The organism is Planktothrix paucivesiculata PCC 9631, from assembly GCF_900009265.2.
In the GTDB taxonomy this organism is placed as follows: domain Bacteria; phylum Cyanobacteriota; class Cyanobacteriia; order Cyanobacteriales; family Microcoleaceae; genus Planktothrix; species Planktothrix paucivesiculata.
Genome location: NZ_LR735029.1, coordinates 16,459 through 127,541, shown reverse-complemented (window position 1 = coordinate 127,541; position 111,083 = coordinate 16,459). Strand labels below are relative to the sequence as shown.

The 111,083-nt window shown below is 40.1% G+C and carries 85 protein-coding genes and 1 pseudogene; 36 read left to right on the top strand and 50 right to left on the bottom strand.

The genetic code is table 11. The features are described 5' to 3' along the window. Positions 1 to 33 precede the first annotated feature (33 nt). The 5 genes from PL9631_RS27235 (at position 34) to PL9631_RS25175 (ending at position 2,201) form a co-directional block, all read left to right on the top strand. On the top strand, positions 34 to 153 hold the full coding sequence (locus tag PL9631_RS27235; RefSeq protein WP_331281291.1) for a WD40 repeat domain-containing protein: 120 nt from the start codon (positions 34 to 36) through the stop codon (positions 151 to 153). Then, a complete protein-coding gene (locus PL9631_RS25190; RefSeq protein ID WP_083624706.1) occupies positions 113 to 1,129 on the top strand; it encodes a tetratricopeptide repeat protein in 1,017 nt (338 codons plus the stop codon). Before PL9631_RS27235 ends, PL9631_RS25190 begins: the two co-directional genes overlap by 41 nt. 64 nt (positions 1,130 to 1,193) lie before the next feature. After that, a complete protein-coding gene (locus PL9631_RS25185) occupies positions 1,194 to 1,400 on the top strand; it encodes a hypothetical protein (RefSeq protein ID WP_231516856.1) in 207 nt (68 codons plus the stop codon). Beyond that, positions 1,351 to 1,791 (top strand): DUF6036 family nucleotidyltransferase, encoded by a 441-nt coding sequence (locus PL9631_RS25180; protein ID WP_083624703.1) that lies wholly within the window; start codon positions 1,351 to 1,353, stop codon positions 1,789 to 1,791. The genes PL9631_RS25185 and PL9631_RS25180 overlap by 50 nt, the downstream gene beginning before the upstream one ends. Continuing rightward, the gene (locus PL9631_RS25175; protein ID WP_083624701.1) at positions 1,791 to 2,201 is read left to right on the top strand and encodes a DUF4926 domain-containing protein; all 411 of its coding nucleotides are present in this window, start codon (positions 1,791 to 1,793) and stop codon (positions 2,199 to 2,201) included. The genes PL9631_RS25180 and PL9631_RS25175 overlap by 1 nt, the downstream gene beginning before the upstream one ends. Before the next feature lie 130 nt (positions 2,202 to 2,331). On the opposite strand, the gene PL9631_RS25170 is transcribed toward PL9631_RS25175, so the two are convergent. Further along, the gene (locus PL9631_RS25170) at positions 2,332 to 2,514 is read right to left on the bottom strand and encodes a hypothetical protein (RefSeq protein WP_026794069.1); all 183 of its coding nucleotides are present in this window, start codon (positions 2,512 to 2,514) and stop codon (positions 2,332 to 2,334) included. A 2-nt stretch (positions 2,515 to 2,516) separates the two neighbouring features. Then, the gene (locus tag PL9631_RS25165) at positions 2,517 to 3,005 is read right to left on the bottom strand and encodes a type II toxin-antitoxin system VapC family toxin (RefSeq protein WP_083624699.1); all 489 of its coding nucleotides are present in this window, start codon (positions 3,003 to 3,005) and stop codon (positions 2,517 to 2,519) included. A 279-nt stretch (positions 3,006 to 3,284) separates the two neighbouring features. Here PL9631_RS25165 and PL9631_RS25160 point away from each other — a divergent pair, with 279 nt between their 5' ends. Beyond that, positions 3,285 to 7,229, top strand: coding sequence for a WD40 domain-containing protein (locus PL9631_RS25160; protein WP_083624697.1), 3,945 nt, complete (start codon positions 3,285 to 3,287; stop codon positions 7,227 to 7,229). A 147-nt stretch (positions 7,230 to 7,376) separates the two neighbouring features. Here PL9631_RS25160 and PL9631_RS25155 read toward each other — a convergent pair whose 3' ends face one another. Both PL9631_RS25155 and PL9631_RS25150 read right to left on the bottom strand, forming a co-directional pair. Further along, entirely contained in the window at positions 7,377 to 9,080 is a 1,704-nt protein-coding gene (locus PL9631_RS25155; protein ID WP_083624695.1) for an AAA-like domain-containing protein, read from the bottom strand. Positions 9,081 to 9,095: 15 nt separating this feature from the next. Beyond that, positions 9,096 to 10,655 (bottom strand): AAA-like domain-containing protein, encoded by a 1,560-nt coding sequence (locus PL9631_RS25150; protein WP_083624693.1) that lies wholly within the window; start codon positions 10,653 to 10,655, stop codon positions 9,096 to 9,098. Positions 10,656 to 10,900: 245 nt separating this feature from the next. Between PL9631_RS25150 and PL9631_RS25145 the strand changes: the two genes are divergently transcribed. Next, positions 10,901 to 11,728, top strand: coding sequence for a hypothetical protein (locus PL9631_RS25145; RefSeq protein ID WP_083624691.1), 828 nt, complete (start codon positions 10,901 to 10,903; stop codon positions 11,726 to 11,728). A 62-nt stretch (positions 11,729 to 11,790) separates the two neighbouring features. Here the strand turns inward: PL9631_RS25145 and PL9631_RS25140 are convergent, their stop codons facing one another. Together PL9631_RS25140 and PL9631_RS25135 are read right to left on the bottom strand one after the other, a co-directional pair. Then, the gene (locus PL9631_RS25140) at positions 11,791 to 12,525 is read right to left on the bottom strand and encodes a peptidylprolyl isomerase (protein WP_083624788.1); all 735 of its coding nucleotides are present in this window, start codon (positions 12,523 to 12,525) and stop codon (positions 11,791 to 11,793) included. A 27-nt stretch (positions 12,526 to 12,552) separates the two neighbouring features. Then, positions 12,553 to 13,230 carry a hypothetical protein gene (locus PL9631_RS25135; protein WP_083624689.1) on the bottom strand — a complete coding sequence of 226 codons (678 nt, stop codon included), beginning with the start codon at positions 13,228 to 13,230 and terminating at the stop codon, positions 12,553 to 12,555. 187 nt (positions 13,231 to 13,417) lie between these two features. Between PL9631_RS25135 and PL9631_RS25130 the strand changes: the two genes are divergently transcribed. Beyond that, on the top strand, positions 13,418 to 13,621 hold the full coding sequence (locus PL9631_RS25130) for a hypothetical protein (protein ID WP_083624687.1): 204 nt from the start codon (positions 13,418 to 13,420) through the stop codon (positions 13,619 to 13,621). 77 nt (positions 13,622 to 13,698) lie between these two features. Next, on the top strand, positions 13,699 to 14,964 hold the full coding sequence (locus tag PL9631_RS25125; RefSeq protein ID WP_083621987.1) for an IS701 family transposase: 1,266 nt from the start codon (positions 13,699 to 13,701) through the stop codon (positions 14,962 to 14,964). 158 nt (positions 14,965 to 15,122) lie between these two features. On the opposite strand, the gene PL9631_RS25120 is transcribed toward PL9631_RS25125, so the two are convergent. The 6 genes from PL9631_RS25120 to PL9631_RS25095 all read right to left on the bottom strand — a co-directional run bounded on the left by PL9631_RS25120 (position 15,123) and on the right by PL9631_RS25095 (position 23,029). Then, on the bottom strand, positions 15,123 to 15,398 hold the full coding sequence (locus tag PL9631_RS25120) for a hypothetical protein (RefSeq protein WP_083624685.1): 276 nt from the start codon (positions 15,396 to 15,398) through the stop codon (positions 15,123 to 15,125). Positions 15,399 to 15,511: 113 nt separating this feature from the next. Further along, complete coding sequence (locus tag PL9631_RS25115; protein ID WP_083624683.1) at positions 15,512 to 15,739, bottom strand: hypothetical protein; 228 nt, start codon at positions 15,737 to 15,739, stop codon at positions 15,512 to 15,514. 448 nt (positions 15,740 to 16,187) lie between these two features. Continuing rightward, positions 16,188 to 16,577 carry a HetP family heterocyst commitment protein gene (locus tag PL9631_RS25110; RefSeq protein ID WP_083624681.1) on the bottom strand — a complete coding sequence of 130 codons (390 nt, stop codon included), beginning with the start codon at positions 16,575 to 16,577 and terminating at the stop codon, positions 16,188 to 16,190. A gap of 30 nt (positions 16,578 to 16,607) precedes the next feature. Then, positions 16,608 to 18,284 carry an HlyD family efflux transporter periplasmic adaptor subunit gene (locus PL9631_RS25105; protein WP_083624679.1) on the bottom strand — a complete coding sequence of 559 codons (1,677 nt, stop codon included), beginning with the start codon at positions 18,282 to 18,284 and terminating at the stop codon, positions 16,608 to 16,610. A 440-nt stretch (positions 18,285 to 18,724) separates the two neighbouring features. After that, complete coding sequence (locus PL9631_RS25100; protein ID WP_083624786.1) at positions 18,725 to 21,739, bottom strand: ABC transporter transmembrane domain-containing protein; 3,015 nt, start codon at positions 21,737 to 21,739, stop codon at positions 18,725 to 18,727. A 618-nt stretch (positions 21,740 to 22,357) separates the two neighbouring features. Then, complete coding sequence (locus PL9631_RS25095) at positions 22,358 to 23,029, bottom strand: hypothetical protein (protein ID WP_156090702.1); 672 nt, start codon at positions 23,027 to 23,029, stop codon at positions 22,358 to 22,360. 425 nt (positions 23,030 to 23,454) lie between these two features. On the opposite strand from PL9631_RS25095, the gene PL9631_RS25090 reads away from it, so the two are divergent. Then, the gene (locus tag PL9631_RS25090; protein WP_083624676.1) at positions 23,455 to 24,828 is read left to right on the top strand and encodes a GH1 family beta-glucosidase; all 1,374 of its coding nucleotides are present in this window, start codon (positions 23,455 to 23,457) and stop codon (positions 24,826 to 24,828) included. 432 nt (positions 24,829 to 25,260) lie between these two features. Here the strand turns inward: PL9631_RS25090 and PL9631_RS25085 are convergent, their stop codons facing one another. Further along, entirely contained in the window at positions 25,261 to 26,343 is a 1,083-nt protein-coding gene (locus PL9631_RS25085) for an IS630 family transposase (RefSeq protein WP_083616166.1), read from the bottom strand. 60 nt (positions 26,344 to 26,403) lie between these two features. After that, positions 26,404 to 27,285, bottom strand: a pseudogene (locus PL9631_RS25080) (RNA-guided endonuclease InsQ/TnpB family protein); the annotation flags it as partial. A 530-nt stretch (positions 27,286 to 27,815) separates the two neighbouring features. On the opposite strand from PL9631_RS25080, the gene PL9631_RS26875 reads away from it, so the two are divergent. The 3 genes from PL9631_RS26875 to PL9631_RS25065 all read left to right on the top strand — a co-directional run bounded on the left by PL9631_RS26875 (position 27,816) and on the right by PL9631_RS25065 (position 33,709). Then, positions 27,816 to 28,106, top strand: coding sequence for a DUF2949 domain-containing protein (locus tag PL9631_RS26875; RefSeq protein ID WP_231516855.1), 291 nt, complete (start codon positions 27,816 to 27,818; stop codon positions 28,104 to 28,106). 365 nt (positions 28,107 to 28,471) lie between these two features. Then, a complete protein-coding gene (locus PL9631_RS25070; protein WP_083624675.1) occupies positions 28,472 to 32,086 on the top strand; it encodes a WD40 domain-containing protein in 3,615 nt (1,204 codons plus the stop codon). A gap of 393 nt (positions 32,087 to 32,479) precedes the next feature. Beyond that, on the top strand, positions 32,480 to 33,709 hold the full coding sequence (locus PL9631_RS25065; RefSeq protein WP_083624673.1) for a hypothetical protein: 1,230 nt from the start codon (positions 32,480 to 32,482) through the stop codon (positions 33,707 to 33,709). A gap of 154 nt (positions 33,710 to 33,863) precedes the next feature. Here the strand turns inward: PL9631_RS25065 and PL9631_RS25060 are convergent, their stop codons facing one another. Further along, complete coding sequence (locus PL9631_RS25060; protein ID WP_083624671.1) at positions 33,864 to 34,079, bottom strand: hypothetical protein; 216 nt, start codon at positions 34,077 to 34,079, stop codon at positions 33,864 to 33,866. A gap of 291 nt (positions 34,080 to 34,370) precedes the next feature. Between PL9631_RS25060 and PL9631_RS25055 the strand changes: the two genes are divergently transcribed. From PL9631_RS25055 to PL9631_RS25045, 3 genes are all read left to right on the top strand, one after another. Then, positions 34,371 to 34,982 carry a (2Fe-2S) ferredoxin domain-containing protein gene (locus tag PL9631_RS25055; protein ID WP_083624670.1) on the top strand — a complete coding sequence of 204 codons (612 nt, stop codon included), beginning with the start codon at positions 34,371 to 34,373 and terminating at the stop codon, positions 34,980 to 34,982. A gap of 395 nt (positions 34,983 to 35,377) precedes the next feature. Beyond that, a complete protein-coding gene (gene tkt, locus PL9631_RS25050) occupies positions 35,378 to 37,384 on the top strand; it encodes a transketolase (protein ID WP_083624668.1) in 2,007 nt (668 codons plus the stop codon). 136 nt (positions 37,385 to 37,520) lie between these two features. Continuing rightward, positions 37,521 to 38,699, top strand: a complete 1,179-nt coding sequence (locus PL9631_RS25045) for an FtsW/RodA/SpoVE family cell cycle protein (RefSeq protein ID WP_083624666.1) — start codon at positions 37,521 to 37,523, stop codon at positions 38,697 to 38,699. Positions 38,700 to 38,742: 43 nt separating this feature from the next. Here the strand turns inward: PL9631_RS25045 and PL9631_RS25040 are convergent, their stop codons facing one another. The 4 genes from PL9631_RS25040 to PL9631_RS25025 form a co-directional block, all read right to left on the bottom strand. Continuing rightward, positions 38,743 to 40,296 (bottom strand): ATP-binding protein, encoded by a 1,554-nt coding sequence (locus PL9631_RS25040; protein WP_231516854.1) that lies wholly within the window; start codon positions 40,294 to 40,296, stop codon positions 38,743 to 38,745. A 276-nt stretch (positions 40,297 to 40,572) separates the two neighbouring features. Further along, positions 40,573 to 40,884, bottom strand: a complete 312-nt coding sequence (locus PL9631_RS25035) for a hypothetical protein (RefSeq protein ID WP_231516853.1) — start codon at positions 40,882 to 40,884, stop codon at positions 40,573 to 40,575. Positions 40,885 to 41,016: 132 nt separating this feature from the next. Then, positions 41,017 to 43,614, bottom strand: a complete 2,598-nt coding sequence (cphA, locus tag PL9631_RS25030; protein ID WP_083624662.1) for a cyanophycin synthetase — start codon at positions 43,612 to 43,614, stop codon at positions 41,017 to 41,019. Between the two features lie 287 nt (positions 43,615 to 43,901). Continuing rightward, positions 43,902 to 44,504: a glutathione S-transferase family protein gene (locus PL9631_RS25025; protein WP_083624660.1), complete on the bottom strand. Its 603-nt coding sequence runs from the start codon at positions 44,502 to 44,504 to the stop codon at positions 43,902 to 43,904. 266 nt (positions 44,505 to 44,770) lie between these two features. On the opposite strand from PL9631_RS25025, the gene PL9631_RS25020 reads away from it, so the two are divergent. Beyond that, positions 44,771 to 45,943: a hypothetical protein gene (locus tag PL9631_RS25020; RefSeq protein ID WP_156090701.1), complete on the top strand. Its 1,173-nt coding sequence runs from the start codon at positions 44,771 to 44,773 to the stop codon at positions 45,941 to 45,943. A gap of 87 nt (positions 45,944 to 46,030) precedes the next feature. Then, on the top strand, positions 46,031 to 46,624 hold the full coding sequence (locus tag PL9631_RS25015) for a TIGR04376 family protein (RefSeq protein WP_083624658.1): 594 nt from the start codon (positions 46,031 to 46,033) through the stop codon (positions 46,622 to 46,624). A 4-nt stretch (positions 46,625 to 46,628) separates the two neighbouring features. Here PL9631_RS25015 and PL9631_RS25010 read toward each other — a convergent pair whose 3' ends face one another. From PL9631_RS25010 to PL9631_RS24995, 4 genes are all read right to left on the bottom strand, one after another. Next, positions 46,629 to 47,210, bottom strand: coding sequence for a Uma2 family endonuclease (locus PL9631_RS25010; RefSeq protein ID WP_083624781.1), 582 nt, complete (start codon positions 47,208 to 47,210; stop codon positions 46,629 to 46,631). Positions 47,211 to 47,256: 46 nt separating this feature from the next. Then, positions 47,257 to 48,009: a hypothetical protein gene (locus tag PL9631_RS25005; RefSeq protein WP_083624657.1), complete on the bottom strand. Its 753-nt coding sequence runs from the start codon at positions 48,007 to 48,009 to the stop codon at positions 47,257 to 47,259. Positions 48,010 to 48,052: 43 nt separating this feature from the next. Next, on the bottom strand, positions 48,053 to 49,753 hold the full coding sequence (locus tag PL9631_RS25000) for a glycosyltransferase family 39 protein (RefSeq protein WP_083624655.1): 1,701 nt from the start codon (positions 49,751 to 49,753) through the stop codon (positions 48,053 to 48,055). A 149-nt stretch (positions 49,754 to 49,902) separates the two neighbouring features. After that, positions 49,903 to 51,492, bottom strand: coding sequence for a hypothetical protein (locus PL9631_RS24995; protein ID WP_083624654.1), 1,590 nt, complete (start codon positions 51,490 to 51,492; stop codon positions 49,903 to 49,905). A gap of 220 nt (positions 51,493 to 51,712) precedes the next feature. On the opposite strand from PL9631_RS24995, the gene PL9631_RS24990 reads away from it, so the two are divergent. Further along, complete coding sequence (locus PL9631_RS24990) at positions 51,713 to 52,744, top strand: protein kinase domain-containing protein (protein WP_083624653.1); 1,032 nt, start codon at positions 51,713 to 51,715, stop codon at positions 52,742 to 52,744. A gap of 210 nt (positions 52,745 to 52,954) precedes the next feature. On the opposite strand, the gene PL9631_RS24985 is transcribed toward PL9631_RS24990, so the two are convergent. Further along, positions 52,955 to 53,446, bottom strand: coding sequence for a redox protein (locus PL9631_RS24985; RefSeq protein ID WP_083624651.1), 492 nt, complete (start codon positions 53,444 to 53,446; stop codon positions 52,955 to 52,957). A gap of 206 nt (positions 53,447 to 53,652) precedes the next feature. Here PL9631_RS24985 and recR point away from each other — a divergent pair, with 206 nt between their 5' ends. Both recR and PL9631_RS24975 read left to right on the top strand, forming a co-directional pair. Beyond that, complete coding sequence (recR, locus tag PL9631_RS24980; RefSeq protein WP_083624780.1) at positions 53,653 to 54,264, top strand: recombination mediator RecR; 612 nt, start codon at positions 53,653 to 53,655, stop codon at positions 54,262 to 54,264. A 49-nt stretch (positions 54,265 to 54,313) separates the two neighbouring features. Next, the gene (locus PL9631_RS24975) at positions 54,314 to 54,733 is read left to right on the top strand and encodes a Uma2 family endonuclease (RefSeq protein ID WP_083624650.1); all 420 of its coding nucleotides are present in this window, start codon (positions 54,314 to 54,316) and stop codon (positions 54,731 to 54,733) included. A 37-nt stretch (positions 54,734 to 54,770) separates the two neighbouring features. On the opposite strand, the gene PL9631_RS24970 is transcribed toward PL9631_RS24975, so the two are convergent. The 3 genes from PL9631_RS24970 to PL9631_RS24960 all read right to left on the bottom strand — a co-directional run bounded on the left by PL9631_RS24970 (position 54,771) and on the right by PL9631_RS24960 (position 60,690). Further along, positions 54,771 to 59,423, bottom strand: a complete 4,653-nt coding sequence (locus PL9631_RS24970; RefSeq protein ID WP_083624648.1) for a beta-propeller domain-containing protein — start codon at positions 59,421 to 59,423, stop codon at positions 54,771 to 54,773. Positions 59,424 to 59,585: 162 nt separating this feature from the next. Further along, positions 59,586 to 60,149 (bottom strand): EF-hand domain-containing protein, encoded by a 564-nt coding sequence (locus tag PL9631_RS24965; RefSeq protein WP_083624646.1) that lies wholly within the window; start codon positions 60,147 to 60,149, stop codon positions 59,586 to 59,588. Between the two features lie 301 nt (positions 60,150 to 60,450). Further along, positions 60,451 to 60,690, bottom strand: coding sequence for a type II toxin-antitoxin system HicB family antitoxin (locus tag PL9631_RS24960; RefSeq protein ID WP_027249394.1), 240 nt, complete (start codon positions 60,688 to 60,690; stop codon positions 60,451 to 60,453). 239 nt (positions 60,691 to 60,929) lie between these two features. Here PL9631_RS24960 and gltB point away from each other — a divergent pair, with 239 nt between their 5' ends. Further along, complete coding sequence (gene gltB / locus PL9631_RS24955; protein ID WP_083624644.1) at positions 60,930 to 65,525, top strand: glutamate synthase large subunit; 4,596 nt, start codon at positions 60,930 to 60,932, stop codon at positions 65,523 to 65,525. A gap of 115 nt (positions 65,526 to 65,640) precedes the next feature. Here gltB and PL9631_RS27565 read toward each other — a convergent pair whose 3' ends face one another. Then, positions 65,641 to 68,424, bottom strand: a complete 2,784-nt coding sequence (locus tag PL9631_RS27565; RefSeq protein WP_231516852.1) for a hypothetical protein — start codon at positions 68,422 to 68,424, stop codon at positions 65,641 to 65,643. Between the two features lie 53 nt (positions 68,425 to 68,477). Further along, positions 68,478 to 68,636: a hypothetical protein gene (locus PL9631_RS24945; protein ID WP_197046504.1), complete on the bottom strand. Its 159-nt coding sequence runs from the start codon at positions 68,634 to 68,636 to the stop codon at positions 68,478 to 68,480. A gap of 201 nt (positions 68,637 to 68,837) precedes the next feature. Here PL9631_RS24945 and PL9631_RS24940 point away from each other — a divergent pair, with 201 nt between their 5' ends. Further along, a complete protein-coding gene (locus PL9631_RS24940) occupies positions 68,838 to 69,050 on the top strand; it encodes a hypothetical protein (RefSeq protein WP_083624643.1) in 213 nt (70 codons plus the stop codon). A gap of 97 nt (positions 69,051 to 69,147) precedes the next feature. Beyond that, positions 69,148 to 69,810 (top strand): peptidase M15, encoded by a 663-nt coding sequence (locus tag PL9631_RS24935; protein ID WP_231516851.1) that lies wholly within the window; start codon positions 69,148 to 69,150, stop codon positions 69,808 to 69,810. Positions 69,811 to 69,966: 156 nt separating this feature from the next. On the opposite strand, the gene PL9631_RS24930 is transcribed toward PL9631_RS24935, so the two are convergent. Genes PL9631_RS24930 through PL9631_RS24915 form a run of 4 tightly spaced genes read right to left on the bottom strand, consistent with a single transcriptional unit; the run spans position 69,967 to position 75,800 of the window. Further along, positions 69,967 to 70,917 (bottom strand): class I SAM-dependent methyltransferase, encoded by a 951-nt coding sequence (locus PL9631_RS24930; protein WP_083624641.1) that lies wholly within the window; start codon positions 70,915 to 70,917, stop codon positions 69,967 to 69,969. A gap of 55 nt (positions 70,918 to 70,972) precedes the next feature. Continuing rightward, positions 70,973 to 72,598, bottom strand: a complete 1,626-nt coding sequence (locus PL9631_RS24925) for an S-layer homology domain-containing protein (RefSeq protein WP_083624639.1) — start codon at positions 72,596 to 72,598, stop codon at positions 70,973 to 70,975. A gap of 12 nt (positions 72,599 to 72,610) precedes the next feature. After that, positions 72,611 to 75,052: a Calx-beta domain-containing protein gene (locus tag PL9631_RS24920; protein ID WP_083624638.1), complete on the bottom strand. Its 2,442-nt coding sequence runs from the start codon at positions 75,050 to 75,052 to the stop codon at positions 72,611 to 72,613. Positions 75,053 to 75,095: 43 nt separating this feature from the next. Continuing rightward, the gene (locus PL9631_RS24915) at positions 75,096 to 75,800 is read right to left on the bottom strand and encodes a polysaccharide deacetylase family protein (RefSeq protein WP_083624636.1); all 705 of its coding nucleotides are present in this window, start codon (positions 75,798 to 75,800) and stop codon (positions 75,096 to 75,098) included. Positions 75,801 to 75,854: 54 nt separating this feature from the next. Here PL9631_RS24915 and rd point away from each other — a divergent pair, with 54 nt between their 5' ends. Beyond that, the gene (rd, locus tag PL9631_RS24910; RefSeq protein ID WP_407947607.1) at positions 75,855 to 76,055 is read left to right on the top strand and encodes a rubredoxin; all 201 of its coding nucleotides are present in this window, start codon (positions 75,855 to 75,857) and stop codon (positions 76,053 to 76,055) included. 9 nt (positions 76,056 to 76,064) lie between these two features. Further along, a complete protein-coding gene (locus tag PL9631_RS24905) occupies positions 76,065 to 77,306 on the top strand; it encodes a BaiN/RdsA family NAD(P)/FAD-dependent oxidoreductase (protein ID WP_083624633.1) in 1,242 nt (413 codons plus the stop codon). 79 nt (positions 77,307 to 77,385) lie between these two features. On the opposite strand, the gene PL9631_RS24900 is transcribed toward PL9631_RS24905, so the two are convergent. Then, complete coding sequence (locus tag PL9631_RS24900; protein ID WP_083624632.1) at positions 77,386 to 77,946, bottom strand: DUF697 domain-containing protein; 561 nt, start codon at positions 77,944 to 77,946, stop codon at positions 77,386 to 77,388. 187 nt (positions 77,947 to 78,133) lie between these two features. Next, the gene (locus PL9631_RS24895; protein ID WP_083624630.1) at positions 78,134 to 78,325 is read right to left on the bottom strand and encodes a hypothetical protein; all 192 of its coding nucleotides are present in this window, start codon (positions 78,323 to 78,325) and stop codon (positions 78,134 to 78,136) included. Between the two features lie 75 nt (positions 78,326 to 78,400). Between PL9631_RS24895 and ruvA the strand changes: the two genes are divergently transcribed. Continuing rightward, positions 78,401 to 79,033, top strand: coding sequence for a Holliday junction branch migration protein RuvA (gene ruvA / locus PL9631_RS24890; RefSeq protein ID WP_083624775.1), 633 nt, complete (start codon positions 78,401 to 78,403; stop codon positions 79,031 to 79,033). Between the two features lie 3 nt (positions 79,034 to 79,036). Here the strand turns inward: ruvA and PL9631_RS24885 are convergent, their stop codons facing one another. The 5 genes from PL9631_RS24885 to PL9631_RS24865 form a co-directional block, all read right to left on the bottom strand. Next, positions 79,037 to 83,149: a hybrid sensor histidine kinase/response regulator gene (locus PL9631_RS24885; RefSeq protein WP_083624628.1), complete on the bottom strand. Its 4,113-nt coding sequence runs from the start codon at positions 83,147 to 83,149 to the stop codon at positions 79,037 to 79,039. A gap of 134 nt (positions 83,150 to 83,283) precedes the next feature. Next, positions 83,284 to 86,781 carry a methyl-accepting chemotaxis protein gene (locus PL9631_RS24880; protein ID WP_083624627.1) on the bottom strand — a complete coding sequence of 1,166 codons (3,498 nt, stop codon included), beginning with the start codon at positions 86,779 to 86,781 and terminating at the stop codon, positions 83,284 to 83,286. Between the two features lie 288 nt (positions 86,782 to 87,069). After that, the gene (locus PL9631_RS24875; protein ID WP_083624625.1) at positions 87,070 to 87,594 is read right to left on the bottom strand and encodes a chemotaxis protein CheW; all 525 of its coding nucleotides are present in this window, start codon (positions 87,592 to 87,594) and stop codon (positions 87,070 to 87,072) included. A gap of 13 nt (positions 87,595 to 87,607) precedes the next feature. Then, a complete protein-coding gene (locus tag PL9631_RS24870; RefSeq protein ID WP_083624624.1) occupies positions 87,608 to 87,973 on the bottom strand; it encodes a response regulator transcription factor in 366 nt (121 codons plus the stop codon). Positions 87,974 to 88,201: 228 nt separating this feature from the next. Further along, positions 88,202 to 89,437, bottom strand: a complete 1,236-nt coding sequence (locus PL9631_RS24865) for a response regulator (protein WP_083624622.1) — start codon at positions 89,435 to 89,437, stop codon at positions 88,202 to 88,204. Between the two features lie 351 nt (positions 89,438 to 89,788). Here PL9631_RS24865 and PL9631_RS24860 point away from each other — a divergent pair, with 351 nt between their 5' ends. Then, on the top strand, positions 89,789 to 90,484 hold the full coding sequence (locus tag PL9631_RS24860) for a GDSL-type esterase/lipase family protein (RefSeq protein ID WP_083624620.1): 696 nt from the start codon (positions 89,789 to 89,791) through the stop codon (positions 90,482 to 90,484). Between the two features lie 584 nt (positions 90,485 to 91,068). Here the strand turns inward: PL9631_RS24860 and PL9631_RS24855 are convergent. The 3 genes from PL9631_RS24855 to PL9631_RS24845 all read right to left on the bottom strand — a co-directional run bounded on the left by PL9631_RS24855 (position 91,069) and on the right by PL9631_RS24845 (position 94,930). Next, a complete protein-coding gene (locus PL9631_RS24855) occupies positions 91,069 to 91,635 on the bottom strand; it encodes a sugar O-acetyltransferase (protein ID WP_083624619.1) in 567 nt (188 codons plus the stop codon). A 1-nt stretch (position 91,636) separates the two neighbouring features. Further along, positions 91,637 to 93,907 (bottom strand): nSTAND1 domain-containing NTPase, encoded by a 2,271-nt coding sequence (locus PL9631_RS24850; protein ID WP_083624617.1) that lies wholly within the window; start codon positions 93,905 to 93,907, stop codon positions 91,637 to 91,639. Between the two features lie 165 nt (positions 93,908 to 94,072). Next, positions 94,073 to 94,930, bottom strand: a complete 858-nt coding sequence (locus PL9631_RS24845) for an amino acid ABC transporter substrate-binding protein (protein WP_083624615.1) — start codon at positions 94,928 to 94,930, stop codon at positions 94,073 to 94,075. Between the two features lie 156 nt (positions 94,931 to 95,086). Here PL9631_RS24845 and lpdA point away from each other — a divergent pair, with 156 nt between their 5' ends. Further along, positions 95,087 to 96,517, top strand: a complete 1,431-nt coding sequence (lpdA, locus tag PL9631_RS24840; protein WP_083624614.1) for a dihydrolipoyl dehydrogenase — start codon at positions 95,087 to 95,089, stop codon at positions 96,515 to 96,517. A 112-nt stretch (positions 96,518 to 96,629) separates the two neighbouring features. Here lpdA and PL9631_RS27105 read toward each other — a convergent pair whose 3' ends face one another. Then, entirely contained in the window at positions 96,630 to 96,752 is a 123-nt protein-coding gene (locus PL9631_RS27105) for a hypothetical protein (protein WP_269321719.1), read from the bottom strand. A gap of 97 nt (positions 96,753 to 96,849) precedes the next feature. On the opposite strand from PL9631_RS27105, the gene PL9631_RS24835 reads away from it, so the two are divergent. From PL9631_RS24835 to PL9631_RS24825, 3 genes are all read left to right on the top strand, one after another. Next, positions 96,850 to 97,224, top strand: coding sequence for a hypothetical protein (locus tag PL9631_RS24835; RefSeq protein WP_083624612.1), 375 nt, complete (start codon positions 96,850 to 96,852; stop codon positions 97,222 to 97,224). A 103-nt stretch (positions 97,225 to 97,327) separates the two neighbouring features. Further along, positions 97,328 to 98,005 carry a Uma2 family endonuclease gene (locus PL9631_RS24830; RefSeq protein WP_083624611.1) on the top strand — a complete coding sequence of 226 codons (678 nt, stop codon included), beginning with the start codon at positions 97,328 to 97,330 and terminating at the stop codon, positions 98,003 to 98,005. A 261-nt stretch (positions 98,006 to 98,266) separates the two neighbouring features. Continuing rightward, positions 98,267 to 99,352 (top strand): DUF3474 domain-containing protein, encoded by a 1,086-nt coding sequence (locus tag PL9631_RS24825; RefSeq protein WP_083624609.1) that lies wholly within the window; start codon positions 98,267 to 98,269, stop codon positions 99,350 to 99,352. 80 nt (positions 99,353 to 99,432) lie between these two features. On the opposite strand, the gene PL9631_RS24820 is transcribed toward PL9631_RS24825, so the two are convergent. The 3 genes from PL9631_RS24820 to groL all read right to left on the bottom strand — a co-directional run bounded on the left by PL9631_RS24820 (position 99,433) and on the right by groL (position 105,956). Continuing rightward, positions 99,433 to 100,149, bottom strand: coding sequence for a hypothetical protein (locus PL9631_RS24820; protein WP_197046503.1), 717 nt, complete (start codon positions 100,147 to 100,149; stop codon positions 99,433 to 99,435). A 168-nt stretch (positions 100,150 to 100,317) separates the two neighbouring features. Next, positions 100,318 to 103,851: an AAA-like domain-containing protein gene (locus PL9631_RS24815; protein ID WP_083624606.1), complete on the bottom strand. Its 3,534-nt coding sequence runs from the start codon at positions 103,849 to 103,851 to the stop codon at positions 100,318 to 100,320. A 422-nt stretch (positions 103,852 to 104,273) separates the two neighbouring features. Beyond that, positions 104,274 to 105,956, bottom strand: a complete 1,683-nt coding sequence (groL, locus tag PL9631_RS24810) for a chaperonin GroEL (protein ID WP_083624604.1) — start codon at positions 105,954 to 105,956, stop codon at positions 104,274 to 104,276. 201 nt (positions 105,957 to 106,157) lie between these two features. Here groL and PL9631_RS24805 point away from each other — a divergent pair, with 201 nt between their 5' ends. Together PL9631_RS24805 and PL9631_RS24800 are read left to right on the top strand one after the other, a co-directional pair. After that, on the top strand, positions 106,158 to 106,559 hold the full coding sequence (locus PL9631_RS24805; RefSeq protein WP_083624603.1) for a HEPN domain-containing protein: 402 nt from the start codon (positions 106,158 to 106,160) through the stop codon (positions 106,557 to 106,559). Next, positions 106,538 to 106,957, top strand: coding sequence for a hypothetical protein (locus tag PL9631_RS24800; protein ID WP_083624601.1), 420 nt, complete (start codon positions 106,538 to 106,540; stop codon positions 106,955 to 106,957). Before PL9631_RS24805 ends, PL9631_RS24800 begins: the two co-directional genes overlap by 22 nt. Before the next feature lie 70 nt (positions 106,958 to 107,027). On the opposite strand, the gene PL9631_RS24795 is transcribed toward PL9631_RS24800, so the two are convergent. Genes PL9631_RS24795 through PL9631_RS24785 form a run of 3 tightly spaced genes read right to left on the bottom strand, consistent with a single transcriptional unit; the run spans position 107,028 to position 109,002 of the window. Next, positions 107,028 to 107,456 carry an NUDIX hydrolase gene (locus tag PL9631_RS24795; RefSeq protein ID WP_083624600.1) on the bottom strand — a complete coding sequence of 143 codons (429 nt, stop codon included), beginning with the start codon at positions 107,454 to 107,456 and terminating at the stop codon, positions 107,028 to 107,030. A gap of 49 nt (positions 107,457 to 107,505) precedes the next feature. After that, complete coding sequence (locus PL9631_RS24790; RefSeq protein ID WP_083624598.1) at positions 107,506 to 107,958, bottom strand: DUF3531 family protein; 453 nt, start codon at positions 107,956 to 107,958, stop codon at positions 107,506 to 107,508. A 9-nt stretch (positions 107,959 to 107,967) separates the two neighbouring features. Next, complete coding sequence (locus tag PL9631_RS24785) at positions 107,968 to 109,002, bottom strand: Sll0314/Alr1548 family TPR repeat-containing protein (protein WP_083624596.1); 1,035 nt, start codon at positions 109,000 to 109,002, stop codon at positions 107,968 to 107,970. A gap of 256 nt (positions 109,003 to 109,258) precedes the next feature. Here PL9631_RS24785 and PL9631_RS24780 point away from each other — a divergent pair, with 256 nt between their 5' ends. Both PL9631_RS24780 and rsmG read left to right on the top strand, forming a co-directional pair. Then, positions 109,259 to 109,942, top strand: coding sequence for an ABC transporter ATP-binding protein (locus PL9631_RS24780; RefSeq protein WP_083624594.1), 684 nt, complete (start codon positions 109,259 to 109,261; stop codon positions 109,940 to 109,942). 18 nt (positions 109,943 to 109,960) lie between these two features. Continuing rightward, positions 109,961 to 110,710: a 16S rRNA (guanine(527)-N(7))-methyltransferase RsmG gene (gene rsmG, locus PL9631_RS24775; RefSeq protein WP_083624593.1), complete on the top strand. Its 750-nt coding sequence runs from the start codon at positions 109,961 to 109,963 to the stop codon at positions 110,708 to 110,710. The last annotated feature ends 373 nt before the right edge of the window (positions 110,711 to 111,083 follow it).

Here is a 111,083-nt window from a genome sequence, read left to right as displayed (position 1 = left end):
ATTGCTTCTGCTAGTGGTGACAACACCATCAAATTGTGGAAACGAGATGGGACTCTGATTACAACTTTATCGGGTCATAGTGATTGGGTATCAGCCGTCAGTTTTAGTCCCGATGGGGAGATCATTGCTTCTGTGGGTGGTGGCAAANAATAGAGGGGGGGAAGCTGATTCTTTAAACAATTTAGGCAATGCTTACAATTCCCTAGGACGCTACGAAGAAGCCATATCCTATTACCAGCAATCTCTGGAAATTTACCGCGAGATTGAGAATAGACTGTGGGTAGCTAATTTTTTATACGGTTTAGGCATTGCTTACAATTCCCTAGGACGCTACGAAGAAGCCATATCCTATTACCAACAATCTCTGGAAATTCAACGAGAGATTGGGAATAGAGGGGGGGAAGCTGATTCTTTAAACAATTTAGGCAATACTTACAATTCCCTAGGACGCTACGAAGAAGCGATATCCTATTACCAGCAATCTCTGGAAATTTACCGAGAGATTGGGGATAGAGGGGGGGAAGCTATTTCTTTAATCGGTTTAGGTAATGCTTACAATTCCCTAGGACGCTACGAAGAAGCGATATCCTATTACCAGCAATCTCTGGAAATTTACCGAGAGATTGAGAATAGACAGGGGGTAGCTGCTTCTTTATTCTATTTAGGCGTTGCTTACAATTCCCTAGGACGCTACGAAGATGCTATATCCTATCATCAGCAATCTCTGGAAATTTGCCGAGAGATTGGGAATAGAGGGGGGGAAGCTGCTTCTTTAAATGGTTTAGGAGAAGTCTATGATGCTTTAGAAAACTATCAACAAGCTCTTTCTTTGTATCAAGAGGCTTTGACTATTGCAACAGAAATCAAAAGTCCTCAATCCCAAGCTGAAATCTGGTTTAACTTTGGTAAAACCCTAACTAAACTTAACCGCATTCCCGACGCCATAGGTGCGTACCGTAATGCTCGCCAATTCTATCAACAAATGCAACTCGATCACAAAATCCAAGAATGCGATCGCGCCCTTGAGCAACTTGAAATCCCACCCATTCCGCCATCCCCGACCCGGTGGCAAAAAATTCGTCGCTGGTTTAGTCAAATCAAGCAATTTTTCCGCCAGTTATTCTCCTAGTCCTAACCCCATATTTCGGTTAACATCAACCCCCAAATTTAATCTATGTTTTAAGGAAAATAAAATGGACTCACCGACTCAACGAAACATGATCATAACTTACACAAAAGTTAATCAAAAACAACAAAAAAACGACTTCACCTATTGGCAAAAACAACCCTATTTAGAACGCCTTGCAGCCCTAGAACAAATTCGTCAAGACTATCATCAATGGAAATATCATGCTGAACCAAGACTTCAAAGAATTTATAGAATTATTAAACAACAATAACGTGCGATATCTAGTGATTGGAGGTTATGCCGTTGCTATTCATGGTCATCCTCGTTATACTAAAGACATTGATATCTGGATTGAAATGAAACCAGATAATGCAGAAAATTTGGTAAAAGCCTTAGATGAATTTGGCTTTGGTACATTAAACTTAAAACCAGAAGACTTTCTTGAAGCCGATCAAATTATTCAATTAGGCTACCCACCAAGCCGGATTGATTTATTAACAACTCCCGACGGTGTTGATTTCCAAACCTGCTATCAAACACGCATTGAAATTACAGTTAATGATGTAATTGTAAAATTCATAGATTTGGAAAATCTCAGAAAAAACAAACTCGCATCAGGAAGAAATCAAGACCTTGCAGACCTCGAAAATTTACAAGATTAATGAAACAACAATATCCTCTATTTTCCCAAGTCGCCCTAACAGAAGATTTACCCAAATATCACCTCAAACAAGGAGATATTGCCACCATTGTTGAGTATTATCCAATGGATAATCAAGAAGATGGGTATAGTTTAGAAGGGTTTGATGTCCCGCATATTACCATTGAAGTTGCCGCCTCACAAATTATTCCCGTTAGTCAGTATTCTAGGGAAGAAGCGATTTTAGACAAGTTACGTCAGCTATCCCAAACCAGACAGCGACAACTTGAAGAATACACAGGTCAATTTATTGCCGATTTATCTTTACAAAATAATGAAGTGATCAACTGTATATTTATGGAAGAAAACCGATTTTTACATCGTCAAGGCCCTTTATTAAGAAATATTCGGAAAGAAGGTATTTTACTTTAGATTTTATCACACCATGACTAACGATCAACTTGAATTACTCTTAAAAGCACAACAAAGTTTAAATGCGGTAGTTGCGCTTAAGCGCAAAAATAAGGGCTAAAGCCCAACTACTAACTGATCACCGGAATTGCTATACTGTTGGGTGCTGGGGTGCATTAGGTAAGCGATTGATGGGAAGTTTGACAAATTTTCGGCTACTAGCCATTTGCTTATTTCGCAAATCATCAAATATAGCCTTGAGGTCATAGTTAAATGATTTTGCGTACTCCTCTCTATAATTATGGATTTCTTCTAAAATTGGATCTTTATACATTGTTATTCTCCCAGAGGATCAAGGTTAAGAAATTCGTAAGGGGTACAGATAAATGGTAGGGTATATCCTAGATTACAGCTAATTTCAGATAACTTTCTTTGGATCTGAGAATTTGCCATGTGCTTGCAGTTCCATGTTAACAGATAATTCAACCCGTAAACCGTAGCTAGGGCAATATGCAGAGCATCATTAGAGGCTTTTTGGGGTAGGTTACTCTGCTGTAGAAATTCCTGTGCGAGATCTGTAGCTTCTTCTGTCAACTCCAGAAATGTCAAAGATTGTAGTAGGATTAAGCGTTGAGTCGCGATGATTGAGTCTCCTCTTTGGGCTTCATCTTCAACCAGTTCTGAAGTATAAAGTACCAGTGAGTTACAATACTCGTCCCACCAGTCTTGAGTAATCTTCATATTGGCTGCCACAATTAAATTATCTGTAGGGCGGGCAGTCAGGTAGCCAATAATACTGGTCTCAATGTAAACAGTTTGAATCATTCTCAAAGATTGTGGATAATTAAGTTCATCATGCCACACAAAAGAGATGTGTCAACCGTCACAATGATCAAAACACCTAAGTCAGTCTTCTAGGGAAGAAGCGATTTTAGACAAGTTACGTCAGCTATCCCAAACCAGACAGCGACAACTTGAAGATTACCTGGAATTTCTATTACATCAAGAAAAAAATGAACCCCAAAATCTAACAGATTATACAAAAACTCAAATCTGAAATATTATTGATTTATTTTTCACCCTTGAAAATTTCTTTTATATTCTATGTCGTATTCCATTTATCAGGTCGGTGGGAGTTTACCCGTTGATGCTCCTACCTATATTAAACGTCAAGCGGATGAAGACCTCTATCAAGCCTTAAAAGCTGGAGAGTTTTGTTATGTGTTGAACTCCCGACAAATGGGAAAATCTTCTTTACGAGTCCGCACCATGCAACGGTTACAAGATGCGGGAGTTTTATGTGTTTCTATTGATTTAACAGCTATTGGGACGGCGGATATTACCCCAGAAGAATGGTATGCGGGAATTATTGATAGTATTGTTAGTAGTTTAGATTTATATGATGATTTTGATTTAGATGAATGGTGGACTCAGAATCAAAATTTATCGAATGTAAGACGCTGGTATAAATTTATTGACAATATATTATTACCCTCCACGCCGCAAAATATTGTTATTTTTATTGATGAAATTGATAGTGTTCTAAGTTTAAAATTTTCCGTTGATGATTTTTTTGCCTTAATTCGTTCCTGTTATAATCAACGGGTAGATGAACCCGAATATAACCGTTTAACCTTTGCGTTATTAGGCGTCGCCACCCCTTCCGATTTAATCAAAGATAAAACCAGAACACCCTTTAATATTGGTTGCGCCATTCCCTTACAAGGATTTCAATTATTAGAAACCTTACCTTTAGCATCGGGTTTAGCCATAAAAAGCCAAAATCCCGAAAAAGTAATAGCAGAAATCTTAAATTGGACGGGAGGACAACCGTTTTTAACCCAAAAAGTTTGTAATTTAGTTTTAAATAAAATTACTAATATTGCGGAAGAAAATGAACACCAAGCTATTGATAATTTAGTTAAAGATTATATCATAAAAGATTGGGAAAGTCAAGATGAACCGGAACATTTAAGAACCATTCGCGATCGCCTTTTGGTTAAGGAAAAACGAGCGAGTCGGTTATTAGGAATTTATCAACAAATTTTACATCAGGGAGAACTAGAAACCAATGGCAGTCAAGAACAAACCGAATTACAATTATCAGGATTAATTGTGAAACGGGGGGCAAAACTCAAGGTTTCTAATTTAATTTATCAAGAAGTTTTTAATCTTGATTGGTTAACTCAAGAATTAACAAAATTGCGTCCTTATTCAGAAGCGTTTATTGCTTGGAAAAAATCAGCATATCAAGATGAGTCCCGGTTATTACGGGGACAAGCATTAATTGATGCCTTAGTTTGGGAACAGGATAAAAATTTATCTACTGAAGATTATCGCTTTTTAGAAGCAAGTCAGAAATTAGAACAAAAAGCGACTCAATTAGAATTAGAAGCCGAAAAACAAGCCAATGAAATTTTAGCGGAAGCTAAAAAAAACGCTGATTTATCCCTAGTGGAAGCCAATCAAGAATTAACTCAAATTAAAAAACAAACTGAAAAGCTAATTCGCCGAGGACGGAGATTCACCATAATTACAGCCATTATCGCCGGAATCATCATCTTATCTTCTTTGATTTTTGTTAAAAATAAGCTAACAATTTTAGACTTAGCAAATGTTCGCTTAACGAATGCTTCAGCCAAAGAAAAATTTTTAGCAGGTCAACACCTTGAGTCATTGATAGAAAGTTTGAAAGCCACACAACAATTAAAACAATTAAATCAATCAATTTGGAATAAGGACAAGACTAAAGCACAAGTTTTTAGTACCCTTCAGCAAGCTATTTACACAATTAAAAACTATCAAATTCTCTCTGATCCTAGTGGTTCGGTATCAGCCGTTAGTTTTAGTCCCGATGGAGAAATCATTGCTTCTGCTAGTGGTGACAACACCGTAAAATTGTGGAAACGAGATGGGACTCTGATTACAACTTTATCGGGTCATAGTGATTGGGTATCAGCCGTCAGTTTTAGTCCCGATGGGGAAATCATTGCTTCTGTGGGTGGTGACAAAACCGTAAAATTGTGGAAACAAGATGGGACTCTGATTACAACTTTATCGGGTCATAGTGATGGGGTATTAGCAGTTAGTTTTAGTCCCGATGGAGAAATCATTGCTTCTGCTAGTGCCGATAAAACTGTAAAATTGTGGAAACGAGATGGCACTCTCCTCAACACTTTATCGGGTCATCGTGATGTGGTATATGAAGTTAGTTTTAGTCCCGATGGGGAAATCATTGCTTCTGCTAGTGGTGACAAAACCGTAAAATTGTGGAAACGAGATGGCACTCTCCTCAACACTTTATCGGGTCATAGTGATGGGGTATCAGGCGTCAATTTTGGTCTCCATATTAGTCTCGATGGGCAAACGATTGCTTCTGCTAGTGGTGACAACACCATCAAATTGTGGAAACGAGATGGGACTCTGATTACAACTTTATCGGGTCATAGTGAGGGAGTATATGCAGTCAGTTTTAGTCCCGATGGGGAAATCATTGCTTCTGCTAGTGGTGACAACACCATCAAATTGTGGAAACGAGATGGGACTCTGATTACAACTTTATCGGGTCATAGTGATGGGGTATCAGCCGTCAGTTTTAGTCCCGATGGGCAAACGATTGCTTCTGCTAGTGCTGACAAAACCGTAAAATTATGGAAACGAGATGGCACTCTGATTAATACTTTACGGGGTCATAGTGCTTGGGTATTAGGAGTTAGCTTTAGTCCCGATGGGGAATTCATTGCTTCTGCTAGTCATGACAAAACTGTGAAATTGTGGAAACGAGATGGGACTCTGATTAATACTTTATCGGGTCATAGTGATGGGGTATATGAAGTTAGTTTTAGTCCCGATGGGCAAACGATTGCTTCTGTGGGTAGTGACAAAACCGTAAAATTATGGAAACGAGATGGCACTCTGATTAATACTTTATCGGGTTGGGTATCAGCAGTTAGTTTTAGTCCCGATGGAGAAATCATTGCTTCTGCTAGTGCTGACAACACCGTAAAATTGCGGAAACTTGATGGGACTCTGATTAAAACTTTATTGGATCATAGTGATAGGGTATATGATGTCAGTTTTAGTCCCGATGGAGAAATCATTGCTTCTGCTAGTGCTGACAACACCGTAAAATTGTGGAAACGAGATGGCACTCTGATTAAAACTTTATTGGGTCATAGTGATGGGGTATCAGCCGTCAGTTTTAGTCCCGATGGCAACATTCTTGCTTCTGCTGGTGGAGATAATAAGATCATTTTATGGGATTTAACGATAGATATAGATGAATTAGCTGCTTTGGGTTGTCATTGGTTAAAAGATTATTTTATTACACATCCAGAAGTCAAACAAGAATTATCTATCTGTCAGGATCAAGCGGTATTGAAAGCGACTCCCTTACTTTTATTTAAGCAAGCCCAGGAGGCAGCAAGAATTGGTAATGTTCATCAGTCTTTAGCTTTATTTGAAGAAGCGAAAAAACTGGATTCTAGTCTGCAATTTAATCGCCAAAAAGGTGTTTATCAACCAGCAGCATTATACTGGGTTAATCAAGCTAAAATTTATGTAGCTGAGGGAGATTCTAAATTTTCCAAATTTCTCTTTAATAAAGCTCTAAAAATTAATCCTAATCTCAAGATAAATATAGAAGCACAAATTACTCTTGCAGAAGCAATTGATCATCTTAATAAAAAGAATATTAAAGCAGCAATTAAGTATTATAATCAAGCAATTTATCTGGATAAAACTCTAGATATTTCTGTGAAACAATGGGATAGTTTATGTTGGAATGGTAGTCTGAATGGATCTGCAAAAGATGTTCTCTATGCCTGTGAAAACGCTGTTAAACTTTCTCCTAACAATGGAAATATTCGAGATGGTCGAGGATTAGCCAGGGCTTTAACAGGTGATTTTAAAGGGGCAATTGAGGATTTTAAATATTTTGTTGAATGGACTAATGATGATGAAATGAAGGCACAAAGACAAGGCTGGATTAAGGAATTAAAAGCGGGTAAAAATCCGTTTACTCCAGAGGTATTAGAGAAATTGAAGTAGTCATTAGTTCATGATTAATAATAGATATAGTCAATTTTAATTAGTTATATAAATGCTTTGATATAGGAATCCCAAAGGAGTTATAGAAATTTCCAAGCTAGTGAGGTAAACATTATGCGACGGTATAAATTAATCATTCTAATCAAGCTATAGATGAAGATTAGGATTAAACCAATCTCCATCATTAATAAATTTTTTAGCCTGCCAATAAACCTTATCTAAACGTAAAATTTCCCAGTGTTTATTAGCAGGTTCAAAGCCGATTTCGATATAAAAATCACCTGAATCAAACTGATTAGAGAACCATTGTCTGTCCCGATTATAACCCTTTAAAACAAAACTAACAATCAATCTTAAAAATAGTTCTGATTCATCTAAAATATAAATTTTATCAACAATTAATCTGAGATTAGATTCGGGGGGAAAGTAAATAAAGAAATTTTTGTAAAAATCAATTAGTGTTGATTTGGAGATAGATCCACATAAACTTCCACTAAAATTTTTAGAAATCAATGAATTCAGGAGGTTAATATCTTGGTTCGCATAAGCTTTTTGAAATTTTTGTATACCCATTTCTATGTGATTCGGTAAAGTTGTGGGATTAAAACTAATATCTTTTAAGAGTTTAGAGTTATTAATAATTTGAATGATTTCTGGACTTGATAAATTTTTAAACAAATCGATTTGAGAGATTTTAAAAACATTTTTATAGATTGTAGATAAAAATTCTTTTTTCGTAATGATTCCTAAATTTTCTAGCCATGATAAATTAAATATTTCTAAATATATGTAATTACAGATTGCGACTTTTTCCTTAGATTTAATCACAATTCCGGTTAATCGTAATTCCAAATATTCCTTGGTTTCTTTGCAAAGGGTTGATTCAGAGGTTAAAATTTGAGAATATAATTCTAATAGTTCTTCAGAACGCTCACTTTCCCATAATAAACGATCGCGGATTGTTCTTAAATGTTCCGGTTCGTCCTGAACTTCCCAATTTTCTATGATACGCGATCGCACTAACTTCTCAACCCATTTTTTCTCCTCTCCTTCAGGAATAATTTCCTCACTTAACCGCACTAACTGACAAACTTTTTGGGTTAAAAAGGGTTGTCCCCCTGTCCAGTTTAAAACTTCCTGTAACACAATTTCTGGGTTAGCAGATTTTTGAATAAATCCTAACGCTAAGGGTTTCGCTTCTTGAAATTGAAAACCTGTTAATTCAATCGCTTGACCAATATTAAAGGGGGTGCTGTGATATTGACTATTAATTAAATCATTAGGAGTGGCTACCCCTAATAAAGCAAAAGTTAAACGGTTAAAATCCGGTTGTTCTGCCCGTTTATTATAACAGGCTCGAATGGAGGCAAAAAAATCATCTACATTGAAATTTAGCCTTAAAATACTATCAATTTCATCAATAAAAATCACAATTTTTTGATCAATAGCAGATAGTAAAATCGATTCAATAAACTTATTCCATCGTCTGACATTGGAAAGGCGTTGATTTTTAGTCCACCATTCATCTAAATCAAAATCATCATATAGATTTAAACTACTGACAATACTATCAATTAACCCGGCATACCATTCTTCAGCCGTAATATCAGATGTACCAATAGCCGTTAAATCAATCGCAGCACAAACAATATTTTCTGCTTGTAAGCGTTGCATCGTTTGCACTCGTAAACTGGATTTTCCCATTTGTCGGGAGTTCAAAACATAACAAAATTCTCCCGCTTTTAACCCCTGATAAAATTGTTCATCTGCTTGTCTATAAATATAAGTGGGGGAATTAACGGGTAAACTTCCCCCCACTTGATAGGAAAAATTCGGAGATGCTTCAGCCATGATTTTGGGTTAAAATTAAGGGATAACTCGATATAAAGGCATCGGAGATTCAATACCTTTAAGTTTACGTTCTCCTAAATAAGTGATTTGCAAGGATAAATGATTTTTAACCACATCATAGACCGTTTGAGAAATACAAAGTTCTCCTGGCATGGCTTGAGATTGTAACCTGGAAGCAATATTAACTCCTGTTCCTAACACATCTCCACCGCTTAAAAATACATCCCCAACATGAATCCCAATCCGATGTTTTAAACGGGTTTCTGGACTAATTTCGGCGGCGGCTAAAGCTCGTTGAATTTCTAGCCCACAACGCACCGCTTCTACCGCAGAACTAAAATAGAGTAATAATCCATCCCCCATACTTTTAAGTTCTTGTCCGTTGTGTTGACGAATTAAGTCTCGCATCCGAGTAAAATCCCGTTTTAAACACTCTAACATCTGTTTTTGATTGCGTTCCATCTGGGGTGTTGAATCCACAACATCTGTGAACATAATCGCGGCTAATGTCGTTTCTTGAAGGGGAGTTTTTGAGGATTGTCCTAATTTTTCTTTAAAATAAATGCGATAGAGATTACATAACGGTGAAACGTCATTTCCTTGAAATTTAACTAATCCCATACTCCTCAGTTTAAAGGCTTCAGCCGAAGGAATAGAAACGGGATAATCACTATTAATTACTTGTCTTAAAATATGATTTAATTCTTCATTCTTTTCTAAATTGGATAAATGACGCCGTAAATGATCATAGTAACATCCGGCTTCTGTGGGGGCAGTTTGGAGAAATTCTTCTAAGGTAATTTTATCTTTAGCGATTTGATAGAGTGCCACTCTGACTAAATAGGGATGTCCGCCAATCATATCTAATAAAGCGGTGAATTGAGCCTCGGAAAATTCCAATCCATGACGGTTAATTAAATCTTGAATTTGTTCCGGGGTGAGTTCGGGAAGTTCCACGGGTAATCCCACATTAAAGGGAGATTGATTAATATTCAGGGGAATATAAACTTCTTTAGAATGGGAAATAACTAAGCGAATATTCTGCCAAGTCGGTTCATTTTTGCTGCGTTCATGCCAAGCTCTTAATAGTCCAAAAAAATCAACGGCAATTTCAGGGTGTTGAAAGATTAAATCGACTTCATCTAATCCTAAAACTAACGGAGAATTGAGTTGAGCCAGTAAATATCGTTGTAAATATTTGGTACATTTATTTTTACTGCCAATTACCCCTTTCCAATATTCTTCGAGTTGGTCATCAAAGCCTAATTCTTCGGCAATACTGGCACAAAACCATTGTAAAAATTGATCCAAATTACTAAAAAATTCATAGTCTGCTAACTGAAAGTTCAAACAAGCTGTGTGATATCCTTGTTGAGTTCCATAGTGGAGAATTCGGTGCATGAGGGAGCTTTTTCCCATTTGTCGAGGTGCTTTAATCCGAATTAAGGCTGTAGGTCGTATTAAAGCCTGATAACAGTCGGTTTCAATCGGAGGACGTTCAATATATAAAGGAGAGTTTAGGGGTACTTGACCCTCGGGTTCTTCAATTTGTATGGGGCGGATAGGTGGGTTCATAATGGAAACTTGGGGTGTTTATCGTTTCTGTTATAGCTTGAACGGAATAGCTGTTGACTCAATTACAGATAAAATTAGCACTACTATTTAAACCAAAACATTTTATCAGATCTTTACAAAAAAAACTAAAATCTTTAAACTAACCCCTGTTAATTTCCCTACTCCACAGACTACATTACATCTATAGGTTATCGGTATTGATACCGTGATCAGTTTTGATTTAAAATTCAATAAAAGGATTTGACATGAATACTGCACCCAAAGCAAGTATGAAATTATTCATCATTGCTACTCCAGTTATTGCTTTATTAAGTAGTGTTTCTCCTGGTCTTGCGGGTACATTCGCTAAGGCTGAAACTGAAACCTTGATTTATAATTTTAGTCAAGTTCCTACCAGCATTTCCACGTTTACAGATACTCAAACCCTAGCATTAGCTTGGAAAGGAACTGTACTGGCTGAAGCAAATGCTAGTGCCTATTTTAATGTTAATTTCTGTTTGGAACCTGACTATTGTTTTCCCTTGGCTAACAATGGTTCCCAGGCGATAACTCTAGGAGAAGGTAAAGAATATTTGGGTTTAGCTCAAAGTCAAGCAGCAGCTATTGGTTATCAATTTGAGATTGCTGAAAATCAAGAATTTTCTTTTGATTTTATCTCGATTTTAAATTTAGAAACCCAAAAAACACAGCAACAAGAATCGACTCAAGCCGCGAATTATATCGCTTTCTATTTGTTTGAAGATTCTACCAATAATTTGTTAGATTTCTTTAGTCTAAATAGCTCGTTAAATTCTGCTAACGACTATGATTTATTCATCCAAAAAAGTCCGGGTTTTCAATTATCGCCCTCAGCAATAACAAACGTTGAAGAAAATCAAGCATCTGTCAATATTTTGTTATCGGGATTATATTCTCGTCACTTTACTAAAGGTCAAAACCTAACGTTAATTACCTATCAAAAGAGTGCCACAATTGTCCAAGCACCTGAACCATCAACCTCCGTCTGGTTATTAATTGTCGGTGCATTAGGAGCAGCATTAGGCTTGAAAAAAAGATCCAGTTTATCTGATTAATTCTGTCAAGTAATCAGTTTCAGGGTGCATTTTATTGGGTTGTAATAACTTAAATTAAAGTTTTAAGTGTTATATAGCCGATAATTTAATTCACTAGCTAACCAGTCTTTAAATAGTTTCTGAAGAATCTCTTGATAACGTTGAGGGGTCAATTCAGCTTGAATAAACTCCTCAACTAAGATTAGATGATAACCTTGGTCAGTTTTGACAGGACTTAATATTTCTCCTGGGTTTGAACCAAATACAATTGCTGCAAAATCCGCTTTTAATCCCCAACGATAAAGTTTACCTTCATAGCCGCATTGTTCACGACGTCGGGGGTCAATATCATATAAATGGGCGGCGTGATAAAAACTGATTTCTTCTTCTTCTATTTGATAAAATAATTCCCTAGCCAAGCGCTCGTAGGGAACAATAATTTGATATAATGAAACTTGCTCAAAACTCAAGCGATTTTGAACAAAGTATTTTTCGACATCTTTAGCAAATAAAGATTCTGCTAATTTTTCGGCTAAAAGACGTTCTCGAATTCCCGCTTCCCAGTCATCGGAAGTGATCATTTGGTCAGCTAACCAAGCTAAAGTATCCGCCGCTTTTTCTAAGCGTTTTTCATAACGTTGTTGGTTAGCTTGGTTTTGAATTTCCTCATCGGTTACAATAATACCTCTTTCCTCAGCAACTTGATTGATAACTTTTTGAGACAAAATTTTCTGATAGACTTCCTTGAATTCCAGGTTTTGTTTCAGGAAGCCAATAATTTCCTCATCATCAAGTGAACCCTTGGAAAGTTGCGCCATGATCATTTTTATTCAACCCCAGCTTTCTTAGCTTAATATTAGCAGGTTGTTAGAAATTATGGTGAAATCGGTTGGCGTTAATGTCGTTTGTCCATGTGCAGAAACTGTACCTAAGACAACTCCAAGAACTTCAGATTGACTATTACTAGCAAGTTTAATTACAGTAGCATCAAGACTTCCATCAGCATTAGAATCAAAGGTTTCTAATATTAACGGTTGTCCGATTAAGTTTTCTGACAATCCAATCTTATCACCTTCAGCAGCATTAAAGTTGGTAATTATATCTGCTAAATTGGGGTCGGTGTTGGGGAAATTGGGATTTGTGTTTAAGATAAATACATCCGCATTAATCATAGGAGTCGGTGGTGGTGGGTTGTGATTTTCCGGTTCTATGATTACTGTTGCCTCCGTCGTTGGTAATATATCCGTACCACTAATAGCTGTTGCTGTCGCTTGACTAGAAGTAGCACCAGGAATAAACACAGACTCACTACTGTTTTGGACTTCTCCGGTTGGGGAAATTGTTGTAGCTTGACTGGCTCCTCCCGCACCCATGTCATTGACAATAGCAGTGGAACTAGAACTGGAACTACTCTCCTGAAAATTGGCATCGGGGGAGTTAATTGTGGTAGTCGGAGATACTGTATTTATAAGCTCATCTAGGATGACGAGAATATCGTTGGAATTGTTGGTAATGTTGTTCATTGCTGTTACGGAAAATTAAGTAATGTAGTAGCAAGATCATTGTCAAAGTCGGTAACTTTAATAACTTTTTCAAGACAAGCTATAAAATTAAAGTTTAACTAAATTATTTTGATAAATGTTGCCAAAATGGCAACATTAGCTTAATGAATTATTTTATGCTTCATTCTAATAAGTTGGTATTAAAATCATGTCTAACTATAAAGTCGTATTTAAACGGATAGTCTCACCCGATGGTAAAGTTATTGCAGAGGCTAAAAGCGTAGTTTCAACATCAGATGATCAAGAAAATAAAATTAGTCAAAGTATTTTTGTCAATATTTCATCTGTTCATGGTTACAGAAGTGAGGCTAAATCGAGTTCTAGTTCTTCTTCAACCTCTAGTGGGACTTAAACAAAAATAAGGAGCTAAATAGGTGATAATGATTATATAGCAAGCACATAACATTCAAGAATATTCAAGAATAACGAATGAAAGAGACAACCCCGGCAGCAATGCCCCCTTGCTTCGATAGATGGTGTGGTCGATTTGACGATATTTTCAGCCATCAAGCGCAAAAACGGGAATTTAGGAACTATTTAGGGGGATTATTGGGAGAAAGTGAGCGAAAAAACCTGTCGCAAATGGCGAATAACGCCGTAGGAGTAACTTACCACCGATTACACCACTTTTTAACCGAAGCTCCTTGGTCAGCAATGAAACTAAATCAGCGTCGGCTGGAGGTGATGAATCAGTGTAAGCAAACCCAGATTAGTCGGGGATTTGCTCTAATTATTGATGATTCAGGACATCGAAAAAGCGGAAATTTTACCGATGGAGTCGGACGACAATACATCGGAGAAATCGGAAAAACCGACAATGGAATTGTAGCAGTAACGAGCCATCTATACGATGGCAAAAAAAGCTTACCATTAGATATAGAATTATATCAAAAAGCCGAGTCATTACCCTTAGGAAAAGCCGACCCCGAATTTAAAAAGAAACCAGAAATAGCATTAGAATTAATAGAGAGGAGCTTAGACAGAGGATATCGACCGGGAATTGTGCTAACAGATGCCGGGTATGGAAATAACACAAGTTTTTTACAAGAGTTAGAGAAAAAAGGATTAAAATATATAGGGGGAGTCGCCAAGAATCGAAAGGTAATCCTCAAAAAAGGGGAAGATGAAACCGAGGAAACTCGATTAGATAATTTAGCTAAATCGTTGCCCCAAGGAGCTTTTAGTGAAATTCAACTCCAACTGGAAAAACCCAAAACTGTGTGGGTAGCAACAAAAGAAATTGAATTATCAAAGTATGCAGGGAAGAAAGTAATAGCCATCGTCATGAATGCTGCTACTTTCGACCAAGCCAGTGATATTGATTATTTAATGACTAATGTTGAAGCTTCAAAAGCTACAGGAGAGTGGATAGTAACGACCTATTCACAAAGAAATTGGATAGAAGTTTTTTACAGGGAAGCAAAGGGCTGGTTAGGGCTAAAAGAATATCAAGTCCGAGATAAAAGAAGTCTAATCAGACATTGGATTTTGGTATTTTGTGCCTATACTTTTATTCTCTGGCATAGTTTAACTGGAGGGTTAAGACGTCGATGGGCGAACAAACCCTTAAACACATTTGTTGATGCCCTTGAAGCCTTTCGCACAGCGATTTCTTTTCGATTTGTGGAGTGGCTCCAGGATAATAGGGATGTATTTGCAGCCTATAAAGCTAGTTTAGGCTTTGTTTGGTCTTAATTTTTGTTTAAGTCCCACTAGCTATCCCAATTAATTTGTGATTAACAATTTTAAAATAAAAAAGTCCCTATTTCCGACAAAATAGGAACTTTTCTGTGTTGAATATTTTTACTTAATCAAAAAGTGAATCTTGAGGGATAAAACCACTTCACCAGAAGTTAACCCACTTGGCTAAAAACATTGACCGATGTATATGTAGTTCCACCAACAGAAATCGCAGCAGCAACTCCAGCAGCAACAGCGACAGCATAACCAGCAGATATCAAGTAGCCACTATTTAACTGCTCAATATTGAAGAAGGCATTGTGACGGGAACTTACATTTTTACTGACAGATGTAGAAACACGAGGCGAAGAAACACTTCCTTTTATTGCCTGTGCATTAGTACCTGTATTTTCACAAAAACTTAAATCACTAATGGTCATCTGAGTCATAATTTTCTCCACAAGAATAGCAAAGCACTGAAAGCCGTCAACGATTAAATTGAACTAGCTTTCAGCGATGGTATTGCAACTAGCTATACATCCAAACTAAATTTGTAATTTGATTAGAAAGCAGTCGAAGAAGCAGAAGAATTAGAGCTAGCCGAAGTACCCCAACGACTCACGTATGCATCTGTATAAGTAGAGGTATAAGTTGCAGCAAAATTACTACCACTGGCATAGGCACTGCTATAAGCATCAGCAAAAGCCGATCCACTGCCACGACGACGAGCACCTTCGATATTGGATGCTTCGGTAACGACTTCTAAATGGTTTAAATCTTGAATAAACATGGTTTTCTTCCTAAATAATCGTTTATTTGGGTATCAACTTTGTTTGTTGATGTTTCTAATATAATCTTTCCTTTGTGGGTTATGTTGCCATTTTGGCATATTTGTTGAATTTTTTTCTGGAGTTTAAATCAATAGATGAAAAAGAATTAATTTTGAAAAAATGATCATAAATAAGGCTCTGAAAATCAGAAATGACTTTCAGAGGAGTTCGTTTTATTCAATCTTTAGTATTTAAAGTTGTATAAGTGGTATTGTAATTACGTTTCAGGATAATTGTTGTCATTTTGGCAGTTTTTTTATATTTTCCAAAAAAAAACCTGCTTGAATACAGGTTGTTATAAAAGATGAAAAGAGGGGGAAAAGCGGATTTTTTAAAAAAAGTGAAAAACAGACTCAAAAAAATGATTTTAAACTTAGGCGAACAAAAGGTTAAAGTTGGATCGGTCGTTTAGTTCAGTTTCCAAGGACTGGGAAAGTTTTCGACAACTTCTAAATGCCGAAATCCTCCCGAAACCCCCCGACTCAATTCAGGAATAGGTTCTAAATAAGTTAAGTCCCGAACTTTGCCAGCACCAGAAGGTGTAACTTCAGCGTAAAGACTTGATTTAACAGATGTTGTATGACTTTGAGACTGAGAATTAGAATTATGATCCTTAGTTAGTCGGTTATAGGTGCGATAGGGAATATAATGGAGTGGGTTATATCCAGCAAAACGCAAAATTAAAACACAAGCCCAAGAATATTTCCCCGATAAAATCGCATCTAGGATTTGTTCAAACTGTTCTTCACTCATCGCCTTAGCGACTTTCGAGTTATTGTAGGAATATTGAGCAGACATTTCTTGTACTCCTAATTGGTAAATAGTGTTCTACAAATCGATGCCATTTTTCTGCAATTGCAGAATAGGATTAAGTAGAATATCCATAATCCGACGACGACGAATAATAATATCCGCACTAGCCGTTTGTCCAGATTTTAACTGAATTTTCTGATCCCGTTGCAAAACGTAGTCTTTTTTTAACAAAATTTCTAATTTGTAAACTGGCCCAACTCCTTGATCAACTTTTGTATCGGGTGAAATTGAGCGAACTGTTCCTTCAAATACCCCATAATTTTGATAGGGATAAGCATCAAATTTGACTTTAACCGACATTCCGGTTTTCACAAATCCAGCTTTCTCATTCGGGAGACTAGCTGTTAAAATTAGGGGTGCATTTTTGGGCGTAATTTCAGCAATGGTTTGTCCGGGTTGAATCACTTCTCCCACATTAAACACATTCAAGGCAGAAATAACTCCATCAATAGGAGAATGGAGATATCTGTCTTGAAGTTTAGCCTCAGCCCTTGTAATTAAATTTTGTGTTTCTGTAATTTTAGCTTTGAATTGAGTTACTTCTAACTCAGTTTGTTGAATTTTTTGCTGGGTTCCTACTTGAATTGTTTTGGCTTCCGCTTGTTTCTGTGCTAATTCCGCATTTAATCGTTCAATTTCAACTTGATATTGTTTTAATTCTCCTTGAGATTGGGTGATTAATCGTTGGCGATCCCGAAAACCTTGTTCCGCTTGAAAAATAAGTTCTTGGGTACTATTTTTTTCTGATAATTGCGCTTGAACAATGCCTCTTTGTTGATCCCGCAAATTTTGTTCGGCTTGAAATAATATATCTTTAGAAATAGCACCACTTTCTAACAGAGGTTGGAGCCTTTCTAGTCTTTCTTTAGCTGCTAATTCTCCCTCCTGCAATTTGGCAATTAGGGTTTGAGTTTCTGCCTTCAATGGTTGTAAAGATTCCACTCGTTTTTGAGTTGCTGACGCTTCAAAATTGAGTTGACTTAGTAATCGCTGATTCGAGGTAATTTGGCTTTTAACTCGTTCAATACTAGCCTGTTGAGATTGAAGTTGAGCCGTGGCGATCGCGGCTTGGGTTTGGGCTTCTAAATCAATCCGTTCAATTAACCCTTGTTTTTGAATCAGTTCGGCTTTAAAGGCGGTGAGTTGTTGTTGTAATCCCGCTAATTCTTGGGTGGCAATTTGTCGATCTAGTTCGGCTAAAACCTGACCTTTTTTAACAGTTTGCCCTTCTTTAATCGGAATTCGAGAAACTTTTCCCAACTCAACGGGATGGATTTTGTAAACTTCTCCTTGGGGAGCTAGTTTCCCTCTAGCTTGACCGACTTCATCAACGGTTCCAAAATATCCCCAAGCACCAAAGGCGATACAAAAAATAAATCCTCCCAACATTAATTGCAGAGGAAAAGACGCAGGAGGTTGATCCAGCAAAGATTGTAAGGCATTTGACCAGTCTGGTTTCGCCGAGGGAATATTGGGGAGAGGGGGAGATTTTTTGGGGACTGTTTGGGGGGGAGCCAGGGGAGGAAAGGGAACAGAACCGGCAATACCGCCATAAATCTGATCGGTTTGTTCTATGTGTTCCAGACTAAATTGCAGATCCTCTAAGTATTCCTCCTGCACCGTTACAGACAATTGGGAGTCTGAATTATCAGTGTTTTTACTCAGAGGGGAGAACAGTTTATACGGTTTCATAGGGTTATGTAAAAACTGGCCAACAAAGGTTGGTGTTTTAATTGTTTTTTTTAAATGAAATTAAGTCAAATCCACTGTTAACAAAAAGTAACGACCGCTTAAAAGGGGTTGAGACTAACAAACGCATACAAGCACCCTATAACCAGTCCCTAGGGTTTAAGTGATCCTACGTCTAAGCCAGTGTTCTTGTTTCTATCAAAATCCTCTGTGTTTATACTAGGATAACTTCTGATTCAAAACTGCCAAATTGGCAGATTTGTTTGAAAAGTTTTGTTAAGAGAGGAGATCGGAGAAGATGAACGTAGGGTTTGGGACTGTTTTATTTTTGATCAAAAATCAGATCCCCCTAAAGGACTTTCAAGCGCGGTTTGCGCTTATTCAAGGGGTTAGGGGGGATCGAGGAGCTTACAGAAAGTCAAGGAATTGTAATGCAATTAAGGCTATAAAGCCAGTTGTTGCTGGGCTAAATGATAATAGAGTCCTTGAATTGCCATGAGGTGTTCATGGTTGCCTTGTTCAACTAAAATGCCTTTGTCTATAACTAAAATACAATCGGCACTTCTCACGGTTGAGAGACGATGGGCAATAATAATCGTAGTGCGATCGCGTTGCATTTGTTCTAAATTGCGTTGAAAACGGCTTTCACTTTCGGTATCTAAAGAACTGGTTGCCTCATCTAAAATTAGAATTCGAGGACTTCCTAATAAGGCTCTGGCGATCGCTACTCGTTGCCGTTGTCCTCCCGATAAACTTGATCCCCGTTCTCCAACTTTGGTATAATATCCTAAGGGTAAACCCTGAATAAATCCATGAACTTCTGCTAATTTTGCCGCCTCAATAACTTGATCTAAAGTATATTCATCCCGATACAGAGTAATATTTTCTAAAAGTGTTCCTGAAAATAAATAACAATCCTGGGGAACAACGCCCATTTGTATACGCAAAGAAGGGGGAGAAACATGACGAATATCATGTCCATCTACATAAATATTTCCGGTTGTAGGATGGTACAAACCTTGAATTAATTTAACTAGGGTGCTTTTTCCTGAACCACTGCGCCCAACAATCGCAATAGTTTGACCCGGAGGAAATTTAAAAGAAAGATTTTGCAGAATATTTGTTTCCGCATCTTCTTGATAACGAAAAGTCACATTATCAAAATGAATTTCTCCTTGGATTCTGGGTAATACAATTAACGGTTTTTGCGGGGTTTCTTCCGGTTCTTGCTCAAAGACATCATTTAACCGTTCCACTGAAATTAATACTTCTTGCAATTCATCCCATAATCCTACTAAGGCAAGAATCGGACTAATTACATAACCCTGCATCATATTAAAGGCAACAAACTGACCAATAGTTAATTGATCTTGAATGACTAAAGTTGCACCAAACCAAAGTAAAGCCGTACTCCCAATAGAATTAATTAACCCACTCACAAATCCTAAATTAATTCCTAATTTCTGGGCTTTAAACTGAACATTGATCTGTTGGGTTAATTTTTCTTCCCAACGCCAGCGTAATTCCGGTTCCGCCGATACCGCTTTCACCGTATTAATTCCATTCAAAATTTCCACTAAGGTTGAATTTTGATCCGCGGCTGCATTAAATACTTGACGGGAAATATGCCGTAACATTGGCGTTGCTGCTAAGGTTAGAATGATAATTAAAGGCACAATTCCTAAAATTAATACTGTTAGTTTCCAGTTGTAATAAAGCATCAAACCCAAATACACAAACCCTGTTAAAACATTCAAAACCGACAACAAAATTTGACTAACTAGAAAACGTTGAATTTTCTGATTTTCTTGAACTCGGGTAATGATATCCCCGACGCGGCGGGACTCAAAGAACTTTAAAGGAAGTTTTAGGGCGTGGTTAATAAACCCACCAATCAGGGTTAAATCCAAACGATTTGATAAGTAACTCAATAGATATTCTCGAATTGAAGATAACCCCAAACTCCACACGCCAAATAATAACAACCCCAAGGCAAATACATTCAAACTGGTGAGACTTTTATTCACCACAACCCGATCTAAAATAATCTGGGTTAATAAGGGAGTAACAATCCCAAATATCTGAATTAATAGGGATAACAAAACAATTTGTAATCCCAAAAACCGATGGGGCCAAATTACCCCAGCAAACCGACCAAGAGAGCGTTTCTGCTCTTGGAGTTCATGGAATTGATCGGTGGGTTCCAAAAGTAAAGCATAGCCTGTCCATCCGGTTAAAAACGCCTGACGAGAGAGGGTTTTTCTGCCCTCACCCGGATCAGCAATCACCACTTGATGGCGTCGGACTTTATAGACCACAATATAATGATCCCCTTGCCAATGGGCAATCCAAGGGTTTTTTTCGGTTTCTAAACGATTCAAACTTGCCCGGACTGGTCGCGCTTGATAACCTAAACGTTCTGAGGTGAGAGTGAGATTTTTTAAGGAGACTCCTGATCGCCCTACATCCGAAATATTACGGAGGTTATTAATGCTTAAATATTTTCCCCAATACTGACTAATCATCGCCAAACAAGCGATCCCACAGTCGGAGGAGCTTTGCTGTTCTATAAAAGGATACCCTTGCCAAAATCCTCGCCAGACTCGTTGACGTTTGGGTTTGGGGAAGCTGAGGGTTTGGGGCGTTGGCGGAGCGATCACTGGATAGGGTTTCACCGTAGCGGGTTGAAGATAAAAGGTTTTTTCCTGTTTGCGTATCAGAGATTTCCCACCTTGTACGGATGTTGTCTGTAAGGTTTCTGCGGGAAGTTGATACACGACTAACTCCGTGGCGGCGATCCATTCTGGGGGGATGGGATCGGGTTCTCCCCAACTTTCGCCCACCTGGGGAACGTGATCGGCGCCTGCAATTTGTCCTTGGTACAGCCAAAATCGGCTGTCTTTGGTTGGAAGTGCCGAGATCAGGGGAGTTCCAGCCTTGATGTGGTGTTGGGTGCAGTGGGATAAAAGTTCTTGTAGTCGGTGACAGGTGAACCGTCGCCAGTCCGTTTGGGTTTTGAAGAATAATAACCGTTGTCGGTTTTCGATGGTGGTTTGTAGATAGGTTTGTAGCTGAGGAATTTGTTTGATCTGGGTTTGAATTTTAGCCAGGGGAATTGAAGCGAGGATGACCTCACTAGCCGCGATCGCTTCATAGGATAAATCCTGATCTCCGCCAAAGGTTTCACCGGGTTCAACGACAGCAACCGAAACCTGTCGATTTAACTGTTTGTCCCAAGTCAGGAGTCGGACTCGACCCTCAACGACTAAATAAACCGATTCCAGGCTAGGTGCGGTGTGAACGGTTTTTTCGTCGGAAATTGATAAATTCTCAATCGGATCTCCCATGGAAAAGGCTTGCAGATGCCAATGTTGACACCAAGTTGCTGGGTTAATGGTCTTGACGGGGATTTGTGTTAGGAAATCTTCTAAGCTGGAAATTAATAAGGATTGAGACATTTCCTGCTGAGAATTAAACGCCCGATTCGTTAAGGTCAAATTAGGGTTGATCATGATTCGAGGGAAAGTAAATATTATGGGTGAGCCATCATCAAGCAACCCCTGAAATCGTGTATTAAAGATCTATAGCCAGGGTCTCAAACCTTCTTAGGCAGAGATCAAGGAAACTCCGGCACACAAGAGTCAACTCAAATTGAGCAAAAACTGTGGTCTGACAACGGGATTACTTTTCAGATGAGTAGAGGATTCTGATAGTTAAGCAAGTTGCCGATTTTCGTTGGATTTATTTAGATTATCCTATACTTTAATCAGGGATGTCCTTTAACTTCGGGAAATCCTGATCATCTTTATAGAATCTTTAACTGAATCTTTATATTGATAGTTGAAAATTTGGGGCTTGTAAGATTGATCAGAAGCTAGGTTGAGGGACTTTTTTGACAAAAGTTAATATAAAGAAGACTGACGCAACTGCCATAACAATTGCTGAACTTTATGAAGTTTTTTAAATAAATGTTCGTTAAAACTAAAATATGCGATCGCAGGGGTTCGGTCTTCCAGCCTAACCCCTACAGTTTTGTTTATAAAGGTTTCTCGGTAGATCCTAAAAACCCCAGAGGCTTACAAGTCAATAAATGGTTCGGGTTCGTCAATGATGCTAGTATCAGGAGGAGTTTCAACGGGTGAAGTTTCCACAACCTTAGTATCGGGAGGAATTTCAACGGGTGGAATTTCCACAACGTTAGTATCAGGAGGGGTTTCAACGGGTGGCGTTTCAACGGTTTCGGTGGAAATATTGTTATCCTTTGGCGCTTCAACAGGTGGAGTTGAAATATTATTATTCTTGGGTTCTTCAACAGGTTTAATTAACGCACTATTCGCCCGGACAAAACAATTTGCAGGTGTACCATCAAGTTTTTTCTTAACAAAAATCCAAGGTAAAAATTGCTCGTCTCTGGTGAAAACAAAGCCACTATAACTGACTTGTGCTCGAAAAATCTCCTCGGGTTTCAATGTGGTAGCTACTGGCCAGTTACCAATAGTAGGAAATCCAGGGTTATCGGGATTCCAAATTTCTTCAATACTGGCATTTCCCATCCGACAATTCAATCCTTTGGGATCGGGATCAACAACTTGCCAATACAGATGGGAAGATAGACTCACATAGTTACCTTGAGCATTGGGTTCAGGGAGGGACTGAGCCGCCCAAGTCGGTGTGATTCCCAGGAGGAAAACCAACCCTAAACTCAAAATCACTATCCTATAAATCGCTTTAAATCGGTTTAGCATCATAGTCCTCATTGAATTAGGATTTTTTCAGATGTAAGGAATTTATCCTTTATTTGACTTGGGAGCAACCCCCGTCCGGTGTAATAGGGCAGTTCTTTGATTCTAACACTTCCGCAGAATTTCCTTAAATCCGATCAAATTCTACAACTGAAACCGAAAAATAATTTTTCTATTCCCTGAATCACAATCATCACAATCATTTGTTTTGTCCTCTGATAAACTATATTTTACAGGACTTACGCACCCAACCAAAGAAACCGGGTTTTTTTACAAAAATACTGCGTTGTGACCCACATATTTTCTAAAAAACCCGGTTTCTCGGGCCCCATGCGTAAGTCCTATTTTAATTAAACGGTTTCTAGTTTTCGAGCAATTTCACCAAACAATTTCAACATCAGTTAAATTATTATTGAGGGAGCTTGATATCAATGGTAAATAATCAATTTCCACCGGATTTTATCTGGGGAGCAGCCACCGCATCCTATCAGATTGAAGGGGCGGTTGGGGAGGGGGGCCGTCTACCGAGTGTCTGGGATACCTTCAGTGCCACACCGGGAAGGGTTTTAAATGGAGACACAGGGGAAAATGCTTGTGACCATTATCATCTTTATGAAACCGATATTCAACTGATGCTTGAATTAGGGATTAAACATTATCGATTTAGTATCGCTTGGCCGCGAATTATTCCTAATGGCAGAGGGGCGGTCAATCAAGCCGGAATTGATTTTTATAAACGCTTAGTTGATAGTTTATTAAACCATGGAATTACCCCCCATGCCACCCTATTTCATTGGGATAGTCCCCAGGCTTTAGAGGATTTATATGGGTCGTGGCGCAGTCGAGAAATGGCTCAGGATTTTGCCGATTATGTGGCGGTTGTAGTCAGTCAATTGGGCGATCAAATTACCCATTGGATGACAATTAATGAAATTCCCTGTTTTACCCATTTAGGCTATCAGGTGAATACTGTGCCACCCCATGCACCTGGAACCATTGTTTCCCGTCCCAAAGAAGTTTGGCAAACCTCCCATCATGCCCTATTAGCCCATGGATTAGGAGTACAAGCAATTCGAGCTAATTCTCCCGTTCCTTGTACTATTTCTCTAGTCGATAATTGTGCGGTAACGGTTCCAATTGCGGAAACTCCAGAACATATTTTGGCCGCCAAAAAAGCCTTTCATTTGTGTGGTCAAAATGGAGGTATTACAGTTCCCGCCTTAACTGGTTCCTATAGTCCGGCTTTATTAGAATTATTAGGCAATGAAGCCCCGGATATATTACCCGGAGATTTAGAGATTATTCATCAACCTTTAGACCAATTAGGATTAAATATTTATTCTGCCACCTATGTCCGGGCTTCAGATAATCAAATGGGGTTTGAATTTCTAGGACTTCCCAAAGGATATCCTCGGATGAATATGCCTTGGTTAAATATCGTGCCGGAATGTATTTATTGGGGAATTCGTCATATTAGTGAAACCTTAAATCGAGCCGATTTACCGATTTTAATTACAGAAAGTGGCTGTGCGGCTGAAGATGAATTAAACCAAAAGGTCGAGGTAATTGATACCGATCGGATTATGTATTTACGTCAGCATTTTAACTCAGCCCATCGGGCGATTGCTGAAGGTTATCCCTTAAAAGGATATTTTGTTTGGAGCTTAATGGATAACTTTGAATGGGCTTGGGGTTATCAACGCCGTTTTGGGTTAATTTATGTCGATTATCCCACACAAAAACGGATTCCTAAAGCTAGTTTTCAATGGTATGCTGAATGTATTCGGCAAAATCGGGTCGTTTAACCTCATTTTTAAGCCTATTAGGACTTACGCAGAAACCGGGTTTCTGAACCAGAAATCCAGATTTCATCCGCAAAATCAGGGCCAGAAACCCGGTTTCTTTGGTCTTGTGCGTAAGTCCTGTTGCCGTTAATGCAATTTTGGGTGGGTGATAGATGAATTCTGCTGTTTTAACGCTCTGAACAATAGAATTTCTCATAAAAGCTAGATGTGAACTACCCACACTTCTCTACGAGTAAGTGTGGGCTTCCAGTTTCAATGGGGATAGCATCTGAAGAAACAGAAGTTTCATCAGACGACTTACACCCCCTCAACATGGCAGTGTCGCTAGTTCCTAACGACAAAACTTGTACTGAGCGTAGTCGAAGTATCCGCAAGGCTTCATTTTTGATAAGTAGGTGGTCATAAATAAAGTCAATAATAGAAAAAGATTGTTTAGGATAATTCTTGAGAGTTACTCAGGGAATTAAATCGCAAGCGATCGCAGGTACAATCATTTCTTTCGTTTCTATCTTCAATGGCTTGAATCACAGCTTGGCTCAAATCATATTCATCTTCAAACATTCTTCCCGCCAGTTCATGAGTTTTTAATTGATGCCATTCTGGTTCGATTTCATTCAATTCAGGGCTATAAGCAGACAGGAAGAAAAATTCTAATTTTTTGTCTTGCCACTCCCTTTCTTTTTCTTGTATTTTTTGACTTTTATGGACACTGTAGTTATCTTGAATCAGTACGGTAATTTGTCGAGTATTTTGAAAATGCTTTTCAGCTTTTTCCGCTTGCCAATCTATAAATTTTATGTAATTCTCACTTGTAATTCCTGACAAACTTAAACCGTACTCAAAACTTTTTCCTTTTTCTAATACTCCAATTACATTCAATCTTTTTCCTCGCTTTTTCGTCTGGTTTATTTGTTTCTGCTTCCCCTTTTTTACATAGGTGTAACTCACAGGACTCCATAAACAAAAACCTGCCTCATCTAAATATTTTAATCTGACCAAACCCTCTTCTTCATAACGCTTTAACGTCTCCAAATCTCTTTTCTTGCTCGCTGTTTTTTCGGGATTCTGTTTTTTCTTTAAACTGGCTTTTGTTCTTTTCCAGCGCCAGTCTTTTTTTTTTAAGATTTTTCTAATTCTTTCTGCGCTTAGTGCGATCGCTCTCTCTCGCAGAAGTTTTTCCGACAGTTGACGGCTATTATAAGTTCTTTCATCTGACTCTATACAAGTTTCTAAATATTCTATATCTTCTTCTTTCCACCTCCGTTTTCTTCCCGAACGAGGAGCATCAAATAATCCTTCTTTTTCTTGATTTATCCATCGAGTTATTGTTTTTCTTACCATGGCTTCTGAACACCTTAAAGTCTGGGCTATTTTTGAGACCATCCATCCTCCATCACTAAACATTAATATATCTATTCTCTGCCTTGTTCTTTTCGGAACTTTCTCTTGCTGATACAGAGTTAGTAGCTCTTGTTTTTCTTCTTCTGTTAGTTGAATTCTTAACCTCAGTGGCATGACTATTCCTCTGATATTTCTTCATTTCTTATTTTAACTCTATTTATGACCACCTACTTATTTGAGCATTGTACAGAACATTCCCCAACCACAATCACTAATCGCTCTGGCTAATTTATGGTTTCTTACCATATTCTTAACTGCTAGATTTTCTACAGCAATCACTTGGTTTTCGTTCACTATCTTGCGGGATAGTTTGTGGAGAAAATCTTCCCGGCAACGAGAGATTTTAGCGTGGACTTTGGCAACTTTTAATCGTGCTTTTTGTCTACTATTACTTCCCTTTTGTTTGTGGGATAATTTCTGTTGTTTTCGTTTTAAGTTGCGTTGATGTTTAGCAAAATGTTTGGGGTTGCTATACTTGTCCCCATCGCTAGTAATCGCAAAATGAGTTAACCCTAAATCAATCCCAATTGCTTTTCCATTGGTTGATAGGTTGGGTGTTTCCTTGCCGTCATCAACTAAGATAGAAGCATAATATTTCCCATCAGGATTTTTTGAGACAGTAACGGTTTTAATTACGCCTTGAAATTCCCGATGGCGCAAACAATAAACTAACCCTACTTTACCAGGTAGTTTTAGATAATCCCCTTTAAACTTAACGTTTTGGGGATAACTGATTGATTGTCTACCATGTTTGGATTTGAACCGAGGTAATCTCGCCCGTTTCTCAAAGAAGTTTTTGTAAGACGTAGATAAGTTGAGTGCGACAACTTGTAGGCATTGAGAATAGGTATCTGTCAGCCAAGGATATTCCTTTTTTAGTTGAGGTAACAATCCTTGAATCACTTTTCTGGATAATCCTTTCCCTGTTGTTTTATAGGTTTCTTGGCACAAGTTCAGGGCATAATTCCAATACCAACGGCAACAACCAAAGCTTTTGGCTAAGGCGATTTGCTGTTCAGTATTTGGATAGATTCGGAATTTGTATGCCTGAAACATTGTCGCTTTCAAAACTCTTGGATGTACTTTAACATATTATTGTTAATTTTGTCGGGATTGACAAACGCAAAATTAACTTGGGGGAGTCCATGTAACCCACACTGATTTGGTGGTTATTTTTTTGTTTTGTGAAATTCAGTGTGGGACTTATCGCTCCCCCAAACCCCCTCGTCAGTTAAACAATTAATCAAATTCGGAAATTTTTAATATTTTTTTAAGGAATCAAATTTTGTTAAATAACGTTGAGCCAAGAGACTCCAACTTCTATTCCTCAAGTATGATAAAACCACAATCTTTGCCAAAACCAGAGTGGCATCATCTCCATTCAAACCCAAAAATAAAATTGGGTAGAGACTGATTAGGATCAGGGGTTACTTTGTGATGATGATCACATCATTAACTTGATTAAATCACAAAATTAACCGGATATCTGTCACTTAGTTGTCCTAGATTTCCACTAGAATTAAAACTGTAGAATCTAATTCTACTTTAATCTAACTTTTCTATGCCCCATTTGTAGGAACCTCAAAATGATTTCACCCAAACAAGCACAATTGATTCAATTTTTACGCTGGGAGTTAGCGATCCCCGCATCCTCAATTGCAACGGCTCTACGCCATCCAGAACAAGATTCTGGTCAGTTACCCATGATCCTATGGCAGTATGGATTAGTTACACTTGAACAACTTGATCGAATTTTTGATTGGTTAGAACGGTTTGGGAGCATGATGGAAGCAAAACCTGTAATGTATTCCTATCAGGATTCTTCCCCATCTTCCGTTGATGAAACCCTTGATATCTCGATTTCCCTGGCGGCGTAATTTTCTGCGGGTTAAACCATTTTGAGAAAATGTCTTAAATCCAATTTTTAAAGTTTTGTCTATGTTCAGATGTTTAATCAAAAGATTTCAACGATCACAATCCCAATTTAATTATCAGAAGTCAGCTTTCACCAAAGGCTGGCTTTAATTTTATTTAAGCGTTATAAATCCTAAAAAAAGAAGGCTTTCAAGGTTCAGCAATACCCACACCGAATGAGATCTTCTCTACAAAAAACAAAATTCTGATCCTGAGAATATCTGAGCCCGAGTGCTAATACGACCGGTTTCTGTTACAATCTCTGCGACGGTATAGAAAGGTGCAAGATAGACAGCAAAAATAAACATCGGTTGCATCAACAGGCGTGATGATGAACTTTGAACAGGTACTGGCAATTACCGATACATTGGTTTTCAAAAAAACCGGAAAACACTTGACTGACGCACAGACCGCAGTTCTTCAAGGGACTTGGTACTGTCAGAAATATCATGAAATTGCTTTAGAATATCGCTGCACTCCCGAATATCTCAAGCAGGACGTGGGGCCAAAATTATGGAAATTATTATCGGATGAGTTAGGGGAAAGAGTCGGGAAAAAGAATTTTCGCAGCGTAATTGAACGTCTTCCGGCCCCCAATTCCTCCCCCAATGCCCCTCCCGACCCGACTCCGACCCCCGCCCCCCCCAAGTCCTTGAACGCCTCCGAGGTGGACTGGGGAGAAGCGCCGGATGTCTCTCAGTTTTATGGCCGTCTTCAAGAACTTGCTCAACTGGAACAGTGGATTTTAGGCGAAGATTGTCGAGTAATTGCGATCTTAGGAATGGGGGGAATGGGCAAAACTTCGTTATCGGTGAAATTAACTCAAAAAATCCATTCTGATTTTGAATTTGTGATTTGGCGATCGCTCAGAAATTCACCGCCCTTAACCGAAATTTTAAGCGATTTAATTCAATTTCTATCCCCTAAAACCGAAGGTCGTTTATCTGCCGAAGCCGGCCGTCAAATTTCCCAATTAATCGAACTTTTAAGAACCTCTCGCTGCTTAATTATTTTAGATAATATAGAATCAATTTTACAAGAAGGAAATCGGGTCGGATGCTATTATCCGGGGTATGAAAATTATGGAGATCTATTTAAGCGTCTGGGAGAAACCCAACACCAAAGTTGTCTACTCATGACCAGTCGAGAAAAACCCCGGGAAATTGCCGCCTTAGAAGGTCAAACCTTGAAAGTTCGTTGTTTACCTTTACCCGGACTAGATACGGAAAATTGTCAAGAAATTATTCAAGCTAAAGGTGTCTATAGTTCCTCAGAACAATGGCAAGAATTAATTAAACGTTATGCGGGAAATCCCTTGGCTGTAAAAATTGTTACGACAACAATTTATGATTTATTTGCCGGGAATGTGGGGGAATTTTTAGAACAAATTCAACACGGAACCGCAATATTTGGGGATATTCGGGATTTATTAGAACAACAATTAGGAAGAATTTCCGAACTAGAATTAGAAACCATGTACTGGTTAGCGATTAATCGAGAACCCTGTACAATGGTTGATTTAAGGAAAGATTTATTATCAATTATTTCCCCCGTAGAACTGATCGAAGCCTTAGAATCATTGAGTCGGCGATCGCTAATTGAAAAAAGTAGTGGGAGCTTCACCCAACAACCCGTAGTCATGGAATATATTATTGAACGGTTGATTGAAAAAATCCTTCAAGACATAGAAGCCGAAACCCTAAATATTTTAAATCAATATCCCCTAATTAAATCCCAGGCTAAGGATTATATTCGAGAAAGTCAAACCCGTTTAATTCTGCAACCGATTGTTCAAAAACTCCTCAACCGTTATCGAATTTCTGGAGAACTTCAGCAAAAATTTCAAACCCTAGTTGAACGGTTAAAACAACAACCTCATTCCTCCGGTTATGGCGGCGGGAATATCCTGAATCTTTGCCACCATTTAGATCTCGATTTAGCGGCCTATGACTTTTCTCACCTCACCCTCTGGCAAGCCTATTTACAAGATGCTAACTTACAAAATGTTGATTTTTCCGGTTCCGATTTATCCCGATCTGTTTTTGCGAAAACCCTGGGAAATTCCCTCACCGTCGCCCTGGGAAATAACGGAATTTTAGCCACCGGAGACGCGGAAGGCAAAATTATTTTATGGACAGTCGAAGAAGGTCAACAATTATTAGTCTGTCAAGGCCAAACCGGAAGCGTCAAGTCCCTGAGTTTCAATTCTGATGGTACTTTACTGGCTAGTGGGAGTGATGATCAAACCGTGCGACTGTGGAAAGTCTCCACCGGAGAATGCTTAAACCGTTGGTCAGACCATCAAGGAACGGTAAATTGCGTGGGTTTTAGTCCCCAAGGCGATTTATTAGCTAGTGGTAGCGATGACCAAAGGATTCGGGTCTGGGATATTGATTCGGGACAATGTGTGCATCAGTTTATCGGTCATACTGACCGTTTATCCACCCTCATCTGGAGTCCCAATGGTCAACAGATCGCCAGCACCAGTGAGGATCAGACGGTCAAACTCTGGGATATCCAAACCGCCACCTGTTTACACACTTTCTATGGAAATGACGCTTGGAACTGGGCACTTACCTTCGTCCCTTCGGGCTCAACTCCGGGCAAAATTCATTTGATCGCCAGCAGTACCCAGGAAAAAACAGTTCGTCTATGGGATGTTAATACTGGTCACAGTTTCCATACGTTTGAGGGTCATCAGGACTCGGTTTGGATCGTGGTTTTTAGTCCCGATGGCGAACAATTGGCGAGTAGCAGCGATGACCAAACCGTGAAACTCTGGAATATCCGAACGGGAATGTGTTTAAAGACTTTAACCGGAATAGAAAGTCAGGTCTGTTCCTTAGCTTTTAGTCCCGATAGCCAAACCCTGGCCACCGGAAGTATGGATCGGATGGTGCAGTTATGGGATGTGCAAACCGGACAACGGTTGCGAACCTTACGGGGTCATCGTCATCAGGTATGGTCGTTTGTTCTGAGTCCCGATGGTCGGCGTTTGGTGAGTGGGAGTGACGATAATCAGGTGCGACTCTGGGATGTGGGGACGGGTCGCTGTCTCAAACAGTTACCCGGTCATCAGGACTGGGTATGGTCAGTGGCTTTTAATCCCGATGGTGGGTTAATCGCCAGTGGCAGTTATGACCGCACGGTCAAAGTTTGGGATGCACAGACGGGGGAATGTCTAAAAACCTTACATGGTCATAGCGATCGGATTCAAGCTGTGACGTTTAGTTCCGAGGGTATGCTACTCGCCAGTGCTAGTGATGACCAAACGGTGAAGGTTTGGGATGTGCAGACTGGAGAACTGTTACAAACCTTAGAAGGTCATCAGCGTTGGGTGGGTTCGGTAGCTTTTAGCCCCCGAGATCGGATTTTAGCTAGTGGGAGTAATGACCATCAGATCCGAGTTTGGAATCTGGAAACCGGTGAATGTTTGGCGGTTCTCGAAGGTCATAGTGATCGGGTTCATATTCTGGGGTTTACGGACAAGGGTTCTATTTTAGTGAGTGGGAGTTATGACCGTTCGGTAAAATCTTGGAATGTTCAAACCGGTGAATGTCTGCAAACCTGGCGGGGTGAACTCGAACGAGTCCAAGGAATTTTATTTCATCTCCAGGGAAAGGTTTGGGTGAGTGGCAGCTACGATCATAATGTTAAATTGTGGGATATGGCCACCGGGGAATGTGTGAAAAACCTAGAGGGTCATGATTACCCCGTTTGGTCGGTTCATAGCGATCGCCAAGGGTATTTTTTAGCGAGTGGAAGTCATGATCAAGGGATTAAGGTGTGGGATTTACACACCAATGAATGTTTAAAAACCCTACGCGCTGATAAGCCCTATAATGGCTTAAATATTACGGGTGTGACCGGAATCACAACGGCACAAAAAGTTACACTTAAAGCCCTGGGAGCTATTGATCTTAACCGGGATCAAGGTTCATAAGAAATAGCTTTACCGAATCTTTACAATTTATGCTTGATTTTTGCTAAATCTTGATAGAAGTTGTAATGATTTATCAATAGAATATATGTATTCATACAGAAGCCACACTCTACCTCAAGTTTTCAGTCATCCTTGGTTGATTCTTATTGAAATTTCTGCTGTTATTACACAGAAAGTGGGTTAAAGATAGCTGGATGTTGTGCTCGCCCTGATTCGGATATAACCATAGTCGGAGACAGATCGGAGGGAAAATCGCAATCTGACTAACTCTACTATCACCGACGGGTAGGAAAACGGACTCAAGGAGGTTAAACTAATGTGGGTTGTTAGTGTGGGGTTTTAATCGTTTTCTCGTTGTTTTTGATCCATCCCTAGAAAAAGAGGGGTTATACCGTGAATAGTTCGGGGTTCAGCCAGTATTACCATTCGTCAGATGAGCAAGTCATTTATGCTCATCTACAATACTGTGTTGATATTGAAAGCCCTCGAAAACTGATTCAGCGTTTCTTTAATCTGTTTATCCAAGGGGGGGAATACCCCGATTTAGCTGTTAATTTAGCCGTCGGTCGGATTGTTGATTCCGATTTAGCCAATATAGAATTTCACTATGTTCTTAACCGCAGTTGCTATATTTTAATTAACCGATGGCGCAAACAACCACGGGATCAGTGGGCGATTCCTGACCTGATTCATAGTTTTGAGCAAACACCCTCGGGTTTACCCTCCTGTTGGACGGCGAAACGCCTGCGTTCGTTAGTTAAACAATTTACTCAAACCGAACAATATAAAGCTCTCCGGCGTTTGAGTAAGGTTTTTGAAGAAAAAATTCAAGCCGCAGAAAATAAAAAGAGTGATAATGTCGAGGGTTTAATTAGTCGTTATCCCTATTTATATGATCATTGTTTTTTAACCGATGATAGTCCCGACGAACAGCGTCAGGAAATTCGAGAGATGCGGATGCAAGCTCAAGAAACTTTTGAACAGGATTTATCTCAATATCTCACCTTTAAAAATGCTCCTCGGGAACAACGGTTGATCTTACCAACTGTGGAAAACCCCACCCTATTAACCGACAAAAAATTGAATTTTGCCGTCAAACATTTTACGGGCAGAATTGACGGTTATCACACCTATGGTGATTTAGCCAAAATTTTTGTAAACCAAAGCCAAAATACGCGCACTTATCGCACGTTTAAAGAAGAATTTTATGAATATTTAACGGATGCAGTTGATACTAAATACGCAAAAAACCATTTTAATAACCGTCTGTATCGGGAACTCCAAGGAACTCTTTCACACAACGATAGTCAAAAAGTGAATGAGACTTTAATGGCGGGAACCTGTCGCAAGTTATTAAATTTCCTAGTCGTAGAAAGTCCCCAACAACCCCATCACTTTGTGTTTTTAGATTTAAGTAGTAACTTGGGTGTGACTCGTTCGATTGGGTTACTGTTAAAAATTGTTTTAATTTGTCGCAAGGTTAAATCAGATCTGGAAAAACGATTTTCGATTCTATTTAACCATTATGCCACTTTTCCCCGAGATAAAGTATTCTGGCTAGTTGAATCTTTAGAAAATCTCAATATTGCTTTTGGTCTTAACTGGGGAAAGTTAAAAGTATAGCGAGGAATAGGGAATAGGTAATAGGTAATAGGTAATAGGTAATAGGTAATAGGGAACAGGGAATAGTCACCTGATTAAGTATTTTTAGCAAACATTAAAGGATGGAATATAACTATCCCCAATTCGTAATTCGTAATTCGTAATTCGTAATTCCCTAATGACTTGGTTTTTCCTCGACCCGACTCAACATTGCTTCTTGGATATGGTCGTCATGTAGACGATCTTGAACCAATAACTCTCGCGCTTGTTCGTGGGTTTGTTCCATCGCTTGTTCTTCTTCGGCGACTCGGTTGAGCATATTTTCTTGTAGGTGTTCTTGGTGTTGGCGATCTTCTACCAAGAGTTCCCGAGCTTTATCTTGTAGATTCATATTTATGGACTCCTATAATTGGCCTATCTAAAATTCTTACATATTTTTAGTAAAATGTATCCTAAGTAACAGAAATTTTTATAAACTTAGCATTTCTCAGTATTTGAGTTCGGGGTTTCTCCCTGGTTATAACTGGCGATCGCCATCTCGTCAGAATTCAGACAAATTTTATTTTGTCTATTGAGAATAATTTGCATTTGAGCTATCCTAGTCAATAGAGGTTCACCGATCAAAGTCTAGGCCTTGATCCGTGGGCTGGTTTGTCCCCGTGATTAAAAATAGAGTTCAATCATGTCAACCCATTCATTAAATACGGAATTCAATCTGACTGGAACGATCCAAAATGTTGGGATTAAAGATGGAAAACCTAAAGTTATTACCCTGATGACTTCTTTGGGATTATTATTGATTGAAATTTCCAAACAAGCCAGAATCACCGGAATTTCTGATTTAGCACCGGGTTATCAAGTCAAGGTTACAGGTCGGAAAAAACAAGATTTTAAAACCGGAAAAATTAAGTTAAAAGCGACGCGGGTGCTTTCCAATTCAGAACCCCTATCCACTCTAACCCGATCATCTTCAATCAAGGAAAAGACTGATCAAGATGATCAAATCTCCTCAGATTTTATTAGTTCTGAACCTGCACAACTATCTCCGGTTAGACCAGCAAAAATCCTAATTTGTCAAAAATCCGATTGTCGTAAACGGGGAAGCGATCAGGTTTGTGCGTTATTAAAACAAGAGTTAATCCAACGGGGACTAGAAGATCGGGTAACTATTCAAAAAACAGGATGTCTGAAAAAATGTAAGTCTGGCCCTAATATTGTAATGTTACCGGATAAGACCCATTATAATAAAGTTGAAATCCACAAAATTCCAGGATTAGTTGAGCAACATTTTTAAAATAATTCAGGAAAGGGGAGATCACAGAAATCAGGCAGGATTTACAGAAAAAACAAAAAGAAAATCAAACATTTACCTGAAAGAAATAGGGTTTGGTGTTTTAACTTATGATTTTTTCAGAAACCTTCTTTAATATACAATTGTAGGAATTTAGAAGCGTTCTTGAACCAAATATCGTAGGCCGGATGCTAATTGGTTGACAAAATTCACCTCTTATGCTCTAGCTGAATGATCAACTTTAGACAGAAAATTAAGAATTGGGTTGCTTGCGTGTCCCAAGTGGTGAGATGATTGTGATGCGGTCTAAGGGTAATTCCAGAGCGACTTATGGCATAGAATCTATATCTATACAATCCGCGCTCACGCACTCACTAAAGTCTACAGATAACATAATTATGGTTTTTGCAGCCCAATCACTTGAAGAACTTTGCATTAATTCGATTCGCTTCCTAGCTATTGATGCGGTAGAAAAAGCTAAATCCGGCCACCCAGGACTCCCCATGGGTGCCGCGCCCATGGCCTTTGTGTTGTGGGATCGGTTTATGCGGTTCAATCCCAAAAATCCTAAATGGTATAACCGCGATCGCTTCGTACTGTCGGCGGGTCATGGCTGTATGTTGCAGTATGCCCTACTTTATTTAACGGGATATGATAGCGTCAGTTTAGATGATATTAAACAATTCCGTCAGTGGGGTTCTGTGACTCCTGGTCACCCGGAGAACTTTGAAACCTTGGGTGTGGAAGTCACAACTGGCCCCTTGGGTCAAGGGATTGCCAATGGCGTTGGGTTAGCCATGGCCGAAGCTCACATGGCGGCGACCTTCAATAAACCGGATTCTACACTGGTAGACCACTATACTTATGTCATCCTGGGTGATGGTTGCAACATGGAAGGGGTTTCTGGTGAAGCCTGTTCCTTAGCTGGACACCTGGGACTGGGTAAATTAATTGCCCTTTATGACGATAACCATATTTCCATTGATGGAAATACCGAGATTTCCTTTACCGAAGATGTGAGCAAACGGTTTGAAGCCTATGGCTGGCACGTTCTGCACGTTGAAAATGGGAATACCGACTTAGATGGTATCGCCGACGCCATTGCTAAAGCCAAGGCTGTCACCGATAAACCCACTTTCATTAAAGTCACCACCATCATTGGTTACGGTTCTCCTAATAAACAAAATACTGCTGGAGTTCACGGGGCTGCCTTGGGTACGGATGAAGTCGCCGCGACTCGGAAAAACCTGGGTTGGAACTATGAACCCTTTGAAGTTCCTGAAGATGCCTTAGCCCATACCCGCAAAGCCGTTGAACGTGGGGCTAATCTGGAAACCGAATGGAATAAAACTTGGGAAGATTATAAAGCCAAATATCCCCAAGAAGCCGCGGAATTTGAACGCCGCACCAGTGGAATACTCCCCGAAGGTTGGGAAAAATCCCTACCGACATTCACTCCCGCAGAAAAAGGTAAAGCCACTCGCCAATATTCTGAAGGCTGTTTGAATGCCCTAGCTCCGGCTATTCCCGAATTAATTGGGGGTTCGGCGGACTTAACCCACTCCAACTTAACGGAGATTAAGGGTTTTGGTAATTTCCAAAAAGGACAATATCAAAATCGTAACCTGCGTTTCGGTGTTCGGGAACACGGAATGGGGGCAATTTGTAATGGGATTGGCTTGCATGGTTCGGGATTAATTCCCTATTGTGCAACCTTCTTAGTCTTTGCTGACTATATGCGGGCGGCGATTCGTTTATCGGCGTTATCAGAAGTCGGTGTGATTTATGTGATGACCCACGACTCCATCGCCCTTGGGGAAGATGGCCCCACTCACCAACCTGTGGAAACCATTGCCTCCTTGCGGGTGATTCCTAACTTGTTGGTAATGCGTCCGGCCGATGGTAACGAAACCTCTGGTGCATATAAAATCGCCGTGGAAAATCGTCATCGCCCCACATTGATAGCTTTAACTCGTCAAGCATTACCGAATTTGAACGGTAGTTCGATTGATGTGGTCAGCAAAGGGGCTTATGTTCTGTCCGATAGTGACGGGACTCCTGATTTAATTCTGATCGGAACTGGAAGCGAAGTGTCTCTGTGTGTGGAAGCGGCCGAAAAATTAACCCAAGCCGGAACAAAAGTTCGGGTGGTTTCTATGCCCTGTTGGGAACTGTTTGAAGAACAAGATGCTGCTTACAAAGAATCTGTGTTACCGAAAGCAGTTACCAAACGTCTGGCTGTGGAAGCGGGTTGCAGTTTCGGTTGGGAACGTTACACGGGTAGCGAAGGCGACATCATCGGTATTGATACCTTTGGTGCTTCAGCCCCAGGTGGTGTGTTGATGGAGAAATTCGGCTACACCGTTGATAATGTTTTGGCTAAAGCGAAAGCGTTATTAGGTTAAATCGGAATTTAATTTGATTAAAAAGGTGGGCTAGACCTGCCTTTTTAATTTTGTGAGGTGGAAATAAATTAGGAATTATGAATTACGAATTAGGAATTACGAGTTAAGAATTAACAATTACAGTTATACTTTTGGGATGAACTTACGGCAATTTTTCCCTTTTTCAGCATCTTCTGTGACCCATTGGTCAAGGTCAGCCCGATGGTTACGGGGGATTACCTTTCTCTGGTTATTCATTGGCTTAATTGTGATGTTTTCTGCCTCCTATCCCATCGCCTACGCCGAACAGGGAGATGGATTATATTATTTTAAACGTCAATTAATTTGGACAGCCGTAGGTTTAGTCGGGTTTAGTTTTATTGTTCAATCTTCCCTGAAATTTTGGTTAAAAATTGCCCAATGGGGGGTTTTAATTGTTCTGGGATTATTGTTTCTGACTTTAGTTCCCGGGTTAGGAACTACTATTAATGGGGCTACTCGTTGGATTTCTATTGGGCCGATTCCGATTCAACCTTCGGAGTTAATGAAGCCATTTTTAGTCTTACAAAGTGCGCGTTTTTTTGGCAATTGGTATCGTTTAAATTGGCAAATTCGGTTGATTTGGTTGGGAATTTTTGGGATCGTTTTATTATCGATTCTTGCCCAACCGAATCTCAGTACCACCGCCCTGTGTGGGATGACTATTTGGTTAGTAGCTTTAGCGGCGGGACTGCCTTTTTCCTATTTAGGAGGAACGGCTTTAGGGGGGGTATTTTTAGCTATTTTAAGTGTTACTATTAAAGAATATCAAAGACGACGAATTTTATCTTTTTTAGATCCTTGGGTTGATCCGATGGGAGACGGATATCAGTTAGTTCAAAGTCTTTTGGCGGTGGGTTCCGGTGGATTGTGGGGTACGGGATTAGGATTGTCTCACCAAAAATTATATTATTTACCGATTCAATATAGTGATTTTATTTTCTCGGTTTATGCGGAAGAATTTGGCTTTATTGGGGGAATATTATTTTTATTATTGTTAGCAACTTATGGAACTTTAGCCCTACAGGTGGCGATGAAAGCTCGACAAATTGAACATCAATTAATTGCGATTGGGGTGATGGTGGTGATGGTGGGACAATCTTTATTAAATATTGGGGTAGCAACGGGTGTTTTACCCACAACGGGTTTACCTTTACCCCTATTTAGTTATGGGGGAAGTTCTATGATTGCTAGTTTAGCTTTAGCGGGGTTACTGATTCGGGTTGCTAGGGAAGAAAACCAAGCCCAGGTGATTTCTTTAGCTGATCATCGGTCAACCCCAAACCCAAGTCGCTGAATTTGGCGATCGCCAATCCCTTAAACAATTATATCTATTTCAGTTAAGAACAGGTCATAGAATCCAGGCAACAATTTAGGGATGCGGGCGAATAAAATTGAATTGGAATTGTGATCATAAATTCGGTTCCTTTTCCCAATTCAGATTGAAATGATAGCATTCCTTCGTGATAATCTTCAAGAATTTCACGGCTAATAAATAGTCCGAGTCCCGTACCTTTTCCGATGGCTTTTGTTGTAAAAAACTGTTCAAATAGCCGCATTTTTACATCCCCATCCATTCCTAACCCATTATCGGTAATTTTTACCCTAACTCTATCGGGTTGGATCAGTTCTGTTTCAATATGAATTATAGGAGTTTCCTGACCATTTTGCCATTTTGCTGTCGCTTCTTCCAAAGCATCAATTGCATTACCTAAAAGATTCATAAATACCTGATTAATTTTACCCCCATAACATTCAACTAAAGGCAAATTTCCATAGTCCTTTTGAATCATAATTTCCGGGCGATTAGATTTTGCCTTTAACCGACTTTTTAAAATTAATAATGTACTTTCTAACCCTTCATGTAAATTAATCGGTTTTACGGTTAATTCATCTTTCCTCGAAAAATTTCTCAGGGATCGGGCAATTTCAAAAATCCGATCCGCAGATATTTTTACGGAGTTGAAAACTTCCGGTAAATCCTCAATCACAAAATCCAAACTTACTCCTTGCATATAACTTGTAATCTCGGAAATGGGTTGAGGACATTGTTTTTGATACAGTCGCAGGACATAAATTAAATCTTGAATATAGTTATCAATACAATTAATATTTCCATAAATACAGTTAACAGGATTATTAATTTCATGGGCTAAACTGGCAATCAGTTGACCTAAAGAAGCCATTTTTTCCTGATGGAACATCTGCGCTTGGGTTTCTTTGAGTTGTTTTAAAGTATGAGAGAGTTGTTGGGCTTGAGCATAGGCGATCGCAGTAGTTTCACAGCTTTTTTTATACAAGAAAATTTGCTGATTTTCTAGTTCTAATTGTTCTGCCTCGCTTTCAAGCTGATATTGACTGACTACAGCATCTAAAGCATCTAATAATTGACCCGAAGCCGATTTTAAAATTAAATTCAGATCCAAATTATCCAGTCCCAAATTCTGATCTGGTGTATTTAACAAAGATTTAGCGGCAGTAATATAATCGCGAACCTGTTGATCCAGATTATGGGGAGGTAGATAATATATTTTATGAATGTCTGAGGATAGAGTAGATTTTAAACTGTGATTAAACTGACCGGAAATTAACATTTGATGAGATTCCTCAAAACTGTGGAGATTCTCTTGTAAAATCCTGATAATCTGCTCTCTTTCCCCTAAATTTTTATGATTAACTAACCTCAAACAAAATAAAGCAATTCGTTGAGATAACATTCGTTGACGACCACTGAGATTAATGATTGCTGCACTAATATTTTGAACTGCATGAATTTCATCGAGATTAAAATAATCATCAAGTTTAATCATGGCTAACCCTTCCTCACTTGCTAATAATTGATTATGTCCTTGAATTAACTCAACAAAGACTAATCTTGATTCCCTATATCTCAATTGTCTAAACTTATTGCCCTATTGTTTGTATCGATTATTACACTGCTCTAGGGGGAATTTCTCTCCCATAAAATTAAAATAGGGTTTAGAACAATAGCTAGAGGAGTTGTTAACGCCACTATTACTATTCCAAACCCTATTAAAAGTCAAATAGGGCTTACGTAAAGAAACCGGGTTTCTAGGGAAAATATGAAGGTTTTTCACTAGATATCTAACAAGAAACCCGGTTTCTGACCTCGCGTGCGTAAGTCCTGTTAAATTGCTTTTAGCTCGAGGTTACGGTTTTTTGATTTCCCGGGCAAGATTCCGATACATATCCATGCTGCTGTCAGCCCGACGGCGTTCACTCTTGCTAGATGGTTCCTCCGTCACCGAATTAGAAGCCGTTGAAGAACTCTGTGGCTTTGCTTTGGTGGATTTAGGGGCCTCAACTTCAACGGGGAAAGTCTTTTTCACCGCCGGCATATTCTTGAATCGATCCACATCCCCCAGACCTTGGGCCGTATTACCCTCCAGATAGAAACCACTGCCCGTTTCTTCAGGGGGTTTAGAATCTCCTTTTTTGCCAAACAAGCCGAATAATGCCATCTTGACCCTCCCGCTAATTTCAGTTGCGGATAATTTTAAGTTTTATAACATTTTATCAGAAATTGCCTTTAATCTTTATTTGTTGTTGCTGCTAAAGCCCAAGAATTTAGCGGGCTAAAGCCCAACAACGAATTAAGGGCAATTATGGGACTGAAGCAGAGCTAAAACTTTCTTAACACCTTCGGGAAAAATCACCACCAGACTACCCGGAGTTGCTTCACCTAGAGCAGTTTCAATCGCTTTTACTTCTTCGAGAATAATCTCATAATCAAAATCAGGATTTTCCTGTTTAACCCCAATTTCAATATATTTAGCCACATCTCCCCGGGGACAGCCGCGATTATCCTCGTCTTCCTTAATAATAATCCGCTCGAACATTTGGGCAGCCAATCGTCCTAATTCGATAAAGTCTTCTGGGCGACGGTCTCCCGGGGCACAGACCACCCCAATCCGTTTACCATCGGGCCAGTTGCGAACAAACTCCAGAATCGCTTGAAAACTAGCACGGTTATGGGCATAATCGAGTAGAACATGGAAGGACTGATAGGGAATTAAATTCATCCGTCCGGGGGTTTGTTCCACCGACATCTGAAATGTCCGTAACCCCTGACTAATCTCCTCAATGCTGACTCCCTGGACATAGGCGGCTAAACTGGCGGCGAGGGCATTGGCTATCATAAATGGTGCTAACCCCCGTAAGGTGAGGGGAACATTAGTCATCTGTTCCACCCGAATCATTTGATCTGCTTTTAAAAAGGATAAATAACCGGATTCATAAATCGCAGCCACTCCTCCTTGAGCAATGTGTTGACTCACAATGGGGTTATCGGGGTTCATGGAAAAATAAGCCACTTTCGCCTTTACCTGTGATGCCATGGCAACCACTAAAGGATCATCGGCATTTAACACCGCATACTCACTCGCCACCCTGGCCACAACGCTTTTTACCTCTGCCATCTCCTCGACGGTGTTAATATCCTGTAACCCCATATGGTCTTCGGAAACATTCAAGACCACGCCCACATCACAGCGAGCAAACCCCAATCCAGACCGGAGAATCCCTCCCCGGGCGGCTTCTAATACGGCCAGTTCCACGGTCGGATCATTTAAAATTAAGGCGGCACTTTGAGGCCCGGTATTATCTCCGGCTTCTGCTAAAAAGTCTCCGATATAAGTCCCGTCGGTGGTAGTAAAACCTACAACTTTTTTGGTTTCTTTAAGAATATGGGCAATTAAACGGGTGGTAGTAGTTTTACCATTAGTTCCGGTAATGGCGGTAATCGGAATCTGACTGGAGGTTCCGGGGGGATAGAGCATATCCACAATCGGAACTGCCACGTTCCTGGGTGTGCCTTCATTGGGTTGAATGTGCATCCGTAACCCGGGAGCGGCGTTAACTTCCACAATCACCCCGTCCACTTCTCGCAGGGGGCGACTAATATCGGGGGCGGTAATATCAATTCCAGCAATATCTAAGCCAATAATTTGGGCGGCGCGTTCGGCAATCCAAATATTTTCTGGGTGAATTTCATCGGTTTTATCAATGGCAATCCCCCCCGTACTTAAATTAGCAGTGGCTTTGAGGTAACAAATTTCTCCTTTTTTGGGAACACTTTCTAAGCGATAGCCCTGTTGTTTTAAAATATCAATACTGTTGCGATCAATTTCAATCCGAGTTAACATATTTTCGTGGCCACTACCTCGACGGGGATCAAGGTTGGTTTCTTCGACTAATTCCACTAAATTTGAACGACCATCTCCGATAACATGGGCTGGAATTCGTTGGGCAACCGCCACTAATTTTCCTTGAACTACTAATACCCGATAGTCATTTCCTTTATAGAATCTTTCAACAATTATACTCCCAATTTTTGATTCATTTTTAGCCATTGCATAGGCTTTTTCTGCCTCATGCCAAGTTTGAATATCTAGGGTAATTCCCCGACCATGATTCCCGTCTAGGGGTTTTAAAACAATCGGAAATCCCCCAATATCATCAATAGCATTTTCTAAATCATCTAAACTATCAATAACGGTTCCCTTGGGCACGGGTAAACGGGCTGCATCCAGGAGGGTTTTTGTACCTTCTTTATCTCCAGCAAATTCAATGCCTAAAATACTGGTTCCATCGGTTTGGGAGGCTTGAATTCGTCGTTGTTGTTTGCCATAACCCAGTTGAATAACATGGCGGGCGGGTAATTCTTTCCAGGGAATTCCACGGGCTTCGGCTTCTTGAACAATGGCTTCCGTTGTCGGGCCAAGTTGAGCGGCTAAGAAAATTTCTTGTAAGTCTTCTAAATCCTGTCTTAGTTCGGTTTCCCGATAAAATCCATGATCAATTAAACGATGGCATAATCTTACTGCCGCCCTAGCTGCATAGCGTCCCGCTTCCGGGATTTTATATTCAAAGATAACTCTCTGGACTCCGGGTTGGGAACTCCCCCGGGTACAGCCAAATTCCACGGGCATTCCGGCTAATCTTTGCAATTCTAGGACAAGTTGTAGAATCACATCCGTGATCAAGATTCCAGTTTTTAGATTTGTCAGGAAATCTTGATATTTTGGTTGGGTTAAATGGGGGAAAATCTCACAAAGTCCATCGGAGAAATCCACAATTTCATGGGTGTAGCGATTATCCTTTTCTAAATCGAGATGAATAATAATCAGATTGTGAACATCAATACTCCAAAAATTAGGCCCTGATAGGGTTTGAGTTTTTATAATTTTCATTGGTATTCCCTCCTAAGCTGATGAATACGGTCATTTCGGCCAGTCAACATCGTGATGGATTATCCCACAATTTCAGACAATATAAACACCAAGATTCCTGAAGTTGGGTAAATTGTCAAAAATTTAAGGAAAATATTAGATTCTGTTAAAACTTGATCATCAGCCTCGGAAGTCCCTTTAGCAATAATTCACTGATTTATGATTATTTAAACGCTGATGTTGGTTTTTATTTGGACAAAATTACCTGCAATATCTGAAGCATATAGGAGTAATTTTTTCTGGCTATTTTAAGAATTAATAGAAATATAATTACCTTGATCAATAAACCGTTTGATCCAAGATTGAATAGCCGGAAATGAAGTTAATTTAAAACCTCCTTCTTCGGCAACATGGGTATAAGCAAATAAACTGATATCGGCAATAGTATAGCGATCGCCTACAAAAAAACGATGAGTTTCTAAATGGTTTTCCATAACTTGTAAGGCTGCATAACCTGGTTGACGTTTTTGTTCTAATGCTTGTTGATAGTCCTGAGCTTTTCCTAAAATTTTGATCCAATAGCGGGAGGTGGCAATATAAGGTTCATGACTATATTGTTCAAAAAACATCCATTGCAGCACTTGAGTTTGTTCAAAGCGATGATCTGGAAAAAACTGTGTTCCTTGACTTAAATAAAATAAAATAGCATTTGATTCTGCTAAAAATTGTCCGGTTTCTAATTCTAAAACGGGAACTCGTCCGTTATAATTTTTCCTCAAAAATTCAGGTGTGCGACTTTCTCCTTTGACAATATCAATTTCAATACGTTCAAAGGGAAGATGCAGTTGAGTTAACAGCAAACGAACTTTATAGCAATTTCCAGAGGTGGAATACTCATACAACCTGAACATAGAATTTATACTCCTTTTAAAGTCACAATTGATTAACTTAAATATACCATTAAACCATTAAGACTCAGATATCTCTATCTCAAAGATGTTGACAAATTCAAAATTACATGGTAAGCATAGTTGATTTTGCAGCTATTCTAAAATTTAATCAAATTTGTGGGCGATCAAGATCAGATTCCGCTCTACAAATGATATAAAAATATCAATAAAATAGCTGTATCATCAATAAATCGAGGTTAACGATTTACGGACACAAGGAGCGATCAATGGCTCAAAAAACGATGAATAAAACCCAATTGGAATTCTCAGAAGTTCCGATCGCCAAAGCACCGATATCGGTAGAAGCCTATGCCGATGAACTGATGGACGACATTTTTTCCGATGTGGATCGGGTGATCCAGGGACAATCTCGGCTCCCGAAAGAAGCGGTAAAACCGGAATTTGTCTCCCTAAAATCGATTAAAGTCCCTCAAATTATTCTACCTCCGATGCCACGGGAGGAGGCAGAAGACCCCGACAAATTACGGGATGCGAGTGTGAAAAAGTCCGCTCCCTCCTTGGATCGGATTCTATTAATTGCGGCGTTTTCCTCATTATTTATTACTCTATTATTATGGTTGGCTACCCGAGGGGGTTTGGGCCGTTTATTTGCCCCCGAACCCGTGGCCGTAGCCCCCGAACCCGTCTTAGATGCTAAGACAAAAGCGGATATTCAATTTTCCAATTATATTCAGCGATCGCTCACCAATATTGAACAACGGAATCAACAAACCGGGCTAGGGTTGCCCCTGTTGCCTCCTCCCGTTGCCAATGCCACCTTACCGACCTTGCCCGTTCCGGCAACTCCCACCGTGGCTCCCGTGGCTCCGGCGGTGGATACCAATAACCTCGTCGCCGCGATTAACCGAGTGGCTGGGGCGATCCAGGATGCCTCTAATCAAACGGCCTCTCTATCTCAACAGGTGATGAACAGCTTGGCCAAGGGACAACAAACCCCGCCCCCGGCTCCGGTTACGGTTCCTGGTGGCAGGGGTTCGGGTTCTGCCCCCGCAGCAGCCCCTAAAGCCACGGCTTCAGCCCCCGCCACCGCCCCCAAACCAGCCACACCCACCCAAGTCACTCCCTCAACCCCTCAAGTTCGGCAGGAAGTCCCAGCAGCAACTATTCCCTTACCTCCCCCACCGGCGGTGACGGAAACCCCCACAGAACAGCCGACAGCAGTTAATCCAGCACCCGTAACCGCCCATACCTTAGTGGGTATTTTGGAATTGGGCGATCGTTCCGCGGCTCTGTTTGAAATTAATGGAGTCGCTCGTCGGATTTATGTGGGTGAAACCATTGGTGCCAGTGGTTGGTCACTGGTGGAAGTTGTTAACCAAGAAGCGGTTATTCGTCGGAATGGCGAGGTTAAAACAATCTTTGTGGGACAACAATTCTAAATTGGTGAATCCCTGTGGAGAGACGCGCTATGGAGAGAGACGCGCCGTGGCACGTCTCTACTGTCCCTTTAATTTTTATTTTTAATTATGGGTTTATTTGAAGATTTTAGTCATTTTTTTGAGACTCGTTTAGATGAATTTCTCAAGGATAATCCCCATTTAGAATTACAAGCGTTAGAAGAACAATTGCGGGAACAAGAGGAGGATACCCTCCGGTTAATTGCTAAGTTGAACCAAGAGGAAAAAAAGCTACAAACTGAAATTTTAGCCGTGGCTCAAGATGTCCAAAAATGGCATAAATGGGTGCAAAAAGCACAAGCCGCTAATCGTTTAGATTTGGCAGAGGCGGCTCAAGAACGAGAGGCGGGATTTTTGCGTCAAGGAAATCAACTTTGGGGACAAATGCAAGGGGTGAAAGAGCGGATTCAAAAATCTAAAGAGGTCTATTATCAAGTACAACAACGTCACAAAGAAGTTAAAGTTAAAGCCGCAGAAGTAGAAGCGAACCGCGCGAAATCAAAAGCCCAACAAAACCCTCAAAATTCCAGGGAAACCCAAGGTTGGAATCAGAGTAAATCCTATGGTAGTTCTAATGCTTTTAATGATTCCTTAGAAGGGAAATTTAAACAATGGGAAATGGACGAAGAATTAGAACAGTTGAAACGGAATATGGGACGTTAGAGTTTTATTCCTCTGATTGTTCAAGATTTACTTGTTCATAGAGATCGGTTAAATTGATAGGAAAATCTAGGGTGCTTAATGTTAGAATAGAATCCGCCGACTCATAAAAATTAACTTGCCATTTTCCCGTTTCTGTTTTGACAAATTGTTCAACGGAATATTGATATTGATCGATTAAAATATATTCTTGAAATTCGGAAATAGAACGATAATACTTGAATTTATCCCCGCGATCATAACTTCCCGTTGATTGAGATAGAATTTCTACAATAACTAAGGGATTTAAAACCGTATCCGTGCGATTTTCGTGAAAAATAACATCCCCTTTAATCACCATTAAATCGGGATAGGTATATAACCGATAATCAGGCATCCATAGACGGACATCCCCAATAAATAATCTATATTTTTGACCTCTTAATCCTAATTTGAGTTGAAAGTAAGCGTTTCCAGCAATTTGATTATGATTCGTCGTACCTCCCGTCATAGGAATAATGTCTCCGTCTCGATATTCATGTTTAAATTCTGCGGTTTCTTCGAGTTTGAAATACTCCTCTGGAGAATAGAGGAGAGGTTTCACTTGCATAACCATATTATTCTCCTACCTAGATCACATCCTTTTATTATATAGCCTATTGTGGCAAAATTTGAATCTCAACATTAATCTTTTCTTGCCATTCTCGAATATAAACTAACAACCCATACATAAACACAATTACCCCGATCATTTCCATAATTTCTTCTACCATAGCTACTAATGAATAAATCAGAGTTTGTTGATGGTAATAAAACGCCACAACACTCCCGACCATTTCCATCAATAATGCTCCACCAATATATAAAGAGGCGGCTAAAATAAAATGATAACGGGTTTTTCGGGGCAGATGTAACCAAAACTTCCAATATTTACGCAGGAAAAAAACTACTAAAATTATTCCTGGAATTACCCACATTGAACGTAAAAAAGGAGGTAAATTTAACCCTTTAGCAATATCAGGAATAATTAAAATTTCATGAATTGTAGCTACTTCATCAATAGCAAATAACCAAAAAATAATCGATAACCATTTCCATTGTTGAAAATAACGATATTTTACCGAAGCATGATCATCAGGAGCATTTAAGGAGTTTTGTTGTTCGATTTCCGCTTGTTTTGCTGAGGCGATCGCCCCTAATAACCAAGCACAAAAAGCCAACATAAACGCACTAAACCAAGTCGGTAAATTCATCTCTCGATCAACATTAAACATTGATGTCCAATCTTTTCGATAGTTAAATCCAAATCTACCAATTTGTACGAGAATACTCGTAAAGGTAAAAAATCCTACTCCCATTGTTAGGCGTTTAGCTAATTTTAAGGGAGACAAGGTTAGAGATAACTGCACGTTGAACTCATCCTATTTTAATTAAACTCAAATTATAACCCAACTATCGACAATAATATCGTCGATATCGATATCCATTAAACTTAGGTTGAGGACGGGGATCTTGTTGACACCGGAATTGGCTAAAATCCGTATTATCTTTTAAATTCACCGTCCATAAATCAAAAGGAGGTTTAATTTGAGTTAAAGCAGTTGCTAAAGCTGGAGAAGGATAATCGGTTTTTTTAACCAACATAAATTCAGGTAAATTTTTGGCTTTTTGACGCTTAAATTCTAATCCTAATCCCATTAAAGCTCGAGTTTCTGCGTGGGTTATTTTAGTCGTAGCAATGATCGCAGGTGTTTTAGCTTGATTAATCATATAACTCGCTAAACGATCCGCTTGTTGGGATTTTTGAAACCCATAGTTTCCCCCAACTGTTAACGCACCCAAACATCCCATAATTAAGGTGACAATTACAATTTTTTTTCCGTTAGCTTGTAAAATAGGAGGAAGTGAAACCCAAGAATTATTAAAAGTTTCAGGTTTTTTCCAAATAACTCCTAATGCAGAGCCTAAAATTAAAATAAATACAGGAAAGTAAACAAATTGATATCTAGCCGCCAGGGATACGTCCTTTTGTAATCCATAAATTATAATCAAAAACAGTGTAAAAATACTAATTAAAATACCGCCAAAAATTTTAGTTTCAAGTTGAGTTTCAGAGGATTGAAGATTTAACCTAATGCCTTGAATTATCCCCGGACTTATCCAAACTAAAACCGTCAATAAAATTAATCCTGAAATTGCTGTTATAATTAGAGGAGTTCCTTCAACGGGTAATAAGAATATCTGGGTAATTAACCAGGCGAATAAACGAAATAAAGGCTCTATAAATCCTAATCCCTCAAATTCGGTTGCAATCCATTCTGTTAGTTGATCATTAGGGAGAGCTTTTAAAATTGGAATCCAAACTAATCCAGTGATTAATGTTCCGAATATTACCGCATAAATCCTTAACCAAGATCTGCTAAAAAGTCCTAATTTATTTCGCCAATCCTTTAACCAAAATCCGGCTACAACCAACCCTTCCGCCCCTAATAATACAATAAAAAAATAGTGACTAGCGATTCCTAATCCATTGACAATAATCCAACCCATGACTTGAATAATAGATAAAGGTTTTTCTCCTTGTAAACTTCTAATTGCCTTGACTAAATAGCCTAAAGATGCGATAATAAAAAGTATAGTTATAGTATAGTGTCGTGCTTCTTGTGATAGATAAATTCCGTAGGGACAAATAGCGATTAATGCGGCGGTAATTTGGGCAAAAGTTAAAGACCCAAAGGCAAAATAACTTAAACTAAAGATAGCCGGAATTGATAAAACCCCTAAAATAGAACTGAGAGCGCGCGCCACCGTTAAAGAAACTAATTCTCCATCTGTTGAAAATAAATTCATCCAGAAATGATTCAGCAAAAAATATAACGGTGGATGATTACTTTCAGTAAATAAATGATAAATAACATCCGAGGGTTGACTAGCGGTTTCCAAGCGCAAAGGAGATAATAAAATATCCGCCGAAATGATTTGATCTAAAGGAATAGTTTTCAGACCGTGACCCAAACTAAAGACTAAAGTAGAAATTTCAATACTCGATGCTGACTTATTTCCTAAACCCATAAATCTCAATAAAATTCCCAGTCCCACCCAAAACAACAGTAAACCCGGATGAAACCATCGGTGATTAACAATTTTAAGCACTTAAAACAATCCTCACAAAAACTAAACCCCTATTATAAATAGGACTTACGCAAAATAACCATATCTAGTAGGGGCGAACGGCCGTTCGCCCCTACAGATGGTGTATAATCGGGTATTCTGCGTAAGTCCTAATAAAAATAAATAACCCCCTAAAACCGTCTTTCTAACTTCAAACATTGACCCGGAGTTAACTTTCTAATTTCATCCGTTAAATCTAACCAAGGTTGTAACTGTCCCCGTTGAAACGTGCGACTTAGGGGAATATCCATAGAGGTTTGATCACAACCCATTCCCACGGAAATCACCCCGCGCCAAGAATCAGCATATAATTCATCAATAATCTGCCATTGATTTTTTTCCCAACGAAATCGCCGGGTAAATCTAAAGGGTGAATCTTGTTTTCCTCTAACAATTTCAGCAGCATTTAACCTCTGAATTTGCTTGGAGAAAAACTTACCTAATAATAACATTAAAACTCGCATAAAAACCAATTTTAACGAAGATAATTGATTCGATTTAACCCAACTTAATCCGCCTTCAATTAAAATTTCATCCTGTTCGACATGAATTGTATAATCACTCATTAAATGGGCTACAGCATTTTTAATTTGACGACCCTGACGAACTTGTAGGGAAAAATGAGTATCTGATAAAATCAGTTTATTTTCTCTAAATAACTTAAAAACTCCCCCTTTATTTAAAGCCACATATAATTCCACATAGGGACGACGTTTAATTAAAATTTCTGCTTCCTTTAACCAAATACTCGCCACATCTCGCGGCACAGGTTGGGGTCTTCCCGGGACAAAATCTCGCCAAGCTAGTAAATAATTCCAAACCTGATTTCCCAGGGAATAATCATCGCCATAACAAGCGGATAAACCATTTTTAATTCCCAGTAAAAATCGGTCATTAATTCTCAACGCATCGGGTAGCCATTCCCCCACTAATTCAAACCCATAGGGAAAAAATTGATAGGTATTCAAACTTCCATATTCCCCGCCATACGACCCATCAGGATGAATAAAATACGTCACTAATTCTACCGCTTTTATTAAAGATTCTTTCAACCGTAAATCCGATCTCAAATCATCTAATTGAGCTAAAAAAGAAATCGTTAAGCTATGATAACCCGGATCAAAAGTATCACTTTCTTTAAACCATCCCTCTTGACTTTGTAAAGACAATAACTTTTCTAAACGAGAGGCTTTAATTCGATGCCATTTAGAGGTTTGTAACATTTGACCCAAACGTTCTAAACACAAAAGAATTAGAGCTTCCTGACTGGCACTCTGACTGAATTTACCATGGGCTAAACCCTGGGCTTGACGTTCAAAACCTTGTAAGGCTTCATAATTCATTAACCCCAATAAATGATAACTTTCTATACTAGCAAATAAGGAAAAAGCCGTTGCCCTAGCAGAATGTTCTAAGGGTAAATTTTCATCACAAAAACTATTAATATGAATGCTATCAATGTTATAAATAATCCCCGCCTCTACCCAATTTTTAATTGCAGGTTGTTGATAATAGGGATTATCAGAAATAGGTAGATCATAAACTAAAGCCAAAGGTAATACCAATTCTTGCATTCTGCCATTGGCAAAATCTTTAGTTTTATAATGCCAAAAATTCCGATCAAAACAACCATAGGTTGGACTATGGGGATTTCGATCTAATAACGTTAAAATTTTAGGAATTTGAGTTAACGCTTCACGGGCAAATAAATCTTTACTCACGGTTAATAGTTGCTATTAGTTGCACCAAACAAATCACCGCTATTGTACCAAAAAAGGTGCGATCGCTATTTAATTTCCTGGTTTACTGGGTCTTCCAGGGTTACTCCTGGCAACTTCTTGATATTCTTGATGTCTTTGGAGTTAAATATTAAGCTTATTAGAAATAATAAATTTTCCAGAGTATAATTAATTTAGTCATCTCGCTTGAGGTTTTCTCGTTATGAGTTATTGCCTTAATCCTCAATGTCCAAATCCAACAGATCCAGCAAACGAGAATCATCACACTTGTCGTCAATGTGGCTCTAATCTTTTGCTGCAAGGACGTTATCGTGTGACTAAACAACTGGGAGGCGGAGATTTTATCAAAACATTTGAAATTGATGATCAAGGGAAAGTTAAGGTTCTAAAAGTTTTATTAAAAAACAATCGTAAAGGAGTCGCTTTGTTGAAACAACAAGCAGAAGTTTTGAGTCAAATTAATCATCCCGGAATTCCTAAAGTTGATTCTGATGGATATTTTACCCATTTTCCCAAGGGGAGCGAAGAAGTGTTCCACTGTTTAGTAATAGAGAAAATTGAAGGGCTAAATTTACAAGACTGGATGAAGGAGCGGAAAAAAGAACCCATCAGTCAAGAACTCGCTTTGGAATGGCTAAAACAACTGACTAAGATCCTAGAGCAAGTTCATAATTTGCAATACTTCCATCGGGATATTAAGCCTCAAAATATTATCAGGAAACCCAATGGACAATTAGTATTAATTGATTTTGGAGCTATACAGGAAGAACTTTCAGAGAGAGACGCCTTTATTAAGATGCAAAGGGTAACAGGGTTTGTTTCCCCTGGATGTTCTCTAACTCTAAAATGGGCGGGGAAACCTTTCCCTCAATCTGATTTTTTTGCCCTGGGACGAACCTTTGTTTATTTATTAACGGGAAAACCTCCCACTGCTTATCCAGAAAATCCTCGCACTGGAAAATTATTATGGGGAAAAGGCGCGCCCAATCTTTCTTATGAATTGGCTGCCTTCATTGATTATTTAATGGCTTCTTTTCTGGCAAATCGCCCTCAAAATACTCAAGAAATCTTGCAATGTTTAGCAGAAGTGGATTTAAAACGAACTGAGAAAAAAAAACAAACTGAGAAAAAAAATAATATTAATTTTATGAATGTTGAAATTAATTTCCAGAATCAACCTTCAGAGTTTAATAGGGGAATACTGAGTAAAATCAGGAAATTTTTAGGTCTATAGTCTAATTTTCCTACAAAAACAACTCAAAAACCCGATTCAGGAAAAATCCCTATTTTTAAATCATGTCTCTGGGACTCAACTTAAAAATAACTATTGTTGATTCTTCCTGACTATTTAACTATCGTTTTAGCAGACTAAACTGAATAATCTCAATTATTTGCATCCCCAGCCATTCTTTTACTTTTATAGCGGAATGACTGAGTTGCTAATTTAAGCCGCTTGTCGTTCTTCGTGATCAAAACCGTGTAGAATAGGTTCCGGGCCGAACTTAGAAGTCACTCTGAGCAAACGGGGAATTTCAAAACTATTATAAACGCGAAACTCGCTTTGAATAGTAGCTTCTGCGGTTCTAACGGCTTGATTTAAAACCAACGAACCATCAGGGTCAGAAACAGAACGATGGAAGGTTCCGGGGGGAATCCTCAAAATGTGACGGTTGGCATCTAATCTAACAATATGATAGGGATCTTTCCAAGCAAAATTAACTAAATAAAAAGTACGTCCCCCACTCACCGCTAACAAATTATCTTCTTGATGGGGATGAAGATAAAATTGCCAATATCCAGTTTCGGTGTTATTCGGACTAATGGCTGGCCCCTCATGGAATACTAAATCACGGGCGTTTGAATTGGCAATAGTAATATCAAAAAAACGGACACTGGGGGTATCACGGAATTTATGAAAGGGGATTAATTCAAACATACAGATTTTGTTTAGAGGATTCGTTTTTTTGTGGGTTATCCCTAGCTTAGTCACACTTGTTCAAACAATCAAAACCCATTGAGCATAATTTCCATGCGGAAACCGAATAGATGGCGCGAGAAGGAGAGGGGGAATTTTTAAGGTAAAATGTAGTGAGTCCTAAAGGACTCTCTCAGAAAGCCCTGAAGGGCTTACTACGGTTTGGAATTGGAGGCAGTCCGACGGTTTATACTCGTCCCTTAGCTCGACTCATTGAGCAATTACAGCATTTACCCGGTGTGGGGCCAAAAACCGCCCAACGCCTAGCGCTTCATATTATTAAGCGTCCCGATGAAGATGTGCAAGCCTTAGCTCAGGCGTTATTGGATGCGAAACAGCAAGTCGGTTTTTGTCAGGTTTGTTTTCATCTCTCGGCTGAACCCGTTTGTGATATTTGTCGCAACCCCCAACGCGACCCCGATACAATTTGTGTGGTCTCCGACTCCCGGGATGTCATCGCTTTAGAAAAAACCCGGGAATATAAGGGCAAATATCATGTTTTGGGCGGTGTCATTTCCCCGATGGATGGGGTTGGGCCAGAACAATTAACCATTCAACCCCTAGTGCGTCGGGTGAGTCAACAACACATTAAAGAAGTGATTATTGCTATTAGTCCCAGTATTGAGGGGGAAACTACAACATTATATATAGGTCAACTATTAAGACCTTTTACCAGAGTCACTAGAATTGCCTTTGGTTTACCGATGGGCGGCGAGTTAGAATATGCCGATGAAATCACCTTAGCCCGGGCCTTAGAAGGGCGGCGAGAGTTAGATTAAAGAATACCCAGCCGCCCAGAAATCGGGTTTCTGTCTTATCTCAAAAATTATGAAGTCAGTCGCAAAAATCCCACTTCCAGAGTTTCTCTCTCAACCTAATATTGAGGCTTCTCCCGCATGGGAATTAATTAATGGCCAAGCGATTCAAAAACCAATGCCAACGCTGTTTCACTCAAGGTTACAACGCAATCTCGTTAATTATATTAATCAGCATACCGATCAGTTTGAGGCGGTGCAAGAGTTACGCTGTCTGGTGCCTCCCTACTCACCTGTACCCGATGTTGCTATTATTAATTGCGATCGCCTTGCCGATGAAGACGGGCCATTTAACGGAGCGCCAGATTGGTTAATTGAAATTCGCTCACCGGATCAAAATACTTTAGACTTACAGAAGAAGATTCTCCACTGTCTCAGTAACGGAACACAATTAGCTTGGTTAATTGATATCTCGCGTCAACCATGGCGATGACTCGGCGACAATAAATTTTGTAGGGTCTGGGGATGAACTATACATCGGATAACTCTGGTATTCCCCAAACTTTAATCGTTCCATTTCCGTGTCCGCTAATAATTTTTGTGCCATCAGGCGTAACTGCAAGGGAATAAACAGATTTAGAACAATTCTTAATAGAACTAAGTAATGTTCCTGTTTCTAAATTCCAGACTTCAATAACTAATTGATATTTGGATTGAGAATAATAGTGATCACCACCCCCTAAAACCAATGTTTTACCATCAGGTGTAATCGCTAGAGTGCCAACCCAAGGTAAAGAACTTTCAATAGTAAGTAATGGTTTGGATGTTTTTTCTTTCAAATTCCAAACATTAATATTTTTACCATCAGTGCTGATTAGTCGATCTGCATTAGGAGTAATAGTTAAATGATAATTATTAGTGCTTGCAATTCCTATTATAGAAAGCAACTTCCCATTTTTCAAGTCATATTCTTTAATAATTTTATTGGCGGTAATTATTTTTTGTGCATCAGGAGTAATAGCAATAGATTTGTGAGCAAAAAAGTTTCGATTAAATTCTAGTTTTTTCATTAAAACACTTGTTTCTAAATCAAAAAAATTAATAACATCTACTCCAACACTAATTAGCTGAATGTCATCAGGAGTTATTGCTATTAAATGATAACCATTATCATGATCACACTCAATCTCAATAGAGTTTAAAAATTCTTTCCTATTCAAATGCCATACTTCTATATTGGTTTTCCAGATAGTCTCGTAAGAACCTTTATAAATTTCATAATAACTTCTTCCACTGATAATAACTTTATCCCCATGTGAGGTAATGGTAATACTACGATTATGATAATAATGATTATAATAATTATTAGATTTAGTTTCTAATAAATCGAGTAGTTGTCCGTCATTCAAATCCCAAATTTTTATAGCATTAAAATAATGAGTTTCATCATACTCATATATACTATAATTACAGCCACTAACCAGTTTTTTCCCGTCTGGTGTAATTGCAACAGGGATGAATTCATTAGTATAATAATACTTTTTATTTTTAATTTTGTTATAAGGTGCATCATCTTCCAAATAATTATTTAAAGTATGAAGACACTCCAAATACCGATAAGGATTATATTGAACCGCTAACACAAAAACATCCGCCGTTGCACTTAAGCTGCTTGTCGCTTCATTAATACACCAACGACCAATAAATCGTAAACAACGAGCTATTAATTTTAATAATTTATTAAATAACCAATTTTCTAAGGCTACATCAAAATCTATAATTGGAGATTCTTCATCTTTTATAAGTGCTAAACGTTCTTCATTAATCTGGATATCAAGCTCTTGAGCTAACAATGATGAATTGATATCTTGATTTTCATCCAGTTGCTCATCTAAACTTTCTTCTAATACTACGTCATTAGTATTTTCTTCGATAGAAGGAAGCAAATCTATATCAGATTGGTCATCATCTTCTAGTGTTTCTTCTAGGTAAGCATTTTCATCAGAATTTAAAGCGAATAAATCTTCTAAAACAGGAGTTAAAGAAATTAACCACGATAAAACTAAACTGGAAACTCCTACATCTAAAAGAAACATTCTCATATTTTTAGTATACTTTGGAGTTAACTTCGATGTAGCAGTAACTTGAAAATAACCTTGAGCATTACTGGTTACACTGAATAATCCATTTTGATCAATTTTGCATCCTGTTGTTGTCCACTCAATTTTACCAGGATCAATATTATTACCAAATTGATCCAACCCTTTAACTATAAATTGTTGTTTTCCTATGAGTTCGAGATAAACAAAACTAGGATTAATTTTTAACTTCCTTAAAACAGGAAGAAGAATCACCTGAGCGGTATCATTTACATTACCAACTTCCACCGTAATAGTAACTTCCCGTTTTTTATACCCTCCAATAAATACACCTTGATTATTAATTGTTCCACCTGCTGTACTACTCCATTTAACTCTGTCAATAGGAATATTTTGATTAACTTGATTAAATCCAGTTACAGAAAAAGTATATTCTTCATCAGGTTTTAATTCTTTTTCTTTAGGAGATATTTCTATACGTTTCAGAATAGAAGGTACATGAATACTAGCTTTAGCTGTGTATTTTCCGACAGTAACAGTAACTTCAGAATTTCCTATTTGATCTACCCCAGCCCGATAATCTGCGACCAGACCAAAACCATTAATATAACCATCTGTTGCACTCCATTTTGGATTATTAATCGGAAAATCATTATTGTATTGATCTACACCAATCACAAAGAACGTTTGCTTTTCTTCAGGTTTTAATGTAACAGATGACGGTTCAATTCGTATACCAGCAAGTATCGAAGGCTCAAGTATAGAAATAGTGACGCTTTCTTCTATACCCTGGGCTGAAGCAATTATTTGAACTGTGTCTAACTTTTGCTTATCTGCTATAAAATAGCCGGACGTTCTATCAATTATTCCAGCAAATTCTGGTTTAACTTTCCAAGTAACTTTTTCAACTTTTATATCATCTCCATATTGATCTATTCCTTTAAGTTCAAATTGAAAACTTTCTTCAAACTTAAGTTCTGATACTAATTTTATAAATTCCAATTTATAAAGTTTTGAAGATTCAATTATAGAAATATTGAGGCTTTCTTTTATGCCTTTAGCTGAAGCAATTATTTTAACTATACCTTCTTGTTCACCTGCCGTAAAATAACCATATTGATCAATTTTTCCAGCAAATTCTGGGCTAATTTCCCAGGTAATTTTTTCAAGTTTTATATCATCTCCATATTGATCTATTCCTTTAACTTCAAATTGAAAACATTCTTTAAACTTAAGTTCTGATACTGATTTTGTAAATTTTAATTTATCAAGTTTAATTACATAAATAGTTACTCTTTCTTCTTTACCACCTGCTGAAGCAATGATTTCAAATTTTCCTGCTTTTTTACCTGCTTTAAACTCACCATTTTTATCAACTGTTCCCGCATTGGGTGAACTAACTTTCCAAGAAATAGCTTGATTAAGCATTACTTGATGACGTTGATCGAATACTTTACATCTAAATTTTTGAGATTGATTAAATTGAAGTTTAGCAGATGAGGGATCTACCTCTAATTTAGTCACTTTAGGAGGCTCAATAACAGTAATAGAAACAGATACTTTAAATTTACCAACACGAGCTACTATTTCAAAATAATCTTCGATTTTTCCGGCTGTAAATAAACCATTTTCTATAGTTCCCACAGGTGACTTTGTAGAAAACTCCCAAATAATATCTTTAGGATTAAGAGAGAGTTTTGAACCATCCTGATCAAACCCTTGGATTGTAAATTGCTGCGATTCTCCACAATAAATTTTTTCTAACTTGCGTGAGTTAATAGTTAATTTGCTCAATTTTTGGTAAGAGCATCCTTTGATGGGATGCAAAACTTCTCCAGTATTAGTATCCCATAGCGTTACCCAATCTTCACTGGCAGTAACAATAATTTTGTGACCAGAACTAATTGCTAAAGCACTAATAAAATTAGAATCATCTTTTAAGAAAATTTCAAGATTTTTATCTTTTAAATTATATTTTTTGAGAATTGACTCATCACTACAGCTAATAATACATTCTTTCTGCGAGTCTTTAATCAAAGAGTTAATTCCCTGCGGATAAAATTCTTTACTGCGAACAAGAGCTAATTTTTTTAAAACATATTCATCTGGATCAGGGGATGCTTTAATTACTGCACCTGCAATAAACGCTGGAGCAGCTAACCACCAATTTCCTGTAAAAGCAGACACAGTAAATCCAATATCACAAACACTAATTAAAGCTTTTTGTACATTATCATATTGAGATGGATTAGATTTATTTTTAGGCTTCCAATATTTAACAATACCATCACGGCTACCACTAATTAAACTATTTTCATCTGGAATAAAAGTAAGTGATTGAACCCAATTTGAATGTCCTTCCAGTGTTTTAACTAATGTATGGTTGTTTAAACTCCAAATCGTTATCTTGTTATTTGCACTTCCACAGAATAAACATTTGCCTGTAGAATCAAGTTTTAAACTTAATACAATTCCTAACTCTTGTTCATTTTTAAGGGTCTTGCATAATTTTCCGGTTTGTAAATTCCAGAGTTTAATCGTTTTATCAGCACTACCACTAACAATAGTTTCATTGTCCGGGGTAATCGTAACAGCATTAACCCAACTGGTATGTTCTTTTAAAGTATGATCAAGTCGCCAAGGGCTAAGATTCCAAATCTTAATCGTTTTATCAGCACTAGCACTAACAATTTTCTTGCCATCTGAGCTAATAGCAACTGATAAAATCCAGCTATCGTGCGCTTCATAGCTATGACAGATTTCTCCTGTGTTCAAGTACCAAATCCAGAGTTTTTTCCAACTTCCCCCAATTAATAGCTTATTATCAGGGCTGACTGCTAAACAAGTTATAGTGTCAGCAGGATTGATATTTTTATTACTGGTGTTATTGGCTAAATAAGGATTATAGCCATGTAAAATCCAATAAGCAGACTGTTTAATTCTATCTGTAGCTTTTAAAGAGTAATTAATGAATAACTCTAAACCTTCTTCTCCATAGTTCAGAGCCTTTGACAAAGCTAACAATTTTTCTTGTTCAGTGCCTTGATCAAGTTGAGACTTAATTTTTTGAAGATCTTGATTCATGTTAAATCTACCTTGCACTAGGTTAAGTAGGATTGTAACTCTGTATTGGACAAGATAGCGTAACTATAACTCAGTCTCAACTTAGTCCAAATGTATCCCAACAAACAGAACAATTTTTTGTTTTCCCCAACCCCCCTAACTCCACCACAATCATGGCGTGCATTACTCCACAGAACCCCAAAACCAGTTACCTACAGCACCGGGTTCCTTTTCAGTTAGAAATTCTCTCTTAGCAGAAACAAACTCTTTTTTAGAGAGAATGCCGTCCTGGTCGATATCAAGTTTGGAGAAGACCAAAGCTGATTTTTCAGCATCTAGGTCAAACACACTGAAAAAGAGACGATGCTCTTGTTGTGAGATGTGACCATCACTGTCTAAATCAACAATGTCAAACAAAGTCTCTATTAAAGGGTCGTTGTAATCTGGATTTGAAACCGCTTCTTCTATGCCCTGACAAAATTCTTCGGGATTAACCTTACCATCTCCATCCAAATCCGCTTTAGACCAAAAATTCTCCCAAACATCAAGCCACTTAAACAACAAATCTTTGTGAATATCTGAACCAAGCTCTGCGCTACGGAGATCGGCAAATCTCTCAGCAAAGATCTCAGCATCTTCTTTGCCAATGAAGCCCGAACTATCTGCATCCAGACAGTAAAAGTGATGCAGTAACTTTTTTCTATGATATTCGCTTAACAATGCTTTTTCCTTTTGCTTAATTAACATACCTAGATTAACATATCAGTATGGAATTTTTCCACAACCTCGGCGCGGATTGCTATATTTAGCTCCTTATTTTTGTTTAAGTCCCATTAACTGGAATTGTGTAATTGTTTGTAGTGAGTCCTTTAGGACTCAGAAAGCCCTGAAGGGCTTACTACGGTTTAAAGTTCAAGAAATTTGGGATTAGATTCAATAGATTCTGGATTATTTTCTGGGTCTTATTGATTATTTTTGGGGGATGAATTAGAACCCAAATTTTCGATAACTTTGATAAAGTCTTTAGCTTTGACGCTTGGAAAATTACTCATGCTAAGATCCTTAAGGGCTTAACAATTAAATCTTCTCTAGGAATTGGCTGATCATCAGCCCTTAAACTTTCAATATATAATTCAATCGCTTCTGTAATATTATCAATGGCTTCTTCAAAAGAATCTCCTTGAGAATGACAACCTTTTAGAATAGGGCAAAAAGCATGATAACCGACCTCGGGTTCTTTTTGCAGAATCACTGTATAATTGTAAACCTGTTTATTATTGTTATCCATAAGTTTTTAACTTGTTAGTAATCTACCTAATTTTACCTCGGCATCATTCTATTTAGTCCAAATGTATCCCAACAAACAGAACAATTTTTTGTTTTCCCCAACCCCCCTAACTCCCCCACAACTCCCCTGAACCAAGGTAAGCTGACATAATAGGTTTTTCCCTCCCTTAATGGGCCTTTGTTGCCCTCGGAGACTGTAAAGCCCTAGGTATCTACATTCATAACCTGAAATTGACTGCCATGAATACTCACACATTCCCCGAAAAACAGGGTTTATACGATCCACAATTTGAACACGACGCCTGTGGGGTCGGGTTTATTGTGCAGATGAAAGGTAAACAGTCCCACGATATTGTGGAACAGGGGTTAACTATTCTCCTCAACCTCGACCATCGCGGCGCCTGTGGTGCGGAAACCAATACGGGTGACGGGGCGGGAATTTTAATGCAACTCCCCCACAAGTTCCTGAAAAAAGTGGCCGCGGCGGAGAATATTACCCTCCCCGCACCCGGTCAGTATGGCGTCGGGATGATGTACGCTTCCCCCGATACCAACGCCAGGGAAAGCGGTCGCCGGATATTTGAGAAAATTGCGGCGGATGAAGGTCAACAGGTCTTAGGGTGGCGGGACGTACCGACGGATAACTCCTCCCTGGGAAATACCGCTAAAATGAGTGAACCCTTCATGCAGCAGGTGTTTATTCAACGGGGTTCGGGCTTAGTTGATGATTTGGCCTTTGAACGGAAACTGTATGTGATCCGTAAACGGGCCCATACTGAGATCCGGGTGACACAAGTTGACACCTATTTGTATTTGTCGAGTCTCTCCTGTCGGACAATGGTATATAAGGGGATGTTGATGCCTGTACAGGTGGGTGATTATTACCCCGAACTCCATGATCCCGATATGGAAAGTGCCTTAGCGTTGGTTCACTCGCGCTTCAGTACCAATACTTTCCCCAGTTGGGAACGTTCCCACCCCTATCGTTATATTGCCCATAACGGCGAAATTAATACCCTGCGAGGCAATATTAACTGGATGACCGCCCGCCAGTCGATGTTTGAGTCGGAATTGTTTGGGGAGGATCTGAAAAAAATTAAACCCGTAATTAATATTAACGGTAGCGATTCTACTATTTTTGATAATGCCCTAGAATTGTTAGTCTTGGCAGGGCGATCGCTTCCCCATGCGGTGATGATGATGATCCCCGAACCTTGGACGGCCCACGAGTCCATGAGTGACGAGAAAAAGGCCTTCTATGAATACCATTCCTGCTTAATGGAACCTTGGGATGGCCCGGCTTCTATTGCCTTTACCGATGGCACAATGATGGGTGCTGTCCTTGACCGGAACGGTTTACGACCCTCCCGCTATTATGTCACTAAGGATGATTTGGTGATTATGGCCTCCGAGGCCGGAGTCCTACCTATTGAACCGGAGCGGGTGGCCCATAAAGGTCGGTTACAACCCGGGCGGATGTTCCTGGTGGATATGGAACAGGGGCGGATCATTGCCGATGAGGAAATTAAAACCAAAATCGCTACGGAACAGCCCTATCGGGACTGGATCAACCAGAATATGGTGGAATTAGCCAACCTGAAAGACCCCGTAGAAACCAGCGATGGTGCGTCTACGGATGGGTTAGTTCAGCTACAAACGGCTTTCGGTTATACCTTCGAGGATCTGCGCCTATTATTAACGCCAATGGCGCGGGATGGCGTTGAGGCGGTGGGTTCGATGGGAACTGATACCCCGTTGGCGGTGTTATCCGATCGCCCGAAACTGCTTTATGATTATTTTCAACAACTGTTTGCTCAGGTAACAAACCCCCCTATTGACTCCATTCGGGAAGAAATTATCACCTCAGCCGAAACTACTATCGGGTCTGAACGCAACTTATTAAAACCCGAACCGGAAAGTTGCCACCTGATCGAACTCAAAAGCCCCATTCTGAGTAACGAAGAATTAGCTAAACTCAAATTTGTTAATGAAGACGGTTTTCAAGCCGTTACCCTGCCAATTCTATTTAACCCCAAAGATGGGGTAAAAGGGTTAGAAGCGGTCATGGAAGGGATTTTTGCCCAGGCTGACGAAGCAATTGCAGCCGGGGTGAACCTGTTAGTTTTGAGCGATCGCGGTGTTGATTCCAACAATGCCCCCATCCCGGCTTTATTAGCGGTATCCGGTTTACATCACCATCTAATTCGTCAGGGGACTCGCACCCGGGTAGGAATTATTTTAGAATCCGGTGAACCGCGAGAAGTCCATCATTATGCCCTTTTAGTCGGTTATGGCTGTGGTGCGATTAATCCCTATATGGCGTTTGAAAGTATCCACGACATGATCGAGCAAGGATTATTAGTCGGTGTGGACTATAAAACCGCCTGTAAAAACTACATCAAAGCCGCCACAAAAGGGGTGGTTAAAGTTGCTTCAAAAATCGGTATTTCCACTTTACAAAGTTATCGTGGTGCCCAAATTTTTGAAGCCATTGGTTTAAATCAATCAGTGATTGATCGATACTTTAGTTGGACAGCTACCCGGATTGAAGGCGCTGATTTAGATATTATTGCTCAAGAAGCAATTATCCGCCATACCCACGCTTTCCCCAACCAACCCGGAGATAAAACCCATACCCTAGATGTGGGTGGTGAATATCAATGGCGTAAGGAAGGAGAAGCCCATTTATTAAGCCCGGAAGCGATTCATTCTTTACAGAAAGCAGTGCGCCTGGGAGATTATGAATTGTTCAAAAAATACGCCCAGTTAGTGAATGAGCAAAACCAAAAATATTTTACCCTGCGCGGCTTATTGGAATTTAAAGATCGTCAACCGATTCTATTAGAAGAAGTCGAACCCATTGAAGCAATTATGAAGCGCTTTAAAACCGGGGCGATGAGTTATGGCTCGATTTCTAAGGAAGCCCATGAAACCTTAGCGATCGCCATGAATCGGATTGGTGGTAAGTCTAACACAGGGGAAGGCGGCGAAGACCCAGAACGTTACACCTGGACAAACGAACAAGGGGACTCGAAAAATAGCGCTATTAAGCAAGTCGCCTCCGGTCGGTTTGGGGTAACGAGTTTGTACCTTTCCCAAGCTAAGGAAATTCAAATCAAAATGGCACAGGGGGCTAAACCCGGAGAAGGGGGACAACTTCCCGGACGCAAGGTTTATCCGCCTATTGCTAAAGTCCGCCACTCAACTCCGGGGGTGGGTTTGATTTCCCCCCCTCCTCACCACGATATTTATTCCATTGAGGACTTGGCTGAATTAATCCACGACCTGAAAAACTCTAACCGGGCGGCGCGGGTCAGTGTGAAATTAGTCTCGGAAGTCGGAGTGGGAACCATTGCTGCGGGGGTAGCTAAAGCCCATGCCGATGTGGTATTAATCTCCGGTTTTGATGGTGGGACGGGGGCATCTCCCCAAACTTCGATTAAACACGCCGGACTGCCTTGGGAGTTGGGGTTGGCGGAAACCCATCAAACTCTGGTGTTGAATAATTTGCGATCGCGGATTGCCGTGGAAACCGATGGTCAGATGAAAACCGGCCGGGATGTGGTGGTGGCGGCATTGTTAGGGGCCGAGGAATTTGGCTTTTCAACTGCACCGTTAGTTACCTTGGGTTGTATTATGATGCGAGTGTGCCACCTGAATACCTGCCCTGTGGGTATTGCCACCCAAAACCCCCAACTGCGCGAAAGCTTTTCCGGTGATCCTGAGTATACCGTTAACTTCATGAAGTTCATCGCCCAGGAAGTCCGAGAAATCATGGCTCAGTTGGGTTTCCGCAGCTTAACGGAAATGGTGGGACGCACGGATATTTTGGAAGGCAAGAAAGCTGTTGACCATTGGAAAGCTAAGGGAATTGACCTCTCTAAAATCCTTTATCAACCGCAAGTTGGGGACGATATCGGCCGTTATTGTCAGATTCCCCAGGATCACGGTTTAGATAAATCGATGGATATCACCGTGTTACTGGATCTGTGTAAACCTGCTATTGAGAAAGGTGAGAAGGTTACAGCTACCTTACCGATTAAAAATATTAACCGGGCGGTGGGAACGATTTTAGGCAATGAAATCACCAAAAACCATTGGCAAGGTTTACCGGAAGATACGGTGCATCTGCATTTCCAAGGCAGTGCGGGTCAAAGTTTTGGGGCGTTTGTGCCTCAAGGGGTGACGTTAGAATTGGAAGGGGATGCTAACGATTATGTAGGCAAGGGATTAAGCGGAGGTAAAATTATTATTTATCCTCCGGCAGTTTCCACCTTTATCCCTGAAGACAACATTATTATCGGCAATGTGGCCTTATATGGCGCAACTCTTGGGGAAGTCTATATCCGGGGGTTAGCGGGTGAACGTTTTGGGGTGCGTAACTCCGGCGTGAATGCTGTTGTGGAAGGCGTGGGAGATCACGGTTGTGAATATATGACCGGAGGTAAGGTGGTTGTCCTGGGCGCCACCGGACGTAATTTTGCGGCGGGAATGAGTGGCGGTATTGCTTATATCTTTGATGAAACCGGAGATTTTGCCACCCGTTGCAATACGTCTATGGCGGATTTAGAAAAGTTGGAAGACCCGGAAGAAATTAATCAGGTTTATCAACTTATTGCTAAACACGCGGAGTATACCAAGAGTCAGAAAGCGTTGAAAATTTTGGCAAATTGGACAGAAATGATTCCAACATTTGTTAAGGTGATTCCCCGGGATTATAAGCGGGTTTTAGAAGCATTAAAAGAGGCTGAAAAATCCGGTTTAACGGGGGATGATGCGTTAACGGCGGCGTTTGAAGCGAATTCCCGTGATGTGGCGCGGGTTGGCGGAAGTTAAATGTTAGAAACCCGGTTTCTCAGATCTCTGTGGAGGTCAGAAACCGGGTTTCTCCACAAATCTCTCGGTTGGGAAGCAAAGGTTATTGCAGAAACCCGGTTTCTCGGAGTCTGGGTCACACCACCCGCCAAATCATAATCGTGCCGTCATCACTACCACTAACAAGTGTCTGCCCATCCGGGCTGATGGCGAGGGACAGAACCTCATCAGAATGCCCAGTCAGGGTGCCAAGTTCCTGCCCCGTAATCAAATCCCAAATCATAATCTCGTCATCACCACCACTCACAAGGGTCTGCCCATCCGGGCTGATGGCGACGGAATGAACCCACCAGTTCAAATCCACAGTGAGGGTACGAAGTTCTTCGCCCGTACTCAACTGCCAAATCTTAATCGTGTTGTCATTATCACCACCCATAAAACTCACAACAGTATGACTACTCGCAAGAATCTGCCCATCCGGGCTGATGGCGAGGGAATTAATCGAGCCATCCCCTTCCATGGTGCGGAGTTCCTGCCCCGTACTCAACTGCCAAATCTTAATCGTCTTGTCATCACTGCCACTGACAAGAATTTGCCCATCTGGGCTAATGGCGACGGAATTAACCGATTCAGAATGCCCAGTTAGGGTGCGAAGTTCTTCGCCCGTACTCAACTGCCAAATCTTAATTTTATTGATTGTATTGTAAACATTGCCCATCACAGCAGTATGAGACTCAGAATTGTAATTCACAACGGTCCTCACACTCACAACAGTATGACTGCTACTGACAAGAATTTGCCCATCTGGGCTAATGGCGACGGAATTAACCGATTCAGAATGCCCAGTCAGGGTGCGAAGTTCCTGCCCCGTACTCAAATCCCAAATAGTAATCGTCTTGTCATCACTACCACTGACAAGAATTTGCCCATCCGGGCTAATGGCGACGGAATTAACCGACCCAGAATGCCCAAGGGTGTAAGCAACTGAGGCATTTTCTAGCTTGCGTTTGCGCTCAATTTCTCGTTGTCGCTGACGTTCAGCTTCTCGTTGTCGCTGACGTTCAGCTTCTCGTTGTTCCTGACGTTCAGCTTCCAGTTGTTCCTGACGTTCAGCTTCCAGTTGTCGCTGATGTTCAGCTTCCAGTTGTCGCTGACGTTCAGCTTCCAGTTGTCGCTGACGTTCAGCTTCCAGTTGTCGCTGACGTTTGGCTTCCAGTTGTCGCTGACGTTTGGCTTCTTGTTGACGTTTGTATTCTGCTTCCTGGCGCTGCATCGCCACCCGAATCATTTCCTGGTGTTGACTTTCCCCAATAGCAGCCAAACACCCATTCAGCTTTTCCAAATATTCTTTATCCCACACCGTCAAAGCTGATGTAACAGCCTCTAATAACTCCAACAAACCCGGTTTTTTTTCTTCAATAGAAGAAACCCGATTTCTCAACATCAGCCAAACTTTTATCGAATACTCAATCTGTTTTCTAGCCCAAGATTGATCGGGTAAATGACTCAAACTCAGAGCTAAATCTAAATATAAATCGGGAATCAGATGAGGGCGATCACATCCTGCTAACTGATAGAGATTTTGATAGCTGGAAACAATCTCACCCACCAGCATTTGCTTAAAACTTTCACTCGGCACTTTTTCCAATAATCCCGGCAACAGTTCTGGCAATTTCGGATGCACATCAGCATGGGAAAAATGATAGCGATCAGCCATCAAACCGACTAAAATACAATGACAAATCCCTAAAAATTGCGCCAGTTCTCGAATATATTTATCTTCCCGCACATTGTATTTATAATCATGCTGACCGCTTCTGCCAAACTCACGGTCTTCTTCCTCTTCTTCTAAAATTAAAAGATTCAGTTCATCATCCCCACCCCGTCGCTTCAGATCCTCTAAACTTCTGCCTTTTTCTAACAACTTCATTCGGTACTCTCGCCACTCTTGGGCATATTTGCGGGCGATGGGATACAAAACTTCTTTCCAGGGAACCGTCAGGACTTTTTCATAATGAGGGACTTTTTCTAGTATATCCCAACCTGCTAAATAAATCCGTAGCAAATCCCCATCAACTTTAGACTCTAAAACCACAGTAGGAATTGATTTAAGGACATGATGCAAAATATCCACCGCAATCTTACCATGAGAAGATTTGCTTTCCCAATCTGCACCTTGATATCTGACAGGTCTTTCCTGACTGGTGAGGGGATAATATTTGCAAAATTCCTGCACTTGATCTGTTAAGGAAACTTCTATTTTACTAAAACCTTGGGCAGCATTGGGGAATGTTTCAAACTCTAATGCTGGAGGTGAAATAATCACTAAAAGCGGAATATTCCGATAATTTTCTTGATAGATTTTGTAAGCATCTAAAATCACTCTAGCTGGAGTTTTAAGGGGAAAAGTGTCTCGAATTGCTTTATCATCGGTGAGTTCTATCGCAGTTGACAATTGAATGCGAGATAATATTAGTTGAGTTTCCCGACGGTATTCTTCTAATCGTTGTTCATGTTGTAAGCTTCTTGCTAACTGTTCGGTTTCAAAAGATTGTCGTTTTTGCAGTCGTGAATTTTCGCAAAACTGTCGATAGTCTTCAAGTTCTCGATTAAATTTTTGTCTTACTCCTTCCAAATCGGCTTGAAATTCTTGCCCTCTGGTTTGCATAGCAAATTGAGCATCAATTTTTAACGCTTCTAAAGACGCTTGAAATGTTTGTTGACGTTCTTGTAAGGTAAATTGAGAAGCTATTCTATAACCTTCTAATTCTGCCTGAAATTCTTGGCGATTTGCTTCTAAATAAAACTGAGTTTCAATTTGATCAATTGTATTTTGTCGTTGCGCCATGGCTACCACTGTTTGCGGTGCAAAAAATCCTTGAATTGCTGTTATCATTCCTTCGGCAAAATTCCAAACCATTTTAATTCCTCCTGGGGTTTTCAGAAACCCGGTTTCTCGGTTTCCGATTTAAACTAAGATAAATTCAATATTTGCTTAACTTCATCTAAAGAAAAAGTGGGATTTTCTTGTTCTTCTTGTTGTGCTGTTCTTAAATCTTGTAAATCCTCTAAATCTTCTAACAGTTCTTGAATTTTAAGCAATTCTTCACTCTGTTGAATCTCAAGAGACATGGGCTATATCCTCCTAATTGTTCTTAATTTAGTATAGCGCGATGGGTTCCGCCCAGCCGAAGGCGATCGCATAGCTACAAACCCAAACATCATACTTTTTCTAAAAATAGCGATCGCTCTTGACCAAACTCAAAACCGGATCGGTTATACTGAGACTATGTTTTAATTTGTACCCTAAGAGCAATGTAAAATAGGCTAAATATGAGCAATACCTATACCGCAATTATTAAACAAGGTGGGAATTGGTGGATTGGGTGGATTGAAGAAATTCCAGGAGTGAATTGTCAAGAATCTTCCCGTGATCAATTATTGGAAAGCCTTAAAATTACATTGGAAGAGGCTTTAGAATTTAATCGCCAAGATGCTATTAATGCTTCCAATGGTAATTACCAAGAAGAAAAAATAGCGGCATGAAGCGTAAAGAATTTATCCGCTTGAAATTAGTGATATCCTAGCTCATAAAATCTGTAAAGATCTGGGTATAAAATTGGTCAAATAAATGATGAATTGAATGAATAATGCTATGAGAAAACCAGAAACTGTTAAAGCGTTAGAAGAACTCGGACGGGTGCAACTTTCTAAAAGTTTTTTTATGCGGGAATTTCTATACTCGGAAATTTCTCAAATAGAGGGTATTCCTAATATACCTGATGATCCAGAATTAGCGATCGCAGCCGGAAAAAACCTCTGTGAAAATGTACTAGAACCCCTGCAAGATGCTCTCGGAAAAATTAGTATTCGTTCGGCTTATCGTTCTTGCGAAGTGAATGCTAAAGGCGCAGAAAATAAAAATCAATATAATTGTGCCTCCAATGAAAGCAATTATGCGGCTCATATTTGGGATAGACGAGATAAAAATGGTTATATGGGGGCAACCGCTTGTATTATTGTCACTTCTTTTATTCCCTATTATGAACGGACTAAAGACTGGACAGCATTAGCTTGGTGGATACATGATCAGATTAAAGGTTATGCTGAGATGCAATTTTTTCCGAAATATGCAGCATTTAATATTAGATGGCATGAAGATCTAAATTATCCAAAATCTATCTCTAGTTATGTTGAAAATCCCCATACTCAATCTAAGGGATATTTAACCAATAAAAAGATGGATAATTTCACAGGTTCCCATGAAGAATTTTATCAAGATTTTATTCTGGATATTAAAAAATAACATAAACCTGTAGGGGCGGGTTCTCCCAAATCTACTTATTATTTTATCTTAAAGTATGATCAATTCTGTCAATACTATAACCGTTATTAACAGAAAAGATCCAAGCTAAAATATACCGTTAAATAACTTAATTGCTGATTAAGCAATCAAACTATTTTAAGGTTTAATCGCAATAATGGTACGATGGCGAGGGTCACTGGGAAGCGTTATTTTATAATCAAACCCCACATCCTTTAAGGTTGCTTCCACATCAAAAGTATAGTATTCATCACTCCAAGGTTCGGTACTTTTCATAAGAATAAATAACGCTGGGGGTAAATTCTGAATGACTTCTGATTTGGGGTTATTATCCACAATAGCTAAACAACCGCCTGGACGTAAAATTCTAAATGCTTCTTGAAAGATTTCTCTACTAGGTTGGTTCGGGAGTTCATGCAACAGAAATTGCAGGGTAACAACATCAAAACTATTATCGGTAAAACTGGTATTTTCCGCTAGTTCCTGTCTCCATTCGGCGATTTCTCCCTGGGTATCTCGGACTTTTGCTACTGCTAACATATAGGGTGATAAATCTAATCCCACCGTCTTAATATTATCACCATATTTCTGGACTAAATAGCGGTGTAAAGGTAGGGTAGACATTCCCACAGAACAACCGATATCTAACACATTTTCCACCCGTTCAGGACAATATTGGCCGAGGATTTCATGGAAACTAGAACGCAACCGATGTTCGGCGGTTTCCCAGGTAATTTGTTCTTTTGGCCAGACTCGCAGACCCATGGCTTTTGTGGCGGGTTCGGCTTCAAAAGCGGCTAACCAACAGAGATTTCCCTGCTCATAAGCATGAAAAGGAACTTGATAATATTCCGGGTATTTAATATTAGGATTACTGACAGTTTTTAAGAGTTCTTTTACTTCTGATGTGTCTAATTCTTGACAGGTTTTCCGCCAAGGAACTCCATTTTTTTCGGCGGTTTTAATTAAAACTTGTCTGGCTTGCAGTTTCATCAAACTATAAAGCGGTTTGGTTTGGATTAAAAAGTTAACAATTTTAGACAGAAAATCTTCTCCTGCCCAGTCTGGTTTAAGTTTGGTGTTAATCATGGTTTAAAAAGATTGGGAAACAAGGATTAATTTATCATGAAATGTTTAACTAATTTTAATCAGTGTATCCTGTCTTTTTTAACCATTGGCGAAGTTGAGTAAAAAATTGGTTTCTATCGGAGTTTTGATAAAGTTCTTGAACCGTTTTCCATCCGCTATCCGATTGACCTAGTAAATACTGTTGAGCTAAATAGGCGGCTAAAACCCCTTTTAAATCTTGTTTGAGGCGACTCCGTTTATTAACTTCTTGCAATAAAGCCGAATTATGTTCTTTGATTAATTCAGCATATTGTCGAGTCACATCTTGCCATTCTCCAAACTGATATTTAAAAATCTGTAACGGCAATTGTTCCGGGGAATAGACTTGAAATTCTTGGCTAAATCGTTGGTCATAGTGGATTAAAATAGAGTTTTCTGAGTTGTCTGTTTTGAGTTGATAGGAAGTTAAACCCCATTTTTGTTGTAAATCTCGATATTCTTTTTTAATCGGACTATAGCGATAAATCACAGAATAGTAACCCTGGAGATTATTTTCTCCCTCTACTAACAAATCTACTAAAATTTCGGGTTCTTTATCATTATCTAAATCTAGGATTTTAAAATCAATAACCCTTCCTGTTTTCACTGTTTTAATCCCAGGACTTGATAAGTTTGCCATGGAAACAACATCTTCTGAAATCAACTCTCCTCTGCGGGTAATTTTAATTTGCATCACTTGAATGGTACTATTAGAATCGGCTAATAATTCTGCTTTAATCTCTCCTAATGTTAAGGTTTTTTGCACCTTCAAATCCTTAATATCTGGAGCAGAATTAGGCCGAGATTCAATGGGAGGCTTGGCTTGTGGCTGCATGGTAGCCGCCGGGGCCGCGGGGGTGGGTTTGGCTTCTGAACTTACGGCTGGAGGATCAGAAATTGAGACTCTGGCAATATATTGAGTCGGGACTAATGCCTTAGTTTTATCTTCAGAAATCGCTTGACAAATTAACGTGGCAACCTCCGCCCGAGTCGCCGGTTTATTAGGATTTAATCGTCGAACATTGGGATAATTCACGACCAACCAATTTTCCGTTGCAGTTGCGATCGCTTGTTTTCCATATTCAGGAATATCAGCAGTATCATCAAAAAGTCTGGTTAATTGTTGTGGCGAAACTTGGCTGGATTTATACTCTAAACCATTAACAACGGCTACGAAAGCCTGTACCCTAGGAATATTTAATAAAGGATTAAAAACACTGCCTAAATATCCTGACATAAACCCTTTTTGATTCACCGATTGAATGGCATTGTGAGCCCAAAAATCCGTGGGGACATCGACAAAACTAATAGCTTTTTCACCTCGAGGAATTTTAGGAAAAGCTTGATTTAAAATTGCCGCAAATTCAGCCCGAGTAACCGGACTATCGGGGCGAAAGGTATCATCTTCATAATAACCTTTAACAATATTTTTTTGAGCCAAACTCTCAATACAGTTTTGCGCCCAATGACCTTTAATATCTGAAAAATCTCGAGAATTTTCGGCAGCAATGACATTGACCAAGGGTAAATATTTATGCGTAACAATAATGCCTAAAGCTACAATAAAAAACAACTTAAAAGAAGACCGATTAGAAATCCATTTTAGAGGTAAAAAAGCGATTGATTTTCCAGACTTAAAATAGGACACAATTTTAGATTTCATAATTTTCCTTTTTTAAATGAATTGAAAAACAGCACCTGCACTGGGTAAGGTGATATCCAAATCAGGAACACCCACTAAGACGAGATTACCCACACTAGCAACAGATGTTCCAAAATTCAAGTCAGTATCGGCATTATCCGTAACCGGACTTAAATAATTCTGCACTAAATTTCCGGTTCTTAATTCATAGCGGAATGTTCCCCCTGAATTTCCTAATCCGTAGCCCGGAGAACCAATCAAAACGTCATTTCCCATCAAAGCTAAGGCTTGACCAAATTGATTAAATTCCTCCACTTTAGGAGCATTATAACGTTGTAAAACCGCTCCCGTAATCCCATCGAATAAAAAGGCAATTCCCCCATCATTTGCCCCTTGGTCGTCTCCTGGCGCACCGATTAAAATATCTCGACCAATTCCTGTCCAGGCGACGGAATAGCCAAAATTATCTAACCCAGGATTGGGATTTCTAAAGGTTTGTAAAAGCTGTCCGGTTACACTATCAAAAATATAGGCTTCACCGGGTTTTTGTCCCTCGGTTGGGGTTAAACTAGCCGGTGAACTAATTAATACCCTATCTCCGCCTACCCCAGCAACAGACGCCCCAAAAAAATCGTTAACTTGAGGGTTGGGATTTAAAAAAGTTTGCAACAGTTGACCCGTATTGCCATCGAATAAATAGGCGATACCTACGGCGGAATCATTAGGAGCACCGACAATAATATTATTACCTAAACTAGCAACGGCATAGCCAAATAAATCAAACACCTTGGGGTTGGGATTATTAATAGTTAAATAGGGCGTTCCGGTGGCGGTACTAAAGCCATAAACTGCCCCAGAATTAGGGAATAAACTACTATCTTGAGGCGCGCCAATAATAATATTATCTCTTGAAGTTGTAGCCACGGATTGACCAAATTTTGAAGTTCCCGCCGAGGGAGAAGGGTTACTAAAGGTTAAGGTGGGTTGTTGCAAGGTGAGATCAAATAAATAGGCAATGCCTTGATTATTAGTTTGACCGGGGGCGGTGACGGCGACAAAATTACTTCCTAACCCCGATAAACGGGAACCAAATTGAGCATTAGTTTCAGGAATGGGATTAACTAAACTTGCTAATGCAGCAGGAGGAATTTCATCATCTATAATATCTAAAATTGCTTGATTAGGGGCAGTAATTTGAGCAAAATTAGTGGGATTTTCTAAGGTTAAAAGTAAGTTAGCTGAATAATTAGGGACGTTATTATTAACAATGGGAATATTAATAATTTTAGGTTCAATATCCCCGTTAGCAAAATTAACAATAATAGGCGTGGTATCAACTTGATTTCCCGTGGGAGTGAAGGGTGTGGAAACCGGGACAACAGTAACGCTAATTTCTCCATCATTTCCACTGTTTCTAACTACCGTAATCGGATTAATGGGAGTTCCATTTTCATTTACTGCAAATTGTTCAGAACTGAAGGCAATAGACCCGGGAATAATAAAATTAGGACGAGTAATTTGATCTGGTTTAATGCTTTGTAAAACCGCGACAATTTCCCCAGATTTAGCTTCTAAAATTGTACTATTCTCAGTTCTGGGATCAGGTGTAAGAGTTAAATCATCAAACCCCAAATCTCCAGTTAAAAGAATAATATCTTCCCCGGGTTCAAAGTCTACAATCAAATCCGATAATTCCAGATTATTACTTAAATTATTACTATCTAAAACAAAAATATCTTTCCCTTCTCCCCCAATTAAGCTATCATTTCCCCTATTCCCAGAAAGCCAATCATCTCCAGCATCTCCAATAATTTGATCATTCCCTTGACCCCCAATTAAAGTATCATTTTCCTCGCCTCCAGATAGCTGATCATCTCCAGCATTTCCTATTACTAAATCACTCCCCCCATCCCCTCGAACTTGATCATTTCCATTCCCTCCAAAAACCGTATCATTTCCATCTTCTCCCCCGATAAAATCATCCCCATCATTACCTTCTACCCAATCATTATCACCCCCTGCTCTGAGTTCATCATTACCCTGTCCTCCGAAGATCCAATCCTCTCCTTGACCCTCACGAACTTGATCATTTCCTGACCCAGCATAAATAGTATCATTACCTTCAACCCCCGATAATTGACTGGGATTATCGGGATCTACAAATCCCACAAATCGATCATTTCCTGCTTCTCCAAATAACAGATCATTGTCTTGATTTCCTATAATTTGATCGTCTCCAACCCCGCCAAATAGGGTATCATTTCCCCCTTCTCCGAATAATTGATCATTGTCCGAATTACCATAAATTAATTCAGAATCGGATGACCCACGAACCGTATCATCTCCTCCTAATAAAAAAGCATCTAACTGAAATACGCCCAATTCTCCTGGGAAAAATCTCACGTCTTCGGCGGTATTATCTCCGACTAAGCGAAGTAAACCCGTGGCGGAATCGGTTTCCGGTTTTAGCACCATGATCTGATTGGATAAACTAAAATTAAAATCCTAACATTATTAATTATATCATCGATTTTGCCGACTGCCAAAATTTAGAAATTGTTACAAATTCATAGCCCTGTTCTAATAATTTAGGAATAATTTCTTGGGCTGTTTTTGCCACATCTTTTCCTCCAAAGTAGCCATCATGAAGCACAATAATTGACCCATTTTTTGTTTGTTTCATCACTCGATGGGTAACAACTTTAACCCCAGGATGTACCCAATCTTCAGGGACAACACTCCACATCACCGGACGATATCCCCAGTTTGTTAATAAATCTAAAGTTCGAGGTAAAAATACGCCGTTAGGGGGACGAACATCCGAGATTAATTCCGGTTCCAGACCACAAGCATTAAAAATAGCCATTTTAGTTCTTTCTAAGCTTTGTTTTAAGGCAATTTCTGTTAAAAAAGGAAAGGAATCATGTTGATAACCATGTAACCCGATCCAATGACCTTGTTGATAGACCGCTTGAGCAATTTTAGGATATTTTTCCACCCATTGTCCTAACCAAAAAAAACTCGCTGTAACCTGAAACTGTTCTAAAACCTTGAGTAATTCTAAAGTATATTCGGGGTGGGGCCCATCATCAAAGGTTAAGCAAATTTCCGGTTGAGATAAATTTCCAGTCCACAGACAAAGGGGGAAATTTGGGGTTAAAAGCGGATGCAAATAGGGGAAAAATGAGGCAAATTCTAGTTTAAAATTGAAAGGGTTATTCATGGCAGTTAAGGTTTACAAATCTTTGTATGAATTCGAGAAAATTGAGTCAAAAAAATGTACACTATTGATTTAGTAATTCATGGGTGGCTCTCAATGAAAAAGTATGTTTGTACAACCTGTGGCTATACCTACGATCCCGAATACGGTGATTTAGATGGCGGGATTGATCCAGGTACACCCTTTGAAGATATCCCGGAAGACTGGATTTGTCCACTTTGTAGCGTTGAAAAAAAAGAATTTCAACCAGAAGAATAGAGGGTTAATTTGTCTAGTATACAGCCTTTAAAAGTCATCGTGATTGGGGGAGGGGCGGCGGGTTTTTTTGGGGCTATTTCCTGTGCAAATCACCATCCCCAGACTCAAGTAATTTTACTCGAAGCTGGACAACAAACCCTAGCTAAAGTCAGGATTTCTGGGGGGGGACGGTGTAATGTCACCCATGCTTGTTTTGAAGCGACTCAATTTGTACAGAATTACCCCCGGGGAAGTAAGGCTTTACGGGGTGCTTTTAGTCGATTTCAAGCTAAAAATACCGTTGAATGGTTTGCGAGTCACGGGGTCAAATTAAAAATAGAATCGGACGGGCGAATGTTCCCGATCACAGACGATTCTGCTACGATTGTTAACTGTTTAATTCGGGTCGCAGAACAGGCGGGAGTCAGGATTAAAACTCAAGCTGCTGTGGCTTCTATTTCCTACAATAATTCTAATTCCCATGCTTTTAAAGTTCAACTAAAATCAGGGGAAATTTTAGAAGCAGATCGGCTTTTATTAGCAACAGGAAGTAACCCCTCGGGTTATAAATTTGCTAAATCTTTAGGACATACAATTATTCAGCCCGTTCCCTCTTTATTTACCTTTAATCTTAAAGACAAACGACTAGAATATTTAGCCGGAGTTTCTGTTAATTCGGCACGGGTTAAACTCCCCCAAGCAAAATTAGAACAAACCGGGCCTTTATTAATTACCCATTGGGGATTAAGTGGGCCAGCAATTTTAAAATTATCGGCTTGGGGGGCGAGGGTTTTATATGATTGTAATTATAAATCCCCCCTGCAAATTAATTGGCTTCCCCAGGAAAATCCCGAAGAGTTAAAGGAAAAATTATTCACCTTAAAATCACAATTTCCCAATCGATTAATTTCGGCTAATTGTCCCGTTGATTTACCCCGTCGTCTGTGGAAACAATTGGTTGATTATGTTGGCATTAATGAGGAAAAACGCTGGTCAGAAATTTCTAATAAATCCCTCAATCAACTGATTCAAGAATTAACCCAAGGAAGTTATAATATTAATGGAAAGGGCGTTTTTAAGGAAGAATTTGTCACCTGCGGCGGGGTAAACTTAAAAGAAGTTGATTTTAAAACTATGGAAAGTCGTTGCTGTCCTGGGTTATATTTAGCCGGAGAAATCCTCGATATTGATGGTGTTACCGGAGGATTTAATTTTCAAAGCGCTTGGACAACCGGATGGCTGGCGGGAAAATCAGTAATCAGTGATCAATAATCAGTCATCAGTTATCAGTTATTAGACTAATAACTGGTAGAGAGACGCGCCATGGCACGTCTCTACACTGATAACTGATCTAAAGTCTTTCTAGTAATTCTTTTTTCTTGGCTTGAAATTCTTCGTCGGTTAAAATTCCTTGGGATTTTAGTTTTCCTAGCTTTTCTATGGCTTGATAGATGTCTCCCGCTTCATCTTTTTCCTTTTCTAAATCAGAAACATAGGATTTTCCCTGTTGAAAAGCACTATCATAAGCGGTTTTAAGTTGGTCTTCAACGAAATTATTTAAAGTTCCTGAGTTAGAAAAATGATTGATAGCAACTTGTCCCAGGGCATAGGTCGAAGCGCCGGAAGTCAAGGACATGGAGGCACCGCCTATAATTGTTCCAATTCCCGGAATGGCTTTAACAAAACTCGCCCCTAAACGGGCAATAGTGGTTCCCGTTAAGGCAGAAACAAAGGCTTTTCCGGTACTTTCTGAATAGTTAACTTGATACAAACGGGCTAATTGCTGTAGCATTTCTAATTGAATTGCCGTTACCGCCGCAAAATCAACCAAGGGTAAGGGAATTAAGCCCCCTCCCATTGCCCACAAAACATGAGTACGAATGATTGCGTCTGCTTGAGATCTTTGACTCATAGTTACCACCTAATTAAGTTATCACTAACCCAAGAATATTCTAACTTGATCATTCCCTTAATGGGGTGATTATCATTATTTCTGATTAAAAGGGAACAGGGAACAGGATTAATATTTCTGGCTCTTTCATGTCAGTATTGAAATTTTATAACCTCGGCGCGGATTGCTAGAGTTTTTGATATTATGATCAAATTTTGGGTTTTCCGTCGTCTGATTTGGGAATATCTGGACAAGAATTTGTTTTTTTCAACTGATAGCCTTGTTTTTCCATTGTCTCTACAAAATGAGTCGGATCTTGATGATTATTTTCCGGTAAAATTTCAGGAGGATGATTTTTTAAATCCTGTCTTTTGTGTTTGAGTTTAGATTGTTTTCCCATGATGTTAATGCTTTTATAATTAATGAAAATAATGGTATAATAATTATAACACTTTCAACTATTTTAATTTTCTATATGATGGGTTATCTCAAGGGGAACGTTGCCGATCTGCAAAAAGGAAATGGAAATCGAATTACCCTATTAATCGAGGTTAATAATATTGGGTATGAAGTGCAAATTTTACCTAAAATGAGAGGAGAATTACCAGCCGTTGGGGAATCAGTGCAGATTTTTACCCATTTACAAGTGCGCGAAGATCAAATGGTTTTATATGGTTTTTCTACCATGGCAGAACGGGATTTGTTTCGCCAATTAATTAGCGTTAGTGGTATCGGAACTCAACTGGCGATCGCCCTTTTAGATACCCTGGGACTCCAAGATCTAATTCAAGCGATTGTGGGCGGCAATACTCGAGTTTTAGCCAAAACCCCCGGTGTCGGGAGCAAAACCGCAGAACGCATCGCCCTAGAACTGAAAACCAAACTCTCGGAATGGCGACAACAAGCGGGAATGCTTTCCTCTGTCCCCTCCGGCATTTCCCCCCAAATTCAAGAGGAAGTCGAAATGACCTTACTGGCCCTGGGTTACACCGGAGCCGAAGTCATGCAAGCCTTACAAGTGATTAGTCAAGATTCTAGCCTAGCCAAACAAACCAATTCCGATGAGTGGATCAGAAGTGCGATCGCCTGGTTAAGTCAAGGAACCTGAAAACTACCCGGTAATAGTCACCGTATTTCCTACCACTTCACCATTTAACATTCGTACGGCTGCTTCCAATAATTGCTCCTCCAGATAAGGTTTAGTAAAGTAACCCCGCGCCCCCAAATTAAACGCCATTTGACGGTGACGATCCGCACCACGAGACGTCAACATGGCAATGGGTAAATTCGTTAACAGAGGATCTTTTTGCATCCGAGATAACAACTCCAACCCATCCATCCGAGGCATTTCAATATCACAGAAGACAATATCGCAGGGTAAACCCGATTTCAGTTTTTCCCAGGCTTCCTTACCATCCCGGGCTTCTTCCACACGATAACCCGATTTTTCAAATGTAATCGAGAGCAGCGATCGCACCGTAATCGAATCATCCACAATTAACACCGTCGGTTCAGACTTCTGAACCTGGGGTTGGGCCGTGGCATCTCCCATTTGCCAAATTTTGCCCGAAGCATCCCGACGAATCCGGCCCATGGCCAAATCAATCAGTTCCAGGACATCGGCGATCGCCACAATTTGACCATCCCCTAACACCGTCGCCCCCGCAATCCCAATCGGTTTCGGCACTGGCCCTTCCAAGGGTTTGATCACAATTTCCTGTTCAATCAACACCTGATCCACCTGCACCGCCAAATAACTATTAGAAGACCGCAGGACAATCACCGAAACCATGTCTTCCTCAGCACTCGAACCATAGACATTCCCCCGACCCAAATGGCGATGATAGGTCAACAGTTCCCGCAAATGACGTAAAGGTAACATCGTCCCCCGCCATTCCAAAACCTTACCCCCGTCGGACTCCGTGCGAATTTGCTCCCGAGGAACATCAATCATGTCTTCTACCCCATCCATCGGAAAGGCAATCCGCACCCGATCGCTCACACAGGCCAAGGCCCGGGAAATACTCATATTTAAGGGTAAACGAATCGTGAACGTCGTCCCTTTCCCCAGGGTAGAATCCGTGGTAATCCCGCCCCGAATATCGGTTAAACTGGTACGCACCACATCCATCCCCACCCCGCGACCGGCGAATTCATCGGCCACATCCTTGGTACTAAAGTTAGGCAAGAATAACAGATCATAAATTTCGGAGTTACTCATGCTTTCAGCGTCACTCTCCGTAATGATCCCTTTCTGAATCGCCTTATTTTTCACCCGATTGACGTCAATACCACCCCCATCATCGGAAACCGCAATAATCGTTTGGTTTCCTTGGTGAAATACCCGAATCGAAATTCTGCCCACCGCCGATTTCCCCGATGCCGTCCGCACATCGGCCGTTTCAATCCCATGAGTAATCGCATTATTAACTAAATGAATCAAAGGATCATGGAGTTTACCCAGTAACATTTTGTCAATTAGGGTATCTCGACCCTCCACAAATAACTCCGCCTGTTTCCCACACTTAATCGAAATATCCCGCACGGGACGTTTCAGGGCGTCCGCCTCACTGCCAAACGGTTCCATCCGGGAGCGATTTAACCCTTCTTGCAAGGCCGTTGTGATCCGTCGCAATTCCCGGGTTACTTGGTCGGCTTCTTCGACTAAAAATCCAATATCCGCACTAGACTCCCGTACCCGCACAATTAACTCGATAATCTCTTGGGACAGGGTATGGAAGGGCGTAAACCGATCCAGTTCCGTTGAATCTAACTCATTATTCGGATCATCATCATGAATCGAGGCACTGTCTGAAAACCAGAAGGGTTTACGGCGGTGGGACAGTAGGGAAATTTCCAAGAGCGATCGCTCATAAAAATCCTGCATCCGTTGACCCACATCTCCCAACAAAGAAACCTGATGCAGCAAATTATCCAAAAACTGTCGCATCCGTTCTTGGTCTTGTTCCAAACTGTTGCGGTTAACGACCAGTTCCCCCATCAAGTTACTCAGACCATCCAGTTGTTTCACCGGAACCTTGACAATTTGTTCAGCAATGGGTTTAGCAAATGTCCCCCTAGCAGGAGTAGTGTTTCGAGATCGAGGAGGAGCATCTTCAATTAATCGGATTAAATCATTAAATTCCGAATCCTCCTCCGACAGTTGTGATTCTGTGTTAACGGCTTTGCGGGCGGTCTGGGACTTAATATTTTTAGCAGGATCGGGTGTCAATGGTTCAGCCACGGGGGTATGGAGCAGTTCATCTAAATTCAAGAAATCCTCATCTTCAACCGTCGTTTCTGCGGCTGCTGGTTGACTGTCTACCCCTTCTAAATTGAGCAAAGCATCCAAACTAGCAAAATCATCCTCCGGCAGTTCTAGGGCAGGTTGCACCGTCGCTACAGGTTCTAATTTTGGGGATATTTGGGGGAGTTGAGGAGGACTTGGCTCATCCCTGGTCGCCTCCGTCGCTTCTTCGAGTTCCCCTTGTAAAAGTTCTTCAAACCAATCTTCTTGACCGTTTATCTGATCGTAACTACCACTGGCCATTTCCAGACCCGATTGAATTTGGGGATCAAACTGGTCAAACAGATCATCTAAATTTTCTGCATCTTCGAGTAGCTCGGCAATTTGAGCCGGGGAAGTTGAAGCAGAATTAGCCGAGGGTAAGGCCTCTTGGGGATTAATCGCTAATAACTCATCGAATAAATCCACATAACTTTCTACAGGGTCATGTTGTTTTGTTTGTTGTTGTTTTTCTACCTTCGCGGGCTGGGTGGAGTTTCCTGTTTCTGGCATAACCGATTCCCCATCGCTAAGGTGATCAAAGAAACTTCCCAGATCGTCATCGCTCCCAGAAGTCTTTGAACCTGGCTTTTGTTGGGTTTTTCCCTTCTGGGTTTGGGAGGGAGTAGAGGTTGTGGGTTGATTGTCCTCCGATTTTCCATCCCCCAACAAATCAAAATCAAAAAAGTCCCCGGACATAGAGTCTGTTTCGGTTTCCCAGGATGGCGAAGTTGACGGGGCGACTTCTTCTGGTAGCTCGTTTTCCCATTGGTCTAAACCTTCAAATAAGTCTCTGAGACTGTTATATTCTTCGGTGGTAATTTCTGGGCCGTTCTGTAAACGGGTAGGGGGTGTATTACTGGGGTTCGTGACCGAATCTGACCAATTTACATCTGATAAAGGATTCGTTTTATTTGCGGTTTTAGGAGTTTCTTGCTTACTTTTGGCGGGTTTTTTGGTTTTTTCTGCCTCATTTAACAAACCTTTAGCCACATTTTTAGAGGGTTTAGATTCTCTGGGGGGGCTTTCGCGAGATGGAGCCAAGGTCGATGAGGATTGCGATTTTTTAGATGTTTTGGGTAACAGTTTTTTAATTACTTCTGTTACAACAATTTCAGCCTCCCGATTCACTAAAACCAGTTCTTGGGCTTCTTTAATAGATTTAATCACAATCGGAGCCAGACTCCGATAAGTATTATCGGAATTAGCAATTGCTGCTTCTATGGTCTCGATAAATTTAACCCAATGGGGCAAATCAAAGAGTTCCCCCGCCCGAGCCAAACTTTGACAGGTTTCGATTAACCCTTTACGAGTTTTGGGGGTTTCTGACTGTTTGAACTGCTGCAACATTTCCCGCAGACGTTCAGGAACATCACTCCGAAATACTAAGTCCCTGGCACTACTCGGAGGTTCGTTTGCCACCGATGAGACAACGGCCGCCGGACTCCGGGGTGCGGTCGTTCCCACCGGACGGGTGGCTGCTTCAGAGGTTCGTTTTGTCCCCTGTTGTTGTACAACATTTTTAATATGATAATTTAAGGCTTCAAAAACCGGCTCGACGTCCTGTAAAATCGCACTGGCAGCTTCTTCTGTTAAACCATAGGGCCCAGATAATTGATCAATTAAGGCTTGTAATGTATCAAAAACCTGTAAAAATAATGATTCTAATTGTTGATCAATAAATTGACTCGGAAGACGGTTATCTTTGAGAATTTTAAAACTATCTTCTAAACGGTGAGCCGTCTGTTGAATACTATTGAGTCCCAACATCGCCGCCCCGCCCTTAACCGAGTGAGCCGCTCGGAACACTTCATTGAGCAATTCTGGATCTTCAATCGTAGTTTGTAGATTGAGCAATCCCTGTTCAATCGTATTGAGGTGGTCTTTCGCCTCCTCAATAAAATAGCCCATAATCCGTTGTTGCTGTTCAAGTTGCATATCATTAATTAGTTATCAGTTATCAGTAATCAGTTAATTATTAGCCATTACTTATCAAAACCTCCTCCCCTGCCTCCCCTGCTCCCCCTGCCTCCCCTGCCTCCCCTGCTCCCCTACTCCCCCTGCCCTACTCCCTAACCCTTCTCCGACGAATCAACGCGGAAGCGTTCCACCGATGTCAGCAAGTCTCGCGCCACGCCCACCAGTTTAGTTAAGGCACTAGATACCTTTTGGGCTTCGGTAGAAGTTTCTTGGGCACTATGTTCCACCGCTCGCATCACCTGGGCGACGGCGCGGGCGGTTTCGTTTTGTTCAACGGTATCCGCCGTAATCGAACGGACTAGAACGTCAATCCGGTTTGTCACCTGAATAATATCATCCAGGGCTCGTTTAGCCTGTTCGGCCAGACGAGTCCCCTCAATCACCTGTTGATGACCTTGGGACATCGCCATCATCACCGTGTTAGTCTGGCTTTGAATTTGCATGACGATTTGTTCGATATCCTTTAAGGATTTCGCCGACTTATCTGCCAACTGTCGGACTTCATCGGCAACGATCGCAAATCCCTTACCCGCCTCTCCAGCCCGGGCTGCCTCAATACTAGCGTTTAAAGCCAGTAAGTTAGTCCGGGAGGCAATTTGAGAAATCAGCCCCACAATTTTAGAAATTTCTTGGGAAGATTCCCCCAAACGCTTGACTTCTCGGCTGGTTTCTGCTACGGTTTCTCGAATTTTCAGAATCCCTGCCACGGTCATTTGTACCGCTTCCCCGCCTTTTGTAGCCAAGGCGGCCGCCGACCGAGCCACTTCTTCAGCTTCCCGAGCACTTTCAGCCACCCGTTGAATTGCATCGGTCAGTACCTGCACCGAGTTCAAGGTGGCTGCCAATTCCTCGGCCTGACGGAAAGCATCCCCGGCCACATCCTTAGCAAAGGTCGCACTATCGGTAGCTCCCTTACTCACCTGACGGGCGGCTTGTTTCACCTGTACCACAATTTCCCGCAGGTTTTGAATGGTCAAGTTAAAGGAGTCGGCCACCGCCCCTAAAACGTTCGCGGTCACTTCGGCGGTTACGGTTAAATCTCCTCGGGCTGCCCCTTCCACATCATCTAAGAGCCGAATCACCTGACGGTGTAAATCATCCCTAGCGTCTTCCTGTTCCTTAGCCTTGCGTTGCGCTTCTCGGGTAATACTTTGAATAAATTGGGCCGCATGGTTGAATTTAGAAGACATTTTCCCAAACTCATCCTCTGCAAAAACCGTAGCCCGGGCGTCTAAGTTCCCTTTACTAATGGCATCGAACTGAGCTTGTAAATCCTCTGTGGCTTTAGCAATTTGTTGGGCACTGATCCGACCCAATCCCCAGGTCGCCAGAAAACTGGTTGCTCCAGCTACCGTGGTCAGCAGCCATCCGGTGCCTCGCAGATAATCCACAACTTCAGATTTATTATTCAAGGAAGCGGTACGAGTGGCAACATTGGTAGCAGTTGCCACTAAAATCAAAGTTACCAGTCCCGTCCCCATCGCCATATATAGGGTTTTACGGTTCAAGGAAGCATTTTCTAAGAACGAGAATGCCCCTTGTTGATCCGTGGTCACTATCGTATCCATGGCATCCACCCCATCGGGGCCTAGGGTCGTTACAGCCGATGCGGCGTAAGCTGTATTGAAAATATCATCATCCTGAATGGCTGAACTATCACTATCGAGGGTGTTAGTGCTGGTGTTGCTCCCAAATTTACTATCGACGTTACTAAAATCTGAATCAACGTACAGATCCTGATCACCACTTTGGGTGATTCCAAAATCCCCAATATCATCAAATTCTTCAAAATCCTCGAGGAAATCATTGGGGGTTTCGCTTGTCCCCTTGCCATTGGGGGAACGGTCTTGGGTGTAATGGAGTCCCGCCGTCACATCAAAGGAATCTCCAAAGGTATCTTCATCCTCTAAAGGATCAAGATCAAAACTGTTGGGAATATCCGTCGAATCAAAAACCCCATCATCGGGTTCTTCATCGTCTTCCCCATCGACATAATTGGAACTGAAAGCACCATTTAGACCCGAGAGGGGGCCAGAGTCGTTGGTATCGGAAAAATAGGCATCATTAGCCGCATTATTGGTTAATAGTGTTTCTTCTTCGTTGCTTTCTTCAGTCTCTGTGAACCTATAGTTAGCCGTCATGTTAGGAATGTCCGGGGGTAAAGGAGCGGAATCATCGGCATCATCAACGAAGGGTTCATCAGGAAAACTAAATGCTAAATCCAGATCGGGGTCGTCGAACTCATCTTCCTGAAACAGTGGCGTTTCTTGTGCAGGCACAAACCCATTCTGGGATGGGGGTTCATGACTAACAAACTCCTGGGCAGAATTGGCTGCATCTTCTAGCGGTGCAAAAATATCATCGAGTTCTGCTTCAAAACTTGAGGAAGTCGTAACCCCTGTATCGGCCAAAGGAGGGGACTGATCACTAGCACCGTTAAATTGTCTTTGATCTCTCGAGTAGGATTCCTGGGCGTCTGGATTGTTTAAGTCCCCAATTTCATCATCATCCAAGCTCTCGAAGTCCAGGAACTCAGTCGGTTGAGATAAATAATCTGAGGATGATCCATTCAGGGCTTCGGGGGAGTGGACTGGCTCGGGTTCATCTTCCGAGTCTGGGGTTGGGGAATCCAGCCAATTTTCCAATAAATCATCGTCGTCGGAAAATAAATCCCCACTTAACTGTTCAAGATCACTGGCACTCGATTCCTCGGTGGCAACTTTTGGAGCAGGCAGGGGTTCATCTTCTTCCAGTGTAAACGGATCGGCCTCTAATTCGGTGAAAGAATTTTCCGAGTCTAGGGGGTTTAAAATTTCTGTTCCTTCCTCGAGGTCACCCCCAGGAGCAAAGGGATTATCATGGGTAAAGCTTGGGGAGGATTGACTGCCATTGGAATGTAAAGGCTCGGATTCATCTTCTAAATACTCGAACTCTAAACCCATGGACATATCCAGATCAGAAGCCGATACATCCAAGTCAGCATCGTTTAACTCTGGGAAATCAAAGTGATCATCGGGCAAATCATTAAAATCGTTGAGATCTTCCCCCTGGTTTGACCCATTCATGCCCTGATTATCGCGGGAGTGAGTGGAATTGCCATTCACAGATCCTAAGTCTAAATCAGAATCAGGGGAGGATGTGCCATTGGTTGAACCATTGCTTTCTTCTGAGAGCCAGTCTAAATCTTGGGTGAAATCCATTTCCTCGCCATCGATGTCTTCGTCCACCAAAGCCTTAAAAATTGCTTGGGAATCGGGGTTATCATCCAAACTATCCAGGGGAGAATCATCGAAACTATTTGGAGGAGAGTCGAGTAAATATTGGTCTGTATCGGCTAAGGCTTGATGGGCTTGTTCGAGTAATTCGGAGTCATGGGTCAAGTTGATCACCGCCTCATATTGCTCACGGGCGACATCATACTGTTGCAACCCATAGCCATAGATATGACCACAGAGAAGACGGGCCGATGGATTTTCTGGATATTCTGCGAGCAGTTGATAAACCAACGCCGCTGCTTGTTCGTAATTCCCCTGACAGTATGCTTCCTCGGTCTGCTGATACTCTTGTAGGAAGTCTGTACTTGTTGCCATGAGCGATTCCCCTTTTGACTTTAACGTTTAGTGTTGCTTGTGCTTAATAGTTAAGATTTCAATGTAAGAACCCGGATTATAACGGTGTAACCAGGTCTGTAGTAGATTTTCTAATAATCCATAACTTGGGCTGGGTGAGTTGGGATTGAACGTTTCACCCTAGGGTGAAAAAACCTCGCTTTGAGGGTCTTTGGTTTCCCGATTTAGACGCTTTAGCTTAAACAGTTTTATAATCAGTTGATAGTGGGTTTCCTCAACGGTTATGGGATGAACCCGGTCTGTGAATGGTCAAGTTGCCCAACGAGCCGATCGCAGAATTGCTATTTGGTCTAAAAGTCGCAGGACGCTGTTATCCTTTCCAACTTGCCACTCTCCTTTGATAAAAGGAGCCATACTATCGCTGACTTGGGTGGGCATTTGCATTTTATCAGGGTCAAGCCATGCCATGTCATTGACTTGATCAACTGCTAATCCTAATATAATGTCTTGATCTTCAACGGCAATCACATGGATCTCGGTTCGATCCGTATTCAGGGGAGTTGAATCCCCCAAAAATTGGCCTAAATCAGCTACCCAAATCACTCGACCCCTAAGATTGAAGGTTCCCAGCAATAGGGGGGAAACGTTAGGAATGGGAGTCATGCGGTCTGGAGATTGAAATAATACCTCCCGAATCCCGATGGCCGGAAGAGCAAATTCATCCCCCGAAGGGACACAAAAGCGGAGATGCGGCTCGCCTTCGGGGGTTGCCAGTTCTTGAAATTCTGGACTGTCTGTTCCTTGCTCGGTTAAAAAATCAGAATTCCCAACCATGGTTATTTTTCACCTATCCTCTAAGTAATTGTTTGACGGTTCCGACTAATTCCTCGGGTTGAAAGGGTTTAGCTATATAAGCATCTGCCCCTTGTTTCATGCCCCAATAACGGTCAAATTCTTCGCCTTTAGAAGAACACATCACGATGGCGATATTGCGGGTTTTGGGATCGGATTTAAGGCGACGACAGAGTTCATAGCCGTTCATCCTGGGCATGACAATATCAAGCACCATTAAATCGGGGCGTTTTTTTTGCACTTCTTCGAGTGCTTCCACACCGTCGGTGGCGATACTGACCTGTAGCCCATTTTGCTTGAGCAAACTACAAATCATCTCCCGTTGAGTGACACTATCTTCGACAACCATAACTGTATTCATTTTTCTTCTCCCTTAGAAACTCCTAAATTACCTGTAGTCAGGTTGGCGGTTAGAGTCCAAGTGAAACGGGGTTTATGCTGCATTACAAATTCATCGTAGAGTGTAATAAAACCTAGGCATCTGAAAAGACGTGATTCTGTTTCGATTATACGTGAATAGTACGGGAGCTTGATAGCCCCGTTTCTTGACTCAATGGCTCAACAAGAGGATCAACCCGGCGATCTTCGGTCAAAGGGTTTCTAACTCGGTCATAAATTCATCTTCTAAATCTACATTAATCGAGGGATCTATTGTTTTACCTGGCCCAATATAGGTTTCGACTAATGTTAATAATTCAGCATCTCCAAAGGGTTTTGTTAGGTAGTTGGTGGCTCGAACCATCCGAGCTTTGAGTCGGTCAATAAATCCGTCAATTCCTGTTAACATAATGATCGGAGTTTGACGAAAAGCCGTAGAATTTCTTAACATTGCACAGATTTCATACCCATTCAATTCAGGCATGGCAATGTCACATAGAATTAAATCGGGTTTAAGCTGAAAAACTAAACTTAATGCTTTTAATGGATTTCCAATTGCTGTCGCTTCATATCCCTGTTCTCTTAAAATAATTTCAACGGTTTCTCTAATCACTAAATCATCATCAATACAGACAATTCTCGGAGTTCGACTCCGATCATTCAATGGTTCTGGCAGGTTAAAAATATTTTCAGGATGCAGGGCTAAAAGTTGTACAAGTCCCTGTTGGACAAAGGGATAAATAGCTTTTGCCACTGTGACAATATCTCGGTGCAAGTAACGGGAGATTTGACGAATTGAGGTTTGACCATCAGCCCATTGATTGAGACTTTCAAAAACTTTTGGTCGGACTGTTTTTTGTAATTTTGATCTATCCGTGATTAAGGGGCATTGGTTCGGGGAAGTAATATGGGGATGGAATTTTTTCCATTCTTGAACTTGTTTGAAAATATCGGCTAATAAGGGACTAATTTCTAGGGTCACTAATTGGGGAGCTAATCCCGATCCCATTTCAAAAATAAAAGCACCTTGATGTAAACTCAGCAGATCAAATAGAGTTTCTTGAACCATACAATGAACAATATTGCGGGCGATGTTTGGAGTAATCACCTGATTTTCCAACAACACCCATAAATATCCATATTCTGGAGCATTGACCGATGTGATCGAAGGAACTTCTAACTCGGAAAGCACGGTTTCAGCTTGATAGCGCCGTAAATAATCCCGTAACCTTTGCAGGCTGCCTTCGCTTTGGCCCGCATAGATAATTCGACCATTCCACGAAAATACTAACCAACACTGTCCTGTGAGATAACTGGGATGGCGTTCCATTTCCATCGTGCCACAGGATGAACTGTAAGCTTGTACCATGAGTTCCCCCGTCCTCTGGCCAAGCTCAATCAGTTGTAAAAGACTGCGAATATCAATTTCATTTAAAGAGCCTTGCATTTAGCAAGTTGCCTCCTGCAAATCAGTTTCAGTTTATATATAGCAGGGAACATCCCCAGCATCCAAACAGCTTTTAGCCAAAATTCCACGGCTAGTTATCTTTTCGGTTCAATTCATAGAGCCAAGATGCTCCTAGTGCTGTCATAATGCCGCTGGGCCGTCAGAAAACACAACTCACATTGAGCATACCAGTTGCAAGTAACTTATGGTCAATCAGTGCAAAAATTACGGAATATGGGCAGGGAATCTAGTCAAAAGCACCTTGAGGTGTTAACTTTTATGAACGCCCTGTAGAAATAAATTACAACTCTGACGGGGTAAACTGTTCATCCATCAGGATTTTCAAGCACAATGCAAGCAGCGATAAATCCAAACTTCGCCAATTTGTCCGTTGTTCCCCAACGTCAACCCCTGAAGGTAGTGGTTTTAGGAGATAGTCTCGTCTATGGATTTGGTGATCCTGAAGGGGGCGGTTGGGTGGAACGACTGCGACGTCAATGGATGTCACCGGATTCCGTTGGCCCGATTCTCTACAATTTGGGGGTACGGGGAAATCGGGTGGTTCAAGTTGGCGATCGCCTGGAACAAGAACTGCGCCATCGGGGAGAATTACGCAACCGTTTACCGGATATGAGTATTTTTTCTGTGGGATTAAATGATTCAGCGCGGGTACAATCCTTTCAAGGTCGCAATTACACGGAATTTAATCATTTTGAAACTACCTTAGATCATTTATTAGATCAAGCTCAAAAAATGTGTCAAGTTCTGTTTGTGGGAATGGTTCCGGTTGATGAAAGTAAAATGCCCTTTCAAGGCTGTTTATATTATACTTTAGCGGATCAATTTCGCTACAAAGATGCTACTCGTCTGGCCTGTTTAGAGCGCGATATTCCCTATTTAGATTTATTAGAAATTTGGTTGGATCGGGGCGAACATTGGTGGAAATCTCGGTTATGTTCCGATGGTTTACACCCCAATGTGGCGGGATACGAAGCATTATTACAGGATATTTCCCAGTGGGAACCCATTCAGAAATTAGCCCATTAATCCAGAAACTCCAGGGGTAACAGGACTTACGCAAGCAGGCTAGATATAGCGTGTCAAAAGTAGGCGATCGCATACCAATGATCATAGCAATCGCCCTAAAAAGTCCTAATTATTTATTTTCCCCCCAATGTTGGGGCCAGGGGGCTAGATGGCTTGAAATGTATAGTGTTTAGAATGATCAGGTTATGAAGGATTGATCGGCAGTTTTAGAGACTATTTCTCAAGCAGCAATATTTGCCCCCTAAATCCCCCAAAATTGGGGGACTTTAAGAGGTTGTCCTGTTAAAGCGATCTCGTTTGAGTTACGAGCACGATGGCAGTACCGCCGCCTGTCGGGATCGCTAACTCCTTAGTACGCTACATATAGCGTCACTGCGTAAGTCCTGAGTAAAATATTTTCCTCCAGTGTTTCCTATTCCCTTGTTACTGAGCGAAGTCGAAGTATTCCCTATTCCCTATTCCCTGTTCCCTGTTCCCTGTTCCCTGTTCCCTGTTCCCTGTTCCCTGTTCCCTGTTCCCTGTTCCCTGTTCCCTGTTCCCTATTCCCTATTCCCTGTTCCCTATTCCCTATTCCCTATTCCCTGCTATAAATTCCGAATCACCCGACAAGGATTCCCGGCTGCTAAAACCCCAGGGGGAATATTATCAACCACCACACTTCCTGCACCGATGGTGGTGTTATCGCCAATTTCTACCCCTGGACAGACAATTGCACCGCCGCCAATCCAAACATTATGACCAATTTTAATTGGTGCTGCTAATTCTTTTCCAGTTAGGCGTAATTTGGGATCAATTGGATGATAGGCGGCATAAATTTGAACGTTAGGGGCTAATAAAACATTATCCCCAATTTCAACATAATTGCAGTCCAAAATTATACAATTAAAGTTCATATAAACATTATTCCCCAGTTTAATATGACAGCCATAATCACAATAAAATGGGGGAATGATACACAGATTATTTCCGATTTTATCGAATAATTCCAAGAGAATCAGTTGACGAGTTTCTAACTCATCTTCTGTGGTACTGTTATATAGACGAGTCAGTTTAGAAGCGCGTTTACGTCCTAAAACCAACTCGGGATCGTTGCCGAGATATAATTCTCCCGCCAGCATTTTTTCCTGTTCGGTTTTGGGTCTATTATCCATACTAATCCGCATTAATCCAACGAAATACAGAAGCGATCGCCCGGTTCACAAAACTATTGGGTTTCTCCTCAATAATTTTACGTTGAGCTTGATCCCGTTCTAATTCTAATTGAGCAATTAATCGTTCTCCTTTTTGTTGACGAATTAAACCGACCAAATAATCATGGGTAAGTTGATACCGATCATCGGGGATATCTGGGAGATGTAAAATTAATCCTTCTTCTACTAGAACTGCTAATAGGGGTTCAATTTTACTAAATTCTGTATTTAACTCTTCGGCGAGTTCTTTGCTAGTTTTTAGGGGACGATGTTCTTGTTCATTGGTTAAAACATTGAGAATTTTAATCACTGTCCGTTCATTTTTAGCACTACAATCTCGAATGATTTCATCCAAAAACTGCTCTAACATTTTTTGTCTGGGATACTCTCCAAGCTGTTTATATTGTTCTAGGGTTTGAATATCATTAGATTGGATTTGGGTTCCAATCAGTTGCAATTCAATGGGTCTAATCTGATCAATATTAACTGTTAAATCCTGAATTAATTGATTCATGAGATCAGGCTCTATATTGAATTGAGCCCGGGCAATTTGATTTTGGATTAAAGTTTTTGCTTGATTTAAGGTAAAGTTTTCTAAGCCGTAAAGCACTTTTTTGGAAAGGATTTCGGCTTGAATCACATCTTCTAACTGGGTGAGACGATCGCATTCTAATAAATAATGTAAAGCATCATTTCTTAACGAGAGTAAAATTGTAATTGAATCTAAACTTAAACTTTCTTTTAAAAACTGATAAAAAGGTAATCGTTGTTCTAACTGTTTACAGACAACAAAAAATTCTTCAAATTGATCAAAAATTAAGACCGTTGGAATTTGATTTTGATCATTGCGTTTGAGTAAATTGACAACGGAATTTAAGTTCCAGGTTTTTGGGTTAGGTTCCCGTAACCAGTCGGTATAAATTCTGAGTAAAATCGGTGTAGCAACTTTAGAATTATGAGAATGTTCTTCTAACAGCTTGGGTACAATTCCTGCATTCAGTAATGAACTTTTACCCGCCCCGGACTCGCCGTGCAGAATAATCAGTTTATGTTCGGGGTCTTGAATCCGTTCAAATAAGGCTTGAACATCTGTTAAACGGTCGGAATTTTCAATTTCTAAAGCAATTGACTGTTGTGCTTCATTGGGTTTAGATTGGGCTTGTAAGGTATGAACGCCAATAAAAGCCCGTAACCCATATTGATATTCTATTTTGATTTTTTCTTCTTTTAAACGGGAGGCTTGAATATATAAATCTTGATCAAAATAAAGTTTATGTAGTGCAGTCAGAATTCTGAGATAACCCTTGGGGTCATTTTCCAGACTGGTTCTTTTTAAGGCTTCTTCTAATTGTTCAACTGTTGTTTCCCATTGTTGTAATTCTTGCTTTGATTCGGTGAGTAAATAAAGATAGGAATTATTAGAAGCTGCGGTGGTACTCATCGGGTCACTGTAGGCGGATTGACCTTGAATGGCTAAGGCTAATTCCGCTAATTGATTGGCGTGCGCCCATTTAGATTCATGTAATGCAGCTTCGGCTAAAAAGCCATAATCCTTTGCTAATTGGGTTTCTGAACCATAGGAAATATGTAGCTGAATGGCTTTCTGGGCTGCTTTTTGCAGGGCTTCCCATTCCTCTAATTGTTTTAAAACTGCACTTAATTCCCCAATGAATTTAGACATTAAATCGGGGCGATTAACTTTTTCAAAAATTTCTAAGCTTTTCTCAAAATAGTTTCTAGCCTCTTGCAAATTTTGATTGTTTTTTGAGGAATCATCGGACTGACCCAGGGTGGCAAAACATAACCCCAGATGGAATAAAACCCCACCCATTTGTTCGATAAACCGATTGGGTAGAATGGTTTCTCGGTTTGCCATAGAAAGCATTTCTAAATTGCCTTTAGCTAAAGCCGATGGCCAATATTCTAAACTGCGGCGATAATGGTAAAGAGTTGCTTCTAAGTCATTATTCTCGTAGGCTTCTCGACCTAAAATAAATTGTAATCCGGCAATTAAGGTAGGTAATAATTGCTGATAGTTATTTTGTCTAACTTGCTGAAGAATGACTTTAAATTCAGCATAGGAGTCTGCCAAAATCGTAGCATTGGTTGGGAATAGCTCCGTATTAGGATCTAAAACGTCGGTAAATACCTGCTCAACACAGCGATTGAGAAATAGAATAGATGGAGAGGAAGGATTACCGGGAACTGTTTTGGCGGGAGTGATGTCGCTCATACGATTGGCTCAGACTGGGTGTAGTCTTAGAAGTATTAATAGTGTGGCATTTTTTGGATTAAAAAACAATAGTTGGGAAAAGAATCAAGGTATCCCTGGATATTTTCAAGGATACCCGTTTAAAGGTTAAACCGTGGGGTGGGCTGAGTTAGAAATCTTGCCTGTTTATTGTAAACATTTATTATGGGCGGCTTCGAGGGTTTTTACATACTCGGAATCTTTTCCATAGAGTCCGGTTAAAATATTAACTGTTTCCTCAACTAAGATCAAAGAATTCACCGTGTTAATCCAAGACATATCTCCGGCGGGAAGAATCATGCCATAAAATTCACAGGTTAAGGGTTCCTTGGGAATTAAGGCATAATCTTGAGGTTTGATGGCGGGATTTCTGAGCACTTCTCCAATTAATAATAATCCATCACTAGCGAAGGCATTTAAACGACCTTGAACCACATCTTGGGCGGCATTTTTTCGACCGTCAACTCCTGGGTATTCTACAACTTTTGCTAAGGAATAACGACTGCTAATAAACTGTTGGGTTAGGGATGCGGGTAAAACCCCAATGGAAATGGCTTCTAAAGCTCCCGAGGGTTGAATATAAGATTGATTATCCGGTCGAACTAATAAATGAACCCCTGTGGCTAAAAACCGATCAGAATAGGCAATACCGGATTCTGGATTTCTCACAATTGTATTAGGGCCGCATTCTAAATGAACTTTTCCTTCCCTGACTAATTGTTCCCGATTTTGCAAATTTGAGGGAATTAATTGTACATCTATGGGTTTGCTAAGTTTTAGCTGATTTTGTAATCTTTCTCCCAATAAATCCATTAATTCAATACAATATCCTTCCCACTTTCCATCGGCGGAAACAAATCCTAATGGCGGTGCATCTTGTCGAACTCCTGCTTTTAAAACTCCGGTTCTTTTAATTTCTTCTAAAACTGTTCCGGCAAAACTGGGTAGGGGCAAAATCACCGATAAAATCAGACTTATGGTAATAGTAGCTAATTTGGTTTTCATGTTAAGATAATTATTACAAACGAAGTAATCGAGTCTAGCTTACCGCAAAAAGTAGGAGGCAGACCAAACTAATTTGGCTTTTGTAAAGGCGATTGAGTTGGCAAGGGACAGGGAAAACGGTAATATTTTTTAATCCCAATAGAGTAGTAACAGAATATGGATTACGATTTAGTGATTATTGGTGCGGGAGTGGGCGGACATGGCGCTGCTATCCACGCCGTCGGTTGTGGCTTAAAAACCGCAATTGTGGAAGCCGCGGACATGGGGGGAACTTGTGTTAACCGAGGCTGTATTCCCTCTAAAGCCCTATTAGCGGCGTCGGGACGAGTCAGAGAATTACATAATACCCATCACTTAAAAAATTTGGGGATTCAGTTAGGACAAGTCAGTTTTGATCGCGAACAAATTGCCAACCATGCTGATAATATTGTAACTAAACTTCGGGGTGACTTGACCAATAGTTTGAAGCGCTTAGGGGTTGATGTGATCCAAGGTTGGGGTAAAATTGCCGGGTCGAATAAAGTAACGGTGGAAACGGCAAATGGGGAAAAAACAATTACCGCTAAAGATATTATTTTAGCCCCCGGTTCTGTGCCGTTTGTTCCCCCCGGAATTACGATTGATCACAAAACAGTTTTTACCAGTGATGATGCGGTTAAATTAGAATCCCTGCCCCAATGGATTGCTATTATTGGAAGTGGCTATATCGGATTAGAATTTTCTGATATTTATACGGCTTTAGGTTGTGAAGTTACCATGATTGAAGCCTTGGATCAATTAATGCCAACTTTTGATCCTGATATTGCTAAATTAGCTCAACGGGTTTTAATTAATCCCCGGGATATTGAAACCAAAGTCGGAAAATTAGCTTTAAAAGTAACACCGGGTTCTCCGGTTATTATTGAGTTAGCCGATACTAAAACTAAAGAAGTAGAAGAAGTCCTAGAAGTGGATGCTTGTTTGGTTGCCACTGGACGGATTCCTGTGAGTAAAAATTTAGGGTTAGAATCGGTGAATGTGGAACCTATGCGGGGCGGTTTTATTCCTACAAATGATCATTTAGAGGTATTGTCTGGAGGTGAACCTGTTTCCCATTTATGGGCGATTGGAGATGCGACGGGTAAAATGATGTTAGCCCATACCGCATCCGCCCAGGGAGTCGCCGTTGTAGAGACTATTTGCGGACGTCCTCGCGCTGTAGATTATCGTAGTATTCCGGCGGCGGCTTTTACCCATCCTGAAATTAGTTATGTGGGTTTAACTGAACCTGCTGCGAAGGAATTAGGACAAACAGAAGGCTTTGAAATTGCGACAGTAAAAACCTATTTTAAGGGTAATTCTAAAGCGATCGCGGAGGGAGAAACCGAAGGAATGGCTAAAGTGATTTATCGTAAAGATACGGGGGAACTTTTAGGAGTTCATATCTTTGGTCTTCATGCTTCTGATTTAATTCAGGAAGCGGCAAATGCCATGTATCACCGTCAATCTGTCCATGATTTAGTATTCTGTGTTCATACCCATCCCACCCTTTCAGAAGTGCTTGACGAAGCCTACAAACGGGCTGTTTTTAGTGTGGGGGGTCATTAGATTTAATATTCTTAAATCCCCCCTTTTTAATCCCTTCAAGGCTGTTTAATTATTCCTTGTAAATGTATGACCCAACCCCCAAACCCATCAAGTGTAAGGTAAGGGGGAGAGGTCACACCAGTGAGGGCTGTATTTCTGATTTTAATATATCTTCTAAAATTTCAGGAGTTAATCCTTTTACAACGGCTTTTTGACCGATTTCACTCATCGTTTGTCGCAATTTATTAATAGCCATTCTTCTTTCTGAAAAAAAATGTTTTTTTGGGGTCGGTTTACAAAATTACCCTGGAATTTGATATAATCAATTTTATATTAATTTGGAAGATTAATCTATGTCTTTTTACCATCAAAACCTAGAGGCTTTTTTGAAATTGTTAGAAGAACAGCCTCAATTATTTAATAACTCACACCGTCAAGATCTAATGGAGTTAATTGAACCCTTACCCGATGATATTGAAACTTTGTCAATTGCGATCGCTAGTTGGTATGAAAACTATGATGATATTGTTGATGCTCAGTTAGAAATTCTGAATAGTGCTATTTTAATTAATAACGATTCCGAACAAACATCAACTTCAAAATTAGCATTAGCTCGTTTACCGCTAACTAATATTAGTTCTGTTCCTAAGCCCAAAATTGAGTTAAACAAGGAAACTTTAAAAAATGCCATTCAACCCTTATCGAAAACAACTCCTCCTCAATTATAATTAATGGTAAAAAAAACAATCTTTTTGGGTTTACTATTGACCATTCGACAAATGATTGAAGTTTACGCTAAACTATATCTATCCTAATTGGGTTAACCTGTTTATGTCTATTGTTGATCACGAACCCGCTAACCTTCACAGATTAGAACAACCGGAAGAATTTGATAATATTATCTTCCCACCTAGCAATTTATGGAGTGATGAACCGACTTTGGAAAGTTACTTACATTTACAACAACTGCTACTTTTATTAAAATGCCTTGATTGGTATTGGCGCGATCGCAATGATTATTTTGCCACAGGTAATCTCACAGTCTATTTTAGCCCCAATCAAAAAAAATCAGAGCATTTTAGAGGGCCAGATTTCTTTGTGGTTTTAGATACAGAAAAAAAACCTCGCCGGAGTTGGGTTGTATGGGAAGAAGGCAAATATCCTAATATTATTATTGAACTTTTATCCCCATCCACCGCAGAAATTGATAAAGGATTAAAGAAACAACTCTATCAAGATAACTTTCGCACCTTTGATTATTTTTGGTTTGATCCTGATACCTTAGAATTAGCCGGATTTCATTTAGTAGAGGGTAAATATCAACCCCTTGAACCTAATTCTCAAGGATGGTTATGGAGTCAACAATTAGAATTATTTTTAGGTCTTTATAACTCCCAATTGCGTTTTTTCACCTCAGACGGTCAACTCCTCCCCACTCCCGAAGAAGCAGCAATAGCAGCAGAAACACTATTAGCAAAATATCGCGAACAATTTGGGGAGTTACCCTAATTGGTCATAATAATTCCCAAATATAAAACGTTGTTGGGCTTTAGCCCTCCCCTGAACACCCAAGCCCCACCTCGGGCCAAGATTGGCCGAATAATTTCGATCATTTAAGATTTGTTACGAAAATTAAGCTATAATCAGGGTAAGATAAATTCCGTTCAGAACCCGCAGTTTAGGTTAACATCCCCAACCCGGATATTTGCGATTCAGTTTGGGGTGAAAACACGACTGGGGACTACCCACTCAGATTCAATCACAATATCTGTGCAATCACCCAATAAGTCTAACCAGGCCACTCTTAGTGCCTCAGCAACCAGAAAATCAGAGTTACCCTTTACTCTCCAAGATATCAAAGCGGCTATTCCCGCCCACTGTTTTGAGCCTTCAGTTTGGAAGTCTCTGAGTTATTTCTTCATTGATATTTCGATCATCGCTGGTCTGTATTTTATCGCCTATAAACTCGATTCTTGGCTGTTTTTCCCCATTTTTTGGGTGATGCAAGGAACGATGTTTTGGGCGTTATTTGTTGTGGGCCATGATTGCGGTCATGGGTCTTTCTCCAAAATCAAATGGCTAAATAATCTAATTGGCCATTTGTCCCATATTCCGATTCTAGTTCCCTATCACGGTTGGCGCATCAGCCACAGAACCCATCACGCCAATACCGGAAATATTGATACCGATGAAAGTTGGCATCCGGTAACGGAAAGTACGTTCAATAAGATGGTTTGGTATGAAAAGCTGTTGCCCTTTTATATCCCCTTAGTTGCCTATCCGGTTTATCTATTCCGAAGTTCTTCTCCCCTTCGTAAAGGCTCTCACTTTTTGCCGAGTAGCCCTATGTTTAAAGAGTCCGAAAAATGGGATATTATTACCAGTACATCTTTGATGATCGTAATGGTAAGCTTTTTAGGGTTGATCACCTATCAGTTTGGATGGGTGTTTTTCCTGAAATACTATTTCATGCCCTATTTCGTGTTTGTGATGTGGCTGGATTTAGTCACCTACTTACATCATACTGAGGCTGATATTCCCTGGTATCGGGGGGAAGATTGGTATTTCCTGAAAGGGGCTTTATCTACCATTGACCGGGATTATGGATTTATTAATCCCATTCATCATAATATCGGAACTCACGTTGCTCATCACATTTTCTTGAATATGCCCCATTATCATTTAAAAACAGCAACGGAGGCGATTAAACCCCTACTGGGTGACTATTATCGGTCTTCTAATGAACCGATTTGGAAAAGTTTTATTAAATCCTATCGGTCTTGTCATTTTGTTCCTGATAACGGTTCAAAAGTCTATTATCAATCGGCTTGGAATTCTAATAAAACCGTTGATTAGAAAACAGAAACCGGGTTTTTGCAGTAGTCTGGATAACCAGCAATAAATCACTGTTAAAAACCCGGTTTATTTTCTGGGAATTATTGAATTTTAACGGTTAATTGATAACTGGCATTTCCCCGAGTTCCCCCCACGATAATTTCATAATTTCCGGTGGCGGGCAATTTCAAACTAGACTGGGTGGCTTCGGTTTTCAAAACCTGCCCATTGGGGGCAATTACATCAAAAACAGCGTTATTTTCTAAAGCTGTAATTTTAAGATCCATTCTTTGCCCTTGGTTGGCTTTTAATAAATAGATATTGCGAGTTCCTAGTACCACCGACTGACTCAATGTTGCTGAGTTTTTTCCAGGGGCAAAACGAACTTGAGAGACTAAACAGGGTTGTTTTTTATAAACAAATCGTCCCGTATTTAAAGAGTCTGCATTTAACGTCCAAGTTTCCTTAGTTTTTTGGGTATCTGACTCAATTTTTGTGGTAATATTTAGGTTTAATTTATTACCATTTTTCATTCCTTGTAAAGTTTGAGTATAGGACGTATAATAGGATTCCTTCTCATTATGAATGGTGGCTTCAACTCGACCCGTGACTTTATTCCCATCAATATAAATCCGGGCGATGGAGTCCATATTATCATCAGCAATAGAAAAACAATAGCCTTGAATGGAAGAAGTAGGACTAGAGTTATGAGCTAATTCTGTTGAAGAATTGGGCACCACAGAAGCTACAGAATTAATCTGAGGTGCAACATTTAGAAACGTTCCTGCAATGGCCAAAAATCCTAATAATTTCATCATTATTTTTACCTTGTTTTATTGTTAATTGTTGACCGTTAATTACCCATTACCCATTACCCTGTTACTGAGCGAAGTCGAAGTATTACCCTGTTACTGAGCGAAGTCGAAGTATTACCCATTACCCATTACCCATTACCCATTACCCATTACCCATTCCCTGTTCCCTGACTACTGACATAATATTCGATCTTCGGAACTAATCTCGGAATTAGTTTTTAAATAATCCTTTATCCAATCACAAGCATAGGCGAATTCATTCAAGTTTAAAACTTGATCTAAATTCCATAACAGCACTGTTTTATCTTCACTCACGGAAGCCAGAGTTTGACTATCGGGACTAAATTTAACATTATAAACTTCACCATTATGACCATTCAAACTTTTAATTAAAGTACCATCGAGTTTCCAAAGTTTAATCGTTTTATCCTGACTGGCTGATGCTAATAATTTTTGGTCAGGACTGAAGGCGACGGCCATCACGTTGGCGGTGTGTCCCTTGAGGGTATTTTCATAAATAAAAGATTTAATCCTAGGACTCCAACGCCATAATTTTATGGTTTCGTCTCGACTGGCGGAGGCTAAAATCTGTCCATCGGGACTCAAAGCCAGTCCCCAAATCCCATCTTGATGACCGGTTAAGGTTTGTAGGAGTTGACCGTTGAATTTCCAGAGTTTAATTGTATTATCATCGGAACTTGAAGCAATCCATTCACCCTCTGGCTGAATGGCAATACTCCAAACCTGACCTCGATGACCGCTAAAGGTTTGACGAAGTTTGCCATCAATACCCCAAATTTTAACAGTTTTATCCCAACTTCCAGAAACAATTGATTGATTATCGGGAGTAAACTTTACGCCCCAAACCCCCCACATATGTCGCAATGGTGTTTTATTGGGGTGGGGGGAAAACAGTCCCTGATCAGTTTTTTTCCACAGTTTAATTGTGCCATCATCGGAGGTTGAAGCTAACCAATGACCATCGGAGCTAAATTCTACCTGATTCACTCGCCACTCATGTCCAGTTAAGGTTTGCAATAACCGCCCTTTCTTTGTCCACAGTTTAATAGTTTTATCTAGGGAAGATGAAGCAATAGTTTGACCATCGGGACTAAAGGCGATGCCCCAAACCGTATCCTGATGTCCCATAAATGGCATCACCAAAGAATATTGGGTTTTCGAGAGTTTAACGGTTTTATCCCAACTAGCAGAAGCCACGGTTTGACCATCGGGACTGAAGGCAACATCACTCACTTCGGCCTGATGTTGCCGTAATATTTTATAGGGGTTATACGAGGAAGTTGTGGGATCTTTCCGCCAGAGTTGGATTTGTTGATTGCGAATCGCTGCTGCTAATAATTTGCCCTTTCGACTAAAGGTTACACCCCATACTTCATCCTCAAAGGGGCCGAAGGTATGGATTAACTCCCCCTCCCGACTCCACAATTTAATCGTTTTATCTCGACTCGCAGAAGCTAGGGTTTGACCATCGGGACTCCAAGCCACTGACATAATTTCAGCCTGATGTCCGGTCAGGGTTTTTAATAGTGTGCCATCGGATGTCCAAATTTTAACCGTATTATCGGCACTTCCAGAGGCAAATCTCTGACCATCGGGACTAAAGACAACGGTTTTAATTTTGTTGGGATGGGCGGCGATGGTTTTTAATAGTTTCCCCTCTGTTGTCCATAATTTAATGGTTTGATCAAAACTGGAGGAAACAAGTTTATCCTCCGTCGGGCTAAAACTTACCGCTATTACCGCATCCCGATGTCCGGTTAGGGTGTTAACCAATAAATCATTGGTATTCCAGAGTTTAATAGTTTTGTCGTAACTAGCTGAGGCGAGAAGGGGTTGACGGGGACTGAAGGCAACGTTGACAATTCCATCCTGATGTCCGGTCAGGGTTTTCCAAAGTGAGCCATCGGGTTTCCAGAGTTTAATGGTTTTATCCTGACTTCCAGAGGCAATTAAATCTCCTTTGGGGCTAAATTTTACCGCATGAATAATACTGGTGTGCCCTAACAGTTGATTATATTCTTGAATCCCATAAACGGTTTTTTGTAATGTTAATTTTACATTCTGGTGAGTTTTTGTATCCACATCCGATAGAGTTTGCAATTGTCGATAGGCTTTCATGGATTGAATTAAGGCTTCAAACCTTTGATTTAAGGCAAATAAGGACTCGGCAGATTGATTGAGAGCTTTAACTTCGTTAGTTTTTGCCTGGTTTTCATTCACCCTAGCTTGATGATATTGAAACCAACTAATTCCACTTAATACTATCGCAATTACTAAGGCACTACTAACAGATATAAGTAAAAACCTTTGCAATTTTGCTGTTCGTTTTTCTTGGGTAAGTCGGGCTTCTACTTCCTGCATTCGGGCAGCTTCTAATGCTTGTTGAACTTCCCGCCGATCTAATTCTTCACTTTTAGCTAAAAATTGATAATCTAAATCACTAATACTGCGATCGCTTGACCAATTTTTGGCTTCTTTTAAAGCCTGTCCTCGTAATAATCGCGAGGTATCTTTTTGGCTAGATTCTACCCAGGCATCAAAGGCTTGAGAATAGGGCCGCAGGTTACTTAATTGTTGGTTAACCCAGTCCAAATCAAAGACTTCTTGATAAATGCGATTTTTGACTTGTAAAAACCCAGTTTTTTTGATGACCAAACCGGATAATATGAGTTCTGATTGTTCGTTACTATCATCGGTTAAAACTTCCAACTTTTTAAGAATATCTTGATAGATTCCTAGAATTCTGCCGATGTGATAGGGGTTATTTTGAATTCGGTTACGAATGGTTCTTAAATGTTCGGGTTCATCTTGAGATTCCCATTTATAAATAATCTGCGATCGCACTAAGGATTCTACCCAAAATCCCTCAGTTCCGGGGGGAATAGTTAATATTTCATGAATTGTTTCTTTCGTAGAATTAAGCACTAATTGACATAGTTTTTGTGTTAAAAAAGGTTGTCCTCCTGTCCAAGATATAATTTCTCCCATGATGGCTTTAGCATTAGTGATTTTTGCTTCTAAACCATTAATTAAAGGTTGAACTTCATTAATAGTAAACCCATCTAATTCAATGGCTTTTCCGATATTAAAAGGAGTCCGACTGCGATCGGAAATCAAAGCTGAAGGGGTAGCAACTCCAAATAAGGCAAAGCTAATGCGGTTATATTCAGGATTAATTGCCCGTTGATTATAGCAAAACCGAACCAAGGCAAAAAAATCATCAACTTTAAAATTTAAACTTAAAATACTATCGATTTCATCAACAAAAATAATTAATTTTTTATCGGGAAACTCAACTAATAAAATATCTTCTATAAAATTACTCAGACGTTGAATTACAGAAATATCTTCTTCGTCTTTCCACCAATTTTTTAGATTAAATTTACCTAAAAGATTAAATCCTCGCCATAACTCGGTGACAATTCCTTTATACCATTGTTGTTCCGTTACCATTTCGCTGCCAATGCGAGTCATATCTAAAGTCGCACATTGAAATCCTTCTTGTTGTAAACGATAACGAGTTTTAACTAATAGGGAAGATTTCCCCATTTGTCGAGAATTTAAAACATAACAAAAATGTCCCTGTTGCAACTGCTCATACAAATCAGAATCCGCCTTTCTAACCACATAAGTCGGAGCATCTTGAGCTAAACTTCCCCCAATTTGATAGGCAGAATTAATCATGTGGTTTTACAAGTGTTCGGCGAATATAATTCGCTACTACACAAACTAAGTCCACCTTCGTGGACTAATCTAAATTTAATAGGACTTACGCAGAATACCCAATTATACAGCATCTGTAGGGGCGAACGGCCGTTCGCCCCTACTAGATATGGTTGTTTTGCGTAAGTCCTGTTTAACTCACGAAGCTGGGTTTTATCTGTGTAGCTGCGATTTCCAATCGCCGGGGATAATAGGCTAATCTAAAATCTAACCCACGAAGGGATAATAGGCGAATATAATTCGCTACTACACAAACTAAGTCCACCTTCGTGGACTAATCTAAAATTTAACCCACGAAGGTGGGTTTTGTCTGTGTAGCCGCGATTTCTAATCGCCGGGGATAATAGGCTGTGTAGCCGCGATTTCCAATCGCCGGGGATAGGTTACATCATGCCCATGCCGCCCATGCCACCCATGCCGCCCATACCGCCCATACCGCCCATACCGCCCATGCCGCCCATGGCATCCATGTCAGGCATGGCGGATTTCTTCTCGGGTTTTTCCACAACTAAGGCTTCAGTTGTTAATACTAAGCCTGAAATCGAGGAAGCATTTTGTAGGGCAGAACGTACCACTTTTGCCGGGTCAATAATCCCAGAAGCAATTAAATCTTCATAGGTTCCAGTTAAGGCATTATAACCAATATTAAACTCAGTGTTGCGGACATTTTCTACAACAACAGCGCCTTCGGCTCCAGCATTACTGGCAATATAAAATAAAGGAGCTTCTAGGGCTTTGGCAATAATTCCCGCCCCAATTTTTTCCTCATCACTCAGTTGAGCTTTCAGTTCATCAACTTTTTTAGCTAGATGAATTAAAGTCGTGCCACCCCCAGGAACAATTCCTTCTTCTACGGCGGCTTTGGTTGCATTTAAGGCATCTTCAATCCGCAGTTTCCGAGATTTCATTTCTGTTTCCGTGGCGGCTCCCACTTTGATCACAGCCACTCCTCCAGCTAATTTCGCAATCCGCTCTTGGAGTTTTTCCATATCATATTCGGAGTCGGTTTCTTCGAGTTGACGGCGAATTTGATCAACCCGTTTTTTGACATCGGATTGAGTGGTGCTATCGGCAACAATAATCGTATTGTCTTTTTCAATAGTGATTTTGCTGGCCGTTCCTAACATCTCTAAGGAAACAGTATCTAAGCTTAATCCGACTTCTTCAGAAATTAATTGTCCGCCTGTGAGAACTGCAATATCTTGTAACAAGGCTTTGCGACGTTCACCAAAACTTGGGGCTTTAATTGCCGCGACATTTAACACGCCTCTGGCTTTATTCACCACCAAAGTTGCTAAGGCTTCCCCATCAATATCCTCAGCAATAATTAACAGAGGTTGACCCGAACGGGCAATTTTTTCTAAGACCGCAACTAAGTCTTGAATCGAACTAATTTTTTTATCGGTAATTAGAATTCTGGCGTTAGAAAATTCCACGACCATCCGTTCATTATCGGTAATGAAATAGGGGGAAATATAGCCCCGGTCGAGTTGCATTCCTTCGACCACATCTAATTCTGTGGTGATGGATTTTGATTCTTCAACGGTAATTACTCCGTCTTTCGTGACCTTTTCCATGGCCAGAGAAATCATTTGACCGATTTCCGGGTCATTTCCAGCCGAAATCGTGGCGACTTGAGCGATCGCATCCCCTTCCACGGGTTTAGCAATGGCTTGAATTTCTTCGACCAAAATTTGAGTAATTTTGTCCATTCCCCGTCTGAGAGCCACAGGATTAGCCCCTGCTGCGACGTTTTTTAACCCTTCACGAATCATCGCTTGGGCTAAAATGGCGGCGGTGGTTGTCCCATCTCCGGCGACTTCATTGGTTTTGGAGGCGACTTCCTGCATCAGTCGGGCGCCTGTATTTTCCAGGGGGTCGGACAGTTGAATTTCTTTAGCGACGGTAATCCCATCGTTGACGATTTCGGGGGCGCCAAATTTCTTCTCTAATAAGACATTCCGACCTTTAGGGCCAAGGGTGACTCGCACCGCATCGGCTAGGGCATTTACACCTTTTTCTAAGGCTCTACGGGATTCTTCACCAAACGAAACAATTTTAGCCATCTTACAATATCATTAATCACCAATAAGCCACTTTAGCACTCAAGGGTTTCGAGTGCTAGTTCGGAAATCCGTCATTATGGGTAGGTCGGGTTAACCCTAATTTGTCTCTACTCGCTTGCTGATGGAAAAAGGTCACTTTAAAAGATCTTAAAATGGGTTCTATAATTAATAGGGCGAGTTTTTTGGAGGTATAGTAATTTTTTGAATAGACAGGATTTCCAGGAATTAGCATTAACTCGACTTCAAGAAGCAAAAGTGCTTTTGGATAATCACCAATATTCCGGTGCTTACTATCTGAGCGGTTATGTGATTGAATGTGCTTTGAAGGCTTGTATCGCTAAAAAAACTCAGCAATATGATTTTCCTGACCTAAAAAGTGTGAGGAAAATTTACACCCATGATTTAAAAGAACTGGCAGAACTTGCTGGGTATGATATTCATGCACAATTAAAGTTAACCTATAAAACTCAATGGTCAATAATTAAAGTATGGTCAGAAGAAAGCCGTTATCAAACACATAACCAAAAAGAAGCCCACGATATTTACTTAGCAATTACCGATCCTAGTCACGGAGTTTTACAATGGCTACAGCAACATTGGTAAATCAAGAGATAGAAGAAGGCCAAAGATTAATAGATGATCTCAAGGTCAAGGGTGTATCAGTTCATTCGGCTTTGTGGCTGTATGCGACAGAACCGGAAACATGGCACTTGACACTTGCTTTACCTCTCTATGATGATCAAGGGCCTCTTAAAACTTATGAGAATATCCTATCAGTTTTTCGCGAAGTTGAACCCGAATTAAAAATTGATTGGACAGCAATTGTCGCTGTTAGTCCTAATGATGAATTAATTCAGGGTTTAAGTCAAGATCAACAACATTGGAATATCAACTTATCAGGAAGACGAATGACCAATAGCATAGTTAATCGAATCTTGATTGAAGATGCTTATATTTACCAAATTGGCGAGAATTTACAACTCGGAATTTTACCCAAATAAGGTAGAACCTATTATCCAGGGAATCCCTGGATAATAGCCAGAAAGGGGAGAGAATCTAGTTACGAGCGAACTAACAATATTGTAAAAACTGTTCGGGAAATAGAATTAATTCTCCTGATTTAAACTGTTCTAGGGGAACCCATAAGGCTTTTTTCTTGCGTTTGTTTTTGATAAATTTTAGTTCTTCGAGTTGATAGAATTTCAGATCGACAAAATCACAGCGATAGATTTGAATGAATTCGTGTTGTATATCATTGTCGTAAACAAAAATATTTTCTAAACAGCCTAAATAATTAATATTAGTTAATTCCGCTTGAATTGCCGCTCGAAATTCTCGCTTTAACGTATCAAGACTCGATTCTCCAAAATCAATACCTCCTCCTAAAGCTCGATAGAAGGTTTGTTGTTTAATGGCATCATAGTCTTGGGAAACAAAAATGCGATCGCTATTTTGAATTAATCCTAATGCTAAAACTCGAATTTTACTGGATTTAGACATAAGATAAAATTAGGGGGATATCAAGACGCGACTGAGCGCGTCCCTACGACTAATTATAATCGCCTACACTCGATTGATAAATGTCTTTTTCAATCGGCCAATCTTCATTTTCACCGCCAATAATTATTTTTTCAATGGTGACATACTCCTGACTAAGTTGACGAAAAGTATTAATTAAAACATCCAGAGCAAAAGCATCACTGGTTCCTAAATCAAACCAACACCGCGCCCAAACTCCTTCATATTCTATTTCCCCCATATTGTGCATCAGTGCCATCATACTATTATCAACCACCGCATCATCATAGGTGAGATAACTTAGGTCAATTCCCGTATCCTGAACCTGTAGATTTTCGGCATTAAATCCTCCCATTTTTCCTAATAGAAACCAAGAATCAAACACTTCCTCAATATAATCCCGTTCACTGCGAGAAGGGACAGTTTGAAATTGCAGCCAAATCCAAATATCAAAAGGATTACATTCTCTAAACAAAACTTCCATAATTAAAGGCTATAAAGTTGGTAATTGATTGGCAGTTGGCCCCCAAAGACCCTGAGTATCTTTAATTGTATCTCGCAAAGGATCACAGGGACGGCTTTGATTATCAATGCGGTTTAAATTTTTGCATTGTTCATAAAAGATTTGAGCTACTAATCGTTTAGGAAGTTGATCCGATTGACCCAAAGATTGAGTAAAATATTTTTGGGCTTCTTTTAACTGGGTTGGGGTTGTGGTTTGATTTTCTGCTTTTAATTTTTTCCCCTGGTCGGCTAATATTTGGGCTTTTAAATATAATACTTCTGGATGATTAGGAGCTTCAGATAGGGCTTTTTCAGTATAGGTTAAAGCTTGATCCTGTTGACCTAAATTTTTATAACCCACGGCAATACCACGATAGACTAAATAACGAGGTTCTGCTTGTTTTTCTAATTGATTAATTGCTTTTTTTGAGTCAGAGAAAGGAAGATTTAAGGATAACAATAAATCCATATAACCCTGAATTAAATTGAGTTCGGGATCTTCAGGATCAATTTTTTGAGCCACATCTAAGAATTTTAACACCTCTTGTAATTTATTGAGTGCTTTAGGCGCGCCCTTGAGTGTGCCTTCGCTCACCACAGTATGACCTCCTTGTAAAAATAAACCGACCGCCACATAGAGATTACCGCGCAAAGGGTCTTTTGTACTTAATAACTTGGCGGTTTCTAGGGTTTTATCGCTATAGGTTTTTAAGGAGGTAAAATCTTCATCTTGGTACGCTAAGGAAGCCAAAAGAGCATAAACTAAAGGTTCATTCGGTTCTTGAGATTGCGCTTGTTCTAAATAGTTTTTAGCTTGTTTATAATTCCCCTGGGCAAACATCGCTTTAAATCCTAATTCCGTTTGATTTCCAATGGGGCGAGGATCGTTTTTACGGAAGGGATCGGCGGCTAAACCAAGGTTAACACCTAAATTAAATGCGATTAAACCCGTACTGATTCCCAGGACAGTTTTTTTCATAATTGCAGATAATTTCTGGCTTTTAAACTGAGAATAAATTATCATCGTTTTCATCCTCTTATTAAAGTTTAAATAGAAGGTGGAACCAAAGCTAAATTTAGGTTGTCTTGGGATTGGTTCTCTATAAATATTAATTTGTTTTCTGGCTTTCGGCAAGGGTAAACTCAGATTTTTTTGAGAAAATAGGTAACAATAATCGCTCCTATTGTGCTATAATATTGGCTGAGGTAATTGGGCATTTTACTCTTGCTCTTGCTTTGTTTTTGGGCCAGATTATCATTGAATTGGTGTTTTTTTTCTGATGCTTTATATCAAAAACTTAGTTTATCATCCCGCCGCTAGTGACAAATCGATTTTAACCCAGGTTAACTTAGAATTGGCGCCGCAGCAAATGGGACTGATTATTGGGCCTAGTGGATCGGGGAAAAGTACATTGCTAGAGATTTTAGCGGGTTTGGCCACAAAAACCAAGGGAGATATTCGCTGGCGCGAGCAAGAATTAACCCCAGAACACCTACAACAACTGGTGGGTTTAGTCTTTCAATTTCCAGAACGACACTTTTGTGGGGGCACAATTTTAGAGGAGTTGCGCCTGGGTCATCCCGAAATCGATGCAGAGCAGGTTGACAAGGCCCTAGAGGAAGTCGGACTAAGCCATTTATCTTTACAGGTCGCGCCCCATTCCCTCAGTGGCGGACAGCAACGACGTCTGGCTTTGGCGGTACAATTAATTCGCCAACCCCATATTTTAATGTTAGATGAACCTACGGCTGGGTTAGACTGGTCAATGCGACAACAACTGATTAATTTATTAGGGAAATTAAAAAAACATTGGACGTTATTAGTCGTTACCCATGATGCCCGAGAATTGTTTGGTTTAGCTGACCGATGTTGGTCATTAAAACAGGGTCATTTAACCGCCCTAGATATTGAGGTCATGGCAACAGAAGAAAAACAAAAAATCGCCGCTTTTCCTCCCGTTTAATTTTTAGTCAATTGAATTATGAATGAAATTTCCTCTCCCCAATTACCTGAAATGACCGCCATTTGGCAGGAAACCTTAAATTGGCAACCTACTCCCGAACAACAGATTTTATTTCAACAATTATTTGAGTTAATTATTCAGTTTAATCAACAGCTTAACTTAACTCGTCTGACTGAACCCGAAGAATTTTGGGAAAAACATTTATGGGATTCTTTCCGAGGAATTTCCTTTTTATTATCAGAAAAAAATCTCCTTTCCCCGGGGACAAAATTTATTGATATTGGTACAGGTGGGGGTTTTCCTGGGATTCCTGTGGCTTTAATTTTTCCTGAATCTTCCGTTACCCTTTTAGATTCAACTCGGAAAAAAATTACTGCCTTAACTACTATTTTAGAAGAATTAAAGATAAATAATACCCTTCCTTGGGTGGGTCGCGCCGAGGCCCTGGGTCAACATCCTAAACATCGAGAATCCTACGATTTTGCCCTATTAAGAGCCGTTGCACCGCCCTCGGTGAGTGCTGAATATGCACTACCGTTATTAAAGGTGGGAGGGACTGCCATTCTCTATCGCGGTCATTGGACACCGGAAGAAGAACAACAGTTAATCTCGGCAGTTAAACAGTTAGGGGGAGTGCTAGAATCCGTGGATGGATTTAACACTCCCTTAACCCAAAGTATTCGCCATTGTTTATACTTAAAAAAAGTCAGACCCACAGCTAAACAATATCCCCGGGCTATCGGTGTTCCCGGTCAAAAACCATTGTAATCAAGGGAATAGGCAATAAGGAATAGGCAATAGGGAAGATATAAAATTAAGCAATGGGGAAGATATAAAATAAAATATTGAATTCCTATTACCTATTAGCCATTAGCCATCACCCATTACCAATGATAACCGAAAAAGCCCATTTCTCCTTCTGTGATTTGCGTCACAACATTAGATAAATTTCAAACTATTATTTCAGATGTACCAACATCACAGAAGATTGTGATCAAGTTCATCAAAGTTAGGGGATTAACTTCACCCGTCTTGTGAGGTTCATCCCCGATGATTGGATGGAGTAAATTAGGAGGAGTCCGCCAATGCTACCGCTCAATCTAGTCTTAAATTTAGATCAAGAGTTTACCGCTATTCAGGA

Coding starts and splice junctions, on each gene's coding strand:
- PL9631_RS25185 (WP_231516856.1), top strand. CDS start 1,194: ATGGACTCACCGACTCAACGAAACATGATCATAACTTACACAAAAGTT.
- PL9631_RS25180 (WP_083624703.1), top strand. CDS start 1,351: ATGCTGAACCAAGACTTCAAAGAATTTATAGAATTATTAAACAACAAT.
- PL9631_RS25175 (WP_083624701.1), top strand. CDS start 1,791: ATGAAACAACAATATCCTCTATTTTCCCAAGTCGCCCTAACAGAAGAT.
- PL9631_RS25170 (WP_026794069.1), bottom strand. CDS start 2,514: ATGTATAAAGATCCAATTTTAGAAGAAATCCATAATTATAGAGAGGAG.
- PL9631_RS25165 (WP_083624699.1), bottom strand. CDS start 3,005: ATGATTCAAACTGTTTACATTGAGACCAGTATTATTGGCTACCTGACT.
- PL9631_RS25160 (WP_083624697.1), top strand. CDS start 3,285: ATGTCGTATTCCATTTATCAGGTCGGTGGGAGTTTACCCGTTGATGCT.
- PL9631_RS25155 (WP_083624695.1), bottom strand. CDS start 9,080: ATGGCTGAAGCATCTCCGAATTTTTCCTATCAAGTGGGGGGAAGTTTA.
- PL9631_RS25150 (WP_083624693.1), bottom strand. CDS start 10,655: ATGAACCCACCTATCCGCCCCATACAAATTGAAGAACCCGAGGGTCAA.
- PL9631_RS25145 (WP_083624691.1), top strand. CDS start 10,901: ATGAATACTGCACCCAAAGCAAGTATGAAATTATTCATCATTGCTACT.
- PL9631_RS25140 (WP_083624788.1), bottom strand. CDS start 12,525: ATGGCGCAACTTTCCAAGGGTTCACTTGATGATGAGGAAATTATTGGC.
- PL9631_RS25135 (WP_083624689.1), bottom strand. CDS start 13,230: ATGAACAACATTACCAACAATTCCAACGATATTCTCGTCATCCTAGAT.
- PL9631_RS25130 (WP_083624687.1), top strand. CDS start 13,418: ATGTCTAACTATAAAGTCGTATTTAAACGGATAGTCTCACCCGATGGT.
- PL9631_RS25125 (WP_083621987.1), top strand. CDS start 13,699: ATGAAAGAGACAACCCCGGCAGCAATGCCCCCTTGCTTCGATAGATGG.
- PL9631_RS25120 (WP_083624685.1), bottom strand. CDS start 15,398: ATGACTCAGATGACCATTAGTGATTTAAGTTTTTGTGAAAATACAGGT.
- PL9631_RS25115 (WP_083624683.1), bottom strand. CDS start 15,739: ATGTTTATTCAAGATTTAAACCATTTAGAAGTCGTTACCGAAGCATCC.
- PL9631_RS25110 (WP_083624681.1), bottom strand. CDS start 16,577: ATGTCTGCTCAATATTCCTACAATAACTCGAAAGTCGCTAAGGCGATG.
- PL9631_RS25105 (WP_083624679.1), bottom strand. CDS start 18,284: ATGAAACCGTATAAACTGTTCTCCCCTCTGAGTAAAAACACTGATAAT.
- PL9631_RS25100 (WP_083624786.1), bottom strand. CDS start 21,739: ATGTCTCAATCCTTATTAATTTCCAGCTTAGAAGATTTCCTAACACAA.
- PL9631_RS25095 (WP_156090702.1), bottom strand. CDS start 23,029: ATGATGCTAAACCGATTTAAAGCGATTTATAGGATAGTGATTTTGAGT.
- PL9631_RS25090 (WP_083624676.1), top strand. CDS start 23,455: ATGGTAAATAATCAATTTCCACCGGATTTTATCTGGGGAGCAGCCACC.
- PL9631_RS25085 (WP_083616166.1), bottom strand. CDS start 26,343: ATGCCACTGAGGTTAAGAATTCAACTAACAGAAGAAGAAAAACAAGAG.
- PL9631_RS26875 (WP_231516855.1), top strand. CDS start 27,816: ATGATTTCACCCAAACAAGCACAATTGATTCAATTTTTACGCTGGGAG.
- PL9631_RS25070 (WP_083624675.1), top strand. CDS start 28,472: ATGATGAACTTTGAACAGGTACTGGCAATTACCGATACATTGGTTTTC.
- PL9631_RS25060 (WP_083624671.1), bottom strand. CDS start 34,079: ATGAATCTACAAGATAAAGCTCGGGAACTCTTGGTAGAAGATCGCCAA.
- PL9631_RS25055 (WP_083624670.1), top strand. CDS start 34,371: ATGTCAACCCATTCATTAAATACGGAATTCAATCTGACTGGAACGATC.
- tkt (WP_083624668.1), top strand. CDS start 35,378: ATGGTTTTTGCAGCCCAATCACTTGAAGAACTTTGCATTAATTCGATT.
- PL9631_RS25045 (WP_083624666.1), top strand. CDS start 37,521: ATGAACTTACGGCAATTTTTCCCTTTTTCAGCATCTTCTGTGACCCAT.
- PL9631_RS25035 (WP_231516853.1), bottom strand. CDS start 40,884: ATGGCATTATTCGGCTTGTTTGGCAAAAAAGGAGATTCTAAACCCCCT.
- cphA (WP_083624662.1), bottom strand. CDS start 43,614: ATGAAAATTATAAAAACTCAAACCCTATCAGGGCCTAATTTTTGGAGT.
- PL9631_RS25025 (WP_083624660.1), bottom strand. CDS start 44,504: ATGTTCAGGTTGTATGAGTATTCCACCTCTGGAAATTGCTATAAAGTT.
- PL9631_RS25020 (WP_156090701.1), top strand. CDS start 44,771: ATGGCTCAAAAAACGATGAATAAAACCCAATTGGAATTCTCAGAAGTT.
- PL9631_RS25015 (WP_083624658.1), top strand. CDS start 46,031: ATGGGTTTATTTGAAGATTTTAGTCATTTTTTTGAGACTCGTTTAGAT.
- PL9631_RS25010 (WP_083624781.1), bottom strand. CDS start 47,210: ATGCAAGTGAAACCTCTCCTCTATTCTCCAGAGGAGTATTTCAAACTC.
- PL9631_RS24990 (WP_083624653.1), top strand. CDS start 51,713: ATGAGTTATTGCCTTAATCCTCAATGTCCAAATCCAACAGATCCAGCA.
- PL9631_RS24985 (WP_083624651.1), bottom strand. CDS start 53,446: ATGTTTGAATTAATCCCCTTTCATAAATTCCGTGATACCCCCAGTGTC.
- PL9631_RS24975 (WP_083624650.1), top strand. CDS start 54,314: ATGAAGTCAGTCGCAAAAATCCCACTTCCAGAGTTTCTCTCTCAACCT.
- PL9631_RS24970 (WP_083624648.1), bottom strand. CDS start 59,423: ATGAATCAAGATCTTCAAAAAATTAAGTCTCAACTTGATCAAGGCACT.
- PL9631_RS24965 (WP_083624646.1), bottom strand. CDS start 60,149: ATGTTAATTAAGCAAAAGGAAAAAGCATTGTTAAGCGAATATCATAGA.
- PL9631_RS24960 (WP_027249394.1), bottom strand. CDS start 60,690: ATGGATAACAATAATAAACAGGTTTACAATTATACAGTGATTCTGCAA.
- gltB (WP_083624644.1), top strand. CDS start 60,930: ATGAATACTCACACATTCCCCGAAAAACAGGGTTTATACGATCCACAA.
- PL9631_RS27565 (WP_231516852.1), bottom strand. CDS start 68,424: ATGGTTTGGAATTTTGCCGAAGGAATGATAACAGCAATTCAAGGATTT.
- PL9631_RS24945 (WP_197046504.1), bottom strand. CDS start 68,636: ATGTCTCTTGAGATTCAACAGAGTGAAGAATTGCTTAAAATTCAAGAA.
- PL9631_RS24940 (WP_083624643.1), top strand. CDS start 68,838: ATGAGCAATACCTATACCGCAATTATTAAACAAGGTGGGAATTGGTGG.
- PL9631_RS24935 (WP_231516851.1), top strand. CDS start 69,148: ATGAATAATGCTATGAGAAAACCAGAAACTGTTAAAGCGTTAGAAGAA.
- PL9631_RS24930 (WP_083624641.1), bottom strand. CDS start 70,917: ATGATTAACACCAAACTTAAACCAGACTGGGCAGGAGAAGATTTTCTG.
- PL9631_RS24925 (WP_083624639.1), bottom strand. CDS start 72,598: ATGAAATCTAAAATTGTGTCCTATTTTAAGTCTGGAAAATCAATCGCT.
- PL9631_RS24920 (WP_083624638.1), bottom strand. CDS start 75,052: ATGGTGCTAAAACCGGAAACCGATTCCGCCACGGGTTTACTTCGCTTA.
- PL9631_RS24915 (WP_083624636.1), bottom strand. CDS start 75,800: ATGAATAACCCTTTCAATTTTAAACTAGAATTTGCCTCATTTTTCCCC.
- rd (WP_407947607.1), top strand. CDS start 75,855: ATGTACACTATTGATTTAGTAATTCATGGGTGGCTCTCAATGAAAAAG.
- PL9631_RS24900 (WP_083624632.1), bottom strand. CDS start 77,946: ATGAGTCAAAGATCTCAAGCAGACGCAATCATTCGTACTCATGTTTTG.
- PL9631_RS24895 (WP_083624630.1), bottom strand. CDS start 78,325: ATGGGAAAACAATCTAAACTCAAACACAAAAGACAGGATTTAAAAAAT.
- ruvA (WP_083624775.1), top strand. CDS start 78,401: ATGATGGGTTATCTCAAGGGGAACGTTGCCGATCTGCAAAAAGGAAAT.
- PL9631_RS24885 (WP_083624628.1), bottom strand. CDS start 83,149: ATGCAACTTGAACAGCAACAACGGATTATGGGCTATTTTATTGAGGAG.
- PL9631_RS24880 (WP_083624627.1), bottom strand. CDS start 86,781: ATGGCAACAAGTACAGACTTCCTACAAGAGTATCAGCAGACCGAGGAA.
- PL9631_RS24875 (WP_083624625.1), bottom strand. CDS start 87,594: ATGGTTGGGAATTCTGATTTTTTAACCGAGCAAGGAACAGACAGTCCA.
- PL9631_RS24870 (WP_083624624.1), bottom strand. CDS start 87,973: ATGAATACAGTTATGGTTGTCGAAGATAGTGTCACTCAACGGGAGATG.
- PL9631_RS24865 (WP_083624622.1), bottom strand. CDS start 89,437: ATGCAAGGCTCTTTAAATGAAATTGATATTCGCAGTCTTTTACAACTG.
- PL9631_RS24860 (WP_083624620.1), top strand. CDS start 89,789: ATGCAAGCAGCGATAAATCCAAACTTCGCCAATTTGTCCGTTGTTCCC.
- PL9631_RS24855 (WP_083624619.1), bottom strand. CDS start 91,635: ATGGATAATAGACCCAAAACCGAACAGGAAAAAATGCTGGCGGGAGAA.
- PL9631_RS24850 (WP_083624617.1), bottom strand. CDS start 93,907: ATGAGCGACATCACTCCCGCCAAAACAGTTCCCGGTAATCCTTCCTCT.
- PL9631_RS24845 (WP_083624615.1), bottom strand. CDS start 94,930: ATGAAAACCAAATTAGCTACTATTACCATAAGTCTGATTTTATCGGTG.
- lpdA (WP_083624614.1), top strand. CDS start 95,087: ATGGATTACGATTTAGTGATTATTGGTGCGGGAGTGGGCGGACATGGC.
- PL9631_RS27105 (WP_269321719.1), bottom strand. CDS start 96,752: ATGGCTATTAATAAATTGCGACAAACGATGAGTGAAATCGGTCAAAAA.
- PL9631_RS24835 (WP_083624612.1), top strand. CDS start 96,850: ATGTCTTTTTACCATCAAAACCTAGAGGCTTTTTTGAAATTGTTAGAA.
- PL9631_RS24830 (WP_083624611.1), top strand. CDS start 97,328: ATGTCTATTGTTGATCACGAACCCGCTAACCTTCACAGATTAGAACAA.
- PL9631_RS24820 (WP_197046503.1), bottom strand. CDS start 100,149: ATGATGAAATTATTAGGATTTTTGGCCATTGCAGGAACGTTTCTAAAT.
- PL9631_RS24815 (WP_083624606.1), bottom strand. CDS start 103,851: ATGATTAATTCTGCCTATCAAATTGGGGGAAGTTTAGCTCAAGATGCT.
- groL (WP_083624604.1), bottom strand. CDS start 105,956: ATGGCTAAAATTGTTTCGTTTGGTGAAGAATCCCGTAGAGCCTTAGAA.
- PL9631_RS24800 (WP_083624601.1), top strand. CDS start 106,538: ATGGCTACAGCAACATTGGTAAATCAAGAGATAGAAGAAGGCCAAAGA.
- PL9631_RS24795 (WP_083624600.1), bottom strand. CDS start 107,456: ATGTCTAAATCCAGTAAAATTCGAGTTTTAGCATTAGGATTAATTCAA.
- PL9631_RS24790 (WP_083624598.1), bottom strand. CDS start 107,958: ATGGAAGTTTTGTTTAGAGAATGTAATCCTTTTGATATTTGGATTTGG.
- PL9631_RS24785 (WP_083624596.1), bottom strand. CDS start 109,002: ATGATAATTTATTCTCAGTTTAAAAGCCAGAAATTATCTGCAATTATG.
- PL9631_RS24780 (WP_083624594.1), top strand. CDS start 109,259: ATGCTTTATATCAAAAACTTAGTTTATCATCCCGCCGCTAGTGACAAA.
- rsmG (WP_083624593.1), top strand. CDS start 109,961: ATGAATGAAATTTCCTCTCCCCAATTACCTGAAATGACCGCCATTTGG.